This window comes from Terrimonas alba (assembly GCF_042434975.1).
GTDB classification, from domain to species: domain Bacteria; phylum Bacteroidota; class Bacteroidia; order Chitinophagales; family Chitinophagaceae; genus Terrimonas_B; species Terrimonas_B alba.
In genome coordinates this window covers 1-115343 of sequence record NZ_JBHMQM010000004.1, presented here as the reverse complement: position 1 = coordinate 115343, position 115343 = coordinate 1, and the positions used below count along the sequence as shown (strand labels likewise).

At 41.1% G+C, this 115343-nt stretch carries 101 protein-coding genes and 1 pseudogene (1 of these 102 running past the window's edge); 71 read left to right on the top strand and 31 right to left on the bottom strand.

All coding sequences use genetic code 11. The features are described from left to right. On the bottom strand, positions 1–285 hold the 5' portion of the coding sequence (locus tag ACFEL9_RS12430; protein WP_385890340.1) for a viral A-type inclusion protein. Its footprint begins 189 nt before the window's first position; 285 of the gene's 474 nt are visible here — the first part of the coding sequence; its start codon is at positions 283–285; the stop codon falls past the left edge of the window. Positions 286–480: 195 nt separating this feature from the next. On the opposite strand from ACFEL9_RS12430, the gene paaZ reads away from it, so the two are divergent. The 19 genes from paaZ to ACFEL9_RS12335 all read left to right on the top strand — a co-directional run bounded on the left by paaZ (position 481) and on the right by ACFEL9_RS12335 (position 24118). Then, on the top strand, positions 481–2568 hold the full coding sequence (gene paaZ, locus ACFEL9_RS12425) for a phenylacetic acid degradation bifunctional protein PaaZ (protein WP_385890338.1): 2088 nt from the start codon (positions 481–483) through the stop codon (positions 2566–2568). Position 2569: 1 nt separating this feature from the next. Next, a complete protein-coding gene (locus ACFEL9_RS12420) occupies positions 2570–3346 on the top strand; it encodes an enoyl-CoA hydratase/isomerase family protein (protein ID WP_385890335.1) in 777 nt (258 codons plus the stop codon). 6 nt (positions 3347–3352) lie between these two features. Then, positions 3353–3994, top strand: a complete 642-nt coding sequence (locus ACFEL9_RS12415) for a DNA-3-methyladenine glycosylase family protein (protein WP_385890332.1) — start codon at positions 3353–3355, stop codon at positions 3992–3994. 13 nt (positions 3995–4007) lie between these two features. Next, a complete protein-coding gene (locus tag ACFEL9_RS12410) occupies positions 4008–4823 on the top strand; it encodes a glycosyltransferase (protein ID WP_385890331.1) in 816 nt (271 codons plus the stop codon). Positions 4824–4997: 174 nt separating this feature from the next. Further along, positions 4998–6122 carry a glycosyltransferase gene (locus tag ACFEL9_RS12405; protein ID WP_385890328.1) on the top strand — a complete coding sequence of 375 codons (1125 nt, stop codon included), beginning with the start codon at positions 4998–5000 and terminating at the stop codon, positions 6120–6122. Positions 6123–6134: 12 nt separating this feature from the next. Further along, positions 6135–6515 (top strand): hypothetical protein, encoded by a 381-nt coding sequence (locus ACFEL9_RS12400; protein ID WP_385890326.1) that lies wholly within the window; start codon positions 6135–6137, stop codon positions 6513–6515. A gap of 33 nt (positions 6516–6548) precedes the next feature. After that, positions 6549–10712, top strand: a complete 4164-nt coding sequence (locus ACFEL9_RS12395) for a glycosyltransferase (protein ID WP_385890324.1) — start codon at positions 6549–6551, stop codon at positions 10710–10712. A gap of 48 nt (positions 10713–10760) precedes the next feature. Then, entirely contained in the window at positions 10761–11525 is a 765-nt protein-coding gene (locus ACFEL9_RS12390) for a transketolase (protein WP_385890322.1), read from the top strand. Next, positions 11518–12444 (top strand): transketolase family protein, encoded by a 927-nt coding sequence (locus tag ACFEL9_RS12385; protein WP_385890319.1) that lies wholly within the window; start codon positions 11518–11520, stop codon positions 12442–12444. Before ACFEL9_RS12390 ends, ACFEL9_RS12385 begins: the two co-directional genes overlap by 8 nt. Continuing rightward, the gene (locus ACFEL9_RS12380) at positions 12434–14371 is read left to right on the top strand and encodes an NAD-dependent epimerase/dehydratase family protein (RefSeq protein ID WP_385890317.1); all 1938 of its coding nucleotides are present in this window, start codon (positions 12434–12436) and stop codon (positions 14369–14371) included. Before ACFEL9_RS12385 ends, ACFEL9_RS12380 begins: the two co-directional genes overlap by 11 nt. Before the next feature lie 2 nt (positions 14372–14373). Beyond that, positions 14374–15114 (top strand): class I SAM-dependent methyltransferase, encoded by a 741-nt coding sequence (locus ACFEL9_RS12375; RefSeq protein WP_385890315.1) that lies wholly within the window; start codon positions 14374–14376, stop codon positions 15112–15114. Positions 15115–15121: 7 nt separating this feature from the next. Continuing rightward, positions 15122–15826, top strand: coding sequence for a class I SAM-dependent methyltransferase (locus tag ACFEL9_RS12370; protein ID WP_385890313.1), 705 nt, complete (start codon positions 15122–15124; stop codon positions 15824–15826). Between the two features lie 54 nt (positions 15827–15880). Continuing rightward, positions 15881–17914, top strand: coding sequence for a hypothetical protein (locus ACFEL9_RS12365; RefSeq protein ID WP_385890311.1), 2034 nt, complete (start codon positions 15881–15883; stop codon positions 17912–17914). Positions 17915–17948: 34 nt separating this feature from the next. After that, positions 17949–18788 (top strand): methyltransferase domain-containing protein, encoded by an 840-nt coding sequence (locus tag ACFEL9_RS12360; protein WP_385890309.1) that lies wholly within the window; start codon positions 17949–17951, stop codon positions 18786–18788. Next, positions 18785–19540: a rhamnan synthesis F family protein gene (locus ACFEL9_RS12355; protein ID WP_385890307.1), complete on the top strand. Its 756-nt coding sequence runs from the start codon at positions 18785–18787 to the stop codon at positions 19538–19540. The genes ACFEL9_RS12360 and ACFEL9_RS12355 overlap by 4 nt, the downstream gene beginning before the upstream one ends. Continuing rightward, positions 19537–20394 carry a hypothetical protein gene (locus tag ACFEL9_RS12350; RefSeq protein WP_385890304.1) on the top strand — a complete coding sequence of 286 codons (858 nt, stop codon included), beginning with the start codon at positions 19537–19539 and terminating at the stop codon, positions 20392–20394. The genes ACFEL9_RS12355 and ACFEL9_RS12350 overlap by 4 nt, the downstream gene beginning before the upstream one ends. Beyond that, positions 20391–22571, top strand: coding sequence for a glycosyltransferase (locus ACFEL9_RS12345; protein WP_385890302.1), 2181 nt, complete (start codon positions 20391–20393; stop codon positions 22569–22571). The genes ACFEL9_RS12350 and ACFEL9_RS12345 overlap by 4 nt, the downstream gene beginning before the upstream one ends. Positions 22572–22577: 6 nt before the next feature. Beyond that, complete coding sequence (locus tag ACFEL9_RS12340; protein WP_385890300.1) at positions 22578–23375, top strand: ABC transporter permease; 798 nt, start codon at positions 22578–22580, stop codon at positions 23373–23375. Positions 23376–23380: 5 nt separating this feature from the next. Continuing rightward, positions 23381–24118, top strand: a complete 738-nt coding sequence (locus ACFEL9_RS12335) for an ABC transporter ATP-binding protein (protein ID WP_385890297.1) — start codon at positions 23381–23383, stop codon at positions 24116–24118. On the opposite strand, the gene ACFEL9_RS12330 is transcribed toward ACFEL9_RS12335, so the two are convergent. Then, positions 24115–25293, bottom strand: coding sequence for an O-antigen ligase family protein (locus ACFEL9_RS12330; protein WP_385890294.1), 1179 nt, complete (start codon positions 25291–25293; stop codon positions 24115–24117). The two genes, ACFEL9_RS12335 and ACFEL9_RS12330, sit on opposite strands and share 4 nt — an antisense overlap. Positions 25294–25466: 173 nt before the next feature. On the opposite strand from ACFEL9_RS12330, the gene ACFEL9_RS12325 reads away from it, so the two are divergent. Continuing rightward, positions 25467–26309 (top strand): glycosyltransferase family 2 protein, encoded by an 843-nt coding sequence (locus tag ACFEL9_RS12325; protein WP_385890291.1) that lies wholly within the window; start codon positions 25467–25469, stop codon positions 26307–26309. Here ACFEL9_RS12325 and fabG read toward each other — a convergent pair. The 4 genes from fabG to lptB form a co-directional block, all read right to left on the bottom strand. Continuing rightward, positions 26247–27002, bottom strand: a complete 756-nt coding sequence (fabG, locus tag ACFEL9_RS12320; RefSeq protein WP_385890289.1) for a 3-oxoacyl-[acyl-carrier-protein] reductase — start codon at positions 27000–27002, stop codon at positions 26247–26249. The genes ACFEL9_RS12325 and fabG overlap by 63 nt on opposite strands. 49 nt (positions 27003–27051) lie before the next feature. After that, positions 27052–28566, bottom strand: a complete 1515-nt coding sequence (locus tag ACFEL9_RS12315) for a GH3 auxin-responsive promoter family protein (RefSeq protein WP_385890286.1) — start codon at positions 28564–28566, stop codon at positions 27052–27054. Positions 28567–28901: 335 nt separating this feature from the next. Next, positions 28902–29144 carry an addiction module protein gene (locus ACFEL9_RS12310; protein ID WP_385890284.1) on the bottom strand — a complete coding sequence of 81 codons (243 nt, stop codon included), beginning with the start codon at positions 29142–29144 and terminating at the stop codon, positions 28902–28904. Positions 29145–29202: 58 nt separating this feature from the next. Next, a complete protein-coding gene (gene lptB / locus ACFEL9_RS12305) occupies positions 29203–29979 on the bottom strand; it encodes an LPS export ABC transporter ATP-binding protein (RefSeq protein ID WP_385890281.1) in 777 nt (258 codons plus the stop codon). A gap of 185 nt (positions 29980–30164) precedes the next feature. On the opposite strand from lptB, the gene metF reads away from it, so the two are divergent. Beyond that, positions 30165–31118, top strand: a complete 954-nt coding sequence (metF, locus tag ACFEL9_RS12300; protein WP_385890278.1) for a methylenetetrahydrofolate reductase [NAD(P)H] — start codon at positions 30165–30167, stop codon at positions 31116–31118. 83 nt (positions 31119–31201) lie between these two features. On the opposite strand, the gene ACFEL9_RS12295 is transcribed toward metF, so the two are convergent. Both ACFEL9_RS12295 and ACFEL9_RS12290 read right to left on the bottom strand, forming a co-directional pair. Further along, positions 31202–33145, bottom strand: a complete 1944-nt coding sequence (locus tag ACFEL9_RS12295; protein ID WP_385890275.1) for a peptidylprolyl isomerase — start codon at positions 33143–33145, stop codon at positions 31202–31204. Between the two features lie 63 nt (positions 33146–33208). Next, complete coding sequence (locus ACFEL9_RS12290; protein ID WP_385890272.1) at positions 33209–34645, bottom strand: DUF5106 domain-containing protein; 1437 nt, start codon at positions 34643–34645, stop codon at positions 33209–33211. A gap of 211 nt (positions 34646–34856) precedes the next feature. Between ACFEL9_RS12290 and rlmD the strand changes: the two genes are divergently transcribed. The 5 genes from rlmD (at position 34857) to cysS (ending at position 40941) form a co-directional block, all read left to right on the top strand. After that, positions 34857–36323, top strand: a complete 1467-nt coding sequence (rlmD, locus tag ACFEL9_RS12285; protein ID WP_385890269.1) for a 23S rRNA (uracil(1939)-C(5))-methyltransferase RlmD — start codon at positions 34857–34859, stop codon at positions 36321–36323. A 46-nt stretch (positions 36324–36369) separates the two neighbouring features. Then, positions 36370–37107, top strand: coding sequence for a rhomboid family intramembrane serine protease (locus ACFEL9_RS12280; RefSeq protein ID WP_385890266.1), 738 nt, complete (start codon positions 36370–36372; stop codon positions 37105–37107). 89 nt (positions 37108–37196) lie between these two features. Further along, complete coding sequence (locus ACFEL9_RS12275; protein ID WP_385890263.1) at positions 37197–38123, top strand: rhomboid family intramembrane serine protease; 927 nt, start codon at positions 37197–37199, stop codon at positions 38121–38123. A gap of 103 nt (positions 38124–38226) precedes the next feature. After that, positions 38227–39354, top strand: a complete 1128-nt coding sequence (locus ACFEL9_RS12270) for an endonuclease/exonuclease/phosphatase family protein (RefSeq protein WP_385890260.1) — start codon at positions 38227–38229, stop codon at positions 39352–39354. An 84-nt stretch (positions 39355–39438) separates the two neighbouring features. Beyond that, the gene (gene cysS / locus ACFEL9_RS12265) at positions 39439–40941 is read left to right on the top strand and encodes a cysteine--tRNA ligase (protein ID WP_385890257.1); all 1503 of its coding nucleotides are present in this window, start codon (positions 39439–39441) and stop codon (positions 40939–40941) included. A gap of 50 nt (positions 40942–40991) precedes the next feature. Here the strand turns inward: cysS and mnmC2 are convergent, their stop codons facing one another. Continuing rightward, on the bottom strand, positions 40992–41675 hold the full coding sequence (gene mnmC2, locus ACFEL9_RS12260) for a tRNA (5-methylaminomethyl-2-thiouridine)(34)-methyltransferase MnmC2 (protein ID WP_385890254.1): 684 nt from the start codon (positions 41673–41675) through the stop codon (positions 40992–40994). A gap of 62 nt (positions 41676–41737) precedes the next feature. On the opposite strand from mnmC2, the gene ACFEL9_RS12255 reads away from it, so the two are divergent. Further along, the gene (locus tag ACFEL9_RS12255; protein ID WP_385890251.1) at positions 41738–42379 is read left to right on the top strand and encodes a DNA-3-methyladenine glycosylase family protein; all 642 of its coding nucleotides are present in this window, start codon (positions 41738–41740) and stop codon (positions 42377–42379) included. Between the two features lie 162 nt (positions 42380–42541). Beyond that, complete coding sequence (locus ACFEL9_RS12250; protein ID WP_385890249.1) at positions 42542–44083, top strand: hypothetical protein; 1542 nt, start codon at positions 42542–42544, stop codon at positions 44081–44083. Here ACFEL9_RS12250 and ACFEL9_RS12245 read toward each other — a convergent pair. After that, the gene (locus tag ACFEL9_RS12245; RefSeq protein ID WP_385890246.1) at positions 44060–44578 is read right to left on the bottom strand and encodes a thermonuclease family protein; all 519 of its coding nucleotides are present in this window, start codon (positions 44576–44578) and stop codon (positions 44060–44062) included. The two genes, ACFEL9_RS12250 and ACFEL9_RS12245, sit on opposite strands and share 24 nt — an antisense overlap. A gap of 337 nt (positions 44579–44915) precedes the next feature. Between ACFEL9_RS12245 and ACFEL9_RS12240 the strand changes: the two genes are divergently transcribed. The 5 genes from ACFEL9_RS12240 to ACFEL9_RS12220 all read left to right on the top strand — a co-directional run bounded on the left by ACFEL9_RS12240 (position 44916) and on the right by ACFEL9_RS12220 (position 49099). Then, the gene (locus ACFEL9_RS12240) at positions 44916–45779 is read left to right on the top strand and encodes a UbiA family prenyltransferase (RefSeq protein WP_385890243.1); all 864 of its coding nucleotides are present in this window, start codon (positions 44916–44918) and stop codon (positions 45777–45779) included. Next, on the top strand, positions 45772–46851 hold the full coding sequence (locus tag ACFEL9_RS12235; RefSeq protein WP_385890240.1) for a type III polyketide synthase: 1080 nt from the start codon (positions 45772–45774) through the stop codon (positions 46849–46851). The genes ACFEL9_RS12240 and ACFEL9_RS12235 overlap by 8 nt, the downstream gene beginning before the upstream one ends. Continuing rightward, complete coding sequence (locus tag ACFEL9_RS12230; RefSeq protein WP_385890238.1) at positions 46848–47555, top strand: methyltransferase domain-containing protein; 708 nt, start codon at positions 46848–46850, stop codon at positions 47553–47555. The genes ACFEL9_RS12235 and ACFEL9_RS12230 overlap by 4 nt, the downstream gene beginning before the upstream one ends. Next, the gene (locus ACFEL9_RS12225; protein ID WP_385890235.1) at positions 47548–48732 is read left to right on the top strand and encodes an NAD(P)/FAD-dependent oxidoreductase; all 1185 of its coding nucleotides are present in this window, start codon (positions 47548–47550) and stop codon (positions 48730–48732) included. Before ACFEL9_RS12230 ends, ACFEL9_RS12225 begins: the two co-directional genes overlap by 8 nt. Positions 48733–48826: 94 nt before the next feature. After that, positions 48827–49099 (top strand): hypothetical protein, encoded by a 273-nt coding sequence (locus ACFEL9_RS12220; RefSeq protein WP_385890232.1) that lies wholly within the window; start codon positions 48827–48829, stop codon positions 49097–49099. Positions 49100–49189: 90 nt separating this feature from the next. Here ACFEL9_RS12220 and ACFEL9_RS12215 read toward each other — a convergent pair whose 3' ends face one another. Further along, the gene (locus ACFEL9_RS12215; RefSeq protein ID WP_385890229.1) at positions 49190–50089 is read right to left on the bottom strand and encodes an aldo/keto reductase; all 900 of its coding nucleotides are present in this window, start codon (positions 50087–50089) and stop codon (positions 49190–49192) included. Between the two features lie 51 nt (positions 50090–50140). On the opposite strand from ACFEL9_RS12215, the gene ACFEL9_RS12210 reads away from it, so the two are divergent. The 4 genes from ACFEL9_RS12210 (at position 50141) to ACFEL9_RS12195 (ending at position 54073) form a co-directional block, all read left to right on the top strand. Then, the gene (locus ACFEL9_RS12210) at positions 50141–50914 is read left to right on the top strand and encodes an ATP-binding protein (RefSeq protein WP_385890226.1); all 774 of its coding nucleotides are present in this window, start codon (positions 50141–50143) and stop codon (positions 50912–50914) included. A gap of 35 nt (positions 50915–50949) precedes the next feature. After that, positions 50950–51807, top strand: coding sequence for a phytanoyl-CoA dioxygenase family protein (locus ACFEL9_RS12205; protein WP_385890223.1), 858 nt, complete (start codon positions 50950–50952; stop codon positions 51805–51807). A 67-nt stretch (positions 51808–51874) separates the two neighbouring features. Continuing rightward, complete coding sequence (locus tag ACFEL9_RS12200; RefSeq protein WP_385890220.1) at positions 51875–53068, top strand: Gfo/Idh/MocA family protein; 1194 nt, start codon at positions 51875–51877, stop codon at positions 53066–53068. Positions 53069–53110: 42 nt separating this feature from the next. Further along, positions 53111–54073 (top strand): DMT family transporter, encoded by a 963-nt coding sequence (locus tag ACFEL9_RS12195; RefSeq protein ID WP_385890217.1) that lies wholly within the window; start codon positions 53111–53113, stop codon positions 54071–54073. Positions 54074–54082: 9 nt separating this feature from the next. Here the strand turns inward: ACFEL9_RS12195 and ACFEL9_RS12190 are convergent, their stop codons facing one another. After that, on the bottom strand, positions 54083–54475 hold the full coding sequence (locus ACFEL9_RS12190; RefSeq protein ID WP_385890215.1) for a response regulator: 393 nt from the start codon (positions 54473–54475) through the stop codon (positions 54083–54085). Positions 54476–54825: 350 nt separating this feature from the next. Between ACFEL9_RS12190 and ACFEL9_RS12185 the strand changes: the two genes are divergently transcribed. The 4 genes from ACFEL9_RS12185 (at position 54826) to ACFEL9_RS12170 (ending at position 57692) form a co-directional block, all read left to right on the top strand. Beyond that, positions 54826–55314 carry an asparaginase domain-containing protein gene (locus tag ACFEL9_RS12185; protein WP_385890212.1) on the top strand — a complete coding sequence of 163 codons (489 nt, stop codon included), beginning with the start codon at positions 54826–54828 and terminating at the stop codon, positions 55312–55314. Positions 55315–55462: 148 nt separating this feature from the next. Further along, positions 55463–56650, top strand: a complete 1188-nt coding sequence (locus ACFEL9_RS12180) for a S8 family peptidase (RefSeq protein ID WP_385890210.1) — start codon at positions 55463–55465, stop codon at positions 56648–56650. Between the two features lie 61 nt (positions 56651–56711). Continuing rightward, a complete protein-coding gene (locus ACFEL9_RS12175) occupies positions 56712–57128 on the top strand; it encodes a hypothetical protein (protein WP_385890207.1) in 417 nt (138 codons plus the stop codon). A 21-nt stretch (positions 57129–57149) separates the two neighbouring features. Next, positions 57150–57692, top strand: a complete 543-nt coding sequence (locus ACFEL9_RS12170) for a DUF1415 domain-containing protein (protein ID WP_385890204.1) — start codon at positions 57150–57152, stop codon at positions 57690–57692. A gap of 11 nt (positions 57693–57703) precedes the next feature. Here ACFEL9_RS12170 and ACFEL9_RS12165 read toward each other — a convergent pair whose 3' ends face one another. The 4 genes from ACFEL9_RS12165 to ACFEL9_RS12150 all read right to left on the bottom strand — a co-directional run bounded on the left by ACFEL9_RS12165 (position 57704) and on the right by ACFEL9_RS12150 (position 64323). After that, entirely contained in the window at positions 57704–59899 is a 2196-nt protein-coding gene (locus ACFEL9_RS12165) for a sensor histidine kinase (RefSeq protein WP_385890201.1), read from the bottom strand. A 211-nt stretch (positions 59900–60110) separates the two neighbouring features. After that, a complete protein-coding gene (locus ACFEL9_RS12160) occupies positions 60111–60491 on the bottom strand; it encodes a response regulator (protein ID WP_385890198.1) in 381 nt (126 codons plus the stop codon). Between the two features lie 118 nt (positions 60492–60609). Beyond that, positions 60610–61239, bottom strand: coding sequence for a response regulator (locus ACFEL9_RS12155; protein WP_276503881.1), 630 nt, complete (start codon positions 61237–61239; stop codon positions 60610–60612). 15 nt (positions 61240–61254) lie between these two features. Beyond that, positions 61255–64323: a PAS domain S-box protein gene (locus ACFEL9_RS12150; protein ID WP_385890194.1), complete on the bottom strand. Its 3069-nt coding sequence runs from the start codon at positions 64321–64323 to the stop codon at positions 61255–61257. Between the two features lie 543 nt (positions 64324–64866). Here ACFEL9_RS12150 and ACFEL9_RS12145 point away from each other — a divergent pair. From ACFEL9_RS12145 to ACFEL9_RS12120, 6 genes are all read left to right on the top strand, one after another. Beyond that, positions 64867–66291: an MATE family efflux transporter gene (locus tag ACFEL9_RS12145; protein ID WP_385890191.1), complete on the top strand. Its 1425-nt coding sequence runs from the start codon at positions 64867–64869 to the stop codon at positions 66289–66291. Between the two features lie 184 nt (positions 66292–66475). Continuing rightward, positions 66476–67213, top strand: a complete 738-nt coding sequence (locus ACFEL9_RS12140; protein WP_385890188.1) for a murein L,D-transpeptidase catalytic domain family protein — start codon at positions 66476–66478, stop codon at positions 67211–67213. Between the two features lie 149 nt (positions 67214–67362). Next, positions 67363–68394 carry a radical SAM/SPASM domain-containing protein gene (locus ACFEL9_RS12135; RefSeq protein ID WP_385890185.1) on the top strand — a complete coding sequence of 344 codons (1032 nt, stop codon included), beginning with the start codon at positions 67363–67365 and terminating at the stop codon, positions 68392–68394. Positions 68395–68433: 39 nt separating this feature from the next. Beyond that, complete coding sequence (locus ACFEL9_RS12130) at positions 68434–68910, top strand: DinB family protein (RefSeq protein WP_385890182.1); 477 nt, start codon at positions 68434–68436, stop codon at positions 68908–68910. A 338-nt stretch (positions 68911–69248) separates the two neighbouring features. Beyond that, positions 69249–69704: a MarR family winged helix-turn-helix transcriptional regulator gene (locus tag ACFEL9_RS12125; protein ID WP_385890179.1), complete on the top strand. Its 456-nt coding sequence runs from the start codon at positions 69249–69251 to the stop codon at positions 69702–69704. Between the two features lie 85 nt (positions 69705–69789). Continuing rightward, complete coding sequence (locus ACFEL9_RS12120; protein WP_385890176.1) at positions 69790–71007, top strand: glycoside hydrolase family 10-like protein; 1218 nt, start codon at positions 69790–69792, stop codon at positions 71005–71007. A gap of 150 nt (positions 71008–71157) precedes the next feature. Here the strand turns inward: ACFEL9_RS12120 and ACFEL9_RS12115 are convergent, their stop codons facing one another. Next, positions 71158–71562: a hypothetical protein gene (locus ACFEL9_RS12115; protein WP_385890173.1), complete on the bottom strand. Its 405-nt coding sequence runs from the start codon at positions 71560–71562 to the stop codon at positions 71158–71160. 98 nt (positions 71563–71660) lie between these two features. On the opposite strand from ACFEL9_RS12115, the gene rpoN reads away from it, so the two are divergent. From rpoN to ACFEL9_RS12100, 3 genes are all read left to right on the top strand, one after another. Continuing rightward, positions 71661–73148, top strand: a complete 1488-nt coding sequence (gene rpoN, locus ACFEL9_RS12110) for an RNA polymerase factor sigma-54 (protein ID WP_385890170.1) — start codon at positions 71661–71663, stop codon at positions 73146–73148. A 222-nt stretch (positions 73149–73370) separates the two neighbouring features. After that, the gene (locus ACFEL9_RS12105; RefSeq protein ID WP_385890167.1) at positions 73371–73907 is read left to right on the top strand and encodes a hypothetical protein; all 537 of its coding nucleotides are present in this window, start codon (positions 73371–73373) and stop codon (positions 73905–73907) included. A 152-nt stretch (positions 73908–74059) separates the two neighbouring features. After that, on the top strand, positions 74060–75094 hold the full coding sequence (locus ACFEL9_RS12100; RefSeq protein WP_385890165.1) for a patatin-like phospholipase family protein: 1035 nt from the start codon (positions 74060–74062) through the stop codon (positions 75092–75094). Between the two features lie 411 nt (positions 75095–75505). Here the strand turns inward: ACFEL9_RS12100 and ACFEL9_RS12095 are convergent, their stop codons facing one another. Further along, positions 75506–76099: a transposase gene (locus ACFEL9_RS12095; RefSeq protein WP_385890162.1), complete on the bottom strand. Its 594-nt coding sequence runs from the start codon at positions 76097–76099 to the stop codon at positions 75506–75508. Between the two features lie 89 nt (positions 76100–76188). Between ACFEL9_RS12095 and ACFEL9_RS12090 the strand changes: the two genes are divergently transcribed. After that, entirely contained in the window at positions 76189–76344 is a 156-nt protein-coding gene (locus ACFEL9_RS12090) for a hypothetical protein (protein WP_385890160.1), read from the top strand. 275 nt (positions 76345–76619) lie between these two features. Here the strand turns inward: ACFEL9_RS12090 and ACFEL9_RS12085 are convergent, their stop codons facing one another. The 3 genes from ACFEL9_RS12085 to ACFEL9_RS12075 form a co-directional block, all read right to left on the bottom strand. Then, positions 76620–76844, bottom strand: coding sequence for a hypothetical protein (locus ACFEL9_RS12085; protein WP_385890157.1), 225 nt, complete (start codon positions 76842–76844; stop codon positions 76620–76622). A gap of 7 nt (positions 76845–76851) precedes the next feature. After that, complete coding sequence (locus ACFEL9_RS12080) at positions 76852–77016, bottom strand: hypothetical protein (protein ID WP_385890154.1); 165 nt, start codon at positions 77014–77016, stop codon at positions 76852–76854. Between the two features lie 134 nt (positions 77017–77150). Then, positions 77151–77657, bottom strand: coding sequence for a hypothetical protein (locus tag ACFEL9_RS12075; RefSeq protein WP_385890151.1), 507 nt, complete (start codon positions 77655–77657; stop codon positions 77151–77153). Between the two features lie 184 nt (positions 77658–77841). Between ACFEL9_RS12075 and ACFEL9_RS12070 the strand changes: the two genes are divergently transcribed. Beyond that, complete coding sequence (locus tag ACFEL9_RS12070; RefSeq protein WP_385890148.1) at positions 77842–79767, top strand: adenylate/guanylate cyclase domain-containing protein; 1926 nt, start codon at positions 77842–77844, stop codon at positions 79765–79767. A 20-nt stretch (positions 79768–79787) separates the two neighbouring features. On the opposite strand, the gene ACFEL9_RS12065 is transcribed toward ACFEL9_RS12070, so the two are convergent. Then, complete coding sequence (locus tag ACFEL9_RS12065) at positions 79788–80282, bottom strand: glucosaminidase domain-containing protein (RefSeq protein WP_385890146.1); 495 nt, start codon at positions 80280–80282, stop codon at positions 79788–79790. Between the two features lie 139 nt (positions 80283–80421). Between ACFEL9_RS12065 and ACFEL9_RS12060 the strand changes: the two genes are divergently transcribed. From ACFEL9_RS12060 to ACFEL9_RS12025, 8 genes are all read left to right on the top strand, one after another. Continuing rightward, positions 80422–81126: a hypothetical protein gene (locus ACFEL9_RS12060; RefSeq protein WP_385890144.1), complete on the top strand. Its 705-nt coding sequence runs from the start codon at positions 80422–80424 to the stop codon at positions 81124–81126. A 142-nt stretch (positions 81127–81268) separates the two neighbouring features. Beyond that, a complete protein-coding gene (recA, locus tag ACFEL9_RS12055) occupies positions 81269–82276 on the top strand; it encodes a recombinase RecA (RefSeq protein WP_385890142.1) in 1008 nt (335 codons plus the stop codon). A gap of 192 nt (positions 82277–82468) precedes the next feature. Further along, entirely contained in the window at positions 82469–82924 is a 456-nt protein-coding gene (locus ACFEL9_RS12050; RefSeq protein WP_385890139.1) for an OB-fold protein, read from the top strand. A gap of 35 nt (positions 82925–82959) precedes the next feature. Beyond that, positions 82960–83505, top strand: a complete 546-nt coding sequence (locus ACFEL9_RS12045; RefSeq protein ID WP_385890136.1) for a YceI family protein — start codon at positions 82960–82962, stop codon at positions 83503–83505. Positions 83506–83665: 160 nt separating this feature from the next. Next, positions 83666–84118 carry a methylglyoxal synthase gene (locus ACFEL9_RS12040; protein ID WP_385890133.1) on the top strand — a complete coding sequence of 151 codons (453 nt, stop codon included), beginning with the start codon at positions 83666–83668 and terminating at the stop codon, positions 84116–84118. Between the two features lie 279 nt (positions 84119–84397). Next, positions 84398–91972 (top strand): GAF domain-containing protein, encoded by a 7575-nt coding sequence (locus ACFEL9_RS12035; protein ID WP_385890131.1) that lies wholly within the window; start codon positions 84398–84400, stop codon positions 91970–91972. 80 nt (positions 91973–92052) lie between these two features. Continuing rightward, positions 92053–92430: a response regulator transcription factor gene (locus ACFEL9_RS12030; protein WP_385890129.1), complete on the top strand. Its 378-nt coding sequence runs from the start codon at positions 92053–92055 to the stop codon at positions 92428–92430. A 54-nt stretch (positions 92431–92484) separates the two neighbouring features. Beyond that, positions 92485–94164: an adenylate/guanylate cyclase domain-containing protein gene (locus ACFEL9_RS12025; protein ID WP_385890127.1), complete on the top strand. Its 1680-nt coding sequence runs from the start codon at positions 92485–92487 to the stop codon at positions 94162–94164. A gap of 25 nt (positions 94165–94189) precedes the next feature. Here ACFEL9_RS12025 and ACFEL9_RS12020 read toward each other — a convergent pair whose 3' ends face one another. After that, on the bottom strand, positions 94190–96274 hold the full coding sequence (locus ACFEL9_RS12020) for an alpha-ketoacid dehydrogenase subunit alpha/beta (RefSeq protein WP_385890124.1): 2085 nt from the start codon (positions 96272–96274) through the stop codon (positions 94190–94192). A gap of 154 nt (positions 96275–96428) precedes the next feature. On the opposite strand from ACFEL9_RS12020, the gene ACFEL9_RS12015 reads away from it, so the two are divergent. Further along, positions 96429–97466 carry a DUF4421 domain-containing protein gene (locus ACFEL9_RS12015; protein ID WP_385890121.1) on the top strand — a complete coding sequence of 346 codons (1038 nt, stop codon included), beginning with the start codon at positions 96429–96431 and terminating at the stop codon, positions 97464–97466. A gap of 91 nt (positions 97467–97557) precedes the next feature. On the opposite strand, the gene ACFEL9_RS12010 is transcribed toward ACFEL9_RS12015, so the two are convergent. The 3 genes from ACFEL9_RS12010 to ACFEL9_RS12000 form a co-directional block, all read right to left on the bottom strand. Continuing rightward, a complete protein-coding gene (locus tag ACFEL9_RS12010) occupies positions 97558–98832 on the bottom strand; it encodes a M16 family metallopeptidase (protein ID WP_385890119.1) in 1275 nt (424 codons plus the stop codon). Positions 98833–98849: 17 nt separating this feature from the next. Next, positions 98850–100088, bottom strand: a complete 1239-nt coding sequence (locus ACFEL9_RS12005) for a M16 family metallopeptidase (RefSeq protein ID WP_385890117.1) — start codon at positions 100086–100088, stop codon at positions 98850–98852. Between the two features lie 132 nt (positions 100089–100220). After that, complete coding sequence (locus ACFEL9_RS12000; protein ID WP_385890114.1) at positions 100221–101414, bottom strand: aspartyl protease family protein; 1194 nt, start codon at positions 101412–101414, stop codon at positions 100221–100223. A gap of 216 nt (positions 101415–101630) precedes the next feature. Between ACFEL9_RS12000 and mqnC the strand changes: the two genes are divergently transcribed. The 5 genes and pseudogenes from mqnC to ACFEL9_RS11975 all read left to right on the top strand — a co-directional run. Beyond that, complete coding sequence (gene mqnC, locus ACFEL9_RS11995) at positions 101631–102782, top strand: cyclic dehypoxanthinyl futalosine synthase (protein ID WP_385890112.1); 1152 nt, start codon at positions 101631–101633, stop codon at positions 102780–102782. Positions 102783–102848: 66 nt separating this feature from the next. Continuing rightward, positions 102849–103163, top strand: a complete 315-nt coding sequence (locus tag ACFEL9_RS11990; RefSeq protein ID WP_385890109.1) for a DUF3817 domain-containing protein — start codon at positions 102849–102851, stop codon at positions 103161–103163. A gap of 238 nt (positions 103164–103401) precedes the next feature. Further along, positions 103402–103839 carry a VOC family protein gene (locus ACFEL9_RS11985; RefSeq protein WP_385890107.1) on the top strand — a complete coding sequence of 146 codons (438 nt, stop codon included), beginning with the start codon at positions 103402–103404 and terminating at the stop codon, positions 103837–103839. 123 nt (positions 103840–103962) lie between these two features. Beyond that, positions 103963–104385 carry a MarR family winged helix-turn-helix transcriptional regulator gene (locus ACFEL9_RS11980; protein ID WP_385890104.1) on the top strand — a complete coding sequence of 141 codons (423 nt, stop codon included), beginning with the start codon at positions 103963–103965 and terminating at the stop codon, positions 104383–104385. Between the two features lie 142 nt (positions 104386–104527). Then, positions 104528–104734, top strand: a pseudogene (locus ACFEL9_RS11975) (GNAT family N-acetyltransferase); the annotation flags it as partial. Between the two features lie 14 nt (positions 104735–104748). Here the strand turns inward: ACFEL9_RS11975 and ACFEL9_RS11970 are convergent. The 3 genes from ACFEL9_RS11970 to nagA all read right to left on the bottom strand — a co-directional run bounded on the left by ACFEL9_RS11970 (position 104749) and on the right by nagA (position 109117). Next, complete coding sequence (locus tag ACFEL9_RS11970) at positions 104749–106290, bottom strand: PorV/PorQ family protein (protein WP_385890102.1); 1542 nt, start codon at positions 106288–106290, stop codon at positions 104749–104751. An 11-nt stretch (positions 106291–106301) separates the two neighbouring features. Beyond that, complete coding sequence (locus ACFEL9_RS11965) at positions 106302–107585, bottom strand: TIR domain-containing protein (protein ID WP_385890099.1); 1284 nt, start codon at positions 107583–107585, stop codon at positions 106302–106304. 431 nt (positions 107586–108016) lie between these two features. Beyond that, entirely contained in the window at positions 108017–109117 is a 1101-nt protein-coding gene (gene nagA, locus ACFEL9_RS11960) for an N-acetylglucosamine-6-phosphate deacetylase (RefSeq protein ID WP_385890096.1), read from the bottom strand. Positions 109118–109228: 111 nt separating this feature from the next. Here nagA and ACFEL9_RS11955 point away from each other — a divergent pair, with 111 nt between their 5' ends. Continuing rightward, on the top strand, positions 109229–109528 hold the full coding sequence (locus tag ACFEL9_RS11955; RefSeq protein WP_385890094.1) for a DUF4157 domain-containing protein: 300 nt from the start codon (positions 109229–109231) through the stop codon (positions 109526–109528). Between the two features lie 213 nt (positions 109529–109741). Here the strand turns inward: ACFEL9_RS11955 and ACFEL9_RS11950 are convergent, their stop codons facing one another. Both ACFEL9_RS11950 and ACFEL9_RS11945 read right to left on the bottom strand, forming a co-directional pair. Next, positions 109742–110467: a response regulator transcription factor gene (locus ACFEL9_RS11950; protein ID WP_385890091.1), complete on the bottom strand. Its 726-nt coding sequence runs from the start codon at positions 110465–110467 to the stop codon at positions 109742–109744. A gap of 9 nt (positions 110468–110476) precedes the next feature. Continuing rightward, positions 110477–112096 carry a sensor histidine kinase gene (locus ACFEL9_RS11945; protein ID WP_385890088.1) on the bottom strand — a complete coding sequence of 540 codons (1620 nt, stop codon included), beginning with the start codon at positions 112094–112096 and terminating at the stop codon, positions 110477–110479. A gap of 138 nt (positions 112097–112234) precedes the next feature. On the opposite strand from ACFEL9_RS11945, the gene ACFEL9_RS11940 reads away from it, so the two are divergent. The 4 genes from ACFEL9_RS11940 (at position 112235) to ACFEL9_RS11925 (ending at position 115090) form a co-directional block, all read left to right on the top strand. Continuing rightward, positions 112235–113023, top strand: coding sequence for a GLPGLI family protein (locus ACFEL9_RS11940; protein WP_385890085.1), 789 nt, complete (start codon positions 112235–112237; stop codon positions 113021–113023). A gap of 714 nt (positions 113024–113737) precedes the next feature. Then, on the top strand, positions 113738–114088 hold the full coding sequence (locus ACFEL9_RS11935; protein WP_385890082.1) for a hypothetical protein: 351 nt from the start codon (positions 113738–113740) through the stop codon (positions 114086–114088). A gap of 2 nt (positions 114089–114090) precedes the next feature. Further along, positions 114091–114384, top strand: coding sequence for a hypothetical protein (locus tag ACFEL9_RS11930; protein WP_385890079.1), 294 nt, complete (start codon positions 114091–114093; stop codon positions 114382–114384). 583 nt (positions 114385–114967) lie between these two features. Beyond that, entirely contained in the window at positions 114968–115090 is a 123-nt protein-coding gene (locus ACFEL9_RS11925; protein ID WP_385890076.1) for a hypothetical protein, read from the top strand. Positions 115091–115343 lie beyond the last annotated feature (253 nt).

Genomic DNA, 115343 nt, shown 5'->3' with positions numbered 1-115343 from the left:
TTGAAGGCTATCAAGTTTTAGTTTCAATGGAGCGGCAGCTTGCTTTGCTTTTGCAGGAAGCTTTTCTATTGAATCTATCATTCGCCTGGTTGCCTGCTCAGCTCTTGTCAATTTACCCATTTTTGCCATGCCTATATCATGTCCATCCATTACTTCTTTCCATAGAATTTGGGCTTCCGTTCTCGGCTGAGCTTCTGCCGGGCCGCTTTTTTTATTTTCTGAATCATTGCAGGAAATAAAAAAAGCGGCAACTATAAATAATATTACAAAAAACAGATGTTTCATGTGTTAATTTTTATTGCTTTTTAGCCCAAATTATCGTCCCGGTTGATGATCCGCCGCGGCGGATCATGGCTCATTTCATATGCCATTTTGTTTACGAGCAAATGCAAAGATAACCAGTACTGTTTACACGAAATAGATAACAGTCAAAGTCTGTTTTCAGCTAATTTCGTTTTTGAATATTGAATGATTGCCGCTATGAATAAATTACAAAACTACGTTACCGGCCGATGGATCACCGGTGAAGGTGATGGCCAAACATTATATAATGCCGTCACGGGTGAAGCAATTGCTTCTGCTTCTACAAAAGGGTTGGATTTTAAATCAATCGTTGAATACGCCAGAAATACAGGAAACCCGGCTTTACGGAACTTAACCTTCCATGAGCGGGGAAACAAGTTGAAAGCACTGGCATTACATTTAAGGGAACATTTAGAACAGTTTTATTCCATCAGTTACCAAACCGGCGCTACAAGAGCCGATAGCTGGGTAGATATTGAGGGAGGAATTGGTAACCTGTTTGCCAACGCATCACTGCGGAGAAAATTTCCTGATGAACCCTTTTGTATCGATGGCGAATCACACAATTTAAGCAAGCACAATAGTTTTATGGGCACGCATATCCTCGTACCCAAGGAAGGTGTCGCAGTTCACATCAATGCTTTTAATTTCCCGGTATGGGGAATGCTTGAAAAAATTGCGGTGAATTTATTGGCAGGAGTGCCCGCCATTGTAAAACCGGCGACTGTTACATCCTACCTGACCGAAGCAGTAGTGAAAGAAATTATTGCTTCAAAAATATTACCAGAAGGAGCTTTGCAGCTCGTTTGTGGTAGTGCAGGCGATTTACTGGATCATGTCAGCTCACAGGATGTGGTTACGTTTACCGGTTCTGCCTCCACGGGTTTATTGCTAAAATCCAATGAGCGGATATTGAAAGAGTCTGTTCCATTTAATATGGAAGCAGATTCACTTAACTGCATAGTCCTGGGTGAAGATGTAACACCCGGCGAACCTGAGTGGGATATTTTTGTCAAAGAGGTAAGAAAAGAAATGACGACAAAAGCCGGGCAGAAATGCACAGCGATACGAAGAATATTCGCTCCCGAAAATAAAATGGAAGATGTGTGGAGGGCCATTGCCACTTCCCTTTCGCAAACGACAATTGGCAATCCTCTTAATGAAAAAGTAAGAATGGGCTCCCTTGCGGGACAAGGTCAAAGACAAGAAGTAAAAACGCAGGTTGAAAAATTACTGGCATCATCCCAACTAATTTATGGCTCGCTGGATAGTGTGGAAGTATTGGATGCGGATGCAAAAAATGGAGCCTTTGTGTCTCCGCTTTTATTATTAAATGAAACACCTTTTAGCAGTAATGAGCCCCATGAAGTAGAGGCTTTTGGTCCTGTAAGCACTATTATGCCGTATAGAAATATGGATGAAGCGATCGAGCTCAGCAAAAAAGGCAAGGGGTCTTTATGCTCCACTATTGTTACGGCGGATAACAAACTGGCCCGGCAGTATGTTTTAGGTGCGGCAACACATCATGGGCGCATGTTGATATTAAATGCAAGTTGCGCAAAAGAAAGCACCGGGCATGGCTCACCATTGCCTCTCCTGGTACATGGCGGCCCGGGCAGGGCCGGTGGCGGCGAAGAAATGGGTGGCATTCGCGGAGTAAAACATTATATGCAAAGAGTAGCACTGCAAGGTTCGCCTACCACTATTACTGCCATTACAAATGTTTATCAGCAACATGCTGAAGGGAAGGATCCCGGAAAACATCCCTTCCGGAAATATTTTGAAGAACTGGAAATCGGTGACCAGTTAATTACTGACAAAAGATTGATAACCTCTGAAGACATTGACCGCTTTGCAGATCTTAGTGGCGACCATTTTTATGCACATATCAAAACCACTAATTTTACAAACACAATGTTTGAACAACAGGTGGCACATGGATACTTTATTATGAGTGCCGCTGCGGGCTTGTTTGTTGATAGCTATGAAAAAAATCCGGTGTTGTTGAACTATGGTATTGATGAATTACGGTTTACCAAGCCCGTTTATCCCGGGGCAGAAATATATATTAAATTCACCTGTAAGGAAAAGCTGCCGCAGGATTTAAAACCCGCCCGAACGGCTGATACCGTTCAGTCGGGCGGGGATGAAAATGATATTCCGAAAGGAATTGTAAAATGGCTGGTTGAAATACTGGATGAAACAGAAGAACCGATGGTAGGAATTGCCACGATATTAACAATGGTTAAAAGAAAAGAAAACTAATATGCTTACTGAAGTAAAAGAAGGCTATGTAAAATCTGAGTTCCACAATGGAATTACCACAATCGAATTTTTTCATCCCCAAAGCAACTCCCTGCCCGGTCGTATACTGGAAGAGCTGGCTCACGTAATCCACGGCGCCGGTAATGATGAGACAACCAAAGTAATAATTCTCCGGTCAGCTGGTGATAAAGCGTTTTGTGCCGGTGCTTCGTTTGACGAATTAAAATCTATTAAGGATAAAGAGCAGGGACTTCATTTTTTTAGTGGCTTTGCTCATGTAATCAACGCAATGAGAACCTGTCCAAAATTTATTATTGGCAGAATTCATGGCAAATGTGTTGGCGGCGGTGTTGGACTGGCGGCGGCTGTTGATTATGCAATAGCGGTGGAATCTTCGGTAGAAATAAGATTAAGCGAGTTGGCAATCGGTATTGGTCCTTTTGTAGTGGGCCCGGCAGTGGAGAGAAAGATTGGTTTATCCGCTTTTTCACAACTCGCTATAGATGCCACGATGTGGCGCAATGCTGACTGGGCAAGAAGAAAGGGTTTATTTGCGGAATTGCATCCAACTGTCGAAGGGATGGATGAATCTATCCAGCGATTATCGCATACGCTTATGCAAACAAGCCCGGAAGCTATGGCCGAGTTGAAAAAAACATTATGGAAAGGCACAGAACATTGGGATAAATTATTAATTGAAAGAGCTGCTATCAGCGGTAAGTTAATATTAAGCGAGTTTTCCAAAAAGGCCATTGAGAGGTTTAAGGCAGTTAAATAAATTATTGTGTCTAACATATCATCAAGCTTTAGTGATAAAAACTTTCATTTACTCTGTGATAAACTTGGCCGTAAGGATAAAGACTTAAAAGTCATTTTAAAAAAATACGGTTATCCACCGCTTTGGTCAAGACCCAGCAGTTTTTCGACACTTATTCATATTATCCTGGAGCAGCAGGTTTCATTAGCTTCTGCTCTTGCTGCTTTTAACAAACTAAAGGAAAAAATCGGTCTTATCACTCCCGAAAAGGTCCTGTCACTTTCTGATGAAGAAATGAGAGCTTGTTATTTCAGCCGGCAAAAAACCATTTATGCAAGACACCTTGCAGAAGCGATTGTTTCCAGCCAGTTAAATCTTGAAGAACTTTCGATTTTGCCCGATCACCTGATTCGTGAAAAGTTGAAACAAATAAAAGGCATCGGCGACTGGACGGTTGATGTTTATTTATTATTCGCCTTAAAAAGAACGGATGTATTCCCGGTTGGGGATCTTGCGATGGTCAATGCCTTCAGGGATATAAAACAATTATCAAAAGAAATAAGCAGAGAGGCCATCATTGAAATGGCGAGGCCATGGCAGCCTTATCGTTCCATCGGAACTATGCTATTATGGCATCATTATATTCAAAAAAGAGGTATCAGGATCTAAGCTGAATATTGATATGCACCCATCACGAAGCGAGATAGATTTTTGTTTGCTGATTCCCTGTTATAATAATTTTACCGGATTGATTAGCTCATTAAAAAGCGTTGTTTATCCTGCTGATAAATTTTTAATTGTAGTAGTAGACGATGGAAGCCAACAGCCCGTAATTGAAGAAAGGATCGTAGAAGAAATAGGAAATGCAAAACCTATTGTCGTTATACGAAATGAAAAAAATCTTGGTATAACGGCAACATTAAATAACGGCCTGCGATGGATAGAAAAAAATACTAATTCAAAATATATTGCACGGCTTGATTGCGGAGATGTATGTATGGAAGAAAGGTTTGTGATCCAGGTTCAATATATGGATGAGCATCCGGAAGTTGGTTTATTAGGTAGTTGGTGTAAAATTGTTGATGAAAAGTTATCCTTGGACTACTCATACAAATCACCTGTTGATCATATCTCAATACAAAAGGGAATGTATTTGCGAAATGTTTTTATGCATGCAACAGTGATGTTCCGGACTTCTTTGCTAAAAAAAACAGGTTATTACCCCACCAATTTTGAACTTGCCGAAGATTATGCATTTTTTTGGTTACTGATTAATGAGCAACCGGCCCATATATTGGGGCAATTTCTGGTTAACTGTGAGCTGAATTTAAGAGGAATCTCTTTCTCGAATAAGAGTAAACAAGTAAAAGCGAGATGGAAAGTGGTCAATTATTATGGCATGGATAAGTTAATGAAAATTAAAGGTTTTCTGTGGTTATTACTCTTGTATATTCTCCCTAAACGTTTAGTTTTGCAATTCAAGAAGTTGAAAGGTTGATACTTATGCAACGTTTCTTTGTCTTCGTGTGTCAGTAGTTGCGGGCACACTAACGATTACTTCCCAACTTTTTAAGGACCTGATTTGGAATTATTAGCGCATTATTTAATATAAAATAATGTACTGGTCTGGATTTTGCGTCCTGATTTCAGTATCCACGAAAAAACTGAGCCTATGACAATTGTCCACATAGTTGAACCTTTTGCGTCTGGCGTAGCCGTTTTTGTAAGATCACTTACCGAAGCCATGCCCGATGACCTGCATATTATTGTGCATGGAGAGAGAAAAAGTGAGATGTCCGCAAGTGAGGTGAAGAAAAATTTTCCCAGGGAAAATGTACGTTTTATCAAATGGCGTTCAGCAGGAAGGTCCATTCATCTTTTTAAAGATGTAATGGCCGTGACCGAGTTGTATAAAATTTTAAAACGCCTGAGGCAAAAGAAAATGGTTGATGCGGTGCACTTACATTCTTCCAAAAGTGGTTTATTGGGACGGATAGCTTGCAGGTTAACGGGCATCTCTAATATTTTTTATACTCCCAATGGCGCATCTTTTCTTTCAGCTTCTAATGGGTTTTCCAGGTTTTTTTATCAACTGCTTGAAAAAGTTAGTCATAAGCTTTTAGGTGGTAATATGATTTGCTGTTCGGCCTCTGAATTGGAGCAGTATCAAAAAATTGGCATTATTGGTGATTATATTAATAACGGCATTAATATAAAGAGGAATAAAAGACCGGTTCATATTCGTAAAACCGACAAATTCCGGATTGTGACAAGCGGCAGAATTGAGCGTCAGAAAAACCCTGCTTTGTTTAATGCAATAGCTTCTTATTTTGAAGACCTGCGACAAATCGAATTTATTTGGGTGGGTGATGGTCAGGACAAAGATCAATTCACTGCTAAAAATATTAAAGTCACAGGTTGGTTAAATGCAAACGAAGTAAAAGAGTATGTTTCATCGTCGGATGTATATCTGTCTACTTCAAGGTATGAAGGTTTGTCTTTTGCCGTGTTGGAAGCGATGGTGTTAAAAAAAGCCGTATTACTGAGCAATTGCACCGGAAATATTGATATTGTTAAGAATGGCTTGAATGGGGATCTCTTTGCCAATACAGGTGAAGCTGTTTTTAAAATACTGCAATATTACAACAACAGGGAAATGCTGGATGTCATGGGCAGCTTTTCCGGTGAAATATGCAAGGTGGAATTTGACGTAAAGGAAAATTTTAAATCTTACCGCAGGTTCTATACAGGCTCATTGCCTGAAACGGTTGGAAAAGCCATGTGGAGTTTTGGATAAAAACTTAAGTCTATGAAACATGTAAATGTCATGAATGGTCATATTACTCAACCGGTTGTTTCTTCTGTTGATATGGATGAGGTTCAGCAGTCAATTGAATCAATTGAAAATAAATTGGATGTTGAAATTATCGCCAAACAGAAAACCATCGAACACTTGCAGAACGACATCCGACGGCTTCACTTGTTGATTGAAGAGAAAGATAAAACAGTTCTGGAGCTGAATGAAAAGCTGGCCGATTGTTCAAGAAGCAACGAAGGCAACCGCCAGCTAATTAATAAATTGTTGGGAGATGTCGACCGGATGCGGCAGGACATTGATTGGTATCAAAGGACATATGAAAAGCGAAGCTTTTGGGGAATGATAAAAGAAAAAATTTTTTTCAAGAAATAATTGGCCGGTTCAAACTATCCTCATTCCTGAGAAATGACTTTTTCTGAAAGATATGGCCTGGAAAATGACGTGTGGATACCAGGCGAAAAATATAATTTTCAATACTCTGACGGAGATGATAACGAAAATTATATTTTAAATGCGATACAACAATCCACCGATCTATCAACGGGCTCTGAGGAGTTATTTGCACACATTAAGGATTGGCCTTCACTTTACCATCTTTCGCCGAAAAGAGCCGACCTTCTAAGGCACTTAACTCCACAATTGACTCATTGTAAGATCCTGGAAATTGGTAGCGGATGTGGCGCCCTCACACGTTTTCTGGCCGAAATAAGTGGAGAAGTGTTAGCCCTGGAAGGCAGTTTGCGCCGGGCAACAATCACCCGTGAACGTTGTCGTGATCTGCGTAATGTCGCAGTTCTTTGCGACAACTTCGATACATTTATTACTGACGATCGGTTTGATTGTATCACACTGATTGGAGTGTTGGAATATAGTCACCTTTTTATAAAGGGTGAAAATCCGCCACTAACTATGCTTAAGCGGGTGAAACAACTGTTAAAGCCAGACGGGTTTATTATTATAGCCATCGAAAATAAATTAGGGCTCAAATACTTCGCCGGCGCCGCCGAAGACCATTTAGGTGTTCCATTTGCAGGAATAGAAAACAGGTACACTAACCATACCGCGATCACTTTTGGAAAAGAAGAAATAAAACGTTTACTCCGACAAGCGGACTTGATGGATATGGACTTTTACTATCCTTTTCCTGATTATAAATTACCTGTTACTGTCATAACCGATAAAGGCTTACATAATTCTGGCTTTGATATTGCCGGCTTATTGCTCGAAAAGCATGAGTATTTTCAGGGCCATCAGCACAATACCTATTTCAACAGTTCTCTGGCCGAACGTGAAATTCATAATAATCAACTGGCAGCCGACCTGGCTAATTCATTTCTAATTGTAGCAAAGAACACAAGCAGTGCGTTTTCAGCTGATCAAACATTACTGGCTGCAAGCTATAGTACCGCCAGAAAAAAAGCCTATTGCAAATCTGTAGAATTTCGTTCACCTGATGGCATCTCCATTCTAATCGATAAGAAACGGATTTATGAAGCTTCTTCAGAAAATGAAGAATTGAAGCTGGTTTTAACGACGGAACCTTATCGTAATGGACTATTACTTCAAGAACATCTGTTACGCATTATAACTGTAAAAAACTGGACCTTACAAGAGTTGATGAATTGGGCTAGGAAATATTATGCAGTACTGGAGAAAACTTCTGTAAAGATCAGAGATCGTTTTTACCTCGATGGAAAATACCTGGATCTAACTCCTTTCAATATAATTATTGAGGATGGCGGCGAGCCATTCATTTTCGACCAGGAGTGGGACTGCGGTAAACAGCTTCCCATTGAATATGTTTTTTTTCGGGGCATTTATTACAGCCTTGGACAGATTATCTTTTTTAGCAAACCTGCAGAAGAAGTGCCGAGGTGTCTGTTGGAATTAAGTATATCGCTCTTCAGGAATTTTACTGATGCTGACCCGGTATTAATTGATGAATTTAGGATAACCGAAACAAAATACTTTTCTGCGGTATGGCAGCAGGAATATAAACCGTTCATGCCCGAGCCGATGCGTATCCGCCCCTTTGAACTGCAACATGAACAACTAGCCGGCAAAGAACTTACGATTGCCAGGTTGGATCAGGAAAACCAAAACTTAATGCAAACAGTAAAAGAATTTAAAGAACAACTTGAAAGCTTGCTATGGGTGCAGGTGGAAAAGCAATTAAAAGACCAACTGGAAAAACAATTTACCGAACAGTTGGAAAAACAAGTCAATGACCATTTGGAACAACGGAGGAAGGAGGAGATAGAGCTGGCGGCAAAGAATCACCAACTGAATGAAGACCTTTCTAGGCTATCCGGGGAACTGAAAGAAAAAGAACAGGTATTACAGGATCTGCAATTCAATCATTCGTTGACTAAGCAGCAATTGGGTGAGATTAACAATACACTGGTTACCATCTATCATTCGGACGGATGGAAATGGTTGAACAGGTATTATAATTTGAAGGGAAAACTACTGAATGAAAATTCCATTCGATATAAGGTATTAAAAAAAGCGGTAAACTTATTACGTGGAAAGCGGAATAACGAATTGAATCTGCCGTCAGACACAGCCGATAACAAAGGATCTTCAGCGTTTCCTATAAATGGATCGCCCGATGATGACCAGGCAATAATAACCGGCATACTCCCGGTTTTTGACAATCCCGAAGTCTCCATTATTATTCCTGTATATAATGCCTGGCAAATGAATGCCCGGTGTATAGAGGCAATTATAAAAAACACCTCTGGTATTGCTTACGAAGTGATTATTGCCGATGACTGTTCTAGTGACAGAACAAAAAATATTGCTGAGTATTTCGAAAACATTGTCCATATCCGAAATGAAAAAAATCTCGGCTTTTTATTAAACTGCAATAATGCCGCGACACATGCCAAAGGAAAATATCTTCATTTTCTAAATAATGATACCCAGGTAAAACCTGGGTGGCTTTCGTCGCTTGCTACGTTGATGAACAAAGACGAAACGATTGGACTAGCAGGCTCTAAACTAATTTATCCCGATGGGCGGCTACAGGAGGCTGGTGGTATTATTTGGAATGATGCATCAGGCTGGAATTTTGGAAATGGGCAAAGCCCGGATCTTCCTGAATTCAATTATGTCAAAGAAGTAGATTATATCTCCGGTGCAAGTATAATGATCCGGAAATCGCTTTGGGACGATCTTGGCGGTTTCGATGCAAACTACTCTCCTGCTTACTGCGAAGATTCAAATATCGCATTTCAAATAAGAGAAAAAGGATTTAAAGTAGTGTACCAACCACTGTCTGAAGTAGTGCACTATGAAGGCTATTCGCACGGCAGCGAAACGCAAAAAAGTGAGATAAGCTCGGTGAAAGCATACCAGCGTATTAACAATAAAAAGTTCTTTGAAAAATGGCGATCTGTTTTACAGAAAGACCAATTTCCAAATGGTGAGAATGTTTTTTTGGCGAGAGACAGGAGTCGATACAAAAAGACATTATTAATGATCGATCACTATGTTCCTCAATTTGACAAGGACGCTGGCTCACGGACAACTTTTCAGTACCTCGAGCTGTTTGTAAAAATGGGATTTAATGTCAAATTTCTCGGGGAAAACTTTTATAAGCATGAACCTTATACAACCGTGCTGCAACAAATGGGTATCGAGGTATTGTACGGTCAATGGTATGCTAATAACTGGCAGCAATGGTTTAAAGACAATCAACAGCATATCGACTATGTATATCTCAACAGGCCCCATGTTTCCATCAACTTTATCGATTTTATCCGGCAAAACTCAAAGGCGCGGATAATTTATTACGGCCATGACCTGCATTTTTTACGAAAACAGAGACGGTACGAATTAGAAAAGGACGAAAATCTTCTGGAGAAAGCCGCTAAATGGAAGGAAATTGAGCTTTACCTGTTTGATAAGAGTGATATTATTCTTACCCCAAGTATCGAAGAACAAAAAATTATTCAATCGTTGGGCAACAATTTTAATGTTCAGCTGATGCGGCCTTATATCTACAAAACGGTTAGTGCGCCGGCGACAGATTTCGAGTATCGTAAAGACTTGTTTTTTGTGGGCGGTTTTGGTCATTTACCCAATGTGGATGGCATTCTGTGGTTTGTTAATGAAATCTGGCCCATCGTACGACCGCAATTACCAGGTGTAAAGTTTATTATTGCAGGCTCCAATCCACCACAGGAAATAAAGGACCTGATAGCTGACAGTACATTGGTAATAAAGGGATATGTGGGTGACGACGAACTGGAACGGCTGTATGCCCGCAGTAAAATGGCGGTGATCCCATTGCGCTACGGCGCCGGTGTGAAAGGAAAAACGGTAGAAGCAATGCGCTATGGCATCCCCTTGGTCACTACCAGCTTTGGAGTAGAGGGATTACCGGGTGATTATTCTTTTTTGAAAGTGGCCAACACGAGTGCAGAGTTGGCGAAGGTGATTGTTGATACCTACAATAACGAGCAGGGACTGGAGGAAATGAGTAGGAAAAGTGTTGAGTATATCGAAAATAATTTCACAGAGGAAATAGCAACCAATATTATCCACGACGTATTAGCATCCTGATGGGGTGACGGTGCGGAAAACACAAGGTGTTGCTCTAAATAATTAATCATGTTGGATCAAAAAAAAAATTCGGTAAAACACAGGCTGCTAAAAATGTATAAAGATGCTAACGCCGGACACGTTGGCTGCTCGCTTTCCTGCCTGGAAATATTGGTATTTGTCAAGTTCGTTTTAATGAAAGAAAAAGATGAAATGATCTTATCCAAAGGTCATGCAGCAGCTTTATTGTATAGTGTGTTGTGCGAGTCGGGAGATATTTCCGAAAAAGAGATTGAAACTTTCTATAAAAATGGAACTTATCTATCCGCCCATCCCCCGGTAAATAAAATTAAGGGTATTCCGTTTGCCACGGGTAGCCTCGGTCATGGTTTATCACTGGCTGCCGGTCTTGGATTGGCAGGCAAACTCAAGCAATCCGACAAAAAGATATTTTGTATTACATCTGATGGGGAGCTCAATGAAGGAAGCACCTGGGAAGCAGCAATGTTTATTGCCCACCACAATTTAAAAAATGTAATATGGCTGATCGATAGGAATTACCTGCAGGGCTTTGGCCGGACGGAGGATACGTTAAGACTGGATCCTCTCGATAAGAAATTGGAGAGTTTTGGTTTTGAAGTAGCTGTTGCTGATGGACATGATTTTGATTCCCTAAAGGCGACTTTTGCACTTTTCAATCACCGTAAGCCCCTGGCCGTCATTTGTAATACTGTAAAAGGTAAAGATTTGGAATTGCAAAACACGGTCGACTGTCATTATTTGCCGCTAACTGATGCTGATTTTGAGAAACTATTAAATCTACACAATGCGTAAAGAATTTGCAGAAGCGGTCATTGAGTTTGTCGGTAAAAACGATAAGATGGTTTTTCTGACAGGTGACCTTGGCTATATGGCACTGGAAAACGTAAGAGATAAGTTAGGGCAGAAATTTATCAATGCAGGTGTAGCAGAACAAAACATGGTTACAATGGCTGCTGCCCTGGCTTATGAAGGATTTACCCCGCTTATTTATAGCATTTCTCCTTTCATTACTCTGCGACCTTATGAGCAATTACGCAATGATGTTTGCCTGCATAATTTGCCGGTAAAAATAATTGCTAATGGTGGTGGCTATGGGTACGGCATCATGGGTAGCACCCATCATAATATTGAAGATATCGGAAGCATGCGCATTTTGCCCAACATGAAAGTATATGTGCCGTTCACTAAAAACGATGTTGGTGAGGCCTTAAGGGAAATGTTGCAGGATCCTTCACCTAATTATTTGAGATTAAATTTGGCATCCAACCAGGGAGGCGTTCCTTCATTCTCGCCATGGAGAAAAATAAAGTCTGTAGATCGTTTTCCAAGTGCAGTGGTGATAGGTACAGGAACTGTGACGGACAATTTGTTTAAACTGCCAGCCCATTTATTAGATGAACTTGAAATATGGTTGGTGAGCAGGTTTCCGGTTTATGACCTGCCGAAAGAATTATTACACCAGGCCCGCGAGGCTGCAACGATCATTACAATAGAAGAACACCAGGGGCAGTGTGGTTTGCATGAAACTCTGGCAAGCCTTTTTTTAAAAAACCTTAAAACACCTGTGGCCTATCACACTTTGTTTGCATCGGGATATCCCAGTGGTAAATATGGCTCCCAGCAATGGCACCTGGAAGAAAATAACCTGGCAGGAAAAAATTTAGAAGCAAAAATTGAAGAATTTATAAGCATTGTCCCACATGTTAACTAGTCAAATAAAAAAAGAGATTCTTAAGTTGGAAGGACCCATCGCCGTGTTTGGCGCCGGTGGGTTTATCGGTAGTAACCTGTTTCGTCAAATTTTGCAATACCGGGATGATGTATATGCTATTACTTCAAAGGATCCTTTTGTTCCCTGGAGAATTGATGATTTAAGAGAAGACCGCATTCTGCATGCAGACATTACACAGTTAAATGATGTAAAAAAGCTATTCAACCTGCATTCATTTAAAACAATTTTTCATTTAGCAGCTTATGGAGCTTATTCCAAACAGAGCGATGTCAAACTGATTTACCAGACCAATATCATGGGGTTACTTCATTTGTTGCAGGTAAGCTCCGCGTATAACATCCGCGCCTTTGTACATGCGGGTAGTTCTTCAGAGTATGGCATCAATTGTAAAGGACCATTGGAAAATGCAGAGTTACACCCCAATAGTCATTATGCAGTCACCAAGGCCTCTGCCGCCCAGATGATAAAATACTATGGAACCTTATTGCAATTCCCTATTGTGAACCTGCGATATTATTCGATATATGGTGAATACGAGGAACCCGACAGGTTAATTCCCCAGATTATTGAAAAAGGAATGGATAAGCAATATCCACCTTTGGTGCAGCCGGATATCTCAAGAGATTTTGTATACATCGACGATGCATTGTATGCAACACTGCTCGCTGGTAATGCCGACTTTTCCGCAATTGGCGGACAGTCCATCAATATTGCCTCTAATAAAAAGACAACAATCCGGGATATAGCCAATACTGCCAAAGAAATCTTCGCTATACCTGGCGAACCGGCATGGGGTGATTTTGCGAACAGGAAGTGGGATTTGAAAGATTGGTACGGCAATGCTTCACTTGCCCATAAACTGTTGAACTGGAAAGCCGTTACTCCTTTGAAAGAGGGACTAATTAAAACGTATAATTGGCAAAAAGAATATTCAAAGCCATTGTATGAAAAGAAACTTTTCCAGGACCAGGTAAAACATAAGATTACTGCTGTAATTGCTTGTTACAAAGATGCCATGGCCATGCCTATTATGTATGAAAGACTGGTAAAAACTTTTCATAAGATCAACGTTGACTATGAGATCATTTTTGTGAATGACTGCAGCCCCGATAATACATCGGAAGTATTGCAGGCGTTGGTACAGCAGGATAAGCATGTGACAGGCATAGAGCATTCCCGAAATTTTGGCTCCCAAAGCGCTTTCATGAGCGGGATGGAAATTTCAACGGGTGATGTCGTGGTGTTACTTGACGGTGATTTACAAGATCCACCCGAACTCATTGAAGATTTTTATAACAAATGGAAAGAAGGATATGATGTAGTATATGGGCAACGGGTAAAGCGTGACGGTAATAAAACACTGGTGCATTTATACAAAGTATTCTATAGGCTGTTCAGAAACTTATCATATGTCCCCATTCCACTAGATGCAGGCGATTTCTCGATGATGGATCGCAAGGTCGTGACTGAATTGACTAAACTTCCGGAAACCGATCAATTTTTGCGGGGGCTGAGAGCCTGGGTTGGTTTCAAACAAACTGGTGTGCCTTATACAAGGCCGGAAAGAATGTTTGGCGTAACGACTAACAACTGGCGGAAAAATATAGGCTGGGCGAGGAAAGCTATTTTTTCTTTTAGCTATGTACCCCTTGAGTTATTGACATACCTGGGTTGGACATTGACACTGGTTTCATTTTTAGCGGCGCTTTTACAAATCGTCCTGTACTTAGCCGGCGCACAAATACCGCATGGGATTACCACCATTATCGTGTTAATATTATTTTTTGGCGGCATGAATATGTTGGCGATTTCCATTTTAGGCGAATACCAGGCAAAGATTTTGGAAGAGGTTAAAAAACGGCCGAAGTTTATAAGAAGAAAAGTGATAAAATCTTTGAATGACTGATAATGAAGGAGCAATTTCAACCCATTTCAAACACGCCTCCTGCAGGCCTTATAGGAAAAATGAAATTCTATGGAAGAATGTTATTGGACCTGCAAATATTAACAATATACAAGGATGTAAAAAAGCATTTACCGGCTTATAAAGGAAATATCCTGGATATTGGTTGTGGTCAGTCTCCATATAAATTTTTATTGAACGGGAAGGATACAAAATATTTTGGAATTGATATAATAGAGGCAAGTGAGTTTGGTTATCATAATCCGGATATTACCGCATTCGACGGCAAAAACATACCTTTTGAAAATGAAAAGTTTGATGCCGTGATTTGCACAGAAGTGTTAGAACATGTACAGGATTTTCAATATCTCATTGATGAAATATATCGAACTGGGAAAAAGGGAGCAGATATAATCGTTACTATACCATGGTCTGCAAGGTATCATTATATACCTTATGACTATTTCAGGTATACCCCTAGCAGTTTGAAAACAATGTTTAAACAGTTCTCTACAATAAAGATCAAAAACAGGGGAACCGATTTGTCGGTAATTGGCTCGAAAATAATCGTCCTGTTTTTTCGGGGGTTTTTTCCCCGGCCGCTATGGAAATATATTTTCCTGCCAATTTATTTACTATTCCTGCCTGTTCTCATTATATCTGTAATAGTAGCACATTTGGCAATAATTTTTAACCTCGGATCCATAGATGATCCGTTGGGTTACACTATCGTTTTGAAAAAATAAATGTAATATGGCAGCGATAAAAGATGATAGAGGGTTTAACCAGATTTTTGAACAAAGTAAAGTTAACCTTATAAGGCTTAAAAGAAGAGCTGAGTGGATGATCAGTGAAATGGACCCGGCCCCCGGCAAAAAGGTTTTGGAAATCGGATGTGGTACAGGTTATGTGGCTTATGTTATCGCCCAAAAGACGGACATGCAAGTTCTTGGCTCTGATTTATGTGAGCCGTTTATTGCCGAAGCTCAAAAGAAATACATACTTCCAAATCTTTCTTTTGAAACGCTTGATTTTTATAAAGCGGCAACGAGTATTCATGATAAATTCGATTATATAATCGGTAATGGCATTTTGCATCATCTTTATTATACCCTGGATGAGGTATTTGTCAAGTTGAAAAACCTGCTAAATCCCGGCGGAAAAATAATTTTTATGGAACCCAATATCTATAATCCTTATGTAGCTGCAATCTTTAAAAATAAAATATTGCGGAAATGGGCAAAACTGGAACCGGATGAAATGGCATTTTCTAAAAGCTTTATCTCTAAGAAGGTTCAACATGCAGGTTTCAAAAATATTCGGGTCAGGTACAAGGATTTCCTTTTACCCGGAATTCCAAAAGTATTCGTAATGCCTTCTATTGTATTGGGAAATATGTTGGAAAAAACACCATTGCGTATAGCTAGTCAATCAATCTTATTGAGTGCCGCTAACTAAAATCTTAATTATCATTCACTAATCAATAAGAGCAGTTAAAATCAGGAAATAGAAATGAATAATAGATTCGGGACTACAACATTGCAACAGACAATCATTTCCACCCTATTATTCGTTGCAACTCCTTTTATTATTTACTTCTTTTTCCTGGAGTGGAAAACCAATACACCCTACGGAGATGATCTCTTTATGTTTAGAACCCACGCCGAGATTGACACCATCACGGGAAAGCTAAACCTGCCATTGCTATTTGGCAAATACCGACCGATGCACGGTCTAAGCGTGCATTTACTGATCGAAAGCTTTGGAAAAAACCTTAACGGCTACTATCTCTTCAATGTTTTTATCCAGGCGGTAAACACGATTCTGTTTGCTATAACAGTAAATATCTTCCTCAGAAAGTTCTACATCTCTTTTTTTTTCAGCCTGGTAGCCGGACTTTCGATGTTTTCCTTTTTTAATATCACACAGCTTTTAAATGGAGGAGCATTGGAGGGATTGGCGATGAGCTTTTTCCTGGCTGCCCTGTTTTTTTCTGTCAAAGCCATTCATCGCTCTCAAACAAACTCACGGATCCAAAGAAATTTAATCGCGGCTTACGTATTTTCAAACCTAAGCATGTATACACATGAACGGTACGTTATATTGTTCCCCTTCATTATTCTTCTTATCCTTATACATCCAGCTTTGCGGGCATTAAGGACAAAACAGAAAGTATTTCTAATAGGAGCAGGAGTTTTTTCCATCCTATTAAACGTGATGATCAAAAAATATGTCTACGCCATGCCTTTCCTGATGGGAACTGCCAGCAAGACTATTGAGTTTTCATTCTCATCAGCGATGTCTTTTTTGGGCGACGCGGTCTTATCAATTTTCTTCATCAATTCGGGTCCCGAATATTTAATCGGGATTAGGTTTCCGGCATTACCGTTGCTGAATAAAGTAATAGTTATACTTCTATTAACAGGCTTTATGACCCTATTGGGGTATTATATAGCTGCACTCTTTAGAAAAAATCAGAGAGATAAAAAAGCCAGGACAGCTGACTTTTATACCTTTTTGTCATTGGCAGTTCTTTTTGGACTGGCTTTACTTCCTGCGATCATCACAATAAGGTTGGAGCAGAGATGGTTGCAGGCGTCCTTTTGCATTTTTATGCTCATGTGTGTTCTTGCAGCAGATAGGCTAATCGTTAAAAAAGTATATTTTAAATATGTTTACTTATTTCTTATCAGCATCTTTGTTGTTACCACACATTATTCGTATTTAAAGAAAGGAGCGGATAATATCTACCTGGTTTATTCGGAAAAAACAGCCGGTGCCTTTAAGAATGCAGCGACTGCAAACATTATTCGGCCTTCCACCGAAAAGCTGTATATCTGGGAAAAGAAAAATGATGAAAATGCCAATAACGCGATGCGTTGGAGCCTTGGCGATGGATATCTTCTCAGTTTTTATCAGGAAAAGCCCAAACAGGTAATTTTTGTCGATTCGTTATATGAAAAAAGCCACTGGCTGCCTGACACAACACTACGTAACTTCAATGCAAAAATAGACCAAATCGTATACTTGATCTATGGTGAGACCTGGCATGTTGTAGACATCACCAGAGATTACTTAAATGATACATTAAAGTATTTTACCACTGTTGGCCTTAATGAGGCAGCGATACGAAAGAGGATTGATTATAATCAGTCTTATGTTAAGATTACGAACGCAGATACAGCCAAATTTCTAATTGACGGACTTTACCAAAATGAAAACGGGGCAAGTTGGACCAACGGGAATGTTAGTTTTGGTTTCAGGGGTGATTTCGTAATTGATGATTCAGTAACATTGCTATTAGAAACTTACCTGCCGCCACCCTGTAAAAACATCATTCCGAGGTTGTCGGTTCTTGATTTCGGTAATAACGAATATCCAGCGGCATTAATCCGGAGAGAGGCAGACAAATTTACCTATAGGCTGGATGTGAAAAGGGCATCACTTGTTCAAAAAATCAGAATCGTTTCAGACGTCATTCAAGCAACTCCTCCAGATCAGCGAATCTTGTCCTTTCCATTTATCAGTTTGGAAATAAGAAATTAGGATGAATATTTTTAACAGCTCTAAAACTCATAAAATGAAAATTTTTCGATTGCGAAGCTTTGATGAATATAAGGTCCACGTTGAAAAGAATAGAGCTAACTATGAAAAAATGAAGCAGTATGAATCTGCTATTTCATCCCGTGATCAAAAGGAGTTTACGGTTAAAGGATTCTCCTACCCGGCCAATCAGTATGTTGATTTTAAAGTTGACTATTTGTATTCCGATGGCAAGCATATAAACTGGCGGGAAAGACTGATATGCCCGGTTACTGGATTAAATAATCGCCTTAGAAGTTGCGTTCAGATGCTGGATTTTGAATTAGGTCCATACCCCGAAAGCCAAATCTATATCTCTGAGCAGGTAACCCCGCTTTTTTCATTCCTTAAATCAAGATATTCTAATCTTATTGGATCAGAATATCTAGGTGAAAATTTGAAACCGGGTGAGATAAGAAATGGCGTACGGCACGAAGACATGACACGCCTGTCTTTTGCAAATAACTCGGTCGACTTTTATTTGTCTTTTGAGTGCTTTGAGCATATCCCTTTTTATAAAAAGGCAATCACCGAGGTATACCGAGTGATTGACGATAACGGAATTTTCCTGAGCAGTTTTCCATTTGACAGAAACAGCCAGTCAAATTTTATAAAGGCGACAATAGATGAAATGGGAAATATCGTATACTTAACAGAGCCGGAGTATCATGGGGATCCGGTAAGCGAAAAAGGAATTCTTTGCTACACAATATTTGGATGGGAAGTGCTTGACGAATTTAAACAAGCAGGCTTCCGGGATGTGTATGCCTTATTTTTATGGTCTGATGTGTTTGGATATCTTGGTGGGGAGCAAGTTTTTTTTGTAGCAAAAAAATGACAGCCATTGTATCCATATTATTTCATAACTACTACGGCCAGCATCATCGCTGGGCTGAATTCTTTTGCCAGAAGTTGAAAGTGCCGTTTGACTTGTATTACAACTTTGTTGGAGACAGTATTTATAATATTGATACCAGCCTTTCGGATTTAAATGACATTCGTCAAAACATAAACAGCCCTTTCTTAAATGAGATCAATTTTCGCCGGGCTTCCAATAAGGGTAAAGATATCGGCGGTAAGTTAATCCTGTTGGATGCCTGCTTGCGCAACAGCACAAACAGTGAGTTTATAATCTTTTTGCACGACAAGAAAAGTCCCTATAAAGTACACAACAGGGAATGGGAACAGCGTCTTTATCGCATAATAGAGCCTGATTTTGTTGAAAAAACGTTAGCCATATTTGAAGAAAATCCTAAAACCGGAATTGTCGCTTCACAGGGTACTTTACAAAATGAATATGATTATAATAAAAATTCATTTATAAGTAATAACAGGAAGGAGTTAAACCAATTAAAGGAAGTTTACAATATTACAATTACTGATCATCGTTACGTGGCGGGTACAATGTTTTGGGTACGTACGCTTCCTTTACTTACTTTTTTCCGAAAGCATGTGCCACTTGATATAAGAAAAAGACTGGAGGAAGGAAATGTGCTGGATGAAGAGTATGGAACCTATACCCATTCCTGGGAAAGGATGTTGAGTTGGATTATTAGTAACCAAGGCTATGATCTAAAAGAATTACCATGATCAATAACGTAATTTTTATAATGGATTTTGGTGTACAAGATGTCAACTCTTTACATTTGTTACCTGGCGATAATTGCTGCTATTCGCTAGTGATCAATCCATCTGTCAACAATGAGCTCAATGACGCTTACCAGTTAATACAAAATGCAGAACATTTATTATTCTCACTGACAGTGAAAGTTCAGGAGTCGTTGAGTCCAGAAGAGATAACTTCTATCGCCGCGTTTTTATTTTTACCGACTTATTTTGGACTTAATGGGAAATGCATCGTTTCAATGCTCGGAAAATCCCGGGAAACATTGGAGGATGCAGCTATAAGATTATCAGACTACCTGTTGCAACAAGGAATAAAGAATGTTTCCGTACACAAACTATTACAAGGCGACGCCGCAGCGAATGAATTTCCTTTTTTCCAGCCTGGTGATCAGTGGTACCTTGATTATCTTGCCCTGCTTCAAAGCGGAAATAGTTTTGACAAACCGGTCTTTTTTTACGCAAGTTCGACGGCAGAATTGAAAACGGCTATTATAAATTTTCAAATGATAGAAGCATCGTTTAAACAAGAGTCTCCGCGGATTTTTGAGTTGATCCTCCGCAACCGGGAGCTTCAACATGAGACAGATGAGCTAAAAAGGAGGCTAATACGCCTGGAAGGGGAACTAAACAATCAAACACAGTATAACGAAATTTTGCGGTCCGATCACTCAACCAAAGACCTACAACTTTACTACAACAAAGAATATGAAATATTACCTCTTTGGTATAAACGTTTCGGACATATATTGAAAGCATTGACAGGCAAAAGAACATTCAGGTCATTATTCAGGGACGATGTAAAAAAATATAAAGATTGAAATACTGGTTATTAACAACGGAATATCCTCCTTTTTTTGGTGGTGGCATTGGTACTTATTGTGCCATCACTGCAAAAATGTTGTCTGAGAATGGGCATGATGTAACCGTGTTTGTTTGCGATGCATCTGTACGTGATGTTGTTGAGGAACAAAAAGAAAATCTTAAGATAGTTCGCTTCAATACTTCGAGGACGAAATCTTATGCTTTTTTAGGTCATGTTACCAACATCAGTTACGAATTTGCTCATATTGTAAAAGATTTTATCAGCAAAGAGGGCAAGCCTGATATCATTGAAGCGCAGGAGTATCTCGGCATCGCTTATTATTTGCTGCAATACAAATATCTGTTGTACGATTGGTGCAAGGATGTGCCAGTATTAATTACCATGCATTCGCCATCTGCATTGTACATGGAATATAATCATGTACCCATGTATCGCTATCCCAATTACTGGGTATGCGAAATGGAACGATTCTGTTTGCAGGCCGCTGATCAAATTGTTTCTCCCAGCAGGTATATGTTAAAGGAGTTGGAGCGAATATTTACGCTAACTAACAAGAATGTTGAAATTATTCCCAATCCTTTTGAAAGCAAGATGAATAATATGCTTCCTTCGACCGATCCCATAAAGAAACCTGACGAGATCGTTTTTTATGGAAAGTTAACGGCACAGAAAGGTGCTTTCAGGTTGATGACCTATTTTCAGCGGCTATGGGACAGTGGCTTTGAAAGGCCTTTGTATTTATTGGGCGGTCAGGATATTGTCTATCATCCGGAAGGGATATCTATGGGTGACCTTATCCGAAAGCGATATAAAAAATATATCAATCAGGGTTTACTGAAATTAGAAGACAGGATAAAGCCAACCGAAGTGAGTGCAAGACTTGCCAGAGCAGAAGTGGTGATCATCCCCAGTGATAATGACAACCTTCCCTATGTGGTGTTTGAAATGATGGCCCTTGGCCGGATACTATTGGTCTCAAAACAGGGTGGGCAATCAGAGGTGATTGAAAATGGTGTTGACGGTTTTGTATTTGATCATAATAGTCCGGAAACGTTTTTTGATCAACTGGATTTAGTACTTAGGCTGGACAACAATCAACGCAAAGAAATTTCCGCGAAAGCCATCAGGAAGGTGGAAGAAAGATATAGTAGTAAGGTGGTGTATCAACAAAAGAAACAACTGGTTGAAAAACTGCTATCAAAAACTTCGAATACAACACATTTTCCCTTTGTCAGAAATACCCTGGCTGTTGATATTCAAGTTGAAAGCAAAATTTCGTTTGTAACAGGTAAACTTTCAATAGTGGTACCCTATTACAACATGGGATCATATATTGAAGAAACCATCCAATCACTGCAAAATTGCGACTATAGCGATAAAGAAATCATTATCATCAATGACGGAAGCACAGAGTCTTCAAGTATCGAAAAGTTAAACTTGTTTCGCAAACATGCGGGAATAAAAGTTCATGATTTTCCCAATGGTGGGTTAGCAAAGGCAAGAAACCTTGGGGCAGAACTTGCCAGCGGCGAATTTCTAGCTTTTCTGGACGCTGACGATACGGTGCATTCAAAATATTATGCCAATGCTATTAAGGTATTTCAGCAATATGATAATGTTCACTTTGCCGGTTGCTGGGTACAATATTTTGGAAACTCGCAAAATATCTGGCCGGCATTTATGCCGGAGCCGCCGCTGATCCTAAATCACAATATGGTCAACTCCAGCAGCCTGGTATATAAACGAGCTTCCTTTCTCGCATTCGGAAAAAATGATCCTACGATGTTATTCCAGGGTTATGAAGATTACGACAGTGTAATTAGCATGTTGGCACATGGCTTGGGTGGTGTTGTATTACCGGAGCCCCTATTTAATTACAGGGTTAGATCCAATTCGATGTACCGGGCTATTTCGAAATCAAAAAAATTGAATTTGTATCAACACATCAGCAACAAGCATGAACAGTTTTACGCTATTTTTGCAGTCGATCTTTTCAACCTGCTAAATGCTAATGGGCCCGGCATCTTACTTGACAACCCATCCCTTGATCTTCACCTGGCTGATCGATTGCCAATAGGAGGAAAATTGTCTGCAAAAGCTATTGATTTAATAAAGCGAAATCGCCTGGCGAAAACGATTGCTTATAAAATTTATAAAACGATCAAAAAATAGTTGACTATGCTTATCAGGATTGTGACGGATTGGCTCAGGCGTTCAAACAAACTGGAACGGCTATGGCTGATGGCCAAAATAGAATTTAAACTTAGGTATTATGAAAATAAATTGGGATTGTTATGGGCATTGATAAAACCTGTGTCTGACATCGTCATTTACTATGTGGCATTTGAGATGATCATGAATCAGGGAATACCCAACTTCATTTCCTTTCTTTTTATCGGGCTTATTATCTGGAACTTTTTTGTCGAATCTACTACGGGCACCATACAAATATTGAACACCAAGAAATACTTGTATGAGTACACCAACATGAATAAGATCGAAATTTACCTCTCACATATCTTGAGTAATTGCATTGGCTTCTTTTTTAACTTTTTCATGTTTACCCTGTATTTCCATTTTTTTGAAAAAGGCATTCCCGGTTATGGCCTGAATGCAATTTATTTTATCCCAATTTTTCTGAACCTGATCATTATTTCATTGGCCATTTCATTAATACTATCGAATATTTATGTCGTAGCAAATGATGTCACCCAAATTTGGGCCGTTGTAATCAGCATCGGCTTCTGGCTTTCACCCATATTATTTAAACTTGAAGTTTTTCGCAACGCCTTACCCGGTGTTGACTACATTAACCCGTTGGCGGGGATAATTATCAATGCCAGAAATGTTTTGTTATATCATACTGAACCCGATTGGGGACTGTTCTTTTTTGGCTGGGTATATGGCATCATCTTATTAATGTTGGGATTGTTATTGTTGAACAAACTTGGCTCAAAGGCTGCGGAAAAATTATGATAACTATGGAAAATCATGAATATGCTATAGTGGCGAAGAATATCAGTAAAACATTTCATATTACAGAAGATAGCAACAACACGATCAAGCAGCGTTTGTTCAATCTTTTTAATTCGCCAAAGGCTAAAAAGGTACAGGCATTAAAACCTGTATCGCTGGAAATAATGAAAGGAGAATGCATTGGCCTTTTAGGAAGAAATGGCTGTGGAAAATCTACATTGGTCAAACTATTGTCCGGTGTTTATACTACGGATACCGGCGATCTTAAAATAAATGGCTCAACCATGCTGATGAATCTTGGCGTCGGTATGAGTCATGCATTAACTGCCAGGGAAAATATTTATGTTTCTGCATCTGTGCTTGGCCTGAGAATTAAGGAGGTTGATGCAATCTTTGACAAAATAGTTGAGTTTGCAGAGCTACAGGAATTCGTTGATACTAAAATAAAGTATTTCTCGTCCGGTATGGTGGCAAGATTGGGCTTTTCAATTGCTGTAAATGCAGGTGCAGACGTGATGTTTTTGGACGAAATATTTGCAGTGGGGGACATGAAATTCCAGGAAAAAGCAATAAAAGTATTCGAAAGTTCGTGGATACAGGGTAAGACTGTGGTGTTAGTCAGTCATAGTATGGATGTGATTAAAAAATATTGTACCCGGTCTATATTTATGAAAAAGGGAGAGTTAAGTTTTATTGGTGATACCGATAAAGCAATTGAGTTGTATATGGCAGATAATAATTAATGAAACCATGTGTTTACTCTCGGTGGTCTTTTACACGAAAGCAAAAAGGGTATAAAAAAACCAAACAACATGGCGCCAAGACTTCGGTCAAAATAGTTTTCGGTAATCATGGCCAGCGCAAAGGTTGCAAGTATGAGCAAAGCCAGGTTGTCCTTGCTGGAGAAAAATTGTAGGGCAGGAAAAATAACCCAGCCTGCAAGAAACACCAGCAAGCCTATGATTCCCAGACTATAAAGTATGTCGAGGTAGTTGTTGTGGACGTTCTTGTTGGTGGTAATAGCGAAATGGAATTGTTTTTGTTCATACACTTTAAACAATTCATCCTTTTTATCTCCCAAACCTACCCCCATGAGGGGATGCTCTTTGACTAGTTGCCAGCCACATTGCCAGGCAGCCAGTCGGAAATTAGCGCCATTCCACTGGCCGGAAGTAAGTTCACCGGCATAGTGGCTTTCTTTTGCCTGACTTTGGTAGTCAAATTGGGTAAACGCCAGTTCTTTAAACCGGTTAATTGTTTTTGGAAAAAATTTGAAAATCAAAAAGCCAGCGATGATCATGCCCATTGTCAACGTTGCTCCTTCCAGCCATTTTTTCTTTTGGAAAACATAATAAAAAGAAAAACCAATGGTGGTGGCATATAGAATGAGCATCATATTTCGGCTGGCCAAGAGGTAACTAATGATAAATAAAAAGAAAATACCGAATCCCAGCCAAAATTTATATCCGGCGAATAACCGGGAATAAAGAAGGTGATAGCCAAAAATGTAAATGGATATGTTAACTAATAGTGATGTGTAAATGGATTGCTGACCTATAAGGAATGATAATGCATCGTTATAGAGCCAGGCGGTGTCATTGTGTTGACTATAACGGAAAATGGCGTAACAAAGGCTAATGAAGCAGGAAATGGTTACAATGATGGCTGTACCGAGTAGTATTTTATCCCGTTGTTCTTTTGATAACTGTATTAAACCAATACTGAAAGGAAACAAGATTAGGGGTAGACGTAATTGCAAAAACCGGGAGGCAGCCTCATGATTACTGGACAAAAAAGAGCTGACAAAAAGTAAAAATGCAAAAGCCAGCATAAACCAAACGGATTTTCGTTCTTTAAAAAGACGGATTTTCTGCTGAATGGGGTTATTGACAAGTGTTATCAAAATTAATAGACCCATTATGATAACTTTTAATGCAGCAGCAAATGAAAAAAACAGAGAAGCAATAAATAATAGATAGCAGGGTATGATAAAATGCTCCCTTTTCATTAAGATAATTTTACCCGGCAAAGGTAGCCTGTGAAGACAGGCATGAAGAAAATTTTTTGAATGTGAAAAATGTAAATCGGCGTATGGAACTATTGTCAGTTGTTATTATAACATATAATGAAGAAAAGAACATTGGAAGATGTCTTGATTCAGTCAAAGAAGTGGCGGATGAAGTCGTGATCCTTGACTCGTTCTCAACTGACCGAACAGTGGAGATTGCTGAAGAAAAAGGAGCTCTTGTGTTTCAGCAAAAATTTGCAGGATATATTGCGCAGAAGAATGCAGCGCTGGAGTTTGCCGAAAATAATTATGTGTTATGCCTGGATGCCGATGAAGAACTCGATGACCAATTGAAGGCATCAATCATAAAAGCAAAAAAGGGGTTTGCATTCAGGGCTTACAAAATGAATCGCTGTGCCAATTACTGTGGCAAATTCATCCGGCATGGAAGCTGGTACCCCGAATCCAAAGTTCGCTTGTTTGATAAACGCTATCTCAAATGGGGCGGCCTGGATCCCCACGACAAAGTAATTGTACCTCCCACCGTTGCTGTTTGCCCGTTGAAGGGGGACTTGCTCCATTACATTTGTAGCACAGTGGAAGAACATGTGAGAAGAAGTAACAACTTTAGCACAATCGCTGCCCGGTCACTTTACTTCGTAGGTAAAAAAACCAATTGGTTAAAAATAGTGTTTAGCCCATTGTGGTCATTTGTACATTCCTATATCCTGAGAGCGGGATTTTTAAATGGCTACCGTGGCCTGATGATCGCAAGTCAACAGGCACGGTATCACTTCCTGAAATATTTTAAATTGTATAAACTACAGCGGAGTAAAATAACAGTGACGATGCCATCGCGAAGTCTAAATATTCAAACCCCCACAAACACTGATCGTCTGTCCCGTGATGTAAGAGCCCATGTCTGATGCCAGGAACAAAGTGGTATTTGCAATGTCTTCAGCGCTGGCAAAACGGCCTAAGGGAATTCCTGCTTTGTATTTATCACCTGCATCACCTTCTTTAAGGTAGCTTGTCATATCTGTTTCCACAAAACCGGGTGCGATGGCATTGCAACGAATGTTGCGACTACCCAATTCTTTTGCGACACTTTTGGTAAACCCTATAATGCCGGCTTTTGATGCTGAATAACTGCTTTGACCCGCATTACCCATTTCCCCAATAATTGAACTCATATTTATAATGCTTCCGTTTCTCGCTTTCATCATTGGTTTGATGACCTGCTTGGTCATATAGAATACGCTGTTCAGGTTCACTTTTATTACTTCATCCCATTGATCAGGACTCATCCGGAGTAGTAAATTATCTTTTGATATACCGGCATTGTTTACACATATATCGACAGTTCCAAATTCTTTCAATACATCATTGACGAAGGCTTCGCATTGGGCAAAATCACCGGCATTGCTTTTATAACCTTTTGCCTTTACACCCAGTGCTTTTAACTTTTCTTCCAGTGCCAAAGCCTTTTCAGCACTGCTATCACTTACATACGTAAATGTAATATTGGCCCCATGCTCTGCGAATTTGATAGCGATGGCTTCGCCAATACCCCTTGCGGCCCCTGTAACTATGGCAACTTTTCCATTTAGTAGTTTCATTGGATTATTTTATTTGAACAAAAATAAGAGAATCGGGCTAGTTGAATAATCATTGCGAAGCAGCGAAAGATTTTATTTCTTCTATATACTTTCTTTCGTTACTCAGTCTTGGAACCTTATGTTGTCCACCCAGTTTCCCTTTGCTATGCAGCCATTGGTTAAAGGTTCCTTTTTTCAATGCATGAAGTACCGGCAACCGAAGCGCAATATCCTTATGCCGCTTAGCCTCATAATCGCTATTAATGCTTTTTAAGGCTGTATCGAGCTCTTGCGTAAATGAGTTGAGATCCACCGGTTCTTTTTCAAATTCTATCAGCCATTCGTGGGCGCCGTTTGAAGTGTCAGAAAAATAAATGGGAGCGGCTGTATAATCATTTACAATGGCACCTGTTTTTTCTGAAGCAATGGCAATGGCTTTATCTGTGTTATCAACAATCACTTCTTCCCCAAACGCATTGATATAATGTTTCAATCTTCCCGACACTTTCACCTTGAATGGTTTTAGGCAGGTAAATTGAATAGTGTCCCCAACAAGATATCGCCATAAACCTCCATTGGTACTGATGATAAGTGCATAGTTTTTGCCAATCTCAACATCCTGCAGGCTGATGGTTTGCGGGTATTTTTTACCATATTCACTCACCGGCATAAACTCCATGAAAATGCCGTGGTCGGTAAACAAGAGCATACCTTCATCACCAGGGTTTTCCTGGGCAGCAAAGAACCCTTCGCTGGCATTATACATTTCCAGGTAGTTGATTTTTTTGCCAATCAACTTTTGAAACTGCTCTTTATAAGGAGTAAATGAAACACCACCATGCATGTATAACTCCAGCGACGGCCATACCTCAGCCATCGTTTTTTTACCGGTGATTTCTAAAATGCGTTTAAATAAAACCAATGTCCAGGTTGGTACGCCTGATATGGAAGTAACATTCTCTTTAATAGTACTATTTGCCAGCTTCTCTATTTTATTCTCCCATTCGTCCATCAGGGCAATGCTGAGATCGGGTGTTCGTAACCAATGACCCCAAAATGGTGTGTTCTGGAGCAATACTGCACTTAGGTCCCCGTACTGCGCATCATTGTTCATGGGATTGATATTGTGACTACCTCCCAACACCAATCCTTTGCCTGTTAATAAAGCAGAATCGGGATTAAAATTATAATATAAGGTCAGCACATCTTTGGCCGCTTTAAAATGGCATTCTTCCAGGCTTTCTTCGCTAATAGGGATGAACTTGCTTTTATCGCTGGTAGTACCGCTGCTTTTCGCAAACCAATAAATGGGTGTATTCCATAGAATATTTTGTTCACCCCGCATGATGCGTTCAATATAAGGCTTCAGATCCTCATACTCATGAATGGGAACAGCTTGTTTGAAGGATCGGACATTAAACAATTCATGAAAGTTGTATTTCCGTCCAAACTCAGTGTATTGAGCAGAAGTCACCAGGTCCTGCAGCACTTCACGCTGTGCATCCAATGGATTATTTTTCCATGCTTCGATGCGCCAAAAACGCATACGGGCCAGCGATGATATGGCAGGACTTAAAATGCTCATTGCTGGTGGCAAGATAAAAAAGAAATTACATTAAACTAACGAAGGCGTTTTTTTACAAACCGAGATGACCTGGATGAATGCATAATCGCCAATACCCTGATCTCGGGCTCTTCAAACAAATAATAAATATTACAAGGAAAATGCGGAAGGCGACTCTTACGTATGCTTTTATCTTTATTATACCAACCAAATGCTTCGGGAAAAGATAGAATTTGTCATACGCCTGAGTGAGATCATCCAGAAATTTATACCCCAGGAAATCTGCTTGCTTTTCGTACCATTCAGCTATTTCCTCCATATCACGTCGTGCTGAAGTAGAAATCACAAGAAGCAGGCTATTTTTTTGCATTTCTGTTCTGCTTGAGCTTCTCTTCTATTTCTTTTTTTACTTCATCCCAGGGTCTGAACTTCACATTCCCTTTTTCATAATCTTCCAATCGCTCTCTTAATATCTGCTCTTCTTCAGACTCAAGAGCTTCATTAATGAGATCCTGGTCAATACTTTCCCACAGCTCGTCGATAATTTTGAGCTTTTCCTCGTTAGGAAGTTTCTTTATGTCATCAATATTTACAGGCATATTGTAAGTTACAAAAAATCAGGGTGAAGCTTTATTGTCTTCTTTTGTAACCCCTGATTTATTGCTTGAAAGCAGCTTTTATCGCTTCTTCGTGCAGGTAGTCTTTTCTTTTCAGTTCAAAATTTCTTCCGAGATATAATTTTCTTACCTGCTCGTCAGCAGCTAACTCTTCTGCTGTTCCATGCTTAAAGATTTTTCCGTCGATAAGCAGGTAAGCTCTATCACAAATGGATAAAGTTTCCGTCACGTTATGATCGGTGATGAGAATTCCGATGTTTTTATACTTTAATTTAGCGACAATAGCTTGTATATCTTCTACGGCTATAGGGTCAATACCTGCAAAAGGCTCATCCAGGAGGATAAACTTTGGATCAACGGCCAAAGCCCGGGCTATCTCGGTTCTTCTTCTCTCTCCACCACTCAACACATCACCATTGCTCTTACGAACATGATGAAGCCTGAATTCGTCTAACAGCGATTCCATTTTTTCCTTTTGCTCCTGCTTGCTAAGCTTTGTCATCTCTAAAACTGCGGCAATATTATCCTCAACACTCAATTTGCGAAATACAGATGCTTCCTGCGGTAGATAGCCAATGCCCATCTGTGCTCTTTTATACATTGGCAAAGAAGTAATATCCAGATCGTTTAGAAAAACAGTGCCTTCATCTGGACGCACAAGGCCAACCACCTGGTAAAAAGAGGTCGTTTTACCAGCGCCATTGGGGCCCAGCAAACCGACAATTTCTCCCTGGTTTACCTGGAATGAAACATGGTTAACAACTGTTCGGCTGCCATATTTTTTGACAAGATTTTGAGCATATATACTAGTGGACATAAGATTGCAAAAATAAGACATGCCATCGAGCCGCTCAAGAAGTTACAAAGGTTTAACAGGTTTAGAGGTTTAGCCCTATAAACTTGTTGAACTTATTAAACCTTTTAAACCTTTTCTATATTAGCTTTGCACCCCAATGAAACAAGGCCGGACTGTCCCGGCTTTTTAATAATGTAGAGAACCTGATGAAAGTTATTGACCACATTAAAGGAGCTAAGGACACACTGATCTCATTTGAGGTATTGCCCCCATTAAAAGGGAAAGGTATTGAGGCGTTGTATAAACATCTTGACCCCTTAATGGAATTCAGACCCTCCTTTATTAATGTTACTTATCACCGCAGTGAGCATGTGTTTAAAAAAAGGGCGGATGGAAGCTTTGAAAAAGTGATCATCCGTAAGCGGCCGGGTACTGAAAGCATTTGTGCTGCTATCATGAACAAATACAATGTAGATACGGTTCCGCATCTTATTTGCGGCGGTTTTAGCATCAATGATACCGAAGACGCCCTCATCAACCTTCGATACCTGGGCATTGACAATGTGTTGGTGCTTCGGGGTGATGCGGCAAAAAACGAAGCCACCTTTGAACCCGAACCCGATGGCCACCGCTATGCCAGCGATCTGCTTAAACAAGTAGTTCAATTGAATGCCGGAATCTACCTCGAAGAAGATCTTAAAGGAACTCACAAAACAGATTTTTGTATCGGCGTAGCAGGTTATCCTGAAAAGCATTTTGAGGCGCCGAATATGCAAACTGATCTCAATTACCTCAAAGCAAAAGTGGATGGCGGAGCAGACTATATTATTACACAAATGTTTTTTGACAATACAAAATATTATGAGTTTGTAAAGGCTTGCCGTGATATTGGTATCACCGTGCCTATTATCCCGGGATTAAAACCCATTTACAGCAAAAAACAATTGACTGTTTTACCGAAGACTTTCCACATTGATCTTCCAGCTGATCTTGCGAATGAAATAGTAAAATGCAAAACAGATGAAGAGGTTGAAAAAATTGGTGAAGAATGGTTATTGGAGCAATCGAAAGACCTGAAGAAAAATGGCGTTCCTGTTTTACATTATTATACACTTGGCCGGCCATTCATGGTGGCGAACGTAGTCAAAAAGCTTCTATAGTCTTACTCTTTAAAAAAGAAAGGTTACTGTTCGGCAACCTTTCTTTTTTTATTATACTAAAATCAGGCTTAAAACGTGGTATATCAATGAATCTTTCCTGAGACTAGATCATTGACAACTTTGTCATCCAGCTTCACCGGGTATTTTTGTCTCAATTGCCTGATCCACTGTTCTTCGAGCCAATTTTGATAGTCGTTCATCACTAATCCTTTTGCTTCGTTGAAACTCCTTGGTGCCGGCTGGTTATACACTTTATTAATTAAAGCAAATGAAGAAGTTTTATCACCTTCATTTGTAGATAGCGGTGTAATCATCCCTGGCTTAGGCGTTGTTTTATTTAATCCGGGAATTTGTGCCCATTCATACCGGGCCGAGTCAGCTACAATTTTTTCTTTGTGGGGTTCCAATAATTCCTTCCAGTTGGCCGGATTTTTCTTTAACTGGTCTCCAAATACTTTAGCGCTGGCTTCATCTGAACAAAAAAAGATGATCGCATCAGCACTCTGTTTCCAATTATAAGCATCCTTATTTTTCTCATACATTGCCTGCAATGCGGCGGCATCATTTTGCGCCTTGTTCCAGACTTCCTGTTGCATGATTTCAAAAAAGAGATTACCATCGGTAAACTCTTCCATTTGATTACGGAAATCCGAATTAAAGTCTTCGAGATGTGCCCGGTAGTATTGATAGAGAGAGTTTTTAATAAACTCATCCATCAAATCCGGGTATGACTTTATCTTCCCGGATGTATTGTACCGGTTCATTTTTGCAAAATTGATCCATTCATCAACAGTATAAACGGTGCTTCCAATTTTGAAAAGAGCCGACTCTTTATTCATGGTTCGTCCCATTACAGCCGGCTTGCTATCCAACAAACTATCTGACAATGACCACAGCACTGCTTCTTTATACGGCAACTGCTGTAAGCCGACTTTATTTTTCACCTGTGCATAAATAAAATCCTTCGCGGTTTTCCACCTGTCTGTTGCTTTTACTTTTTTCGACAGATCATCCATATTGTCTTTATCCCTGGCATTGGTGATCACAGGTTTGGCTGAAATCTTTTTTACAATATGATAGCCATGTGTGGTAACAAAAGGCTTACTTACCGCTCCATTTTTTAATGACCATACCTGCTTTTCAAATACCGGATCGTATTGGCCAACCGATATATCAGGAATATTTCCTTCCGTTGCCGCACTTACATAATCGTTGCTATACGTGGAAGCCAGTTTGCCAAAATCTTCACCCGCTAAAATTTTTTTGTAAAGAGAATCTGCCAGCAATGCTGTCTTTTTTTTGTCGGCCTCTGAAATGCCCGGAGGGAAGGCCAATAATATCTGCTGCACTTTTACTTTACCCAAAGCTTTTCTTTCCCCGAGATTTTTAAAAATATGGTAACCGGCTTTAGACCGGTACGGCTTCGAATACTTTCCAGCAGGTGTCGAATAAATAATGTTTTCAAATTCGTAAGGCAGTGTAAAAACAGTGATGTAGTTCAAATCACCTTTGTTTGCTTTGGCAGCAGGATCGTCAGAAAGCTGTTGGGCGACGGTCATAAAATCTTCGCCTTTTGCCAGTCGGCCCGTTATTTCGCTCACCTTCTTTTGCGCAGTAACAGTATCAATTGCGCCATTTGCATTTTTCAACGAAATAAAAATATGAGCTGCATGCACATCCTTCAGGCTACGCTGAAAGGCTTCCTTTGTCATCCTGTCGATAACAGCCGGATCATTCATGTAGTTTTCAATAACCTGGTTGCGAAGGTTTTCCACCTCAACTTTTATTTGTGGAAGCGTATCATATCTTCTGTCATACGCTTCACGGATCTTAAGACGGGAGTTTATATAAAGATCCAGGTACTCCTTCATCGCCTTTGGTGACGATGGCTGTTGGTTATTGCGGTTATAAGCTCTCAAAAAATCTTTTGCGTCAGCCTTATGGCTACCGTAAGTAAATAGTGTTTGGGAAGAAGCGGGAGATACAATTGCGAAAATGAATAAAGCAGTCAGCCAGTTTTTTGTCATAGTATGAATTTTCAAATGCCTTAGAATAACGAATTCGAATATCAATTATTGGAAATAATATATTTATTGCGATTGCATTTTTATGTTTATGATCTCATCGGCCTGTTGCCAGGTAAGTTTTTTAGCTATGATCCTTTTATCCTTATCCAGCAGGAAAACCGCAGGCACCACCTGTGCGTCGTATAACTGTGTATAACCGGGTATACCGGCGTCTACCCTTGTTTTTTCTTCCGCTTTGGAATAATACACGTTCGTCCAATCCTTTAACTGGTATTTATGGATAAAGTCCATCCAATCCTTTTTTGAGCCATCCGTTTCTTTCGCCACTGCATAAATTTTTACCCCGTTGTGCTTCCATTTTGCCTGGTATATCGAATCCATCACGGGCAATACCTCCTTGCAATGCCCGCAGGTGGGATCCCAAAAGCAAACGATGGTAAAACGGGAAGTATCATTATACAATGATTTGTTGACCCCAGCCGTATCCGGTAGGGAGATATTTTCAGCGGGGTTGCCCATGATATTCGCCATCAGGCTGTAGGCTCTTTCTGTAATGATCTTTTTGCCTTGCGGAGTGAGCCAGTCATAGTTTTTTTGCGAAAAATATTTTTCAAACAGGTGAACGAACACCTTATCCTCCCACATGTATTTCATGTTAAGATAGCGGTTCACAAATTTTACCAGCAGATATCTTGTCATTTCAGGGCTGGCGGAAGCATAACCTAACATCCAATCTATTTCATTAATGACTGAGTCGGGGTGCTGGTAAACCAGCGTATTATAATACTTATCCAATCGTTCATCAAACAAGGAGGCTGGAGTACGGGTCATCCTGTCATCCCAAAAACCCAATCCATCCCAATAATGATCTTTAAAATAGCGGTAGGCAAATGTCGAATCATACTTTCCGCCGGGATGTTTTTCGGCAGGCGGAATTTTTGGTTCTTCCATTAAGTGCATCAATAAGCTGAGAATATTATCCGGATTCTTCGCAATAAACTGTGATCGGTAGGCCGATATTTCTTCTAAAGTTTTTTTGATATTTTCAGTGATACCAGCCGAGTCTTTGGCCGTTTTAGCTGATTTTAAAGCATTATTCCTGGATTCGATAGCCGCTCCTTTTTTGGCCATGTATTGCTGATACTCATTGAAGAGGTCATTATCAGGCGAGTTTACAAATTTCTTTGCCCTCGAATCGCTTGTGTCCGCAACCAGTGAAAAATGTTGCTTTTTGTCGATCAGTATCTCGAGATACCTGTCCTTATTTGGATATACAACCAGGTATATACCGCCACCCAGCTCTTTTGAACCTTTAAAAACGCCCTCGCCTTTTTCATTCAGCTTTACCGAATCGACGACAGGATATTGTTTACCTGAATAATGGCCGAGATAGATATATTGATTTTTGACAGGCTTAAGCGTCACTTTTATCTCATAACCGTTTTGTGCAAATACAAGAGAAGATAGCAGCAAAAGCGGGATCATTGACAATTTTTTCATCCGTTTGACTTTCACTTTCATTTCATTTGGTCGTTCAAGAGCCAGAATAATCGGTAAAGTTATCTAAAAAACCTCCGGAATTGCAATGCCGGAATCCATTAACAAATTGTTTCATAGAGGGTTTAACCCTTGAAACAGTTGCTTTCTTTAAAAATTACAGAAATATCTGGTTTTGGGTTACCGTTAAAAGCCGGGGTCTTAGTTTTGCGCCGTGAGCAGAAAAAAGAAAAATATCGTACTGGAAAAAATAAGAGTAGAAGATTATGCCGCAGAAGGCAAGTCGCTGGCAAAAGTTGACGGTAAAGTGATTTTTATTGAAGGCGTTGTCCCGGGCGATGTCGTTGATGTTCAATTGGGCCGTAACAAAAAAGATTGGGCTGAAGGGCGGCCGCTCCGGTTTCATTCATTATCGCCCGACAGGGTCGAACCATTTTGCTCACATTTTGGTGTTTGCGGTGGCTGTCAATGGCAAATGTTGCCATACGAAAAACAATTGCAATACAAGCAACGGCAGGTAAAAGACAATCTTCAGCGAATCGGCAAAGTTCAATTACCTGAAATAATGCCCATACTCGGCGCCAGGAAAACCAGGTATTATCGAAATAAAATAGAATACACATTTGGAATAAAAGAATTTTTGCCTTTTGCTGATTTTAAAAAATTAAAAGAAGAAAAGGAAGCTGCGATAAGTGGGGAAAGTGCGTTGATGGCCTCCCCTAAGGAGGGAGGTCGGGAGGGGGCCGTTGCGGGATTTCACGCCAAAGGCATGTTTGACAAATTAGTAGATATTCAAACATGCTACCTGCAGGAAGAACCAACCAATGCGATACGATTGGCCATCAAAAAATTTGCCCTGGACCATAATTACAGTTTTTATGATATCCGCAATCATGCAGGACTTTTAAGAACCATGCAGGTGCGTTTATGCACTACGGGGGAGTTAATGGTAAATATTGTATTTGGCGAAAAACAAGACCGGAAAATCAAAACATTGCTCGACCATATTTTGAATTTATTTCCGGGAATCACCACCCTGCTCTACACCATCAACACGAAAAAAAATGATAGCCTTCACGACCTGGAGCCCGTCATCTACTCCGGAAAAGGATATGTAATCGAGAAGCTCGAAGATTTTTCGTTTAAGATCGGTCCAAAGTCCTTTTTTCAAACCAATAGCCGGCAGGGCGAGGCATTATACCGCATAACCCGGGACTTTGCCGAACTGACAGGCAATGAAACCGTGTATGACCTCTATTGTGGCACGGGAAGCATTGGCATTTTTGTAAGCCGGAACGCCAAAAAAATTATTGGTGTCGAAATGATTGCAGCTGCAATAGAAGATGCTAAAGAAAACGCCGCACTGAACAATCTGAGCGATACGGCGTTCTTTGCAGGAGACGTAATCGACGTGTGCAATGATGAGTTTTTTGCCGCCCATGGACGGCCTGACGTAATTATTACCGATCCACCGCGGGCCGGCATGCATGAAAAACTGGTGAGAAAGATATTGGATATGGCGGCGCCTACCCTGGTTTATGTGAGCTGCAATCCCGCCACACAGGCAAGAGATCTCAACTTACTCAATGAAAAATACGAGGTAAAAAAGATTCAGCCGGTTGACATGTTTCCGCACACCTTGCATATTGAAAATGTTGTTCAGTTAAAATTAAGACAGTAGAAGATTAGTTGTCCGGCCTTTAAGCAGTAAAAAGTATTTTTGTTTTATGAGTCAATTTCGTTTTACACGACCTAGTAATTTCCCCCCAATTGTCAAAAACCTTATCATCATTAATATTTTGGTTTGGATTGCCCAACTGATGTTTCATAAAGATTTTGATCTCACCAATAAAATTGCGTTATACCCTATTGATACGCCCTACTTCAAGCCATACCAGATAGCTACACATATGTTTGCCCATGCAACTTACGATGGCTTTGGCAACATTATGTTCTTCCATATCCTTTTCAATATGTTTACGCTGTGGATGTTTGGAAAGATCCTGGAGAATGTGTGGGGCTCAAAACGATTTTTATTCTTTTACCTGTCCTGTGGTGTTGGCGCTGCTTTATGTCATTTATTGGTTCAACATCTGCGGTTCGATCCTGCTTTGGTTCAACAGCTTGAAACGGCTTATGTGAACCAGGATCAACAAACTTACAATGCTCTCATGCCTAAAGTAAGTGGATTTTTTGCGTCGGCCGTCGGTGCTTCAGGCGCCGTAATGGGAGTGATGGTGGGCTTTGCCTATTTGTTTCCCAATACGGAATTATATCTCATGCTAATCCCAATCCCGGTAAAGGCCAAATGGGCCATTTTAGGTTTGGTACTAGTAGACCTTTTTGGCGGTATTAGTCCCCTGCAGGGTGATAACATTGCTCATTTCGCCCATTTAGGCGGAGCTATTACCGGCTTTATAATAGTATACATCTGGAACAAAACCAACCGCAAAACGTTGTATTGATAAGGGGATTAAAACAGGCGACCGAAGATAATTTCTGCATGTCATTATCTTCCTGTTTTGAACATCCTGGTTTATTTTTGCATTGACACATGGCGTACTACGAACAACAGCACCGAAAACGATTATCACTTGCGCAGGCAAATAATGCATTGATACTCTTAATTGCGATCAACATGATCATCTTTGTTGTTCTTGCCTTTTTATATGCTGTCTTTCACCTTCGCTATGAAAATGCGGCCGAAGCCCGTCATTTTTATGAAACAAAAATTTTAAGCCAGTTCGCATTGCCTGCTGACTTCAGCAAAATAGCCGCCAAACCCTGGACCATTCTTACCCACATGTTTACCCACGACAGTGTGTGGCACCTGCTCGGGAACATGCTATGGCTTTGGGTATTTGGTTATATTTTTCTTGATCTTACCGGGAACCGAAAGATCATTCCACTTTATATCTATGGCGCTTTGGGTGGCGCTTTGGCATTTATTTTAGCGTATAATTTTTTACCGGGTCTCAAGCAATCACTCCCGGTGGTTCAGGCCCTGGGTGCATCTGCAGGTGTTATGGCCATTGCGGCAGGCGTAACCACCATTTCGCCGGGGTACCGAATCTTTCCTATGCTTTTCGGCGGCATTCCTATTTGGGTGCTAATGGTTATTTATCTCATCATTGATCTCGCCGGTATCCCGCTTAGTAACCCGGGCGGACATATCGCTCACCTGGCGGGAGCTTTGACAGGGTTTTTATTCATTGTTTTCTTCCGTCGTGGCTATGACTGGAGCGAATGGATGAATAATTTCTTTGATTGGTTTGGTAATCTTTTCAATCCCGATAAACCCAAAAAAGGAAAAAACATCAAGCAGGAGTTGTTTTATAAGTCAGACAAGCAGCCTTATAAAAAAACACCCAATATCACTGAGCAAAGGGTCAATGAGATTTTAGATAAGATCAACCTCAAAGGATATAATACCCTAACCGAAGAAGAAAAAGACATTTTAAGGCGGGCCAGCCAGGAATAGAACAGGTTCAAAACTTTAAGAAGTTTAATGGAAGGCTGGCTGCGTATAAGTTTCAAACTTTGAACCGCTTTATCATCCCTCCCTTTTTTTGTAATTTGCAATAATGGCCAATAAGTTGCGGACTTACTCGAAACGGTTCCTGATTTTGCTTAATTGCGGGATCGTTTTCCTGTTTTTACTGGCCTGTTTAAATCCTTATATCAATCCTCAAAACTGGTGGTTCGTTTCTCTTTTAGGAATAGGATTTCCCTTTTTGTTATTGGCTGTAGTTGGCTTTTTGATTTGGTGGCTTTTTGTAAAAAAAAGATATGCCCTTATTTCGGGAATAGCTTTGGTATTGGGATTTAAAAATATAACTGCATTTTTTTCTTTTCATTTTCCAAGAAGCTTCAAGACGGAGAAAAAATTGCAAACCATCCGCATAGCTACCTGGAATGTGGCCCGGTTTATTGAAATGAAAAAAAATAATAACAAGGGTAGCCAAACCCGGTTAAAAATGCTGGAGCAAATAAAGCAACAAAATGCCGATATCATTTGCCTGCAGGAATTTTTTCATTCTTATGACGAAGGTTGGTATCATAATATTGACTTTATGCGTGACAGTCTTCACTATCCTTATTTCTGTTATTCTTATGAATTGGATGGTGGTAAAAAGTTCACCGGCAATGCCATTTTTTCCCGCTTCCCGATTATTGATAGTGGCTTGATACGCTATCCCCGGCCGTCGATGCCTGAGAATTTGGTGTATGCTGATATTCGTTTAAAAAATCGGATTATCCGGGTTTATACCACCCACCTGCAATCTGTTCAGCTTAGAAAAAGCGATTATGAGACCATTGAAAATATCAAAGAGGGAGAAGAGGGAATTAGCGCTAAGTCAAAGACCATTTTTTCGAAGCTAAAAAACGGGGTTATAAACCGGAAAATACAAACTGATATCATTAACCAGGTATTAGGCGACAGCCCATATCCTGCCATCTTTTGTGGCGATTTGAATGATGTCCCGAACTCTTATACCTATTTTAAAATAAAGGGTGACATGCAGGACGCTTTCTTACGAAAGGGTTTTGGAATCGGTCGCACTTTTTCCTCCATTTCGCCTACGCTAAGGATTGATTATATCTTTGCCGACCGGCGTTTTCGGGTTGCACAATTCAAACGCATTGTAAGAAACTATTCAGACCATTATATGCTGGTTTCGGATATGGAGCTTAAAACGATCGGCCGCTAGCAACTCCGGCTCAATATGAGAGGATAATTACCATTACTTTTGCATCAATTTTTTGTAAGAAACAGGCGTTGAAAGTCAAAATTTATGAGTGAACTGAAAGTCTATAATTCGTTGTCGAGAACTAAAGAAGTTTTTACTCCCATCACACCGGGGCATGTGGGATTGTATGTGTGCGGGCCAACAGTAAGTGGCGAAAGTCACCTGGGCCATGCCCGACCCTACATCACCTTTGATGTGATCAATCGTTACCTTGGATATTTAGGTTATAAAGTTCGCTACGTCAGGAATATTACAGATGCCGGTCACTTTGAAGAAGAGGGAAGAGAAGCAGAAGATAAAATTTCAAAAAAGGCCGTGCTGGAAAAGCTGGAACCGATGGAACTGGTACAGAAATACACCAACCTGTTTCATTGGGCGATGCAACAATTTAATACACTGCCTCCTTCGATTGAGCCCACAGCCACCGGACACATCGTTGAGCAAATTGGCATGATCGAAACGATCATCAAAGCCGGTTATGGTTATGTAGTGAATGGGTCCGTTTATTTTGATGTAAAAAAATATGCTGCTTCGCATGACTACGGTAAGTTAAGCGGCCGTGTTATTGACGACCTCTTAGAAACCACCCGTGACCTGGAAGGCCAGGAAGAAAAAAGAGACAAAGCTGATTTTGCCCTATGGAAAAATGCCGCCCCTGAGCATATTATGCGTTGGCAAAGTCCCTGGGGTGTAGGCTTTCCCGGCTGGCATATCGAATGCTCCGCAATGGCAACAAAATACCTGGGATCACAGTTTGACATTCATGGTGGCGGTATGGACCTTTTATTCCCGCATCATGAAAGTGAAATTGCGCAAAGTACTATTTGCAATCACCAGGCGCCCGTTCGCTATTGGATACATAACAATATGATCACCATCAACGGTAAGAAGATGGGCAAGAGTTATAATAACCAGATCATGCTGACACAGATGTTTAGTGGTAGCCACCCAATACTGGAAAAAGCCTATCACCCAATGGTGATCCGATTTTTTATCCTGCAAACGCATTACCGAAGTACGCTGGATTTTAGTAACGAGGCATTGCAGGCCGCCGAAAAAGGGTTAAAGAGGCTCTGGGAAGCGTATGAGAACTTAGGAAAATTGAGAGATGCCGGATACGAATTACAAGATACAGGCAGTGATCCCGAACTCGATGCCCGTGTGGTCAAACTTATAGCTGAGTTTGACGATTTTATGAACGACGACTTCAGCACGGCCCGTGTTTTGGCTAACATATTTGAATTGGTGCCGGTGATCAACTCCATGAAGGATAAAATCATTCCGATAAACACGTTATCAAAAAAGACATTTGAATTACTACAGCAACAGTTCAAAATTTATATCGAAGATATTCTTGGTTTAAAAAGCATCACCGAAGCAGATAATAAAAAACTGCAGGGGCTGATGCAATTACTCATCGATATTCGCAAAGAAGCAAAAGGAAAAAAGGATTTCGTTACATCAGATAAAATAAGAAACCAACTGGCCCAATTAGGTATTTCATTGAAAGATGAGAAAGGCGGGGAAATGAGCTGGAGTATCGATTAGAGGAATGGGTTTGGCAAGTGGGGAGTGGGGGTGATCCCAGTTGCCACTTACTATCCCTCACTCGCCTTTCTGCATCTCACCATTTCTCTTTTTCCGGGAGGTCCGGGAATTTTTTCAACGATGAAGCCTGCAGCCTGCATAGCTCTTCTTACGTCGCCCTTGCTGCAATAAGTGATCAGCACTCCACCCGGATGCATCATCCTCACTAATTTTTCAAACACTTCTTTTGTCCAAAGCTCCGGCTGAGCTGAGGGAGCAAAAGCATCGAAATAGATTAAATGCTGAGATGTTGAACTATTGAAGTTTAATAAAGAATTTTTGACTTTGTGCAGGGTGAAAAATGAAGTAATGCTAATATCCCGTTCCCATTCACACTGATGAATCTGTTCAAATACGGGTTTAAGATCGGACCGCTGCAATTGCTCACAATAGTTTAATGCATTGGTCTCTTCGTGTTGCAAAGGAAACAGTTCAACAGCTGTATAGTGAACGTTTATATTCAGCTTTTCTGTTTCAATAAATGTCAGCAACGCATTGAGCCCGGTGCCAAAGCCCATTTCGAAGATGTAAATGTCAAGTTTGTTCAAATTGGATAACGTATACCTGAACCCGGCATCAATGAACACATGCAAGGATTCCTGTATAGCGCCATGCAGGGAATGATAAGTGACATTCATTTCCGGAACAGAAACGGTATGAGAACCGTCTTTTGTGATAACTGGTTGCCTCAACATGCGACAAAATTCTATTTTTATTCCCCAAAAAAATCGATTCTCTCAATCAATAAAAGCAAGTCATGCACTACGTCGCACATCTTTCCAGGGATAAGAAATTGAAAAAGCTGCTTGAAGGTGGAAAAACCCATGAGCTGAAGAAAAGAAAAAATATCTGCACTTACCTGTGCGCCTCTATCATGAGCCAGCAATTATCTACCAAAGTAGCGACGGTCATTCACAATCGTTTTCTGGCTTTATATGCTGGCAAAGAACCTACTCCGCAACAAATACTTGATACTCCTTTCGAAACCTTGCGGGCTATTGGCTTATCCAACGCCAAAGTGAGTTATGTAAAAAACGTGGCACAGTTTGAAATTGATTTTGGCATGGATCATAAGAAACTGCACAAAATGGACAACGAGGAAGTAATTGTTTACCTCACCCAAATAAAAGGTGTTGGACGATGGACCGTTGAAATGCTGTTGATGTTTGCTCTTGGCCGCGAAGATGTGTTTGCCATCGATGACCTCGGCATTCAAAATGCGATGATCAAGCTATATAAACTTGACCGGGAGGATAAAAAGAAATTCAAAGAGGATTTGCTCCGCATCTCAAAAAAATGGTCTCCCTACCGGACTTTTGCCTGCAAACATCTATGGGAGTGGAAGGATAATACACCGGTACCCGTCAAACCCAAACAAAAGCCGGCAGTAAAAGCCTGATTGCTAGTATTTCTGTCTTTTGTCCATTCAGGATGTTGGCAAAACAAAGCATATTTAATTTTTTCTTTTTCAAAAATATCCGCCGAAAAGCAGTGTGGACAATAATTTGACAAAAACGGAGTTAATACATAAGCTACAATCCTAATATGAAAAACCAAAGCGATGAAAATTCCTTCCACCCTGCGGGCCTTTATCAGCGCCGCCCAAGGTCGTAATCTGTTCTTACGCCACTTTATTATCACCACAATTTTTGGTCTCCTGTTTTTGACCAAACTGATGGCACAATCTAACCCAGCCTACACTCGTAGCTATTTAAACAACATTGTTGAAATTGGCTTAAGCGACTACGGCATCATCACAGGGGAAGATTCATCCAATATTTATTTTATCGCTGTACGTCGTGTCATTACTGAAAAACAAGACTATGCCGAAAGGATCGCACCGGTTATAAAGAAAGTAAAATTCTATAATGGCACTTACAGAACAAAAGCCGTCAAATTGAGTGAAATACGCATCGGTGCATTTGCGTTGGTGCTTTATGAATCTGCGAGACCGGCAACAAGTCAATGGCAAAGGAATTATTATCATTCACTGACCTATAAAAAAGGCAAACTCTCCACTTTCCGGGATAAATGGTTGAGCGATAAAATTTGGTCGGTACACGATACAAAGATTGCAGTAATCAAACAGGGAAAAACAGGCGTAATGACCTTGAAGGTTCCCCGCGACGCCGGCGTTGCCAAAGGCATGCCGCTGATCAATAGCGATGGATTTATGGCGGGTATGTTAACAGAATCTACCCTGGGCAAAACAGTAATCCGTGCAATCAGTATGCAGGATATTGCCAATGCCCTCTATATTCTCGGAAAAAATGATTGCCGTTATTTTAGTATGGTCGAATGGGGTAAAGAAGATAATCGCTGTGTACTGGAAGAAAAAGCAAGAATAGCTGCAGCTGAAAAAGCTCTATTGGATGCAGAAGCAAAATTTAAACAGCCTGCCGAAACAGTTGCCGACTCTACTGTAACAGATACGATAAAAAAAGAAAAGAAAAATCACTTCATCGATTATGGCATCAATGTTAGTTTGCTGGCTGATCCATTGATGGATAACAATCCGGCTAAGGACAATTATTTTAGCACCCGTGCTTTCCACGCAGGACTATCATTTCACTTTAACATCGATAAAAAGGGGGCTAACAGGCTTACCTTAAAACCGCGTTTTGGAAGCTTTTATGAAAAAACAAATCAAAATTTTTGGGTTTCCCCCGGTGGTGAAGTAAGCATTTTTATCACCTCGTATAAATATGCGGAAATGCCCATTGTATTTGAAAGACGGATCATCAATGCGTCCAACTTTTCAATTTCGCTCGGCGCAGGCTATTCACCAGGATTAGTATTTGATCACAAATACGATTTGTGGGAAAAGGCCACGACGTCTATTTACAAGCAATCAGTTTCAGGAGGAGGTTCAAATATTATCCATCGTGTCGTTGGCGAACTTTATTTTTACGAATCCAAATCACTGCGGGTGGCCGCCGTCTATCGTAAAGATTTGTCTGGCTATCCGCATCAAACATACCAGTTGCTGGTCAATGGAACTAATTATACCCCTTTTGCCGATCGAAAAAAATCCTGGTATATCGGGCTTGAATTAGGAATACGGCTAAGAGGATCGTGGTCACAACCGGGAATCGCTGATTAGTTTTTGACTAACCCGTTGGCGTTGTTTTCTAAACTCCCAGGGAGCAATGTGACCCGGCTTTCGCCAAAGTCCCAATCTAGCCATTCGTGCCTGGCGTTCCGCCTTTGCAAAACTGCTATCGGATGAATATTTTGAAAAATGCCAGGCAAACCCATTTTTAATCATCGCCAGGTTAATATTTTGACCGTTGCAATAAACCATTGCAATTGTTCGCCTGTTACGATCATGCCCGGTTATTTTTAATTGAACGTTCTTTTTAAAAATATAAGCAGCCAAAGCATTTTTAGCAGATTGATAAAAATCCTGTTTCTTTTCGGGGCAGTCGATTCCATACATTCTTACCCTCAGTGTTGTCTTACTTGCCGTTAGCAGATCAAATGTATCGCCATCCACAATTTTTACAACAGTCCCTACCTGTTCAGCAGTTTCTTTATTATTATTATTTGTCCCCGGGGAAGCCAGGAAAAATAAGCAGCTCAATAAAAACAGTTTCATAGGAAATGACTCTTTCGATTTTATCGTAAAGTTATCTTTTGTAGAATATTCAGGAGATTAGTTAACAATTTCTTAGGCTGAATATCTTTACTTCTCGCTTCAAACAACAAATTATGCTTCGCTATATCTTACCCTGCTGTTTTCTTCTTGTTTCCTACTCTTTAATCGCACAACCAAAAACAAATAAACAGTTTTCATTATCCTACGGTCTACCGGCTGATGTGATATTGCCAATCTGACCGCAATAGATGCTCAATAAGGAAAAAAATTCACCCGTTCTATCCGTCCTTTTTTGTTCGGGAACTAATACTAACTTAGAAATAAACAAACGAGGCCTATGCTTTCAGCTTCCACAATAAAATTGCTGCGGCTTCCTTTTTCCATTTTTTTATCGCCTATTTATTTTTTTGCTTTGTCACAGGTACCAACTGTTGATTGGGCCCGGGCTATCTTAATTTTTGTTATTCTTCATTTCCTGGTTTACCCGGCAAGCAACGGCTATAACAGCTATATGGACAAAGATACCGGTAGCATCGGCGGTCTGGAAAAACCACCTCCACCATCAAAACAACTATATTTCACCACAATCGTTTTAGACCTCGCGGCTATCTTGCTGGGCTTTTTAATAACTCCTTTGTTCGGCTTGCTGATGCCACTTTATATCGGCGCTTCGAAGGCGTATAGTTACCGGGGCATCCGGTTAAAAAAATACCCGGTCATTGGCTACCTGACAGTCATTATTTTCCAGGGTGCGTTCACTTTTTGGCTGGTATACTACGGCAGCCAGCAGATACCGGAATTTCTTGTTCCCTGGCAAGGCATGCTTATTTGCGCCTTATTGATTGGTGGTTTTTATCCCCTCACCCAGATCTATCAGCATCAGCAGGATTTTGAAGACGGCGTTGTCACCATCAGTTATAAGCTGGGATATGTGGGCACTTTTATCTTCTGCGCTTTACTTTATTTATTTGCCTGGCTATTCATGGCACAATTCTTTATCACCACCAACCAGGGAAACGGATTATTGCTGGTAAGCATCTTTTTCGTTCCTGTCATCGTTTATTTTATCAAATGGTTTTTAGCGGTCCAAAAAGATACCCGTGCGGCCAATTTTAAAAATACGATGAGGATGAACTGGCTGGCTGCTATATGCACCAATTTGGCTTTTATCATTTTATTAATTGCAAATCAGTTTGAGTAAGATTGTTTCGATAGCGACATCAGTACCCGAATACCGGCACGGGCAAAAAGATATTCTTGATTTCATGCAAAGAGTCTATGCTCTAAATGAAGAGGATAAGCGTAAACTGAAATTCCTTTACCGGCAAGGCGGTATTGATACCCGCTATTCCGTCATACCCGATTATAGTTTACCCGCATCGCACTGGCAATTTTATCCTCCTTCAGAAAATTTGGAGCCCTTTCCCGGCCTCGAAAAAAGACTTACCTGGTACCAGCAATATGCAGCTCCGCTTTCTTTAAAGGCGATTGAAAAATGTTTACGAAACAAAAATGCTGCTATCACCCATCTTATTACCGTTAGCTGCACGGGAATGAGTGCGCCCGGGCTTGACCTTGAATTATTGGAATTATTGCAGTTGCCTTCCACTACTTTTCACACCTCGGTAAATTTTATGGGTTGCTATGCGGCAATTCAGGCCCTGCGAATGGCTGATGCCTTTTGCCGGAATGATAAAAATGCCAACGTGCTAATTGTATGCACCGAACTTTGCACCCTGCATTTTCAAAAAGAACATACCATTGACAATATAACCAGCAGTATGCTGTTTGCCGACGGTGCAGCAGCAATTGTAGTCACGGGAAATAAAAAACAGCCGGGGCCCCTGATTGAGCACTTTTACTCAACAGTCGACATAAGCGGCAAAGATGATATGGCCTGGAGATTATCTTCAAAAGGATTTTTAATGACGCTTAGCGGGTATGTACCGGCGTTGATCGAAAAAGATTTTAACGAACTGGTGACGAGTGCCCTCAAACCTGCCGGGTTAACAAAAGAAGATATCACTCACTGGTGCATTCATCCGGGTGGCAAAAAAATTTTGGAAGCCGTGCATGACAGCCTGGGCCTGCAGGATGGGCAATTGGATAAGTCTTATGAAGTTTTACGGCAGTATGGCAATATGTCGTCGCCGACGCTTTTATTTGTATTGGAGAAGATCATGAATGAAACGAGCTATTCCAATACCGATAAGATCTTTGGTGCAGCCTTTGGACCGGGCATTAGCATGGAAACATTTATTTTATCTGCATGATTAATTTACAACAGCGCAGCTACCAGAAAGAGCTAATGGATGAAAACGACATTCCGTTTGCAGCTATCACACAAACGTTAAAAGAATTAAATATCATCAACACCCGGTTGGGCGGTCATGCCATCACCATTAGCGGCGTTGAACAATTAAAAAAAGATAAGGAGCCAATAATTATATGCGAGATCGGGTGCGGTGGCGGCGACAATCTATTTGCCATCGATAAATATTGCAGGAAAAATAATATTGCCTCATCATTTATCGGCATTGATATGAATCCCGACTGCATTGACTTTGCAAAAAAGCAATACCCTCAATTAAACTGCAGATGGATATGTAGCGACTATGCAACCGTAAGTTTCGGCAATATCAGGCCGTCTATTATTTTTTCGTCCCTTTTTTGTCATCACTTTACAGACGAGCAATTGGTTTTTATGTTACGGTGGCTTCGACAAAATTCGCTCGACGGCTTTTTCATCAACGACCTTCACCGGCATTGGCTCGCTTATTACCTGATTAAATACATCACAAAATTTTTCAGTAAATCCTATCTTATAAAAAATGACGCCTGCTTGTCTGTTGCGCGGAGCTTTACCGCAAACGACTGGGCCAGGTTATTTGAAGCGGCCAAACTTGGCAAGCCTGCTATTAAATGGCGATGGGCTTTTCGTTACTTAGTCAGTTACAAAAACGAGCCAAATGGATAGCGCCAAAAACACTTTACCTGCAGAAGCTCCGGCTCACACTTCTGTCCAAAACGAATACGACGCCGTCATAGTTGGCGGTGGTTTAGCGGGTTTGGCACTATCTATCCAACTGGCAAAAAGGGGCTATAAGGTCATTATTCTTGAAAAAGAACAATATCCTTTCCACAAAGTGTGTGGCGAATATATCAGCCTTGAGTCATGGGATTTTCTTATTGAGTTGGGGCTTCCTTTGAACCGCATGAATGTATCACTCATTTCCAGGCTGCAGATCTCTTTAACAAATGGAAAAACACTGGATCAGCAACTACCGCTTGGCGGCTTTGGCATCAGTCGTTTTGTGCTTGACTATGCACTGGCAGAAATTGCAAGAAGCAAAGGCGTTATAGTTGAAGAAGATTCGAAAGTAACCGGCATTCATTTTAACTCTTCTTCCTTTACTGTTGAAGCACAAGGAAAAGCTTATACGGCTCCTGTTGTTTGTGGCAGCTTTGGTAAAAGAAGCAACCTGGACATTCGTTGGAAGCGGCCTTTTATTTCAAAGAAAAAAGGAAAACTCAATAATTATATTGGAGTGAAGTATCATGTACAGGTGGACTTTTCACCAGATACGATTGCATTGCACTACTTTCCCAACGGATATTGTGGTATAGTGAAGATAGAAGAAAACAAATATTGTCTTTGTTACTTAACCACTGCTGCCAACCTCGCCAGGTGCAATGGGTCCATTAAAGTAATGGAGCAAACAATCCTGTCGCAGAATCCATATTTAAAAAAAATTCTTACTGAACACTACAAACTGTTTGAACAGCCGGTTACCATATCACAAATAAGTTTTGACCGGAAAACGCAGGTAGAAGAACATGTACTATTGGCCGGCGATGCTGCCGGTATGATCACACCACTATGTGGCAATGGAATGAGCATGGCCCTCCACGCCAGCAAACTGGCCGGACAACAGATCGACCTTTTCCTGAAAGGGTTTATTTCCCGTGAAGAAATGGAGAAACAATACAGTCGGCTATGGCAAACTAACTTTTCAAGACGATTGAAAACAGGACGTATTATTCAAAGAATGTTTGACAACAAATGGCTTATTCACCTTCTCATATACCTGGGAAAAAAAATTCCTAAGCTCGCATTATACCTCGTGCGCCAAACTCATGGAAAATCTTTTTAAAAGAGTAAAAGTTATCGGCAAATTTTTCCAAATGTCATGGCATAGTTTTTAGATCATATAGTGCATAATTATCTTTCATCTAAAAACATGACACATGAAACAATCAGCGATCTTGTTTAATTTAAAACGCTTGCTGGGTATAATAATGCTTTGCCTGTTTCAAACAGCCATATTGGCGCAGGATAGCACCAGCTCGAGCACTTCAAAAACAACCACGACAACTACCACTACTACAACGTGGTACACACAACCATGGGTATGGGTTCTGGGCGGGGCGATATTTATTTTAATTCTTTTTGCCCTGATGCGTGGCAATACATCCAGTACAACAGAAAAAACTACTGTTGTGAGAGACAGGGAAGTTTAAGTTATACAGGGGGTTCACTCTTGTTGCACTGTGGTATTTTTTCCACTTAATTATATTCAGCTCCGGCTTAAAGTTTGGAGCTTTATTTTTTTAGCGATGTTGTTCATAATATTTCGCAGGTAGCACTTCCTGCAACATTGCTATAGCTTCTTCGGTAAGTTTTTCTTTATTGGTTGTTGCAGCAATCTCTTTCAATTGTTCGATCTTACTTATCCCTACTACTGCGGCCGTTATAACTGGATGTTGTAATACATATAATAAAGCAGTTTGCGCAGCAGTATGATTCGTCACAGCAATTCCCTGCACTAGTTGAGCCGCCGCAGTAATCGCCTCAGGGGTATGACCTAAATATTCTTTCGCAGGCTTATTGATCAGCAAGCCCTGTGCAAGTGAACCTCTCGCCAATACGCCAATATTATTTTCCTGTAATAAGCCGAAAATAGTTTCCTCAGGTCTTCTGTCGGCCAGGCTATATTGCATCATCACACTTACAATCGAAGAACGCTTAACATATTCACGGATTACGTTCGGCCTGATGGAGGAGATGCCATAATACCGGATCTTCCCTTGTTTCCTTAAAAGTTCAAATGCCTCAATCGTTTCATCAATGGGATCATCGATAGTGCCGCCATGCAATTGGTACAGATCAATTTGATCTGTCTGTAGCCTTCGCAGACTTGAATCTACGGCCTTTACAATGTAATCTTTGCGGGGATTCCATTCCCAACCGCTTCCATCTTTTTTCCATTGATTGCCGACTTTGGTTGCAATAATCACTTTGTCTCTTTTTCCCTTCAATGCCTTACCCAACAATTCTTCATTTTTCCCCTTGTCATATAAATCAGCAGTATCAAAATAATTAATACCCAGTTCTATTGCCCGGTCAATTATCGCTTTGGCATCCTGCTCTTTTGAGGATGACAACGACATACAGCCGAGGCCAATCGTTGAAATCCGAAGTTCAGACTTGCCCAATTGTTTATATTCCATAGCTAAATTTTATTTTACAGGGGGATAAGAGAAACTGTAACTTGCAAAAATATGGAACTTCCCCTCCATCATATGACCACCCAAAAACACTGGGCGGATATTGTTTTAAACTCTTCTACGTTACAACAAATAGACCAACTCAGAAGTTGGCTGGCGCAGCATGCAGGTTTGGTAAATCAAAAAAATAAGCTGAAAGATGGCTACCGCGTTTTATTCTACGGTCCGGCCGGCACTGGCAAAAGCACGGCCGCATCCATTTTAGCAAAAGAGATTTCAACTGATATCTACCGCGTTGATCTCGCTGCAACGGTTTCAAAATACATTGGGGAAACAGAAAAAAATCTTGCCCGGCTTTTTGATACTGCAGAACAAAAAGGCTGGATATTATTTTTTGATGAGGCGGATGCATTGTTTGGTAAACGGAGCGACGTTAAGGATTCACATGACAGGTATGCAAATCTGGACGTTAACTATTTGTTGCAACGCATCGAAAGCTATAATGGCCTGGTCATTATGGCAAGCAATATGAAATCAACTATTGATGAAGCCTTTACCCGCCGTTTTCAATCGATCATCCATTTTCCGCCGCCAACCAAAGAAGAGCGGAAAAGAATTTGGGAAATGGCCCTCGGAGATAACAGTTTGTTCAACAATGAAACGAAGCTGAATTCACTTGCGGAAAATCATGAACTAACGCCGGCTGTAATTATCAATATTACGGATTCAATTAAAACCAAACTGGCATCCAAAAGAGAATTAAACAAAGAGCAATTGGATGAAGCTTTGCAAGCTGAGCTTGCTAAACTTAAATCAAACAACAAGTAGTTTAAAAAAATTTTTCACTTTTAAATCCCCTGATTATGGCACGATTAATTTCCGACCAGGAAGTCCGGGCCTTTCACAAAGACGGTTATGTCATTGTTCCTGGCTTTTTCAGTAAAGAGGAAATCGACAAGCTTTACAGCATTGCTATTGAAGACACCGTTATTCATCAACATGCGGTTGACCTCAACGATCAGTCCGGTAAAAAAACAAAATTAACATTGTGGTTTAAACCGGGTGACGATGTGTACAGCCTTTTATTGCGCAGCAACAGGATGGTGAACTCTGTTGCCAAATTGCTTGACAGCGATTCCCCGGTCTGTCATTTTCATACCAAACTGATGCAAAAGCAACCCAAGGTAGGTGGCGCCTGGGAATGGCACCAGGATTATGGCTATTGGTATAAAAACCAGTTTCTTTTTCCGGATCAACTTGTAAGTGTGATGATCGCTTTAACTGAAGCCAATAAGGCCAATGGTTGCTTGCAGGTAATTAAAGGTTCGCATAAACTCGGTCGTGTCAACCATGGCTTTGCCGGTGAGCAGGTTGGCGCCGATATGACGATGGTAAACCATGCCTTAAAAACAATGGAGCATGTATATGTGGAGATTCAACCGGGCGATGCCTTGTTCTTTCACAGCAATCTTTTACACCGGTCCGAAGCCAACACATCGGATAAACCACGCTGGTCGATCATCTCTTGTTACAACTCTTTATCCAATCCGGCTTACAATGATGATTCCACATCATGGAAGGAGCCGGTCAATATTGTTGCTGACAGCGCATTGATGGAAGCTGCTGCAAAGGGCGCCTCAGAAGCAGGTGATTTTTTGCAAAAAGAAAAAGACCCCGCATTGAAAGAAACAGGCTGGGAAAAAGAAGTGAATACAAAGTGAGCGATGAGAAGTGAAAAGTGAGAGGTGAAAAAACATTAAACCAAAAAACAATAAACTATAAACATCTATGCAACGAATTGCTATGCTTGGGTCGGGTTTTATCGGCCGGTTTTATGCTGAATCATTACAGGGTCAACGAAGCAAGGATAAGATTGTCAGCATTTATTCACGCAGGGAAGAAAGTGCTAAAAAATTCGCCGCGGACTACCACTGCGAACATTGGACCACATTCATGGAAGAAGCGATTGCACATCCCAATGTAGATGTGGTTTGTATTTCCCTCCCCAATAATTTGCACGAGGCTGCAGTACTGTTATGCTGCAAACACAAAAAAGCTGTGATCGCAACCAAACCTCTTGGCAGAAATGCAATGGAGGCGAAGCGAATGCTGGAGGCTGTTGAAGCCGCCGGTATATTCAATGGCTATTTGGAAGACCTTGTTTATACACCTAAATTTTTAAAGGCTTTTGAAAGTGTAAAGGCAGGTGCAATTGGTCGCATACTTTGGGCAAAATCAAGGGAGACACATCCGGGGCCACACAGCGATTGGTTTTGGGACATAGAGCAGGCAGGCGGCGGTTGCATACTGGACCTGGGTTGTCATTGCATTGAAATTACGAGAAGCTTTATTGGCAAAGACATCAAACCCGTTGAAGTAATGTGCTGGGCCGATACGCAGGTAAAACCTATCGATGCCGAAGATCATGCCATCGGACTGGTGAAATATGAAAACGGCGCCATCGGCCAGTTTGAAGTAAGCTGGACCTTTCGCGGTGGTCTCGATCTGCGGGATGAAGTGATGGGCACGGAAGGAACCATCTGGATGAACAATTTTCTACGGACCGGTTTTGAAATGTTTTCTACCGGAAAAGGAGCTGATTATGTTGCTGAAAAAGCTGAGAGTGACAGAGGCTGGCTGTTCCCCGTTGGCGACGAACTGAACGAATTAGGCTATAATCATATGTTTACTGATATGTTCAACTCATTGGAAAAAGGCAAAGCACCAAAAGAAACCTTTTATGATGGCTATGTGGTGAATGCAGTGCTGGATGCTGCATACAAATCAGCAAAAACAAAACTGTGGGAACCCGTGCAACTGGATATCTGGAGAGGTAAAGTGGGTGTGAGCAAAGACAGTCATTTAACCGACTACGATGCCGATCACTATTTGATCAAAGAAGAAGTGACACACTATGGCGCCAAAAAATTAATCCTGAAAAATAAGCAGACGAATAAGATTATTGAGAAGGTGCTCGAATGATGTAATGAAATGATGTTTTGCAAATCCCGCCAACAGCGGGATTTGTTTTTTGAAAGCTTTATTCAATCTTCCAAACTATCTTCGTCGCCATTCTCCATGCATACTACTCCTGCAAAAAACATTTATATCGGCATCGGCCTTGCCCTGCTGGCAGTCATCATTTGGTCCGGCAATTTTATTGCAGCCCGGGGTGTGATCAAACAAATTCCACCTGTCAGTCTTGCCTTTTATCGCTGGCTGATGGCTGCTATTATTATTACCCCTTTTGTTATTAAACCACTGAAGACGGAATGGAAAATAGTAAAACGCTCAGGGGGGCATTTATTTTGGGCAGCATTAACAGGCATTGCCCTTTTCAATACCTTCGTTTATATCGGAGCACATCATACTACTGCTATCAACCTGGCATTGATTGGTACCACTTCATCGCCCATCATCGCTATTATATTGGCAAGGCTATTTTTAAACGAAAAGATCGGTCAATTAAAAATTGCGGGTATGTTGCTTTGCCTGGCCGGTGTCCTGTTTCTCTTGTCAAAAGGAAATATTCATAACCTGGTCAACTTCCGGTTTACAGCCGGGGATGGCTGGATCTTGTTGGCAGCTTTTTGTTTTGCGGTGTACAATACCCTGGTAAAAAGAAAACCGGTGGGTTTGTCGCCGGTTAATTACCTGGCTATTCTGTTTTGTATGGGAACACTCTTGTTATTTCCATTTTATCTGTGGGAAATTTCAAACACGCCGAAGGTTGAATGGAATATCAATCTTTTGCTTGTCATCATCTACCTTGGCCTAGGTACCTCCGTTATTAGTTTTCTATGCTGGAACCAGGCTATCGGAAAATTAGGCGCCGGCCGAACGGCTTTGTTTGGAAACCTGATACCAGTATTTAGCAGTATCGAAGCCGCGTTGATTTTAAATGAAGAATTTACAACAATTCATATTACAAGCATGCTCCTGGTATTTACAGGAATCGTCATTGCAAACCTGAAACTGGCAAAGTGATACGCGGATTTAGTCCTTTTGAACGGACACCTTTCGAAAATTAAGTTTGTCCAACACCAGGTCGATAGCTCTTTTGGTAAAAGGCTTCCGCAAGAAATAATTGACTCCCTCATCAATAGCTTTTTCCCGTATCCAGGGTGAAGAGTCCGCAGTCATCATAATGATCTTGATCTCATTGTCAGTCTCTTTGATCTTATGAATAAAATTCACACCAAGCCCCCCGGGAAAATTATTATCGAGAAAGATAACCGTCGGTTTTAGGTAGGAAAGATAGTTTTCTGCTTCTTCCAATGTGTTAACGATCAGTGTATGTATTTTTCTCGCTTCCAAGATAGCGGCGAGTAACAGGCCAAGATCTGCTTCATCATCAATGATCATCGCTGTTTGCACTGGTAGCCCCATTCCTCTGTGGTTTTAAAAAATTGAAAGCAAAAATTTCGCCCAATTTTTATAACGTGAACAAAAAGTCAAATGAGTATTCATTTACTCACATCGTTCTAAAATTCTACACTGCATTCATTGCGCTTTTTACACGGAATTTTACGATGCATAAGTTTAAACTCTTATTATCCTTTATGCATTGACTACTGCTTTGATTCTTTCAAATCGAACAGGTTTAACGGGGGATGTTTAAGGCGTTTGTCGGATGAAGAACTTTTTGAAATACCATCAAAACTGGTTTTACAGACAGTCGATAAAAATTTCAATCATTTGATTCATTAATTTCATTCATCAAAACGAACAGCTTGCATATGTCAATCAGAATTTTTATCACGGGTGGAACATTTGACAAAGAATATAATGAACTCAATGGCGAACTATATTTTAAAGACACCCACCTGCACGATCTGCTGGAATTGGGCCGTAATAAAGTGCCTGTTGTAATTACCACATTGATGCTGATCGACAGTTTAGAAATGACAGAAAAAGACAGGGAAGGAATTGTGGAGCAATGCAGGCTATGTCCTGAAGACAAAATCATCATTACACACGGCACTGATACCATGGCTGAAACAGCCCGTGTATTGGCAAAAAATATTACTGGTAAAACAATTGTATTAACCGGCGCCATGATCCCCATTAAATTCGGTAGCTCCGATGGGTTATTTAACCTGGGCGGTGCCATGGCATTTGTACAGACATTACCGGCCGGAGTTTATGTAGCCATGAACGGTCGCTATTTCAACTGGAATAATGTTCGAAAAAATAAACTCACCGGCCGTTTTGAGGAATTATCATAAATTTTTGTTGACATTTTTGGGCTGCAACAAACAGGATTACAATCAACTGACATTCGGCAACACAATCTTTATAAAAAGCTGTTAAAGCGGTTTATAAGCCGCTAATAAGGCATGGAAAATGCGTTAAGGATAAGCTTAATATTTCGCCATGCTCCTAAACAAACTTCTTCCTGCATGCCTTTTAACGTTGGTGCTATTTTACAGTTGCAAAAAATCAGCCAATGACTCCATTACAAAGAACCCCGGCGACGATAGTGATGACTGTGTTCAGACTAGTTCCATCATTTCTAACGATACATTAGCGGGCCAGTATATCGTCGTTTACAATACTTCTGCAGAAGAAAACAGGACGATTAGCCGGCAAGGAGCTAATGAATTGAATAGAAAGGTGCTGGAAAGGCATCATATCGCAAGGCAGGCGCTAAGGAGAAGTTTCGAGGGATGGAATGCTGGTTTTGTAGCCCGTTTATCAGCTGAAGAAGCAAAGCGCTTGGCACAGGATGAAACAGTGGCCGCCATAGAACCCGACAGGATCATTTCGCTCGGTACTTGCTTTACCGTTGCTGCTCCCCGGTTGATCACCTGGAATATTAACCGTGTTGGCTATGGAAATGGTATTGGTAAACGAGCCTGGATCATCGATACCGGGATAGATTTTGACCATCCTGATCTTACGGTTGATGCCACACTTAGCAAATCATTTATCAGCGGTCAAAGTTCAGCGGAAGATGAAAATGGTCATGGCACTCATATTGCCGGCATCATCGGCGCTAATAATAATGAGTTTGGAGTGTTGGGTGTTGCCTCAGGCGCCACATTGATCTCACTCAGGGTGTTGGATAAGGATGGCAAAGGTTTATTATCAAACATTATCAATGCACTATCCTATGTAATTAGTAATGCGTCGGCAGGTGATGTGGTGAACCTGAGTGTGGGTGATGAAGAGGGGATTTCAACCACCCTTGATCAGCAGGTGAAGAATACAGCAGCTAAAGGCATTTATATATCGATTGCTGCAGGTAATGAAAAATCACTGGCTAACAAATATTCTCCCGCCAGGGCCAATGCAGCGAATGTTTACACGGTATCAGCAGTCGACAGCCTTGATAATTTTGCAAAGTTTTCTAACTATGGAAATGATGTAGTGGATTTTGCAGCACCAGGAGTCCGCATATTATCTACATTTACCAACGGACGCTATGCTTACCTGAGTGGCACCTCCATGGCGGCGCCGCATGTGGCAGGCCTATTATTGTTAAGAGGAAATGCTATCAGCAGCGCCGGCAGTGCAAAGAATGATCCGGATGGCCAGGCTGACCTGATAGCACATTACTAATTTTTCTTTACCAAAGAAGATGATAGAGCCAGCTTTTAAGATTAAGGTCTACAATTGCTTTTTGCAAACAGTGCTCGATAAGGTTTCGATGCTGCAACAGGAACTATTGGATTTAAAAGAAAGCAGCAGTAACGAAACCAGGAGTACCGCTGGTGATAAACATGAAACGGCTTTGGCTATGCTGCAGCTCGACCAGGAGAAAACAAGCCGCCAATTACAAGATGCTTTGGTACAGAAAGCATTGTTTGAACAAATAGATCCTTCTCTTTCAACCCAGGCGGTTACCAATGGAAGCCTTGTGAAAACGAATAAAGGTTATTTGTTTCTGAGTGTTGCCATTGGAAAAATAACAATAGATGGAAAAACTGTGATTGCCCTTTCACCAGGATCACCGCTGGGTAAAGCCTTAATGGGTTTCCGGAGAGGCGATACTGCTTCTATCAACGGCCACTTTTATCAAATCGAAGACATCTGCTAATTTGATTTTTATCTTCGTTGAATGGAAAATGACAGTAAGGTTATTGAGCAAACAAAAAAATGGATCGTTGACGTAGTAATTGCCTGTAATTTTTGTCCATTTGCCGCCAGGGAAATAAAAAGAAACAGCATTCATTACGAGGTAGTGACTGAAACTAATCTGAAAAAATGTTTACAGCTATTTATAAATGAATGCCAGCGATTGGATAGCCGAACTGAAACTGAGACCAGTCTTTTAATTTTTTCCAAAGGATTTTTTTCATTTGACGAGTACCTGGTCTTGTTGCGTGAAGCCGAAAAACTGCTAAAACGAAAAGGATACGAAGGTGTATACCAGCTGGCCAGCTTTCACCCCCATTACCGTTTTGCGGCGGCATCGGCCGGTGATGCTGCTAATTACACCAACAGGTCTCCTTACCCGATGCTTCATTTATTGAAAGAAGAAAGTATAGAAAAAGCCTTGCAGCATTACCCAAACCCGGAGCAAATTCCCGAAAGAAATATTCAGTTTGCGAGGGAAAAAGGACCAGCATATATGAAAATGCTTAGAGATTCCTGCCTGTAAGATTTGTTTTACTACAACGGTATGGTAACAGCCAGCGTACAACCCTTGCCGACAGCAGATGTAACATCAACAGTTCCATTATAAAACTGGGTTCGTTCATGAATATTAGTCAATCCGATTCCTTGTCGTGTCTGGTGCGGATCAAATCCTTTTCCATTATCGGTAATAGTAAGAACAACGGCATCGTTTATTGTTTGCAACGAGACCTGGGTAGTAGTTGCATTACTATGCCTGATGATATTCTTAAGCTGTTCCTGCAAAATGCGGAACAGTGTTATTTTTTTGCTTCCTGACAACAGGGTATCGTCAACATTATGCGTAAAACTGATTTTCAATGCCCCGGTCAATTGAAGATCACTGATCATCGTGTTAATGGTATCGGTAAGCTTTCCTTCTTTCAACTGCGGAGTGACCAGCTCCTTGGACAGTTTACGAATCTCCTCAATTGCCAGGTGCAGGTATTCAATACTTTTTTGTTTTAATTGTTTTTGTTCGGCATTGGAGGGAATGACGCCGTCAAAAAATAATTTCACCGTTGACAATATCTGGTTGACATTATCATGCAGTTCATGACCAATACGTGTCCTTTCCTTCTCCTGCATCTTGATAATGGTCTCCGATATTTCCTTTTGCTTTTGCATTTGCACATTAGCCAGTTCATTCTCCAGCTCTTTCAGGGAAGAAACATCCTGTAGAGAGCCAATCATTTTTACCGGCAAACCATTTTCGTATACTACAAAACCTTTATCCTCCACATGCTTGTAGCTGCCATCGGCGCACTTGAACCTATATTCATCATGCCAGGATTGCTGGCAGTTTTCAGTTGCTTCCTTTATTTTATCGGCCAGGCGGTTACGATCTTCCGGATGTATCCGGCGAAGCCACCATGAAAGGCCCCTGGAGTTATCAAGTTGATAGCCAATCATTTCCATCAACGCCTCGTTGCGGAATATTTGACCTGTTTGCATATCCCATTCCCAAATGGCATCCGAAGTAGCACGACTAAAGTTTAATAGTCGTTCATGTGCTTCTTTCAAATCCTTTTCCAGTTTGCTTTTATCAGGCAAATTAATAGCGTGACCACCCACTAACTTGCTTTTACCGGTAACAGAGCAAATGGGAAAAATATTGATATGAGAAATGGACTGCGTGCCGTCGGCCCATTTAATTTTTTCTGTAGCCTGTACCGGTTTACACGTTTTAAATACTTCCAGGTGTTTTTCGTACAGGGCACGGTAAACAGAGGGAGGCACTACTTCCGCAATTTTTACATTGATGCAATTTTTTTCTTCAACATCAAAATATTTATAGAAAGCATCGCTGGCAAATTTTATATTGGTTTCCTCGTCAATCACCCACGAAAGTGTAGGTGTTTGTTGAAAGAAAGCGCTGATCATAGCCTGCCCATCCTTTAACTGGTTGAGCAAGTGGCGATTCGGTGTTATGTCAATCAAGTGAGATACTGCATAAAACTGATTGGGATCTTCTTCATCCGGCAAAGGTTGAGAGTGGAACAAAAGACACTTGTTCTCACCACTGTGAAGGCGGATAATGAGACTTTGTGTTTGAACCTGGCCCGTGTGAATGGCTTTGATGAACGGAGCTTCTGTAAAAGTTACTTTTTTCCCATTTTCATTTGTTATTTGCCATTCATTGTCCCAAAACCAGGAAATATTCTTTAGCCGGTATAAATTTTCGAGATTTGTGTTGAAAATGGCTGCGGCCTTTTGATTAGCGGCGATCAATTCGCCATTACTATCATGAAAAATGACACCACTGAGACCTTCAACAATTTGCTGGGAATTGTTTTGTATTAAATCTTTGAACCGTTTTAATCTTTCATCGTCTACGATTTTATACCCGGCACAGAAATATTTTTTTTCATTTCCCCTGTTTTGAAGCCTTGTCAATTTCCATTTCATTGGTTGGTAATGGCCGTTCTTCACATATAGTTCAATAGCCACCGGGTCATTATCTTCCGGGATTGAAATCAGTGTTTTTTTTAGGTCGCCGACATTGGCGGGGTGTACCAGGTCAAAAAAATTAATGGCGGATTGGCGGGGGTCGTTCAGTTCAAGCCTTCTGACCATTCTGGCATTGGCACAGGAAATTTCCCCTTCTTCATTGATTAACGTCAGGAATAAATCGGTCTGAGATGGGTGGTTGCCGATAAGACGTTTCAAAGTGGTCCAGCATGCTTTTTTCATTAGGGATATTTTATTCAACCTGGTTTTCATGAATACATTTCAAACGCATTGCCTGGATAAGGCACTTCAACTACGAATTGTGGCAAATGTAATGAAGTAAAAAGCTAAAACTAAGTAATCGTATTATTATTGTTAGTTTATCAAATCATTGTTGTTTGTAGATAAACAACTACAAAAAAACGCTTAATTAACCCTTAGCAAATGCTGCTGTTCAGTCGTTTTTTTTTTCCGGCCCGAGTATAACACGGATTGATTTGATAAGGTCGCCTGGTAAACCATCCTTGCTAATAAAATCTTCGGCCCCTGCTTTGATTAACCTGGTTGCATATTGATCAGCCGGATAAGTACTAAGGATCAGTACCGGCAATTTTTTCTTCACTGCTTTTATTTTCTTAAGCGCAACAAGGCCACCGCCACCTGGCATAGCAAGGTCGGAGATTACAAGGTCCCATTCCTCATGCAAGACTTTTTCAAGAAGAGACAGAGTGTTTGATACTTCTTCTACATACACACCCGGAAATTCTTCTTCTACTATTTTTTTTAAAGCCTGCATGACGACAGGGTGATCGTCAGCTATAATTATCCTCAACATAACGTGGCAGGTGTTGGATTAGCAGAAATTCAACCTCTGCAAAATAGATTTTTGGGTCGATGCCGCTTGTAGCCTTGATTTTTTAAATAATGTAGAGTTTATACTACAAGCAAAATGTTTAAATAAGTTTTTTCTCGAGGGCATACCGTGTAAGATCCGCATTGGATTTGATTCCCATTTTTTCCAGGATTCTTGACCTGTAAGTACTTACTGTGGTTGTGCTGAGTGATAGCTGGCTGGCAATCTCGGATACAGACTTGCCCGACGCTATTAATTTAAATACATCAAACTCCCTGTCCGATAGCAATTCATGCGGCTGTTTGTTATTTGTATTGTGAAAGGCTTCGGCCAGGCGCTCGGCAATTGTCGGTGTAATAAACTTTTTGCCCAGTTTGACGGTTTGTATGGCTTTGATCACATTATCGTGAATGCTTTCTTTTTCGAGGTAGCCGGAAGCTCCGGCTTTTAATACCCGCAAAGCATATTGCTCTTCGGGATACATGCTCATTATAAGCACTGGCAGGTTAGGTGATACCTGTTTTATTTGGCCCAGGGCATCCAGGCCGCTACGGCCCGGCATGTTCATATCACAAATGACAATATCCCAACCATTGCTGATAATCTCTTTTAAAAGATCTTCTGTATCTGACACTTCGCCAATTACAGCAGAGGGATATTCCTCCAACAATAATTGTTTTAATCCACGTCGGACTATAGCATGATCGTCTGCAATTAGAATTTTTAGCATAGTGAGGTTTTGTTTTTACAGGTCGGCGTTGGGCAATGGAACAGCAACCGTTACGGTAGTTCCTTCACCAATTATGCCGGAAATGTTATATTGACCACCCATCATTAGGGTTCTTTCTTTCATTCCCAGTAAGCCCAGTGTTTTCTTCACGGTACCCGATTCATCGAACCCTTTTCCATTGTCATGCACTGTCAATACTAACTCCTTATCCCTTTGCTGCAGGCTCACCTTTACTTTTTTCGCTCCGGAATGCCTGGCAACATTTGTTAACGACTCCTGAAAAATACGGAAAAGTCCTATTTTAAGTGCATCAGGCAGAGGTTGTTCTATTTCCGGCAATGAACTTTCTGTTTCAATACCCGACCGTCGTTCAAATTCTTCGAGGTGCCATTCCATTGCTGCAAGCAAGCCAAGATCATCCAATAGAGTGGGCCGGAGTTCTGAAGCTATCCGTCTTACTGATTTTACGGTAGAATCAATGAGTCCCAGTATTTCCGCTAATTTTTCTTTTGCAGCCGCATTCTCCGGCTCTATCCTTTTATTTAACCAGGATACATCCATTTTCAAAACGGTCAGCAATTGCCCCAATTCATCATGAATTTCACGGGAGATATGGAGCCGCTCTTCTTCTCTTACATTTTGAAGGTGTCCGGTGAGTTTCCTGATCGATTCATAAGACTCCTTTAGCTTTTGTTCGGCAATATGCTTTTCCGTGATATCATTCGCCAACACGAGTCTTGTTTGTTGCCCCTTATAATAAAAGTCATGAGTATAAATATCGACATAAATGATCGTGCCGTCTTTTTTTAAATGTCGCCAAACGCCTGCATGAAAAATACCCCTGAATGCAGTATTGGTACTTGCTTTAAAACGTTCGACATCTTCTTTGGGCCGAAAATCAGCCATGGACAGTTTTAAAAATTCTTCTCTGGTGTATCCGTATTTTAATAAAGCGACATTATTTACATCAACGACATTGTAATCCGGTAAACTTAGCATCCACATCGAAAGCGGGTTATTTTCAAACAGGAACTTATATTTTTGTTCAGAAGAAATCAATTCTTCTTCAGCTCTCTTTCGTTCGGCAATATCAACTCCATTACCCAACAGACAGGGCTTGCCTTCAAAATTTATCAATACTGCTTTAAAATAGTAGGGTATTCTTCGTCCATCTTTCGTTAAAAAACTTGTCTCTGCATCGTTGATGCCTTCCATGAAGACACTTTCTATTCTTTGCGCTATATACGCTTTCGATTCTTCACCAAAAAAATCAGTGGGATGCATGTTTTCTATTTCTTTCGACGTATATCCTGTCACTCTTTCAAACTCCCTGTTCCAGCGAATGAATCTTCCGTTTGCATCAAAGAAGTAAAATACACCGGGAAGGCTTCCGATCAGCTTTTCCGCCAGGTCCCTTGCCTTATTAACTTCCGTTTCTGCTTTTTTCTGCTCAGAAATATCCCGGATAAAAATCGACAAACCATTCGGTGAAGGATAAATATAGTTGGCTTGCCATAAATTTAAAGGCGCATAATAATCTGTATTGGCAACATAAGTTTGCTCCGTCATCGCTTTTATAAAAGCATGGTAAGTTTCAGAGCCAACTGTCAGCGGAAATTCTTCCCATATATTTTTTCCAATAAGCGAGACCGGATCACGGTGAATGAGTTCACCTGCTTTTTCATTGACATAGGTGTAATTAAAATTTTTATCCAATGCAATGAACCCGTCGGTGATCCGTTCAAAAATATCAGTGAGCTCATTGGTTTTTTCTTCTACCTGGCGGGATAGTTCTTCATTAAAAGTCTTTAACCGGTTTTCTATTTCTTTTTTCTCAGTAATATCTCTCACAAAGCCAATAAAAAACCGATTTCCTTCCAGCAATAGGGGAGAGATGCGTAAAGAAACATCGATGCTTTCCCGGTTTTTTTTAATTGCCCAAAGGTCAATTGTCTTTCCAATTATCCTGCTCTCGCCGGTGTGTAAAAAACGTTCTAACCCCCTTTTGTGCGCCTCCCTGAATTCTTCCGGTATTATTAACTCTGCCAGCAGTCTGCCTCTTGTTTCTTCTTCCTTCCAACCCAAAAGATGCTCAGCTTCAGGATTCCACTTGGTGACAATTCCTTTACTATCCATCACGATTACAGCATCAGGAGCGCTACGAAAAATGGCTTGTATATGCTGCTCACTATCCCGCAATGCATTTTCAGTTTGTTTGCGGAGCAGATCTCTTTTATTTAGCAGGTAGGCATTATACCAGATTATAGCCACAAAAATAAAAATGATGCTTAAAGAGTAAAGAGCAGTTCCGAATTCATTATTGTAGATACCCGTCCAATATCCCTGCAAATGCAATAAACCTAATACCGCAGGAATGATGATGGCCGCTGGTATCAATACTCTTGCCAGAACGCTTCCGACCAGGCTGCTGCTAAATTCTTTCATCACTCCCTTGTCCGCATCTGCAAAAAGAACCGATAGTGAAAAAAGAAAAAAACACAAAGCAGTGGACGGAGCCATGGAGATGTGAGCAAGAAAACTGGTTGAAGTATCTACATTATATAATTGGCTCAACAGCGAAAGCATTCCAATAAATGCCACGATGAGGACAAGGTAATGGGAGGTTCTTTGCTGTAAACCTGCCTCATATTTGAACAGGATTAGTGAAATACCAGCCAGTAAAAAACAAAAAGCAGTATTGGGAGCCATTTGGTTTACCAAGCCATCTCCCCTTTGCTCAGCTAGTTTATTGGCATATAACACCGTGTCAAGTTGCCAATCGAAATTGAAAAGAAAAGCACCAAACTCAGCAATTCCTATAATCACAACAATTATGGTTAATACAAAAGCTGTTATGTTGTGAGAAGATCGGAGAAATAAAAACACAGCTATGCTGATCATTAAAAATCCAATTGCGGTCAATGGGTTCATGGAGGTTGGAGGCAGTCCCATCTGTTTTAATCCGGTAATATCAAATTGCCACCCTATCAACACCAGCAAAGCAATGACCCCCACGGTGATGATCAGGTACCTTGACCAACTCCTAAATTTTTGCTGTAACGCTGTATCAATGGGTAACTGCATACCAATACTTACTTCTTCTAATGGAATCAGGATTTTGAAGCATCAAAGCCGGCTGGTCTACCGTGTTGAATGTTTTGCGCATGACCGGCTAATCCCTCAAATGCTACAATTCAAAGTACCAGGAACCTGGTTATTCGATAGATCACAAACACTTTTCATTCAATGAAGTACTAATCAGAATATTAAATTTAATGAAAAACAATCGTCAAATCATTTGTCATAAAAATAAATACACCTCTGTCGAAATACTAATTAGGAAAAACACTTATCCTGCATTAGTATAAATCAGTTAAACGGCTTTTCCGATGCTACATCCTTCAAAATTTCAATTTCATCCGTATATTTTTTTGTTTTTGGTCATCTGTTTATTTTTTGCCGGTGAGAGTAAAATCTTATTTTTGATCTTCAGTCAAGCATACGAATATGAAAATGTGCTAAGGTTCGCCCCCAGTTGTAAATCAGAACCTGCCTTTTTACGGACAACAAACTAAAAGCAACAACCCGTTGCTGTATTTCATTTCATTTTAATACAAAGAATTTATCATGTCGGAGTCAATGACCTCAACGAATAAAATTTCGTCGTTTTATGTATTGCTGAAGCAAGCTATACGGGGCGACGAGATGGACTACACCACTGGCAGCATTCGTAAAGCGGTATTCATGCTGGCCATACCTATGATGCTGGAAATGTCGATGGAATCGGTGTTTGCAGTAGTTGACCTTTATTTTGTAGGACACCTGGAAGATAGCAGCCATGCTATACAGGTGGTAGGGTTAACCGAATCAGTTTTGACAATTATCTATTCCCTGGCCATAGGAATGAGTATGGCCGCCACTGCCGTAGTAGCCCGGCGGGTGGGAGAAAAAAATACCGATGCGGCAGCACATGCAGGTGTGCAGGCAATTTTAGTAGCTATTGGCATTACCGTTGTTATCAGCATTCTTGGATTGGTATATGCAACCAGCATTCTCGAAATAATGGGCGCCTCGCCCGAAGCTGCGGCAAAAGGAACTCCTTTTATCCGCATTATGATGGGAGGCAGTGTAGTGATTATGCTGCTGTTTTTGATCAATGGTATCTTTCGTGGGGCTGGTAATGCAGCAATAGCTATGCGAAGTTTGTGGCTGGCCAACATTTGTAATATCATCCTGTGCCCGCTTTTCATCAATGGCCTTGGACCTATCCCGGCTTTCGGTTTAACAGGAGCAGCTATCGCCACTACAACCGGCAGGAGCATCGGTGTTTTCTATCAGCTGTTTCATCTATTGAAGGGAAATGGCCTGCTGAAAATAAAAACAGAACATTGGAAGATAGATTGGCCGGTGATCCAATCATTAACCAGGATCGCCGCACCCGGTATTCTCCAATTTGTTATTGCTTCGTGCAGCTGGATATTCCTGGCGAGATTGGTGGCGCTGACAGGCAATGACGAAGGATCGGCTGGCTATCAAACCGCTATACGCCTGATGTTATTCTTTTTACTACCAGCATGGGGACTGAGCAACGCTGCAGCCACTTTAGTGGGCCAAAATTTGGGGGCAAAAGAATGGCAACGGGCGGAACTATCGGTGAAGAAAACAATCCTCTACAATACCATTTTTATGTTTATTGTTACAATTTTCTTTTTCATCTGTGGCGACTGGCTCGTTTCTTTTTTTACCAATGACCCCGAAGTACAGCAAATCGCCGGTGTAGCCTTACGAATCATTACTTCCGGTTATATATTTTATGGTATTGGAATGGTAATGATGAATACATTTAATGGTGCAGGTGATACCTGGACACCCACGATAGTCAATCTTTGTGGATTCTGGCTTTTTCAAATCCCACTTGCTTATTTACTGGCTAAACATTTTGAAATGGGAGCCACCGGTGTTTTTATTGCAATACCCATAGCCGAAACCGCTATAACTATTGCTTCTTATATTTTATTCCGAAAGGGTAATTGGAAGAAAGTAAAAGTGTAGTGGACATATTGATAAATACTTGTTACCCGTCAATGGTAACAAGTATTTTTTCTTTGAGCGGAATCAAATCACCGCGTAATAATGCTCAATCTGTCATGAAACAGTACTTTATTGCTTTTAATTCTTAAAAGCCGATACTAATTTTGACCTCAATAGCGTTTGGTATTTTGAAATCCGTACCCTCTTGAAAACCCCTGTAACAATATCGATTTGTTGCCTGTTATTTGCATTGTTCAGTCTCTCCTGGCTGAGCTTACCCAAAAATAATAGTCTTGAAATTGTGCCGGTAACTTCTGGCCTGCCTGTGGATTTAAAGCCACTGGCAGATGAGATGGCATCTTTATACTTCTTACTCAACTTACATGAAATGGGCTTGTCGCAGCCGGTATTTGAGTATGCATACAAGGGTTACAACCATTTGGTAAAGAAAAAAATCATCAGTAAACAGAATTATCTCACTATTTGTGATTTTAGCCAATCTTCTAATAACAAAAGACTTTATGTGGTGGATTTGGCAAAAAAGGAAGTATTGTTAAATACATATGTCGCACACGGACGAAATTCAGGGGGAGAATATGCTACCCGCTTTTCAAACAAGCTAAGGTCATTGCAAAGCAGTCTCGGATTCTATATTACACAAAACACTTATTACGGGGAGCACGGTCTCTCACTGCGTATGAGGGGGCTTGAGACCGGTTATAATGATAAAGCCGTCCGCAGGCGGATCGTTATTCATGGAGCCGATTACATTGGTGATGACTGGCTAAGACAAAACCCGTACATGGGACGCAGCTATGGGTGTCCCGCTATTCCAAGAAAAGAAAGCAACTACCTGATCAATACGATCAAAAACGGAAGCTGTCTCTTTATATACCATCCTTCCAAACGATATATGAAAGAATCGAAAATATTAAACGGCTGATTGGACACAGAACAAGGATGGATGATAACAAAAGGCCCGGCTTACCCTATGGTCGGGCCTCTTTGTTTACACCTTGAAAAAAAGGTTAACTAAATAGCAGGATAATTTCTTTTAATCGTCTACGGCATCCGGGCTTACCTTTACAAATCATGTCCCGTATCAATCGCCACGATACTATTAATCTTTTATCTAAACTAAGTTTTCGCCGTGCCTGGAATGGGACAAAGGTGTTGAGTAGCTTCTACCTGAGTAAATGGACCAGGAAACCTATACAATGGGGATACCCCGTTTCCATTTCTTTTGAGCCCACTACTTCCTGCAATCTTCGTTGTCCCGAATGTCCCAGCGGGCTACGAGCCTTTACAAGGCCGACAGGCATGTTACAAAAAGATTTTTTTAGTGAAACAATTGATCAGCTTTACAAAGATCTCTTATACCTGGTTTTTTATTTCCAGGGTGAGCCCTACCTGAATCCTTCTTTCCTGGATATGGTAAAATATGCTTCATCAAAAAAAATATATACCGCTACTTCTACAAATGCGCATTATTTAACTGATGCCAATGCCAAACGAACTATTGAAAGCGGCCTTGATCGCCTGATTATTTCAATAGATGGCACTACGCAGGACACATACCAGCAATACCGGGTGGGTGGTAAATTAGAGAAAGTACTGGAAGGCGCCCGTAATATTGTAAAATGGAAAAAAGAATTAAAAAGCAAAACCCCTTTTGTTGTTTTTCAATTCCTGGTAGTAAGGCATAATGAGCACCAGATCGAAGAGGTAAAAAAATTGGCAAAGGAAATTGGCGTAGACGATGTGTGGTTTAAAACAGCACAGGTTTATGATTATGAAAACGACCCCAACAAACTGATCCCAACCATTGATAAATACAGCCGCTACAGGAAAACGGCGGCAGGAACTGAGTTTAAAGGAAATCTTTCCAATCAATGCTGGCGCCTTTGGCATGACCCTGTGATAACCTGGGATGGACTGGTGGCACCTTGCTGCTTTGATAAAGATGCGCAGCACAAACTTGGGAATCTGAAAGAAAAATCATTCAAAGAGATCTGGAAAAACGGCGAATACACTAAATTCAGATCACAGATATTGAAGGGCAGAAAGAATATCGATATATGTGCCAATTGTTCAGAAGGCACAAAGGTCTGGAGCAATGATTAGTACGGTTTGACAACAAGCAGCCATTAAACCAATCTTAATATGCAAATTCCATCCTCTGTTTCCACCCGCCTGCAATACCAGCACAAATCACTATTAGATATCCTGGACGGCCTATCCGATGAACAAATAAGAAGACAAGTGCAACCGGGCAAATGGTCCATCTTTGAAAATATTGTACACCTGCAAACCTACCAGCACACATTTACCAGCCGGGTACGAAAAATTCTTGAAGAAGATAATCCAAACTTTTCAGCATATACGGCAGAAGCCGATCCGCTGTTTCTTGATAATTGTACTAAAACGAGCAGGGAAATAATACAGGATTTACTTTCGACCCGCAAAGAGATGGCAGCAGGCATACTTTCCTTCAAGGAAACTGATTTTGTCAAAACGGGTAGTCATCCTGCGTATGGCAAGATGAGCTTGTTAATGTGGCTAAATTTTTTCCTGTTGCATGAAGCGCATCACCTTTTTACCATCTTTAAACTGGGTGGGATGCTGAAAAAGGAAATCTAGAATCTTACCAGCGTTTCATTTGATTATAGAGGCCGGTATAAAAGGATATAAAACCCTCATAAAAACTCCTGATGGACTCAACAATTAATTTCATGCTGTAAGATTGGAACTGTGGGATAATTTGCTTGTGATACAAAGAAAGTTCATTTCCTTTCATGAAAAATTTCTATGCTTCCGGATTTTATACACAGGTGTGAAAAAAAGGCCAAATAAACGATGCAGAAGATTAATTTGATGTTGAAACATTAACTTTGTGATAATCGAACCGGTGAAAACGAAAATGCTGCTGACAGCGAACGTTTTAAAATATTCTATTTTTATTAAACAATCCTTTTGCAATGGGTATCGATCATGACATTCACCAATCGAAGTTCCGCAATGAATACCAGCGGGCAGGAGTGAACCTGTTATTCACTTATGGTTGGGTAATGGAAAGGACGAAAGAGCTTTTTGCCTCCGAGGACATTACCCCGCAGCAGTTTAATATCCTTCGCATCTTGCGTGGCAGCCATCCGCAGCCGTTATCTACTTTGCAGATCAGAGAGCGAATGCTGGATAAAATGAGTGATACCAGCCGCATTGTTGACCGCTTAATTGCAAAAGGCCTCCTGAAAAAAGGCACCTGCAAAACTGACCGCCGCCTGGTAGATGTAATGATCACCGACAAAGGAAAAAAACTGCTGGAACGTTTGGATGAACGCCAGGATGAATTGGATAATATCGTAGGCAACCTGAGCGAAGAAGAAGCTGCTACACTTAGTAAACTATTAGACAAAATAAGGGGCTCGGAATAATCGTTTAAGCAATAAATAGTTTTTTATAATTTGATTAACCCTTCTTGAGTTAATTTCATCCCTTAATTCAATATTCGCTGAAAATATGAGGTTATTGTTTTGTACCCTTGCCTGTTTCTTCGCTTTTTCTGTTTTTGCACAACCACAATATGAATTTCGTGGTGTATGGATCGCCACTGTTGATAATATCGATTGGCCCTCAAAAAGTGTGCATACCGTCTATAGCCAAAAGGCGGAATTTATACGCCAGTTAGATCAGCATAAAAAAAACGGGATGAATGCTGTTATCGTGCAGGTTCGCCCATCGGCTGACGCTTTTTATCCATCGACGCTGGAGCCCTGGAGCCAATGGCTTACCGGTGTTCAGGGCCGTTCACCTTCGCCCTACTACGATCCGTTGCAGTTTATGATTGAGGAAGCGCATAAGAGAGGGATGGAATTTCATGCCTGGTTAAATCCTTATCGTGCCAACTTCAACATCAGGTCGGCATCTATCGCTCCCAATCATATTACCCGCATCCATCCGGAATGGTTCATAACTTATGGTGATAAAAAATATTTTGACCCGGGAAATAAAGAGGCGCAGCAGCATGTGATAGCAGTAGTGAGGGATATTGTAAAAAGATATGCCATTGACGCCATTCATATGGACGATTATTTTTATCCCTATCGTATTCCCGGCAAAGAATTTCCCGATCAAACTTCTTATTGGAGATCGGGAACTAAGCTGTCGAAAGATGATTGGCGCCGGAGCAATGTCGATTCTATTATTAAAAAACTGAACGCTGTTATAAAAGAAGAAAAACCCTACTGCAAATTTGGGATCAGCCCTTTTGGTGTTTGGAGAAATAGTGATAAAGACCCGGAGGGAAGCAATACCAAAGCAGGCCAAACTAATTACGATGATCTGTATGCCGATATATTGCTGTGGCTGGAAAATGGATGGATTGATTATGTAGCGCCGCAGTTGTATTGGGAAATTGGGCATAAGCTGGCCGACTATAAAGAATTGATCGACTGGTGGAGCCGCCACAGTTATGGCCGTCATGTGTATATCGGCCATGGTATTTACCGGGCTTATGAAAAAAACGCCGCCTGGAAAAATCCCAATGAATTGCCTAACCAGATCAAATTGCTGAGACAATATCCCGAAGTACAGGGCAGCATTTATTTTAGCAGTAAAAGTTTTGAGCACAATCCCAATGGCTGGAATGACAGCTTGCAGAATAATTATTATAAAAGCGGAGCTTTAATACCTGAGATGGACTGGCTGCCTTCGAAAAGCACAAGTGCCAGGAGATAGACTTACAGGTATTTTGCATCTTTAGCAGTTCACAGCAAACAAATCAGCAGGGAATGCGAGATTTTTAAAATCATTGCTGCTGCATTTACAGGGCTGCCGAATAATCAAATTGCGTTCATCATCACGACCGAAAATCCTCCTCTCATAAAATTATTGCGGTCGTAGTGCATTCGGTTTTTGTTCCAGATAATTAGTGTATTCCAATGAACCTAATCTTACCCGTAAAGGAACAGATGTTGCTTTTTCAAACTGCCATTCTTTTCGGCAAAAGAAACTGAGTTCTTCTTTATTAAAAGCATTTTGCGAAAAGATAGGTTTTGCCAATGCAATTGTTTGGGGTAATTTGTAAGTACTGCCGTTAGGAAGTGAGTTGGATGGAAGAAAATAATTTTTAGAAAATTTTAGAATATAGGTTAAATCACCGGCAGCCCGCTCTCTGAAAAGCTTTACAGCGGCGTTTTTACAAAAGTTTTCCACATTTTCAGATTGACCAAAAATGTTGCTGGAACACAGTAAAATCAACACAACAAGAAAAGAAAAAATACGTTCGGGCATTCCTATTCATTTATCTTGTAAATTTACGGCCTGATTTTTGATGAATGGCGGAATTTTTTTAAACTGAACCGACCCTAAAAAAGATTCGATAAATAATTATGGCCCTTAGTCAGTCTCTACAACAAAAATTATTACAGAAGCTATCACCTCAGCAAATCCAGCTAATGAAGTTGTTGCAGGTACCGACAGCTAACCTGGAATTAAGAATTAAAGAGGAATTGGAAGAGAACCCTGCACTCGAGTTGGACGAAGAGAAACATGAGGATGAAAAAGAAGAAATGCAGGATGAATTTACCGACGGCGAGGATACGGAATATGATGATAAAAATGGGAGCGAAGAAGAATATGGCAATGTAGATGTAAGCGAATACGTACAGGATGGTGATGACGACGTAGCGGATTATAAATTACGTGACGACAATTACCCGGAAGAAGATCAAAAGCAGGTTCCCTTTAAAACAGAAACCAGTTTTTATGAAACATTGTTACTTCAATTGGGTTTATTGAAACTGGATGAAAAGGAACATAAAATAGCAGAACAAATAGTAGGAAGCATAGATGAAGATGGTTACCTGAGACGGGAAACCTCAGCCATCGTGGACGACCTGGCCTTCCGCCAGAACATTTCTGCAACGGAAGAGGAAGTAGAACAGATCATCCAGCGCATCCAAAATTTCGACCCCCCCGGTGTGGGGGCCCGTGATCTGCAGGAATGTTTGCTGCTGCAGTTGCAACGACAAAAAAATGAAGGCAAGGATGTTGACATTGCCATACTGGCCATCAAAAAATACTTCGACGAGTTTACCAAGAAACATTACGAAAAGATTCAACGTGGATTAAATATAGATGAGGACCAGTTGAAAAAGGTAATGCAGCAGATTGTCAAGCTCAATCCCAAACCCGGTGGCAATATAGGTGGAATGAGTAAGGCCGAAAGTTACGTAGTACCTGACTTTTTTATTTTCAATAATAACAATAAGCTTGAGCTAACGCTTAATTCCCGAAATGCGCCTGAGCTTCGCATCAGCGAAGGCTATCGTGACATGATGAAGGAATACGACCGCGGCGCTAAAAAAGATAAGCGGCAAAAGGAAGCGGTTATTTTTATCAAGCAAAAAATTGATGCTGCTAAATGGTTTATCGATGCGATCAAGCAAAGGCAGCATACTTTGCTCAGCACGATGACGGCTATTATGAATCACCAGCATGATTTCTTTGTTAGCGGTGATGAAACCAATCTGAGACCGATGATCCTGAAAGATATTGCTGAAAAAACAGGATTGGATATTTCTACCGTGAGCCGTGTTGCGAATAGCAAATTTGTTCAGACAGAGTTTGGCACCTATCGGTTAAAATTCTTTTTCAGTGAATCATTGAGCACCGACAGCGGTGAGGAAGTTTCGACAAGAGAGGTAAAGAAAATTCTCAGCAATCTTATCGAAGGTGAAAGCAAGAAACACCCATTAAGTGATGAACGCCTGACTGAATTATTACAGGAAAAAGGTTACAATATTGCCCGGCGTACGGTTGCCAAATACCGGGAACAGTTAAATATTCCTGTTGCAAGGCTGAGAAAAGAGTTGTAATAAAAAGCGATCGGTAATCTTCAAAAATATTTTCACGCAAAGACGCAAAGTAAATAAGACGCCAAGAAAGTTCTCGCTTTGCGACTTTGCTCCTTATGCAGCTTTGCGTGAAAGCCAAATCTTTTGAGAGTGCCTTCTTTTGGGTTAACATTGCCCTTATACCCACTATAGAGTATTGGCAGCGACAAAAATTGGTTTACATTTATCAGGTAAACCTTTTTTATGCAAAACCAAACTTACCGGTTATTGATCCCGGTGCTGCTGCTGTTTTGTATTTCCGCACATTCGCAAGATCCCGAAGACACTGAATTCAGAAAAGGCTGGGTTAATTATCTGAAGCTGGACAACGGCGTTATCAGCAATTTTCATGCGGCACCGGACCTCTATGTTGGCGGCATTCGCCTTAATCCCCAAATCACGGTTATACAGCATAAACTCCGGCTTGGCGCCAATGCAGGCCTTGTATATGGCAATAAAAAATGGTCGGGACTTTTCGGGCCTTCTGTCGCTTTTAAACTAAAATCATTTAATTTAAAAAACCTGGCAGGACTGGGCAACCTGCAATTAATAGCAGAACATAATTGGGGCACAGAAAAACAAAGACTGGTTGGCGGTGGCATAGGACTAGAGTTGTTACAAAAGCTAATGCTGCTATTCACTGCTCAACGGGATTATAAGCTGAACACCTGGTGGATACAATCACATATCGGACTTCGGATTAACAAGCCAAAAAACAAAGTGCCGGAATTCAACCAATAATTTCAAGGGCAGGTTTACTCTTCTTTATTTTCTACCATTAAAAACAATACAGATGAAATGAGACATAAAATTTTCGAGGCAAATTATATCAACCGCCGATGAAAATTTTATGTCGAATTCCATGTGACCAAAAAAAACAAAAAAATTAACACATGAAAAAAGCGTTGGTCATCAGCGGTGGCGGGTCCAAGGGAGCTTTTGCAGTGGGCGTTTATAAATACCTTGTTACAACTTTTGATTTAGATTTTGATGTGCTGGTAGGTACCAGTACGGGATCACTGATCGTGCCGCTGGCAGCATTGGGCAAAACCGAGATGCTGGAAAAATTATACACCACCCAAAAAACCGAAAACATCGTTATCAAAGACAATATCGGTAACCGGCTCGACAAGGATTCCATATTTGATGTAACACCCCTGTGGGAAACAATAAAAAGATTTTATACGAATGATTTTTATGATGAGCTGATGGATTCCGGCAAAGAAATTTACCTGAACACAACCTGTTTGCAAACGGAAGAGCTGGTTGTTTTCACCACTGCTGCCAATCCGGTTCCTTCCAAATATTATGAATTGAGAACGCTGGAAAATGCGGAGCATTTTCGCCGGGCCGTATTGGCATCGGCCTGTCAGCCCGTATTTATGACACCGGTAAAAGTCAACCGGGCGGTACCGGGGCATCCCGATCCTGATCACCAATTTGTAGACGGAGGTGTAAGAGAATATGCCGGCGTACAAATGGCGATCGACAATGAAGCCAAAGAAATCTTTACCATTTTACTCTCCACCGATAAGGCAGGCAATGCGCCGGAGTTTAAAACCCTGTTCCCGATACTGGAGCAAACCATTGGCATCTTCACTACCGATGTCGGCAAGAATGACCTGGTCATTCCGTTGCTGTACAACGAAGCCATTACCTATATTGATGCTGTCAAGAAAAAAATGAAGCGGGAAGGAGTGTCTGCCGATGATATCGCTAAATACTTTTTTATCCGTGGCCGGGAAAATCCTTTTGAAGATAAAATCCCTTTGAAGATACATATCATCCGGCCGTCAATGCCTTTGGGAGGTGGACCGGGTGGCCTGATATTCGATCCAACAGAAATGAAAAAAATGTTGGCGATTGGTGAAACACAAGCTGAGAATTATGTGGCTAGTTTATCACCCGGTGATGTGGACTGGGCTTAAAAAATTTAATGAAATTATTTGTTTGAGAAACCAGGAAGTTCAACTTAAATTTAAATAGATCTACAAAATTCCGTCATAATAGACATGTGTCGGTGCGTTCTATATTTTATGGACCAGCCATGGCAGCGGAAACAGATGATTTAATTTGTAACTGCAATACTTGGCTTTGACTTTACACCTGAATGGTCACAAATGAATTTTGCCTTTTTCAATACCTAATTTTAGCAGTAGCCCAAGTAGTAATATTATAGATGCTATCAGATAAATAGGCAATACAATTTTGCACCTTCTTATCTGTTCTTGTGTTACGCTAATCTTCTCAAGAGCATTGCTTTCTTGCCGAGTGTCCGCTACGTAGACCTTCTAAGCCGATGTCTCACAGCGCTGGCCGTGTTTGGCGTGGACTCGGCGTCAACTTGTAATGTTTTTTGTTAAATCAATATCATCCAATTCAAGAAAATTTATAACCGGATAAACACCTGGTTCATCGCATAGATAAAACCTTGCTGAGCTATGTACATATTCTGTTACATCAGATGCAAGATTCCATTTCCCTCTACAGGGATTATTATGAATATAATCTAATTTTTGTTTCATAAACTTATGCGTCCGGCATTCCTTCCAGTCAAATGAATCCTCCCATACTTCATGCTTTTTGTTCCTTTCCCTGTCCTTAGCTTCCACTGATAAGTTCAGCTGATGCAATAATTTAATTTCCCCTTGCTGTTTCAATCGATTTATAATTTCATAAGCGATAAACCTTTTGCCATTTCCAACAATCGTATTAATTGACTGACCTGTGTTCCGGAATGCTATCAATGCATGCAGATGATTAGGCATGATAACATAGCCATTAATAAAATGTCCCTTACTTTTTAAATGATCGAACCAATTGTACACTAAATCATAACCACGTGTCTGTTCAATTAAAGCTAACCATTGATGGCAGGTGATTGTGATAAAATAAATCCCATCTGGTTCGGTTATCTTGCGCTTAACTGGCATTCTTCAAATTACAAATTATTTTTCTTTGCTTCGTAGTAGTACGGCGAGTGCCACAAAGCCAACTCACAAGGCCATCTGACACATCGCCTGTGAATTCTATAATTTGGACACTCGGCAAGGAAGTAGACTACGGACAACCGGGAACACTCGGCATGGAAGGAATGAAAAAAATGTTGGCTATTGGTGAAACACAGGCTGAGAACTATGTAGCGAGTTTGTCGCCGGGTGATGTGGATTGGGCTTAAAAAATTTAATGAAATTATTTGCCTGGGAAACTACCGCCCTGGGTCGTGTCTCCACGACCCAGCTATTTAAAACACATCCTCAAATCCTTTAAAAAGGAAGAATTCCTTGATTGATCGTGGCTGTCCGGAAAAATCTTCGCTGATTCAATGAATGATTTTCGGTTATTCTCAAATAAATCTCCATCCACGATCAGGGCTACCTATTGTTACCAGATTCCGGCACGTGTCTCCACGTGCCGGGGCGTTCGACATTTGTTTAGGGAATACACCCTAGATTAGACTTTGATACGTTGGATTACTTGTTTACTTAGACCGGTAAGCTCTGCTATCTCTTCAGCTTTATACCCTTTTGCTTTCATTGTCTTTGCCATTTCATGAGCCTTCTTGTTTTCAGCCGTTTCGGTTACTTCTTTTTCCAACTGCTTTTTAAGTTCTTCCCTGATCTTATATTCAGGTACATATTTTTTGCTTTGTTCTACCGCCCTGGGTCGTGTCCCCACGACCCAGCTATTTTAAAACATCTCTCAAATCCTTTAAAAAAGAAAAATTCTTCTCATTTAATTCATCTTCCAATAACAGTTCTTGCCATTGATTGATCGTGGCTGTCTGGAAAAACACTTCGCTGATTTCAATGAATGATCTTCGATTATACTTAAATAAATTTCCATCCATTGGCCAAAGCTACCTATTGTACAAGATTCCGGCAGGTGCCTACCGGCCGGCAGGCACCTGCCGGGCTTTCTTTTTTTTAAACGGACATTAATCAAAATAGCAGACGGTACGCCTATTAACTCACAAGAACGGAGTTATTTATCTATAACAATATAAAAAGAATTACAGGCAGTACCTACACACCCAGCAACAACACCTTCGACAATGTAACTGTTTTTATAATCATATATTTCTGGAAAATGAGATACTTGAATGCCTCCCGTGCCCCTAAAACGCCTAAGTGATTTTGCTTCTTCTAAACTGACCTCCCTATTTCCGATATGTACTATATCTGATGAGTCATAGGAAGTACTTATTATCCTAAGCAAGGTATCCTTTCCAGCCATTCCAATAAAAACTGTGTCACTTGGTGGCAATGAGAACCACTGTAATTCAATTTTTTTAAAATTAACTCCTTCTTGGATTTCAGGAAAAGTAGCTTTTAGGCTATCGATATTCTCAAATATCCTATAACGAACAGGCATAGATGTTAGTGCATTTTGCTTATGAATACTTCTGCACTCCGTTGTCCTTAGTTTGTTTTCCTTGGCTGCTGAATAAAAGAAAAAAAGTTGAACGGTTGTCATGAGTCTGTGACTCATGACTGAAAGATTTTATAAAAATACCAAATCCAACTAAACACACCCTTTGTCGTCACCCTTTCAATAATCACAAAATAATTTTGACAGCCTTTTACGCATTCATTTAACCCCCAAAAATCTCCATTCACCGAAATTGCCGGGACGGTCTTCATTTGTTCAGTAATTTGCGGCTTCATTTTTAACTATGCGACAGCTCGCTGCTATATTATTCGCTGACATGACAGGCTATACAGCCCTGATGCAGGAGAACGAGCAACTGGCCCGCCTGAAACGCAGAAGACTCAAAGAAGTACTGGAGTCATCCATCGCTACATTCAACGGGAAAGTATTGCAATATTATGGTGATGGCTCCCTCAGTATTTTCAGCAGCGCCATCGACAGCGTCCGCAGCGCCATTCAAATACAACAACAATTGCAGGAGCAGGAACCCAAAGTAGACCTGCGCATTGGTATTCATACCGGCGATGTCATCATCGAAGAAGAAGCCATCTACGGCGACGGTGTCAACCTGGCTTCACGCATTGAATCGATGGGTGTGCCGGGTGGTATTTTTATTTCAGAAAAAGTACATGACGAAATAAAAAACCAGGATGGCATTAGCACCCGTGAACTGGGTTATTTTGAATTGAAAAACATAAAACAACCGGTTCGCATTTTTGCCATTGCCAACAGGGGAATTACTGTCCCCCGCCGCGATGAATTAAAAGGAAAAACAAAACAAACCGGCAACCGGCTGGCAGTGCTACCATTTGTCAATATGAGTGCCGATCCTGAAAACGAATATTTCAGCGATGGTATTACCGAAGAATTGTTGAACGCATTGACAAGAGTAGATGGCTTGCAGGTAACCTCGCGGACTTCCGCCTTTGCCTTCAAAGGAAAAAATGACGATATCCGCGACATTGCGATCCAGTTAAATGTAGACAAGGTGCTGGAAGGAAGTGTACGCAAAGCCGGCAACAGGGTTCGCATCACCGCACAGCTGATCAATGCCGCCGATGGCTATCATATCTGGAGTGAAAATTACGACCGCAACCTGACCGATATTTTCGAGGTGCAGGACGAGATCAGCGGCATCATTGCGAATAAACTGAGGGAAAATCTTTCTGCCAGAGAGCATCAATCGAAACACCTGGTAAAGGCTCCGACTAAAAACATCACCGCTTACACCCTTTATTTAAAAGGACTTCATTTCTGGAACAAACTCACACCCGCTGATTGCCGTAAAGCAATAGAATGTTTTGAACAGGCTATTGAGCTGGAACCCGCCTATGCTCATGCTTATGCCATGGCTGCTGCAGCCTATAGTTACCTGGGGTCTACCGGGCAAATGCTTCCTGAAAAAGCATTTGAAATAGTTCATCGTTATGCCGACAAGGCATTGGAGCTGGATAGTTCACTTGCTGAAAGCCATATTGCTAAAGCCAGCGCTTACCTGTTTTACGATTGGAAATGGCAGGACGCATTTGTTACGTTGCAAAAAGCAATTGAATTAAACCCCGGCGCCATCGAAGCGTATGAGTTGTTGGGAATGTATTATATCGTAATGGGACAAAAACAAAAAGCGGTTGCAGTATTGGAAACTGCGGAAGAAATGGACCCGCTTTCCCCGGTTATTAGTCAATCACTGGGAAGCATGTATGCTTTTGCCGAACGTTATGATGATGCCATTCGCCAGGCTGATAAGCTGTTGGAGATGAATCCCAAAATGCGCATTGCTCTCGAACTAAAAGCATGGTCCATCGGCATGCGGGGAGATTGGGCAGCGGCCAAGCCTTTGTTTGAAGAAGTACACCAGCTTACCAATCACCCGCTGAAAGGCTTAATGGGGTTAGGCTACGCATATGGCCGGTTGGGAATGATTGAGGAAGCAAAAGAAGTGATCCGTAAAATGGAGCAACGCCAGGTAGAAGAACCTAATTCAGTCATCGATGCCGACCTTGCCGGAGTTTGGTTCGGACTGGACGATTATGATAAGACATTCTATTACCTCAATCAGTGTGTTGATAAACGCATGGGGCCCATAAGTTATTTCCTGGAGTATCCCGCTTATAGTGGTATCAAAAAAGATCCCCGTTATGCTGATATCATGAAAAGACTGGGATTATAAAAACAACCGTTTACTTGTTGTTAGCCTTCGTCCAGTTTATGCAGCTTATGTTTTTGGATTGCAGCCGAAATATTCTTTTTCCATTCCTGCGGTACCGTGGAGTAGCCACTCTTGCTGATAGCATCCAGCCAAAGCTTGTAATCCATTTTACCTTTTAGCCTGGGATAAAATTTTCTCTTGCACAGCAATTTGCAAAAGGCAATATAAGAAGCCCTGCCGTCTGCATATTGCTTATAGCTTGACCGGATACCTTTTGTTTTCAATAAATTGTTTTTACCCTTTATCCCAAAATGATTGTTCAGCAACTTACAATTACGGCTTTTGCCGGCTCCTGACTCAATGATGGCGACGCCAAGGATTACGGAAGAAGGTATGCCATGAATGGCTGACAGGGAATCAGCGATAGGCCGGTATTGTTTAACATATTTCGATTGGCCAAAACTGGTTTGACAAACGAAGAGACAGACAAGCAATAGTAAGCCTGGTCGATTTTCAGGGAAGGATATGATTTTCATATATAACTTATACTGGTTTCAAATCAATAAAATCCGGCCAGCTCAATTCATATTATGGATTTTTATTCTTTCTTGTCGATAAATATAAGCTTAAGGTTTCTTTTTTTATAATCATTTACTTTGCAAAAATGCAGGGCTCATGAGTACAAGATTGATGGTGGACAAAGCCAGCCAATTACAGGAATACCGGGAAACCGGCTATCAACCGCAAAATCGTGCCATCCGGTTAATGGCAAAGATTATTTCTTATGTCTTTCACCCGCTTTTTGTACCGGTGTATATTGCCTGGTTTCTTGTAAATGCGCAACCCTATTTGTTTAGCATTTTCACACCAGCCGAAAAACTAATCACTCTTTTGCGGTTTTTCCTCATGTATAGTTTTTTCCCATTGGTGACGGTATTACTTGCCAAGGGGTTGGGCTTTTTGGATTCCATCTATCTCAAAACACAAAAAGAACGCATTATTCCCTATATCGCCTGCGGCATTTACTATTTCTGGATGTGCTACGTGCTGCGCAATCAACCACAGTTCTCTAAAGAGGTAGTTCAACTTTCGATGGCAATTTTCATCGCTTCTTCCATAGGACTACTGGTAAATATTTATATGAAAGTAAGTATGCATGCCATTTCCATGGGCATCCTTGTTGTTTTCATGGGCTTACTTTCATTTACACAAGCAGGGAATTATACTATTTATATGTCCGTGGCTCTTATCATCGCCGGCATTGTCTGCACAGCCCGCTTTATTGTTTCTGATCATACTCCCGGTGAAATTTATATGGGCCTGATCGTGGGTGGAATTTCGCAGTTGTTAGCTATTTGGGCCGACGGCATCCTGCCTTAATGTACTTTGTGTTTCGAAAAAATACAAAAAATATTAGTTTTTAATTACTAAATAGTTTAGTTTCGTTTTATTATAAAATAATTCGCAAGACAATACGTAAATCCTAAATTTGGAAATGGCAAAAACAGAAAAAACTACCGATATGTCAAACAACACTAGTGAAAAGTTGAAAGCTTTAAAGCTGACAATGGACAAAATAGAAAAAGACTATGGTAAGGGAAGTGTGATGATGATGAATGAAAAAGGAGAGGCCCAGCAGGAAGTAATTTCTACCGGCTCTATCGGGTTGGATGTGGCACTGGGTATCGGTGGTCTGCCGAGGGGAAGGGTAATTGAGATCTACGGCCCTGAGTCTTCCGGTAAAACAACGGTAGCTACGCATGTAATTGCCGAAGCGCAAAAAAAAGGCGGCATGTGTGCCATTATCGATGCAGAGCATGCATTTGATAGTTCTTATGCTCAAAAATTAGGTGTTGATGTCGATAATCTTTTAATATCACAGCCTGACTATGGTGAGCAGGCTTTGGAGATCGCCGATCGACTGATTCTTTCCGGTGCTTTGGATGTTGTAGTGATAGACTCAGTGGCTGCACTCGTACCAAAAAGTGAATTGGAAGGTGAAATGGGTGACAGCAAAATGGGACTCCATGCAAGGTTAATGAGCCAGGCATTGCGCAAACTCACTGCTACAATATCTAAAACCAATACCATCTGTATTTTCATCAACCAGCTTCGGGAAAAGATAGGTGTGATGTTTGGAAACCCTGAAACAACAACAGGGGGTAATGCCTTGAAATTTTACGCATCTGTTCGTTTGGACATCCGCCGCAGCACTCAAATCAAAGATGGTGATGAGGCAGTAGGCAACCGGGTAAAGGTGAAAGTCGTTAAGAATAAAGTGGCTCCGCCTTTCAGGGCTGCAGAGTTTGATATCATTTTTGGCGAGGGTATTTCAAAAACCGGCGAGATCATTGACATGGGTGTAGAATTGGGGGTTGTGCAAAAAAGTGGAAGCTGGTTTAGCTACAATAGCGATAAACTGGGCCAGGGACGTGATGCCGTAAAACAATTATTGATCGATAACCCTGAATTGGCCAAAGAAATAGAAGTAAAGATCAGGGAAAAAATAAAAGAAGTACAGGCCTCTTAAAATATTCGTTCCCAGTATTTAAACTGGAGGATGAGTTAGTAAGTAAAAGTCATTTTGGTCATTCCAGGATGACTTTTTACATTTTTTTAAAGATCTGGTGACCCTCTTCAATGTTTAAACATCATATATTTGTTGACTCGTTTTTCCGGAATGCAACTTGTTTGCCCATGAAAAGCAACTTAAGAGAAGAATATGCCGAAAACAAAAAAAAGCTGGCTGAAAAAATCATTGATCGTCTTTGTTGTTCTGGCTGCAATAGCTGCCGGCATCTACTGGTACATTGCAACGGAAAAATTTGCTGATACCAAAGACAGGAAGGCTGATTTCAGTGTTTCCGCCCTTGACTTCATCCGTGAGTTTGAAAAAAGTGATAGTGTCGCCAATAAAAAATACACTGACAAAATCATAACAGTTAGCGGCACGGTTTCTGAAATAGAGCCGGCGGATACCACTGTCAATATCAAATTTATTGATACTACCAGCGGGTCTTATGCCATCTTCGCTTTCCAGGAGCAACATATTGCGGAAGCAAAAACATTGAAAGTAGGAGATTCCGTATCTATAAAGGGTTCCTGCAGCGGCGGTGTATTCAGTGAAATTTTAGGTACAGAATTTATCACATTCAAGCGTTGTGCAATAGTTAAATAGTAATAATAAAACCACTCACTTTAAACAATCAGAAAATGAAAAAAATCTTCTTTATTCTTTCCCTTGTAGCGGCAACAGGAAGCCTGTTTGCGCAAAAGAAAACAACTACATCAGCGACGATTTCATTCGATGCAAGTACCGCCATTGATAACCTGCCAAAGGCAGATAATAAAACTGTCGTTGCAGCTATTGATACAAAAACCGGTGCGGTTCAGTTTGAAGCCAACGTGAAAAACTTTGCTTTCAAGAACCCCATGATGCAAGAGCATTTCAATGGTGAAAAATGGCTGAATTCCAGTCAGCACCCTACTTTCACATTCAAAGGAAATATTGTAGACCTTTCCGCTGTAAATTTTGCAAAAGATGGTTCCTACAAAACGGATGTTGAAGGTGTATTGACTGTTAAAGGCCAAAGTCAAAAAGTAAAAGTGCCAGGTACTGTTGTTGTAAATGGCAATAGCCTGACAACTACTGCTAATTTCTCCATTGCTTTGGCTGATTATGGAATCACCGGGGCTGCCATTGACGGCGGTAAAGTATCAAAAAATCCAAAAATTACCGTTACTGCCGATTTTAAATAATTAATCTTTTCTTTTTTTACTGAATCCGCTCAATGAGCGGATTTTTTATTTGTAAAACTCACTCTTGATCGCTACAAGGAATATTGCCTTTTGTCAAATGATTCTCATTACCAATCTGTAATTTCATGCCGATTTTGATCAACAACTAACAACAATAAAAATGAATACCCGGGTATTAGGCAGTCGTAAACGAATAGCATTGGTCGCACATGATAATATGAAAGATGAAATTATTGAATGGGCTATTTATAATAAGGCGGCACTGGCCAAACATCGCCTTTATGCTACCGGCACCACGGGTTCATTATTAGAAGCCGCACTCGATCAATCGATATCAAAATTTTTGAGTGGCCCTCTTGGTGGTGACCAGCAAATAGGAGCTGCCATTGCCGAAGGGAAAATTGATGCCCTCATATTTTTTTGGGATCCCATGGAAGCTCAGCCACATGACCCTGATATAAAAGCATTGTTGCGGGTAGCGGCCACCTGGAATATTCCAACTGCCTGTAACAGGGCTACCGCCGATTTCTTAATGACCTCTCCTCTTATGCACGAGGAGTATAAAACATTACTGGCTGATTTTTCAACCTATACAAACAGGAAATTAAAATAAAGAGGTTGGTTCATTCAGCAGGATTTTGATACGGTTGCCTGGAGAAGGACTTATCGCCGGTTAAACCAGTTGATCTTGCTGGCGTATACCAGGGCTCTTAATACCAACGCCTGGTTAATGTTTGTGCAGGACCAATAAAGCACTGTTATTGGATATAGTGTTTAAGAATTGTGCTATATTTAATAAGAGATCACCGAAAATCAATTCCGGCCCGCTCCGCACTTTTGAAGGCTTTATCCTCTATCTGATCGAAAAGCATGTTTTTAACTGCATTTGATCATGAGAAATAGCCGCCCATTTAGCAAAAACAAGGGAATAGCTGCAATTTGTTTTGCCAGCATTGTGATCTTTTTAAGCCCACTATCTCTCATAGCGCAGGCCATTTCGGAAAAAGGATTGCCTTTTATTACTAACTACAGCCCCAAAACATTCAAGGCTCTGCCGCAAACCTGGTGCATCATCGAAGACGGCCGTGGCATTATGTATTTCGGCGTACAGGCTACCATCCTGGAATATGATGGTGTGAGATGGCGAAAAATAATTTTCAATGGCCCCGCTCCGGCAGTTGTAAGGTCATTGGCGCGGGATAAAAACGGCACCATTTATTATGGAGCTGCGGGTGATTTTGGCTATCTCATGCGGGATAGCGTGGGACAGACGAGAGCAATTTCTCTCCGACAATATATTCCTGCAGCCTACAGGAACTTTTTTGACGTATGGACCATTCATATCAGTGGATCCGATATTTATTTTCAGTCACGGGAATATATTTTCCGGATCAACGAAAAGAGGGAGGTAAAGACATGGGTACCCAAAACAAAATTCATGTACGCTTTCTTTTACGACGACAATTATTTTGTGCACGAATCAAATGTAGGTCTGCTAAAACTGGTAAAAGATTCCTTGCAGCTGATACCAGGTAGTGAGTTTCTTGGGCGGGAAAGAGTACAGGTGATGCTTCCTTATAACGCCAGTACTCCCCAGGCGAGCCCCGGCATTGGAAAGCAATATATATTGGGAATGTTTTACGCAGGCATGTTCTTGTTTGATGACAGCGGCTTTCGGCCATTTAAAACCGAAGCAGATGAATTGGTGAGGGCCGGGACATTATACAAAGGCGCCATGTTGTCCAACGGCAATTATGTTCTGTCAACTACAGGAAAGGGACTCGTCATCATAGACGCTTCGGGCAAAATATTACAATTGATTAATCGTGATGTTGGTTTGCAGGATGAATCAGTTTATGGCGTTTATTCGGACAGCAAGGGTACATTGTGGCTGGCTTTAGACAATGGTATCTCCCGTGTAGAAACCGCTTCGCCGCTCACTCAATTCACCAATCAATCAGGTATTAATACAGCAACATTAAGCATTCAACGGTTTGAAGGCAAACTGTACCTCGGTACCACCAATGGATTACTACGGTTTAATGAGCTAACCGGCCGGTTTGACCCGGTAAGCCTGGTGCCCCCGAATCAAACCTTTAACCTGGTAAAAGATGGTAATACCCTTTTAGTTGCCAACGATGGTCTTTTTTCGATCCGCAATGGTAAACCCACCCTGATACGATCCTCGGTTGGTGGCGACCTGCAATTGTCCGGTTTGTTTATTTCAAAGAATCATCCTGATATGTTGTTGGGTGGCGCTACGTTTGGAGTAGCTGTTTTTTCCCGAAAAAATTCAGCACAACCCTGGCAATTCAAAGGTCATGTCCCTAAGCTGGATGATCAGTTTTGGACCTTTTCAGAAAATAAAGATGGTACGGTTTGGGCAGGCACACAAAGTGGCGCTGTTTACCTGCTGACACCGGCATTCGATAAAAATGGAGAACCGGATATCCATCAATTCCGTTTCGAAAGGTTTGGTGAAGCAAATGGATTAAAAAACTCACTGGGGGCTGTTTATCATATAAAGGGTGAAAGTTGGTTTGTCGGCGATTCTGCCTTGTACAAATTTGATGAGAAGCAAAAAAGATTTTATCCGGACACGGTCACTTTCGGTCGTTTTCCTAATGGCGGAGGCTCCAGTGAATTTGATATGATAGAAGATGCTGTCGGCAGAGTGTGGCTTCGGTTTGGTAAAGAAACTATTTTGGCTACACCACAACCCGATGGTAAATACCGGATCGATAAAACTCCTTTACTGCCCATTTCGGAAAGAACTATTGGAAAAATTTATCCTGAATCCAATGGCATTGTGTGGATATGCACGACAGATGGATTAGTCAGGTACGATGAAAATCTCCAAAAGAACTATGACCAGCCTTTTAAAACCCTGCTTCGCCAGATTACCGCCGGCAACAATCTATTGAATCCTGTAGTTGACAATAACAAAACGGAAAAAATGCAGGTTGCCTATAACAGCAACACATTGCGGTTTGAATATGCTACTCCTTTCTTTGAACAGGAAGACAAAACTCTTTTTCAAACATGGCTGGAAGGTTTTGAAGAAGGCTGGTCCACGTTTGATAACAATTATTATAAAGAATATACCAACCTTCCTGCCGGCAAATATCATTTTCATGTCAGGGCAAAAAACGTTTATCAAAAACTCAGTGAAGAGTCTGTTTTCTCATTTACCATCAAGGCGCCATGGTATGCCAGTTGGTGGGCTTACACCTTGTATGCCTGTGCCGCCATCTCATTAATTGGTCTTATAGTTTGGTTCCGCACTCGCCAGTTAAAAGAAAAACACAAAGAACTGGAAGAAACGGTGGCGCTGCGAACCGCAGAGTTGAGTCACCGGGTAAAAGAACTCGGCGTTATCAACAGCGTACAGGAAGGACTGGTGAAAGAAATGGGTATGCAGGACATCTATGAAATGGTAGGCGAAAAGATCCGGGCCATTTTCAATGCGCAGATAATTGATATTGTCACTTATGACAGCAAAACCAATTTGATGGAGGACCGGTATTCCTACGAAAAAGGCGATAGAACTCTGGTTGGAAAATGGGAACCCGCCGGTTTCAGAAAACATGTGATTGATACCGGTCAGCCCTTTGTAATTAATAAAGACCTTGACGCAATAAGCAGGAAGTTCAATAGTAAAGTGATTTATGGCGAGCAACCAAAATCCGCCGTTTTTGTGCCGCTTATAACAGGTAATGAGGTAAAAGGTATGATCAGTCTGCAAAACCTGGATAAAGAAATGGCTTTCCCTGATTCGGATGTAAGCCTGCTCACCACATTGGCCAATAGTATGAGTGTGGCGCTGGAAAGTGCCCGTCGTTTTGATGAGACTAATCGTTTACTTAAAGAAACTGAACAACGTAATGCTGAACTCGCTGTTATTAACAGTGTACAGGAAAGCCTGGTAGCCAAAATGGATATACAGGGCATCTATGAACTGGTCGGCGAAAAGATCCGGGAAATTTTTGATGCCCAGGTTATTGATATCGTCACCTATGACAAGAAGGCCGGCCTCATCGAAGACAGGTATGCCTATGAAAAAGGCGATAGAACAATGCTCGGGCCAAGGGCTCCTAATGGATTCAGGAAACACGTCATAGAAACCGGTCAAATACTTTTACATAACCGGGATGTAGAGCAAAAAATGAAAGAGTTTGGCAATGAAATTTTAATTGGCGACAAACCAAAATCGCAAATGTATGTGCCGATGGTTGCCGGCAATGAGATAAAAGGTGTCATCAGCCTGCAAAATCTTGACCATGAAGACGCTTTTTCCAATTCAGATGTAAGCCTTTTAACAACGCTGGCCAACAGCATGAGTGTAGCATTGGAAAGTGCCCGCCTGTTTGATGAAACCAATCGCTTATTAAAGGAAACAGAACAACGCAACGCGGAACTGGCAGTGATCAATAGTGTACAGGACGGCCTGGTAAGAGAAATGGATATGCAGGGCATTTATGACCTGGTGGGAGAAAAAATGCGTGAAATTTTTGATGCGCAGGTCATTGATATAGTAACCTACGATCGCAAAGCCAACTTAATTGAAGACAAATATTCCTATGAAAAAGGTGATAGAACATTATTGGGACCAAGAGAACCAAAAGGCTTCCGCAAACATGTGATACAAACCCGGCAGGTATTACTGCATAATGAACATGTAGAACAAAAGATAAAGGAATTTGACAATGAAATTTTAATCGGTGAAATACCAAAGTCACAGGTCTATGTTCCACTTGTTGCAGCTAACGAAGTCACCGGCGTTATTAGTTTACAAAACGTCGATCATGAACATGCTTTTACTGAGTCCGACGTAAGCCTGCTGACCACATTGGCCAATAGCATGAGTGTGGCCCTTGAAAGTGCCCGGCTTTTTGATGAAACAAACAGGCTGCTGAAAGAAACCGAACAACGCACTGCAGAGTTGGCCGTTATCAATAGCGTTCAGGATGGGTTGGCGAAGGAATTGGATATGGAGGGTATTTATAACCTTGTCGGTGACAGGGTGCAAAAACTTTTTGATGCACAGGTTACAATCATTGCCACGTTCGATTTTGAAAACAAGACTGAACTCTTTAATTACTTTTTTGAAAACAATGAAAAGGTCAAAGTTGAGCCCCGGCCGATCAATAAACTAAGACAACTGTTAATTGATAAGAAGCATACGATTTATATTCCCACAAAAGAAATAGCAATAACGGAATATGGATTAACACCCATAGCAGGTACAGCCATCACTAAATCGTTGATATTTGTGCCCCTTCTTTCCGGGAATATCATCAAAGGATATGTTAGTCTTCAAAATATAGATAAAGAAAATGCCTTTTCGGAATCCGATATCCGCCTGTTGGAAACATTATCCAATAGTATGAGTGTGGCTTTGGAAAATGCCCGGCTCTTTGATGAAACCAGTCGCCTGCTGAAAGAAACTGAACAGCGCAATGCCGAACTGGCTGTTATCAACAGTGTGCAGGAAAGCCTGGTAGCGCAGATGGATATGCAGGGAATTTATGTGTTGGTAGGTGAAAAAATGCGGGAGATATTCAATGCGCAGGTCATTGATATTGTTACTTATGATAAGAACAGTAATCTTATAGAAGACCGGTATGCATTTGAAAAGGGAGACCGTACTTTATTGGAACCAAGACCACCCAAAGGTTTCAGGAAACATGTCATAGAAACCGGCCAGTTATTGGTCATCAACAAAGACATTGAAAAACTGAGGCCGATCTACGACAATACAGTTATGGTTGGCCAGGCTGCCAAATCAATAGTACTTGTCCCGATGATAGCAGGCGGTGAAGTAACTGGTGTGATCAGTTTGCAAAACCTCGACCAGGAAAATGCATTTTCAGATTCCGATATAAGCCTTCTTTCAACACTGGTTAATAGCATGAGTGTGGCATTGAAGAGTGCCAGACTATTTGATGAAACAACCAGGCTGCTAAAAGAAACCGAATTACGAAAAGCTGAGCTGGCAACGATTAACAGTGTACAGGACGGACTGGTGAAGGAATTTAAATCGCAGGGCATTTATGAATTGGTGGGTGAAAAACTTTGCCAGTTATTCGATACACAAACGGTGTTGATCCGAACATTTGACAAGGACAGCACCACCGAAACCTGGCAATATGCTATTGAAAAAGGCAAACGTCATTATTCAGAACCCCGGCCCTTAATTTGGGCCAATAAGCAAATGATCCGAACCCATCAGCCAATTCTCATCAACGAAAATTATGTTGAGACAGCAAAGAAATATGGCGGTACAGGTGTAAGCATGGGACAAGCGCCAAAGTCAGCGGTATTTGTTCCAATGATTGTGGCTGATAAAATAAGAGGCTCTGTGAGCCTGCAAAATGTAGACAAAGAACATGCGTTCAACGAGGCTGACGTAAAACTGTTAAGTACCATCACCAGCAGTATGGGTGTTGCGCTGGAAAATGCAAGGTTGTTTGATGAAACAACGAGATTATTGGCAGAAGCAAAACAACGGGCATCCGAACTGGGAACTGTTAATAATATCAGCCAGGCTCTCACGTCGCAATTAAATACTGAGCAACTGATCAAACTGGTTGGCGATCAAATGAAGGACCTTTTCAGAGCGAATATTGTTTACCTCGCATTATTAAATTCAAAAACAAAAATCATTCATTTCCCTTACATGTACGGGGATACACTCACTCCTATGAAACTCGGTAAGGGTCTCACGTCAAAAATTATTTTGTCAGGCAAACCGCTGCTGATTAATAAAGAGGTCACTGCCAAAACGGAGGAATTGGGAATCACGCATATTGGCGTGCCAGCCGCCTCTTATCTCGGCGTTCCTATTCCTGTCGGTGAAGAAATCATCGGTGTACTAAGTGTACAAAGCACTGAAAGTGAGAACCGCTTCAATGAAAACGATGAACGTTTACTTTCTACTATCGCCGCCTCTGTAGGCGTTGCGTTGCGGAAAGCTCAGTTGTTTGAAGAATTAACGCTGGCCAAACAACAGGCAGAAGAGGCAAGTCAAACTGCTGATAAAGCCAACCAGGCGAAAAGTGCATTCCTTTCTACCGTCAGCCATGAGCTAAGAACGCCGCTAACTTCTGTTTTGGGCTTTGCCAAAATCATTAAAAAAAGATTGGAAGACAAAATATTTCCTGCTACGAATCAGTCTGATCCAAAAACAACCAAAACTATTAACCAGGTCTCTGAGAACCTTGATGTAGTAATTTCTGAAGGTGAGCGGTTAACTAACCTGATCAACGAAGTATTAGACCTTGCCAAGATAGAGGCGGGTAAGATGGAGTGGAACCTGGAGAGTGTATCCATGCAGGAAATAATGGAACGGGCCATTGCAGCGACCACATCGCTATTTGAACAAAAAAACCTGGAACTCGAAAAATTTATTGAGCCCAACCTTCCGCTGATCAGCGGTGACCGGGATAAACTGATCCAGGTAGTGGTAAACCTGATTTCAAATGCTGTAAAATTCACGCCATCAGGAAAAGTAATTTGCCGGGCCAATCAGCAAAATGATGAAATAGTAGTTGGAGTTGAAGATACCGGCATTGGTATAGCGCCGCAGGATCATGATGCAGTCTTCGAACAATTTAAACAAGTAGTAGGAGATACGCTGACAGATAAACCAAAGGGAACTGGTCTTGGACTTCCTATTTGCAAAGAAATAGTGGAACACCACGGTGGCCGGATTTGGCTTAAGAGTGAACCAGGAAAAGGAAGTACTTTCTTTTTTGCTCTACCTCTTCAGAAAGCAGCCCCTGCAACTCCTATTCATCTTAATGACCTGGTGAAACAACTGAAGGAACAAATGGCACAATCAAAATTCAGTTCGAATGGTCATCATGCCACCATCCTTGTGGTTGATGATGATGATTCTATTCGCTCCTTGCTCTACCAGGAACTGGGAGATGCAGGCTATATCATCGAAGAAGCAAAAAATGGAAAGGAAGCATTGGCCAGTATTCGTAATCACCGACCCGATCTTGTCATACTCGACATCATGATGCCGGAGATGAATGGTTTTGACGTTGCTGCTATTCTGAAAAACGATCCTCAAACCATGGATATTCCCATCATCGTGCTGTCAATAGTCCAGGATAAGGCAAGAGGATTTCGTATCGGAGTCGATCGTTACCTGACCAAGCCGATAGATACTGCACAACTATTTACAGAAGTGGGCAGCCTGCTTGAGCAAGGCAAGTCAAAGAAAAAAGTAATGGTTGTTGATGAAGATACAACAGCGGTGAGAACTCTGACCGAAGTATTGCAGGCGAAGGGTTACCAGGTAGTAGAGTCTGATGGGAAAGAATTAGTAGAAAAAGCGATCATCAATCAACCGGACATAATAATTCTTAATTCAGTGCTGAGTGCAAAGCAGGAGATCGTACAGTCGTTGCGATTTGAAAAAGGATTGGAGAATGTTTTGTTTTTAATTTACCAGTAAGGAGTTGAAATGGCTGTTACCGGTTACCAGTTACCGGCAACGGGAAACAGGGAACTGGTAACCTAACTAAAAATAAACCGATGGAGCAAAAAATTTTAATTGTAGATGATGAAGCGCATATCCGGATGCTGATTGAGCAAACACTGGAAGAATTGGAAGATGAGGGTGTTGAATTTCTGACCGCGGAAAATGGTGAAGCGGCATTGTCGATCATCCAGGAGGAAAAGCCGCAGCTTGTTTTTTTGGATGTAATGATGCCAAAAATGAATGGCATGGAAGTTTGCAAAAAAGTAAAAAAGGAATTGAAGCTGGATAACGTTTACATCGCCTTATTGACTGCCAAGGGGCAGGAACTTGACCGGCAAAAGGGCCAGGAAGTAGGGGCCGATGTTTATATGACCAAGCCATTTGACCCTGAAGTAATATTGAATAAAGCAAGAGAAGTATTACAATTGTAAACGTTTCGGTTTTAGTAATAAAATATTATCTGTCCTTATCTTCTTCACACCATTATGGCCAAAATCAGCCTTAAAAATATCATCGGTAAAAAAAACAGCAGTGCTGATTTGCTGAACTCTTTAATTGAAACAACAAATGCGGCTATCAGGATCGAAGATGAAAACGGAAATTTTATAGCCGGTAACGCCAATGCCGTTGATAAATTTCAGCAACCGATTCAACCAGAAGGAGAGCTGCTCGGTTGGGTGAAAGGTGACGAAAAAACGGAACTGGTCGCATCACTGCTGACACTACTTGCACAAAAAGACCTGGAGAAAAAAAAACTAGGCGCCGAAGTGTTGATGCTTTACCAGGAAGTAAACATGGTATTTAATTTTTCTGATAAGCTGGCCCAGGCTATCGGTCCAACGGCAATTGCGGCCATAACACTTGAAGAAGCGATGCATCTTGTGCGATCATCAAGCGGACTGGTGGTTTTATGGGATGAAAGTAGCAGGCAATTACAATTACCAGCTGCGTCAGGTGAAGAATTATTCAACAAAGAAAAAACTGTTGAGCAGGCGAACCTGATGTTAAAGATTGGATTGAGCGGGCAGTCTGATATAATGAGTGATCTCAGCATTCTCAAAGAAACAGGAATAATTAAACCCGTTGTACAATCATTAATGTATGCTGCATTAAAAGTCAAGCATCGGGTGATGGGGGCCATCATACTCGCCAGCGATAAGGCTGCACAATATGCAGCCGCCGACTTGAAATTTCTTACTACGCTTGCTTTGCAATCATCATCTGCCATTGAAAGCGCTTTGCTGTATGAAAAAAATATCCGGGAAGCAAGAGAAAAAGAAGAAGCGATGCGCCGGATTTATGAAGTGACCGGCAAATTTGTCCCTTATGAATTTATTGGTTCACTCGGCCACACCGTAATTACTGATGTAAAATTGGGCGACCAGGTTGAAAAAATAGTAACGGTTCTTTTTACCGACATTAGAGACTATACGGCGCTATCTGAAAAAATGACCCCGGAAGAAACCTTCAATTTTGTTTGTTCTTACAATGAATATTTAGGTCCCCTTATTCGTCGCCATAATGGATTTATCAATCAGTATTTGGGTGATGCGATTATGGCACTGTTTCCCGGCGGAGCTGATGATGCGTTAGCTGCCGCCATCGAGATCAAAAAAAATATTCGCCAGCTAAATGAAAAAATCAATTCTTCTACCCATCATCCAATACAAATTGGTATAGGCATGCACACCGGTCCGTTGATCATGGGCATTACAGGTGATAAGGATCGCCTGGATGCAACCACTATTTCAGATACTGTAAATACTGCTTCCCGCATCGAGAGCCTGACAAAATATTATAAAGCCGGCATTTTACTCAGCGACGCAACACTACAACAAATCAAATCCCCGGAGAATTTTCAGTTGCGGTGGCTCGGTAAAGTACAAGTAAAAGGAAAACTGGAACCCGTTGGAATTTATGAATGCTTCAGCGGTGGCGCTGACGTAGAAATAATAGCAAAAGAAAAAACACTTTCTTTCTTCAACGATGGGATGCAATATTACCTCAACAAATCATTTGCATCCGCCATCGATTGCTTCCAGGCCATATTGGAAAAATATCCGGAGGATAGAACAGCGGCTTTCTTCCTCGACAGTGCAATCAAACATTTACAAACAGGTGTGCCGGAGAACTGGGCCGGTGTAGTGGAGATGGTGAATAAATGAAGGATGTCTAACGATTTTTAAAAAACTAATAACTTAGAATTTTCTCAACAACTTCATCCAACCTGCTCTTCGCTAAAAAATTTTGCTCTAACTCAATGCTAAAAGGTATAGGAGTATCTAACGAAGCGCAACGCATCACCGGTGCATCCAAAAGATGAAAACAGTTTTCCGCTATCCAGGCAGCTATTTCGCCACCAATGCCACCTGTCAATGTATCTTCATGCAGGATTAATACACGTCCTGTTCTCGCCACAGATGCGTGGATAGCTGTATAGTCAAGCGGTAATAAACTACGCAAGTCAAGAATGTCTATCGAAATTTCAGGGTGTGCTGCTGCATAATCTTCGGCCCAATGTACGCCGCTGCCATAGGTAATAATGCTTAACTCATCACCATTTCTTACATGCCGGGCTTTACCAATTTCTATTTCATAATAGGCAGTTGGTACCGGCCCAGTTACACTTCGGTATAAAGCTTTGTGTTCAAAAAATAAAACCGGGTTTGGATCATTAATAGCAGCGATCAGCAATCCCTTTGCATCAATGGGTGTAGAAGGATACACCACTTTTAATCCCGGTGTATGTACAAACCAGGCTTCATTGCTTTGACTGTGAAAGGGGCCAGCTCCAACTCCGCCACCAGTCGGCATTCGTATTACCACATCTGCATTTTGTCCCCAGCGATAATGCAGCTTAGCCAGATTGTTGATGATTTGATTAAAGCCGACCGTTACAAAATCAGCAAATTGCATTTCCATCATAGCTTTATAACCTTCGAGACTCAGACCTAGCGCAGCGCCAACGATAGCGCTTTCACAAATAGGCGTATTCCTTACTCTCTCTTTTCCAAACTCAGCTACAAAACCTTCTGTAATCTTAAATGCACCACCATATTCAGCAATATCCTGGCCCATTAAAACCAGGTTAGGATGTTGCTTCATTGATTGATGCAGCCCTTCCTTAATAGCATCAATCAACCTGACCTCCTCACGACCTCCTCCCAAAGAGGAGGCCATCTGTCCACCTTCCCCGCTTTTTGTAAATTCATTATTAACTGCGGAGTTGTCGATAAGCCGGGGTTGTAATATGGGTTCTCGACCCTGGGGGGAGTTAGAGGGGGCGGCGTAAATATCTTTTAATTCTTCTTCTGTATCCACTAATATGGGAGGCGCATTAAAGCCAAGAGCTAATTCTGTTTCTATTTTCTCCTTCAGGTGGTTTTTTATATTTTCAATATCATCGGCAGAAAAAACATTTTCCTTCAAAAGATATTGTTCATAATTTTTTACCGGATCTTTTTTCTCCCACAGCTCAAAAAGATTTTGCGGAACATACTTGGTGCCACTTGCTTCTTCATGTCCCCGCATGCGGAATGTCATGGCTTCTATTAAATATGGTTTTTGATGTTTGATGCAGTATTCTCTCACACCTTTAATGGTATCATATACACCCAGCACGTTATTGCCATCTATCTGCACGCCTTCCATGCCATAACCCTTTGCCTTATCTACTAAACTGATGCAGCGGTATTGTTCAGTGGTCGGTGTGCTCAAACCATAACCATTATTCTCAATTAAAAAGATAACAGGCAAATCCCACACCGCTGCTACATTTAATGCCTCATGAAAATCGCCTTCACTGGTACCACCTTCGCCGGTAAAAGCCAGGGCGACTTTTAATGCTGAGCCTGTCGAAGCGTTGCGAAGTTTATAAGCCAGCGCCACGCCATCTGCAATCGCCAATTGAGGACCCAGATGTGAGATCATGCCACAGACATGATGCTCGCTGCTACCAAAATGAAAACTTCTTTCTCTTCCTTTACTATAGCCTTGTTGAGAACCCTGCCATTGCATGAATAATTTACTTAACGGCATATTACGGGTAGTAAATACTCCGAGGTTGCGATGCAACGGCATAATCCATTCATCCTCATTCAGCGCTAATGTAGCTCCCACCGCTATTGCTTCCTGGCCAATGCCACTAAACCATTTAGAAATTTTTCCCTGGCGCAAGAGGATCAGCATCTTTTCTTCTATCATCCGGGGATAAAGAATGCTGTGGTAGAAATGGATAAGCTGGTCGTTGGATAAGTTTTTTCTGTCAAAGGCCATACTGCGAATTTCAATGATTAAAGGATAATTACCAAAGCTCCCCGACCGTGGAGGCGTGGAAGATTTACTAAATAATGTTTCTTACCAGGGCAAAACGTAAATCCGGCATTATTTTTTGGTTATCTTACAATTCGTTTATTAACCCCTGGCAACTATGTTAAACCAACTGAAGAAACTGAGTGTAGGATTTTTATTACTGGTCGCTCAATACGCATTTGCCCAAACCGGTAGTGTCAATGCCGACGATGAATATTACACTACGTTTGAAGAACAGCTAACAACACGGCTTTATCTTGCTAAAAAATACACTTCACTTATTATGAAAGCGCCAAACGAAATACAATCGTTGCGCTATCGCCCAAACAGCTTAACTACCATGGGTATTAATGCAAGTTATAAATCCCTGTCATTAAGTTTTGGGTCAGGCTTTGGTTTTCTGAATCCTAATAAGGAAGAAAAAGGCAAGACCCGTTCATTCGACTTTCAAACACATATTTATACCCGTGATTGGGTAACGGATGTCTATGCACAATTTTATAAAGGCTATTATCTTTCACTCGGTGGCCCCGAGGGAACGGCAGATAAAAATTATTACAAACGGCCGGATATAAAAGTAAACCTGTTAGGCGCTTCAGCCTACCGTTTATTGAATGGTGAAAGATTTTCTTATCGTGCTGGTTTTTTACAAAATGAATGGCAAAAAAAATCGGCCGGCTCGGTATTGATCGGCGCCGAAATATATTATGGGACGATGAAAGGAGACAGTGCATTGGTGCCATCGCATTTAAATGCGTATTATCCGCAACAGGGAATACATCGGGTGAGACTGCTGGAATTGGGACCCGGCGCTGGTTACGCCTACACAGCCGTATGGCAGGAAAATCTTTTCCTTACCGGCAGCCTAACTATCAATGGCGATATCAGTATGGTAAAGGAAGTATCTGCGACGGGGTCTGCCAATCGCACCTCTATCAGTCCGAATGCAACACTGCGGGCCGTCGCAGGTTATAATAGTGAAGAATGGGCGGCTACCATATCATGGCTACACAACTCTACTGACGCAAAAGGCAAGTCATCTAATCATGAGTACAGCGTAAAGACAGGCGAGTTTAAAATTACACTGGCCAAACGTTTTACACCGGGCAGTAAATTGAAAAGAAGGTTAGATCCAATTGTTGAGAAAATGCCTTAAGCAGTTTGAAGTTCGATATTGGAGGTTAGCTCCTATGATGAAAATTTTTTAATTACCGATGTTAACCTCAAATCTCAAATAAATTAGAAATCTAGACCACTACCAATTCATAAAAATCTTCTGGCAGCAGATATTTATTCGCCAGTTCCTGCAACTCTTTAGCGCTGATATTTTTGATCGTATCAACAGAATGATAAAAATAATTTTCATCCAGGTTGTTCAGGATAATATTCTTCCATCGGGCAATGATATGAAAGGGTCCGTCGAGGTCGCCCAACACGGTTCCGATCAGGAAATTTTTAACCAGTAATAATTCATCGTCTTCTACCAGCTCTTCCCGCAATATTTTCATTTCCTTGTACACTTCTGTAATAGCAGCTTCACACACATCTTTGCCGGCTTCGGTACTGATCATCCATGCCGCATCGTGCAGGTGATTTTGAAAATAGCTGTGTATACCATAGGTATATCCTTTGTCTTCCCGGATATTATCCATCAGCCTTGAGCCAAAGAAGCCGCCAAACACAGTATTCAGCACCTGGGCCTTGGTGTGATCAGGGTGGTGACGATTTATAAACGGCCTTGCTATCCGAATAGAGCCCTGTACTCCCTTTGGATCATTGGAAATTCTGAATTTTTTTTCTGGCACCGGATGAATGGCAAATTGATTTTCTGTCACCGGTTGATTGGTCAGATCACCAAAATGCTCATTGAGCAATTCTTCTAAATTGTTGGGTAATCTACCAGCAACAAACATGACGAGTTTTCCCTGCTGGTAATATTTTTTATAAAAATCAATCAACTGCTCTCTTGTCAGCGCATCAAAATCTTCTTCTTTACTAAAGCGGCCATAGGGATGTTGTTCGCCATACAAATACACATCGATAAGACGCCCTGCTACAAAATCACTTTTCTTCAGGTTCACCTTTAAGCGTTGCTTCATGTTCTGTTTGGCTATGGCCAATTCTTCCCCGGGAAAAACAGAGTCGGTCAAGAGCTCTTTTACCACTGGCAATAGTTCCTGTATATGTTTTGTCAAACAATGCAACGTCACAGATGCTGTTTCGCTATGGCAGGTTCGATTCAGATAAGAACCATAATATTCAAAATGTTCATTGATCTGGAAAGCTGTTTTTTTTGATGTCCCATTTTTCAACATCAGGTTAGTAGTAGCGGCTACCAGGTTTTTATCTTCATACCAGTTGCCGGCATAATACACCCATTCTACCAGCATCACATCTTCTGCTCCTGCTTCAATGGTGTAGACATCTATATTATTCTTTAACGTAATTTTTTTATAAGGCTTTAAATGCAGGTTGAAATTTACCGCATCTACAATTTTCGGCGCAGCCGTCCTATCTATCATCGCTTGTCTTTTATAAATTAATTATTAGCCAGGTACCAGATCGTATTACTGTTTTCTTTTCTGAAAATATTGCGGCTCTCTTCCAATATGTCCTGCACGGTTACGTCGGCATATTTTTGAAGTTCTGTATTCATTAGTTCAGCATCACCCAGCAATTCGTAATAAGCAAGACTATTCGCCCGGTTCATAACGCTCATGTCTTCAAAAGCGATCATGCTTTCCGTTTTATTTTTTACCTTTTGCAATTCTGCCTGTGTTACGGGATTTTGTTTCAGCTCTTCCAAAACATCTTCCACAGCCTTTTCCGCATCTTCTATTTTTACGCCTTTCACCAGCTTTCCTTCAATGGCCAGCACGCCGGCATCCGTACTGCCGAAATGATGACACTCGATATTACTGAAGAGTTGTTTTTCTTTTACCAACGCCTGGTATAATCGTGATGAACCACCCCCACTTAAAATTTCTGACAGCAAATCGGCGATATAATATCTCTTGTCGAGCCTTGGGTATATATGCCAACATTTATAAAAAGCATCCAATGGCACATCTGCTTTTATAGTCTGCCTTCTTTCTTCATTCTGTACAGGTTCCGGCAAAATGTTTCTTTCATATTTTTCACCGGCAGGTATATCGCCAAACCATTTTTCTGCCAGCTCTTTCACTTTTTCTACCGTCACGTTGCCCGCTACAACCAGGATTGCATTCACAGGCCGGTAATGTTTAAAGAAAAATTTCTTTACATCATCGAGCTGCGCTGTTTCGATGTGTGAGAGTTCCTTACCGATGGTCATCCAGCGATAGGGGTGTGTTTTATAAGCCAGTTCCCGCATCTTGTGCCAGGCATCTCCGTAAGGCTTGTTGAGATAATGTTCCTTAAATTCTTCCACCACTACTTTACGCTGCACTTCGAGACTTTTTTCGCCAAAAGCAAGGGATAACATCCTGTCACTCTCTAACCAAAAACCCGTCTCAATATTCTCCGCGGGGATTTGTAAATAATAATTGGTAAGATCGTTCGTAGTATATGCATTGTTTTCCCCGCCGGCCATTTGCAGCGGCTCATCATAGTTTTCAATATTGACGGAACCTCCAAACATCAAATGCTCAAATAAGTGGGCAAATCCTGTGCGATTCGGATCCTCATCTCTTGCACCAACATCATACATGATATTCATCACGGCCATAGGGGTTGACTCATCACGATGAACGATGACACGCAATCCGTTGGCCAAGGTAAATTTTTCAAATTGAATCATAGCTTGATAACAGCGGGTAAAAAAGAAAGTTTAAACCTGTAAAATACAAGGTCTCAAAAGTATTAAACTCAGCGGATAAATAATTGAATAGTTTGTGGGCTAAATGGAGGCCAACCAGGACCGATGTTGTAATTAAAATATACTTTTCACCTTCATTTCGGTTTGAATCAATTCTTCGCCGCGGCGCAGGATGAGCTTGACTTTCGTATTTGGTGCAAGCAGCGCAGTTTTATATCTGCTAAAATTTTGAGACATGTCATTATTCACTGAAATAACGATATCGCCCTGTTTAATACCGGCCAGCTCAGCCGGAGAGCCTTTAGCCACGCTGCCCATTTCTATCCGACCATCAATATAATACAGTTCAATGCCGGAATAAGAGTAGTCAAAAGGATCACGGAAATGTGAATTCGGGATCAAATGAATATCTCTTTTGGGGTAATTGAAAATCACATTAAAGCGTCGCAGCAAATCATTGCCGATCAAACCAGCGAGGTATGGATAAGAAGTGACATTAAAAGCATCATCAAAAATATAGGTGGGCACATTCCGAAACCTGTAAGGCCCCAACTTAAATTCTTTCACGATCGTCAGGTTCATGCTTACTTTCCCACCTATCCCTTCCCCATCTTTGGGCCATAGTTTTCTTTTTTTTTGTAATAATGCGCTGTCGTTTACAAAATCTTCGGAAAGCATTAAACAAACACCGGCGCCAATATCATGCAGGAAGCGGGCCTGGAAAGTCCCCTCGTCTTTGATCCTTCCAAATTGTACGGGTAGCGTACTGATGATTGGCTTGAAAAGGAAACCACCGCGTGGATATTTAATGGTGCCTTTGCTACAGATACCTATTTTAAGACTATCATAATTAATTTTTATAATATAACGACTCAATAATGAATACCCGATAATGCCGTCGATCTGTTCACCATATACACTGGTAAGCACAGAATAATCATTGACATGAAAATTTAAACTGTCGACGGTAAGATTCGGAAATTTAAGTTTGCGATTATATAAAAAGCCCACCTTTTTTATGCCGGCTATTCCCCTGATGGTACGGTCAGATGCTTCAGGGGTTAGCTTAAAATAGGCCACTGTTGTTGAGTCGAGTGAGATGCCGCTACTCCCGCTATCCAAAATAAAATTAAGCGTATCGGGAAAATCATCCAGTTGAGCTTGTAATATCACCACACCTCCGGTCAGCTGCGTAAATGGAATGGTAGTTAGTGTCCTGGAAGTCGGCTCTATAAACTCCTCCTGGGCACCGGCAAATGATACGGACAGCAGCAGCACGATAAATAACTTTAGTTTTCTCCTTTTCATATGGCGATATCGGCAATTTCGACTGTAATCAATGTTTTGTAAAACAAGCAGAATGGGTAAAATGACGTAAAGCCGCTCATGTTCCAATAAATTTAGTTGTTTGGGCTGCTAAAACAAAACCGTTCATCTTATTTCTTGTTATAGCATTGTATTTTTGCAGGCCGGTTCACGTGAAAGATAAACACCGGTATATTTCCCAGGCAGCGTGTAAAAAAAATGAAAATGGAATTACCTGATCTGTTGACCCGTGCATCGAAGTTTGAGTTTCTATCTGTAGAGGAAGGTGTTTATCTCTATCATCATGCACCACTTACCGATCTGATGTTTGTAGCGGATGAGCTACGAAAAAAACAGGTGCCGCATGGTAAGGTGACCTGGCAGATCGACCGCAATGTAAATACGACCAATGTATGTATTGCCAACTGCAAGTTTTGTAATTTTTTTCGCATTCCCGGGCATGCTGAAGCCTATATCACAGAAATGCCTGTTTACCGAAAAAAGATTGAAGAAACACTAAGGTATGGCGGTGACCAGTTATTGTTGCAGGGAGGTCACCATCCTGAACTTGGACTCCAATTTTACGTTGATACGTTTCGCCAGATAAAAAATGAATTTCCTACCATCAAGTTGCATGCCCTCGGACCACCGGAAGTAGCACATATTACCAAGCTGGAAAAAAGTACGCATAAAGAAGTGCTGACGGCATTGAAGGAAGCTGGCATGGATTCATTACCGGGAGCCGGTGCTGAAATATTGATAGACCGGGTGCGCCGTCTTATCTCTAAAGGAAAATGTGGCGCACAGGAGTGGCTGGATATAATGCATGAAGCACATAAACTCAATATCACTACTTCTGCTACGATGATGTTTGGCCATGTGGAAACGATCGAAGAACGTTTTGAACACCTGGTTAAGATTAGAGAGGTGCAAGAGATGGCAAAGGAAGGCGGCAAAAGCCTGCCTGCCGGCAGGCAGGGTTTTCTTGCCTTCATTCCCTGGACCTTCCAGGATGTCGATACCCTGTTGGCAAAGATCCGGGGCGTACACAATCTCACAACCACTGATGAATATATCCGCATGATCGCTTTAAGCCGCATCATGCTGCCCAATATTAAAAATATACAGGCATCGTGGCTGACAGTGGGCAAGCAAACAGCGCAGGTATGCCTGCATAGTGGCGCCAACGATTTTGGTTCAATCATGATTGAAGAAAATGTGGTGAGTGCGGCGGGTGCCCCGCATCGTTTTACTTATAAAACCATACAGCAGGCTATTCGTGATGCCGGCTTTGAGCCACAATTGCGCAACCAGCAATACGAGTGGCGGGAAATTCCGGAAACGATTGAGGAGCAGGTGGTGAATTATTGACCCCAACCCCTAAAGGGGCTTAAGAGTCTTATAATTGACGTATCAATACTTATACAAAGAGTACTCATGAAAAAAACATATAGCTGGTTTAGAAAAATCGCTTTCGCAGAAGGTGTTTCTTTTTTAGTTCTTTTACTGATTGCGATGCCTTTGAAATACATGGCTAATATGCCGATGGCTGTTACCATTGTTGGTGGAGTACACGGCCTATTATTTATCGCATTCATGATTATGGCCTGGGAAGTAAAAAGAGAATATAAAAGAGACTGGGCGTGGTTGATTAAATCATTCGTCGCATCCATTCTACCTTTCGGCACTTTTGTGATGGATCACAAGCAATGGAAAAAGGAAGAAGCCATCGCCGAAGGAACCGTCGCCTGAGGGGTGATAGTTCGACTGGGAGATTTCAAGTTAATCCATAAAAGAGTTAAGCAATGCCGGGAATTGGTCTCCCGGCATTGTCGTTTTTAACCCTCTAAAATGTCGCCATTACCATCTTTGTCACAACGCGTTACCGGGTAAATTTGATCAGCGGAATGACCGATGAAACAAACGGTTTATTATTCCTCATTATAAACCTTAATTTGAACTAAATTCTTTAACTACTAAAAATGATTGTATGGCAAAAATGAATCCTTATCTCAATTTTGATGGCACTGCAGAAGCCGCATTTAATTTTTATAAGTCTGTATTTGGCACTGAGTTCCTTGGTGGGATACACCGCATGGGTGATGCACCGGGCTGCGGTGACCTGCCGGCTGAAGAAAAAAATCGCGTCATGCATGTGTCTTTACCGATCAACGACAGTGGCGACATCTTGATGGCTTCTGATATCATTCCCTCTATGGGTCATAAATTGAATGTTGGCAACAATGTATATGTATCACTTCACCCGGTCAGCAAAGAAGAAGCTGACAAACTTTTCAATGCTTTATCAGCCGGCGGCGAAGTAGAGATGCCAATGGCCGATATGTTTTGGGGTGATTATTTCGGCAGCTTTACCGACAAGTTTGGTATCAAATGGATGATCAACTATAGCAAAAACCAGGGAAACTAACTATCACTGAAAGGAAAAGCAAAAGTCTTGTGAAGGAGCCGCGACACCGGCTCTTTTTTATTTATGAAGCAGGTTACCGTCTGATTTAAAAAATATACATTACGGCATTAAATGACAGCAACAATGCAACCGCAGAAATTACCTATTGGGTATTGGATCAAACAAGCTGATAATCTTTTGACAGCGGGAATAGATGCCATTCACTCCAATGCCGGCATTACACGTACCGGCTGGCAGGTGTTAAACAGTATTCACGAAAATGGTTCACTTCAAAAGGCTGCTTTATTTAGTCTTTTAAGCCCGTTTGCAAATGAGGAAAGCCTTGAACAGATTTTATTGAAGCTTACCAATGACAACCTGATTGAAGTAAAGGACGATATCCTGTTTTTAACCTCCGGAGGAAAAAAATTGCACCAGGAGTGTTTTGAACAACAAAAAGCTTTTCGGCAAAAAGCCATTTCCGGCATTACCGAAATGGACTACCAGGTTACAGTTCTGACCCTGCAACGAATAGTAGAGAATCTTAAAGTACAACAGCCTGGCTAATTATGAAAGGTTTCAACACTTCGACATTTAAGATCCGAGGATGATAATGAGATCACCCATAGCTGATCGGCACCATTTGCTTCTGGAACATTGCTAAAAGAAATAAAAAGGCCGAAATAGGTTATGTGATGCATCCGACTTCCAGGGTAAGGGACTTATGCGGGAAGCAATCAGCAAAGTGATACTATATGGATTTGAACAAATGAAACTTCACATCATAGAAGCCATTCTTGATCCCGAAAATAGCCGGTCGGTAAAATTGCTTGAAAAAAACAATTTTGTTTATAACAGGCTGAAAGAAGAGGTAGCCATCTATGTATTGAAAAATCCTTTGTCGAAGAAGGGGTGAAAAAATTCTACTTCCTAAAAACTAAAAGCAAAGCCTCCATACAATCTTCCGTTCAATACTCCTGATTTGCCTTTTCTTTTTTCATTTATCAAAAAATCGTTGTCATCAATATAAGCAAGGCGGAAATGTTTAAGCCGGATGGCAAATGAATAACTCAATTGCTTCACTGCGATGCCGGCGGAAATCAGGGCATCATTAAAAGGAACATAGTTGACACCAAAAGCCGCATCATAAAAATCATCTTCGGTAAATAAAAGATCGGCTCCGAAGTTGAACCGCTGCCATTTATAGCAAAGCCCGAGACCAAAAGAACGTTGATTTTGAAAAAAAATATTTTCCTGGCCCGGTACAAATGCATCAGCATATAATTTTGTTCCTGCAAGGTTCATGGCGTTTAGGCCAACCTGGAGCTGTTTGGAGACCTTGTAACTTACCGAAACGTCTACATCAAAACGCTGTTTCTTAACCGAGTTAAAAGTAAAAGTATTTGAAGTTATACCGTCCTGATCTTGTTGGATGTTTATTGTGTTTGGAATATTAAAATCCTGCCAGATTGATTTTGCGGACAGACCTACACTAAGTTGATTGTTTATCTTGTAGGCCGGGCTTATATAAACGGCATACTCCTTCAATTTCATAGTAAGAGAATCTACGAATTTGGGAACCTCTGTAGGGTCAGTAGGATCACTTTTAAAATCGCCATCCCGAAACTCATCCTGCCGTGTATAAATTCCACCAACTCCCAGGTAAACTTTGTCAGTAATTTTAAAAAATCCATTCAGCTTTCCATTATTCTTCACATTGGTCAAAAAATTAATATTGAGCTGTTTTTTACTGTTGACCAATGCCGATGGATTCCAAAATACAGACTCTGATAAATCACGTGCGGGAGAAAAATTAAATCCTGTTGATGCTGTATGCGTTAATGGAGAGGCAAACAAAAATTGACCATAGCTTATCTGTCCTTCTCTTAACTCCACGGCCTGAAAGATACCTGTTGCGGGAGGTACAGGCACAAGGACAGTTGTAAGCGTAGTCAGCAAATTCAACAAGGCTGGTGTTCCCGCCACAGCCGTTGCATTTCCTAACTCACTCAACTTTACATCCGGCTGCTTCATTACCACATTCAAAACACTGTCTGCTTTAAATGAAGACAACTCCACTTCTTTGCAATTTTTTTCTACCATCCATTTTTTGATAGTCACGTAAGATTTACTGTCATCCCTGTTTTGCCGGTCCTGGTCCTCGGAAATAAACACTCTTTTTACCATGTCCTTACAATTACTGCAACGGGAAATAATATTTATGTTTACCTGTTTGTCCTGCAGCTTTTGCAGATCTGTTTTCGTATTAAACTCAAAATAGCCCGAAGGACTCGAGGCCGTAATGGCCGACCGGGAAGGCATAAAGGTGGGGACAACAACAATGTTTTCCGCACCCTTGGTAGAATTAGGAGTTTGATTGATGCACCTGATCCTTCCCTTTATAATCAGGTCCTGGCAGACAGCAGCATCATACAATAATAACAGCAAGACAGTGTAAATAAAATTTTTCATGATAAGATTATTTAATGGTTTATCGGATTCAATACAAAATCAACATCCCTGATCTCTGGCGAATTGATGCGGATGGCTCTCGTTTTATCTTCAAACCCTTCATGGGTAGTAGTGATCGTTATCTCATCGCCGAGAGTATATTCTTCCAGCCGGAGCGTATAAGTTCCATTGGAAATAGAATGCGCTACATATCTCGTTCCATCAACGTTAATCTCCACATCACTGATGGGTGTTTCATTGGCTCTTTTCACCTGCCCGGAAATAAATACCACCGCCGTAAGTGGTAAGGTCAGCTCAATAACACCGGATCGATTCATGACCGTATCAAACTGCCTGGTAGCATAGCCCGGACTGGATACTTCGATTTTTATCTTACTCTCCGACGCTCCGGCGGGAATGCCGGTAAATAATGCCTGTCCCATTTTATCGATTGATTGATTGCGGATATATTCTTTCAGGTAAACTTTTACATCGCCTTGCATGACAGGATTTTTATTTTTATCAAAAACCCTGATGGTTATTGTTTTCACAGCTTCACGATGAGGAAGATAAAAGCCACCAAAAACGGTGAGCACTACTCCTACAATAGGGCCGGCAAGTTTAAACTTTGTATTGAATTGTTCACCTCTCAATGTTGCATACGAGTTCATCACACCAAAAATGACCGCACTGGCAGCTATTCCAAAAATGATTAAAATGAGATAAAAAACCCGTTGATCTGCCTGGTCATTTACCTTGCCCTGTATAAAGTTTAAATAATAGTAAATGGCGAATAAGGAAACAATAAACCCGATAACGGCAATCGCAATATATCCCCTAGCGGCAGAGGGATTGATCAGCTTTTCGTTTAACTTCCATTCACTGGCTTTTGGTTTATCTCCGGAAACTCCCTTTTTTGTTTTATTCTTTTGAATGGTTTGTTCAATAGAGTTAAATAACAAGGGCAACTCATGATGGTCCAACTCGCCTTTCCAATCCATCAGCAATGCGGCTTCCGTTCGTTTGAATGCAAGCGGGAGGGGAACATTTTCTAGTAAAATCGGGACCAGCTTACCAGCTTGCAGGGCTTCGTTTGCTTCATTCTTTACCCATTCCGATGCCACGGATCGTTTGGTCCAGATGACAATAACACAAAACGCAGCCGTCAGTTCCTCTTCGATCACCGTATCAAATGGCCGGCCATGAGGTATGTCACGGTCCCACCAAACGCTCCAGCCATGCCGCTCCAGCAGCTCTGCAATTAGTTTTACATTGGTTTTATCCTCACTCGAATAGCTAATAAATATATCAGCCATAGCGATATTTTTTCAACGGCTATTGATCAACAACAAAACCGGTAGCTGAAAATTTGCGTTGCCATCCAAATCATCGTGTCATTTATACAACCGGGATGTTGTTATATATGCTACTATTGCTGGCGAGCCATGGTGGTGGGTAGGGAGGCATATTGAAATTACAACATTAATTTCAATACTTAATACCACTAACCGTCTATTAGCGGATTACCTATGAATGATCAACGGCATAAAATTCTGAACGGTCTTGCTTCAATAACCGGATCGGCCAGGTCAACAGAACTTCTTCACATATCAATCGTATTACAGTTTCAATACGATCCGCATCCTATTTAGTCGGCTTAATTAAGGGTTGGGTAAACTTCAGTCACAAAAAAGCCTCGTTTATAAAAGTATTCATCAGCATTCCTGGTCATTATTTACCAAAATCATCAATCTATTAATTGAACCACATCATTCTCCTCATTTAATAAAACCATTTTAGCCCGGTAGCCTTTTCCAATCTTTCCTAATTCTTTATCCAGTCCCATCACTTTCGCCGGGTAGAGACTACACATTTTGAGAGCTTCGCTCAGCTCTATGCCTGCATAAGTCACTAAATTTTGTATGGCCTTTCCCATCGTCAAAGCCGAACCACTTAGTATTCCACCCGCTTCATACTTATCACCAGCCAGGGAATGCTGGTACCCACCTTTGTCCGTCGTCGTTACGGCATCTGTTATTACAAATAGTCTTTCCCTCATCACTTCTTTAGCAATGCGGACGGCTGCATAATCAACATGGTGACCATCGGGTATAATGCTGGCCATTACTTTTTCATGATCCATGGCTGCGCCTACCAATCCCGGCGACCGGTGTTGCAAAGGGCTCATAGCATTGTATAAATGTGTGACGGTTGTAATACCGTTTTCAAAACTATGAATAGCCTGCTCATAACTGGCATTGCTATGTCCCGCTGAAATAACAATGTTGTACGAAAGGATCAAATCGATCACTTGCCGGCTACAGACTTCTGGCGCCAGGGTAATCATTTTTATCACCCCTTTTCCATATTCCAGCAAATCCTTCACCTGTTGTACAGCAGGTGAATGAATCAGTGACTCAATGTGTGCCCCTCTTTTTACCGGGTTGATCCAGGGCCCCTCGAGATGAATACCTAATACTCCCTCTCCACCCTGGTTCCAATAATCCCGGATTGCATCGATAGACTGGTGAAAGACCTCGTAGGTATTGGTAGCAACAGTTGGCAGGCAATAAACCGCTCCGCCCTTACGGCAATACTCATTTAGTTTAAAAAGGGAGTCAGCTTCCGGGTATACAGCCAGCAATTTTTCATAAGCGCCATAAATCTGCAAATCAATAAAAGCCGGAACAAGCGAGCCACTAAACTGTTCAATTTTTATAGAATCGGGCAATGATGAAACGGGCTCTACAGCGGTTATCCTGTCTCTTTCGATTAGTATCGCATGGTCACGAAGCCATAGCTCACCGTTAAAAATTTGTGTTGCCGAAACTGCTTTTGTTATGGCCATGCCTGCCCGATTTTTTGGATTACAAAAGTAGAATAGTCCGGTGCAAAAAAATCAGGCGGCAACCATTGTTGACTATAATGCATCTTCCTAAGTGCAAAACCTTTCATTCGAATGTTGATGACAGCTTACCGTATTAAAGAAAAATCATTTATCGCCAGGTTGGCTGCGTTAAAACTGGGCAGCAAAAAGGTCGCTATTGTGATCGGCAAGACTATTCACTTGCATAACACTTGCCGGGAGGAATTTTTGGAGAACAAAAATTGGCTGCTGCACGAGCTAAAACATATTGAGCAGTTTCAACGCTACGGGTTCATCCGTTTTATTTTTCTTTACACCTGGGAAAGTATTCGTAAAGGCTACATGAATAATAAATACGAGATAGAAGCGAGGGAAGCGGAGGCCCCATCCTGACCTTCCCCCCTTAGGGCAATATCATTAAGTTAAGGATAAGGTAATAAGGTTATTGATGCTGGGTGGCCATTTCTACTAAGGTTTTTTAGCGCATGAACTAACCTTAGTAGAAAATACTATTAATGAGCAACCACCTTATTACCTTATTTATTAGGAACAGAATAAAATAACTTGCTTATACTTCTCTGTCACTTCAGCTATCAGGGTCTGTGCTTAGCAAGCCTCTCCGCCGGCTGGCGGAGGAGGTTTGGAGGGGGCCACAAACCGATAGCCAATTCCCTTAATCGTGATAATCTCCAATGAAGGATCTTCTTTTAAATAGCTTCTGAGTTTGGTGATGTAAACATCCAAATTGCGTGAGTTGAAAAACGAATCATTTCCCCAAAGCAAATTCAGGATGTCTTTGCGGTCAATGATCTTGTCGCGGTTTTCGTATAACAATTTCAATAATTCATTTTCGCGGTATGACAATTTGCGGTCTTCTTTTCCATTGCTGAGTAGCTGGCGGTTAAGCTGAAAGTTATACCGGCCTATCATCACTGAGTCTCCCGTGATTTTTTGATTGGGTGTTGCTTTATGTCGCAGTGCATGTTGTATGCGGACAATCAACTCTTCCATGCTAAAAGGTTTACGGATATAATCATTGGCGCCCAGTGTAAAGCCTTTTACTACATCTTCGGTTTGGGTTTTTGCCGTTAAAAAAATGATCGGCACTTCTTCATTCAATTCCCTTATTTCATCGGCTATGGCAAAACCATCTTTATTGGGCAACATTATATCCAGCACACAGACATCCGGTACAGCTTTTTTAAATGCTGCTGTCGCTTTGGCGCCATCGCTTTCCATCACCACTTCAAAGCCACGGCTTTCCAGGCTTTCCTTTACTATTTTCCCAAGGAACAGCTCGTCTTCAACGTAGAAAATTTTTGTTGTCGCCATTTATATTTTTTATGCGTTACCTGTTTTCGGTAGTTGGATGGTGAACGTGCTGCCCAGGCCTTCATGGCTGCTCACACTAATTGAACCATGGTGACGCTGAATCACTTTTGCCACATAGCTTAATCCCAAACCATGCCCTTTTGCATTGTGTGTATCACCTGTCGGCACCCTGAAAAATTTTTCAAATATTTTCTCCCGGTATTCGGCCGGGATACCGATACCATTGTCTGTTACTTTTAACTCAATCGTATTTTCCTGTTCTTTGATATCGACCTGTATGGCAGTATTACCCTTACTATATTTTAGGGCGTTGTCCAGCAGGTTAAATACAACACTTAGTAAATGTGTGCGATCGCCTTTGATAAGCAGGTTGCCTTCGGTACTCACAACGATGCTGGCATTGTATTTCTCCAACTGCAATCTTAAGGATGCCACCACTTCATTTACCACTTCTTCCAGGTCAAACCATTCATACTTTAACTCCATCTCCTTGTTTTCGAACATGGAAAGTTTTAATACTTTGTCGACCAACAGGCCCAGCCGTTGCAATTCGTTTTGTGAAATGTCGAGGTATTCCTTGGTTTTATTAGGATCCTGCATGGCATTAAAATTCTTTAACGCTTCAATGGCCACGCCAACGGTTGCAATAGGGGTTTTTAATTCATGGGTAATGTTACTGATCAAATCATTTTTTAATTGGGCCAGCCTGTGTTGACGCAAAAGACTCCGGTATAATAGAATAAAAGAAGCAACGGTCAGACCTACCAGGAACACAGAGAAAAGAATGGGTAACGATATTTTTTTGAGCAAAAAAGAAAAAGCATTCCCCAGCTGAATTTTGTACCCTGCGAAACTATCACCAGGTGGAGCCTTTCTAAAAAAATCTTCTTCTAAAGGAAACGCCTCGGGTCGATACGAAATGGTGAATGGAACAGCCAGGTTTTGCTCCTGCAGTTTTTTGCCGAAAACTGAACTGATTTTTTCTACGGGTATCGAGTCATTAAACAGCGAGTCAATCCTGATCCTGAAATTATCCCCGTCACCTGTAGTAAAATAAATAGTGCTGGGTCCGGATCTGCTTTTACCAATGCTGTCCTTTGCTACTGTACCTGCTACGCTAATTTCACGCACCTCATCTTTTTTTGCCGGGTTTTGAGGCAGTGATGGCTGATCCGTTACGACGATCATTTTATCAATTGTCCGGGGTTGCAATGAATCAAATATGACTCCGGGTTGTCCAGGGCTATCCTTCTTCCGAAATGCTGCGTCTTTATTTAGTGAAATAAAAACACCCCTTTTCCCTTTCGATGAATCCCGTGACAGCTGCTTATTGAGAATATTCAAAACCCGTGCGGTGCGGGGCGGATTGCGTAAAGCGACCTCATCACCATCCAGTGATCGTTTCCTGAAACTCGTTTTGATTGAACTATCCTTCAGTACGTCTCTTAATTTATTTTGCAAAACAGAATCCTGCATATCCCGGACCATTTCACGGAAAAGTGACTGCACTCTTATCTCGACCGACTTTTTTTCACGATTATAATTATCCTTCAGCCAGTACACCTGGAAGCCGGTTATCACCAGGATAACCGCACCCATCAAGATTGCCAGCCAACGAAGTCTGTTCATACCATTTAATTGCCTTACAAATGTAATTGAATGCAGGCCGCATTTTAAGTCGCATTAACCTTTATTAACCTTTATGCAAGGCTGGTTAACCGATTGTGTTTTTCCCGTATAGTAGCTTCGGTTTAAAATCAACTACAAATGAACAAGATAGTTTTTTGTGTACTGGCTATGTTTTCCCTGGTTAAGCTACAGGCACAGCAAAAAGAAGGTAAAGTAATATACCAGCGAACCGTCCAAATGCAAATTAGAATTGCAGATAACGCCGGCCCCGAACGGGAAATGCCCAGGACCAGGACCGATAAGTTTGAAATGGATTTTGCCAATGGCCAGATGATCATCCGGCAAATGGACGATGAAATGCCCGAGGAAAACCCGGGAGGTGGAGGAATGATGATTCGCAGTTTTGGCGGCGCCGATGATGTGACATTCTGTGATCTTGAAAAATCAAAAAAAGTGGAGCTCCGTGAATTCTTTGATAAAAAGTTTTTGATCACCGATAGCATTCGCCGGGGTAATTGGAAACTAACCGACGAAACAAAAACCATCCTGACCCATCTCTGCCGCAAAGCCACTTCACAACGCATCGGCAAAAGAATGATGATGTCGATGGACAATGGAAAAATGGTACGAAAGGAAGTTGATGACACCTCCACCATTGTCGCCTGGTTTACTACCGATATCCCGGTTTCTGTTGGCCCCGAAGTGCAGGGACAATTGCCGGGTCTTATTCTAAGCCTCGAAACCAACAACGGAAGATCTGTCTACACCGCAGTGGAAATTTCTCCGAAAGCAGCTATTGCTGCCATCAAAGAACCAACCAAAGGAAAAAAAGTAACTCCGGATGAGTTTGCCAAAGAAAGAAATAAGATGATGGATGAAATGCAAAAAAACAACCCGGGCGGAAATATTAGAATGCGGATGAATTGATGATAGCAAACATTTAAAGAAAGGGTGTCGGGAAGCTGATACCCTTTTTTCATGCATCCAGGCAACAGGGGATTACTTCGGAGGAAATGACAATGGGTCATAACGATATTAAAACGACTCTGCACTATCTTCATACTAGTTTTAAGTACCTACTAAAAATTATAAGTCCGCTGGATAATTTACTATTGTGGTGAGTTGTATTTGCGCTACTTTTATGAATAGCGTTTTTTTAGCTAAGTAGCTTGAAAAGAAGTAATTGAAAAAATTGTGCATCGATATTAGTAGCGTATTTTAGCAGAAATACACACGTTCGACCGCAATGCCTTGCACAAGGAAAAATCCCTTCGTCCGCTTTGCGGACTCCCGGTCTTTTTCTCCTAAGCTATTGCGGTCGAACGATCGGGATTTACTTGTAAATTTATCGGGCGGTGAACTTTGTGCAAGCCACCTGCGGTGAACATGAGGATTTACAAAATGCCCCGATAAATTTCCACGTACCCACAGATTCTCGCAGCTGCTTCGCTGAAAGCCTCTGGCTTTCGCTCCCGCATCTGCTCCATCCGTGGGCACTTCGTAAATCCCGATCGTTGGCTGTAATGCCTATCAAGTTTGGTTTTTCATAGGAGCGACTGACAGGGGAATAGACATTAACGGTTGGACACATTCATTACGGTTGACACATAACGCAGGACATAAACTTTAAAATATTTGACAATGGCTTTCCCTGACAAAATACTTAAAGAAGAAAAACTAAATGAACTTTCGTTTTTAGACTGTGTAAAGTGGTTGAGGGATACTTCTGAACGTCTTTCGTATTATAAAGGTTCAAATAACGAATATTGGGAAGCAAGAGAAATAATTCAATACCTAATAAAAAGGTATTGTAAAGAGTATGGCTTCACTTCTGACAACTACAAGGAAAATGAAATTGGTGGACTATTATTTAGTACAAATTTTGAATTGGATGATTATAATAAATACGACAAGGCGCAAACTATTGCCGAATTTAAAGCAGACATGGAAGAAAATACCAGTAGGCTTATTTACCAAATAGAAAACAAATAACAATGACCAGAAAAGAAAGGGTAAAAGCTGTTTATGATTTTATAAACCAGCACGGCGATAACGAAAGGAACTTTGATAAGTTGTATTCTAAACTATTGGAAGAATTTAATTTGGAAACGGAGTTTAACCCAGATACGAGAACTAACCATTATTTAAATAACTTACGACAAACACGAGATAAGCAGGCGGATACCTATATGCACTATAAACAAAAAAGGCCAGTTAAAGGTGCGCCATCCGAATTTAAAGAATTTGTAAGCCACTTTAGGCAGGATACGACATGGGCTGCTGTTTAAATAAATAGCCAACCCTTCCATTTAAGATCAAAAAATCAAAATGTTCTTGCGTGTTGACAATATACCTTTCGGCGACACTAACCCTATTATCTTTCTGCCAGTAATATAGTGAGTACATATTAGCAGCTTCTATTAACAGCACAACCATATCAACTTTAGGGAATTTTATTTCATACTTGCCATACCCCTTTTTACCATCACAAAGAACAAACCCATATTTACAAACATCTATAACAGGCTTGTCGGACGACACCTCTGCATTGTGGGACGATATTTTCTTGTCATCGTGAGACAAAAGGCACTAACAGTCAACATTGAATTTGCCTTCAAGACTGGATGAGCTAATAATGCCCACCTTCATATATTCTGTGTGTAAAAATTCCTTGAATTGAAGATTTATGTATAATAAAAATCAGTAATTTAGGGTAAGAATCCGGCCTTTTTTGGAAAACCATATCAGTTGACGGCATTTAAACCAAAAGATCGGGTTTGATTGTCGTTTTTTTATTTGTAGCTCTTTTTGATTTAATTAGGGATGTTGTCCCCTAAAGTAGTTGGCTGTTAAAACAGTTGACATAAACCTATGGAAACCATAGACAACAAACCCACCAAGTTAAAGAAGCTGGTGGGTATTATTTTACAAATCTGCAAGATCATTGCTGGTCTTGCGTCGGCAATTAAGGCTATTCAGAGCCTCTTCTTTTAATTGCACCAAATAAAAACGTGGCTGGCGAGCCTTTTGTTTTTCCCTCCTGATTCGGACAGGAGGTTTTTTATGCCCTAAATGTAGCTAAAAATCGAATATACGAACAAGTAAATATACTACGTTATTTTACGTGCAAAAACTACTCCAAATTTAGGCACATACAGCCAACAGTGGGTCCTATGTATAGGCCTTCAGAGAAGGATCATATCGTCAACACTTATTTCTTTTGAAAGCAATCCCGAATGCTTTCGGG

What these genes read in the sequence shown, in the direction of transcription:
- paaZ (WP_385890338.1), top strand. Translation starts at nt 481, where the DNA reads ATGAATAAATTACAAAACTACGTTACCGGCCGATGGATCACCGGTGAA.
- ACFEL9_RS12420 (WP_385890335.1), top strand. Translation starts at nt 2,570, where the DNA reads ATGCTTACTGAAGTAAAAGAAGGCTATGTAAAATCTGAGTTCCACAAT.
- ACFEL9_RS12410 (WP_385890331.1), top strand. Translation starts at nt 4,008, where the DNA reads ATGCACCCATCACGAAGCGAGATAGATTTTTGTTTGCTGATTCCCTGT.
- ACFEL9_RS12405 (WP_385890328.1), top strand. Translation starts at nt 4,998, where the DNA reads ATGACAATTGTCCACATAGTTGAACCTTTTGCGTCTGGCGTAGCCGTT.
- ACFEL9_RS12400 (WP_385890326.1), top strand. Translation starts at nt 6,135, where the DNA reads ATGAAACATGTAAATGTCATGAATGGTCATATTACTCAACCGGTTGTT.
- ACFEL9_RS12395 (WP_385890324.1), top strand. Translation starts at nt 6,549, where the DNA reads ATGACTTTTTCTGAAAGATATGGCCTGGAAAATGACGTGTGGATACCA.
- ACFEL9_RS12390 (WP_385890322.1), top strand. Translation starts at nt 10,761, where the DNA reads ATGTTGGATCAAAAAAAAAATTCGGTAAAACACAGGCTGCTAAAAATG.
- ACFEL9_RS12385 (WP_385890319.1), top strand. Translation starts at nt 11,518, where the DNA reads ATGCGTAAAGAATTTGCAGAAGCGGTCATTGAGTTTGTCGGTAAAAAC.
- ACFEL9_RS12380 (WP_385890317.1), top strand. Translation starts at nt 12,434, where the DNA reads ATGTTAACTAGTCAAATAAAAAAAGAGATTCTTAAGTTGGAAGGACCC.
- ACFEL9_RS12375 (WP_385890315.1), top strand. Translation starts at nt 14,374, where the DNA reads ATGAAGGAGCAATTTCAACCCATTTCAAACACGCCTCCTGCAGGCCTT.
- ACFEL9_RS12370 (WP_385890313.1), top strand. Translation starts at nt 15,122, where the DNA reads ATGGCAGCGATAAAAGATGATAGAGGGTTTAACCAGATTTTTGAACAA.
- ACFEL9_RS12365 (WP_385890311.1), top strand. Translation starts at nt 15,881, where the DNA reads ATGAATAATAGATTCGGGACTACAACATTGCAACAGACAATCATTTCC.
- ACFEL9_RS12360 (WP_385890309.1), top strand. Translation starts at nt 17,949, where the DNA reads ATGAAAATTTTTCGATTGCGAAGCTTTGATGAATATAAGGTCCACGTT.
- ACFEL9_RS12355 (WP_385890307.1), top strand. Translation starts at nt 18,785, where the DNA reads ATGACAGCCATTGTATCCATATTATTTCATAACTACTACGGCCAGCAT.
- ACFEL9_RS12350 (WP_385890304.1), top strand. Translation starts at nt 19,537, where the DNA reads ATGATCAATAACGTAATTTTTATAATGGATTTTGGTGTACAAGATGTC.
- ACFEL9_RS12340 (WP_385890300.1), top strand. Translation starts at nt 22,578, where the DNA reads ATGCTTATCAGGATTGTGACGGATTGGCTCAGGCGTTCAAACAAACTG.
- ACFEL9_RS12335 (WP_385890297.1), top strand. Translation starts at nt 23,381, where the DNA reads ATGGAAAATCATGAATATGCTATAGTGGCGAAGAATATCAGTAAAACA.
- ACFEL9_RS12330 (WP_385890294.1), bottom strand. Translation starts at nt 25,293, where the DNA reads ATGGGTCTATTAATTTTGATAACACTTGTCAATAACCCCATTCAGCAG.
- ACFEL9_RS12325 (WP_385890291.1), top strand. Translation starts at nt 25,467, where the DNA reads ATGGAACTATTGTCAGTTGTTATTATAACATATAATGAAGAAAAGAAC.
- fabG (WP_385890289.1), bottom strand. Translation starts at nt 27,002, where the DNA reads ATGAAACTACTAAATGGAAAAGTTGCCATAGTTACAGGGGCCGCAAGG.
- ACFEL9_RS12315 (WP_385890286.1), bottom strand. Translation starts at nt 28,566, where the DNA reads ATGAGCATTTTAAGTCCTGCCATATCATCGCTGGCCCGTATGCGTTTT.
- ACFEL9_RS12310 (WP_385890284.1), bottom strand. Translation starts at nt 29,144, where the DNA reads ATGCCTGTAAATATTGATGACATAAAGAAACTTCCTAACGAGGAAAAG.
- lptB (WP_385890281.1), bottom strand. Translation starts at nt 29,979, where the DNA reads ATGTCCACTAGTATATATGCTCAAAATCTTGTCAAAAAATATGGCAGC.
- metF (WP_385890278.1), top strand. Translation starts at nt 30,165, where the DNA reads ATGAAAGTTATTGACCACATTAAAGGAGCTAAGGACACACTGATCTCA.
- ACFEL9_RS12295 (WP_385890275.1), bottom strand. Translation starts at nt 33,145, where the DNA reads ATGACAAAAAACTGGCTGACTGCTTTATTCATTTTCGCAATTGTATCT.
- ACFEL9_RS12290 (WP_385890272.1), bottom strand. Translation starts at nt 34,645, where the DNA reads ATGAAAAAATTGTCAATGATCCCGCTTTTGCTGCTATCTTCTCTTGTA.
- ACFEL9_RS12280 (WP_385890266.1), top strand. Translation starts at nt 36,370, where the DNA reads ATGAGTCAATTTCGTTTTACACGACCTAGTAATTTCCCCCCAATTGTC.
- ACFEL9_RS12275 (WP_385890263.1), top strand. Translation starts at nt 37,197, where the DNA reads ATGGCGTACTACGAACAACAGCACCGAAAACGATTATCACTTGCGCAG.
- ACFEL9_RS12270 (WP_385890260.1), top strand. Translation starts at nt 38,227, where the DNA reads ATGGCCAATAAGTTGCGGACTTACTCGAAACGGTTCCTGATTTTGCTT.
- cysS (WP_385890257.1), top strand. Translation starts at nt 39,439, where the DNA reads ATGAGTGAACTGAAAGTCTATAATTCGTTGTCGAGAACTAAAGAAGTT.
- mnmC2 (WP_385890254.1), bottom strand. Translation starts at nt 41,675, where the DNA reads ATGTTGAGGCAACCAGTTATCACAAAAGACGGTTCTCATACCGTTTCT.
- ACFEL9_RS12255 (WP_385890251.1), top strand. Translation starts at nt 41,738, where the DNA reads ATGCACTACGTCGCACATCTTTCCAGGGATAAGAAATTGAAAAAGCTG.
- ACFEL9_RS12250 (WP_385890249.1), top strand. Translation starts at nt 42,542, where the DNA reads ATGAAAATTCCTTCCACCCTGCGGGCCTTTATCAGCGCCGCCCAAGGT.
- ACFEL9_RS12245 (WP_385890246.1), bottom strand. Translation starts at nt 44,578, where the DNA reads ATGAAACTGTTTTTATTGAGCTGCTTATTTTTCCTGGCTTCCCCGGGG.
- ACFEL9_RS12240 (WP_385890243.1), top strand. Translation starts at nt 44,916, where the DNA reads ATGCTTTCAGCTTCCACAATAAAATTGCTGCGGCTTCCTTTTTCCATT.
- ACFEL9_RS12230 (WP_385890238.1), top strand. Translation starts at nt 46,848, where the DNA reads ATGATTAATTTACAACAGCGCAGCTACCAGAAAGAGCTAATGGATGAA.
- ACFEL9_RS12225 (WP_385890235.1), top strand. Translation starts at nt 47,548, where the DNA reads ATGGATAGCGCCAAAAACACTTTACCTGCAGAAGCTCCGGCTCACACT.
- ACFEL9_RS12220 (WP_385890232.1), top strand. Translation starts at nt 48,827, where the DNA reads ATGAAACAATCAGCGATCTTGTTTAATTTAAAACGCTTGCTGGGTATA.
- ACFEL9_RS12215 (WP_385890229.1), bottom strand. Translation starts at nt 50,089, where the DNA reads ATGGAATATAAACAATTGGGCAAGTCTGAACTTCGGATTTCAACGATT.
- ACFEL9_RS12210 (WP_385890226.1), top strand. Translation starts at nt 50,141, where the DNA reads ATGGAACTTCCCCTCCATCATATGACCACCCAAAAACACTGGGCGGAT.
- ACFEL9_RS12205 (WP_385890223.1), top strand. Translation starts at nt 50,950, where the DNA reads ATGGCACGATTAATTTCCGACCAGGAAGTCCGGGCCTTTCACAAAGAC.
- ACFEL9_RS12200 (WP_385890220.1), top strand. Translation starts at nt 51,875, where the DNA reads ATGCAACGAATTGCTATGCTTGGGTCGGGTTTTATCGGCCGGTTTTAT.
- ACFEL9_RS12190 (WP_385890215.1), bottom strand. Translation starts at nt 54,475, where the DNA reads ATGGGGCTACCAGTGCAAACAGCGATGATCATTGATGATGAAGCAGAT.
- ACFEL9_RS12185 (WP_385890212.1), top strand. Translation starts at nt 54,826, where the DNA reads ATGTCAATCAGAATTTTTATCACGGGTGGAACATTTGACAAAGAATAT.
- ACFEL9_RS12180 (WP_385890210.1), top strand. Translation starts at nt 55,463, where the DNA reads ATGCTCCTAAACAAACTTCTTCCTGCATGCCTTTTAACGTTGGTGCTA.
- ACFEL9_RS12170 (WP_385890204.1), top strand. Translation starts at nt 57,150, where the DNA reads ATGGAAAATGACAGTAAGGTTATTGAGCAAACAAAAAAATGGATCGTT.
- ACFEL9_RS12165 (WP_385890201.1), bottom strand. Translation starts at nt 59,899, where the DNA reads ATGAAAAAAGCATGCTGGACCACTTTGAAACGTCTTATCGGCAACCAC.
- ACFEL9_RS12160 (WP_385890198.1), bottom strand. Translation starts at nt 60,491, where the DNA reads ATGTTGAGGATAATTATAGCTGACGATCACCCTGTCGTCATGCAGGCT.
- ACFEL9_RS12155 (WP_276503881.1), bottom strand. Translation starts at nt 61,239, where the DNA reads ATGCTAAAAATTCTAATTGCAGACGATCATGCTATAGTCCGACGTGGA.
- ACFEL9_RS12150 (WP_385890194.1), bottom strand. Translation starts at nt 64,323, where the DNA reads ATGCAGTTACCCATTGATACAGCGTTACAGCAAAAATTTAGGAGTTGG.
- ACFEL9_RS12145 (WP_385890191.1), top strand. Translation starts at nt 64,867, where the DNA reads ATGTCGGAGTCAATGACCTCAACGAATAAAATTTCGTCGTTTTATGTA.
- ACFEL9_RS12135 (WP_385890185.1), top strand. Translation starts at nt 67,363, where the DNA reads ATGTCCCGTATCAATCGCCACGATACTATTAATCTTTTATCTAAACTA.
- ACFEL9_RS12130 (WP_385890182.1), top strand. Translation starts at nt 68,434, where the DNA reads ATGCAAATTCCATCCTCTGTTTCCACCCGCCTGCAATACCAGCACAAA.
- ACFEL9_RS12125 (WP_385890179.1), top strand. Translation starts at nt 69,249, where the DNA reads ATGGGTATCGATCATGACATTCACCAATCGAAGTTCCGCAATGAATAC.
- ACFEL9_RS12120 (WP_385890176.1), top strand. Translation starts at nt 69,790, where the DNA reads ATGAGGTTATTGTTTTGTACCCTTGCCTGTTTCTTCGCTTTTTCTGTT.
- ACFEL9_RS12115 (WP_385890173.1), bottom strand. Translation starts at nt 71,562, where the DNA reads ATGCCCGAACGTATTTTTTCTTTTCTTGTTGTGTTGATTTTACTGTGT.
- rpoN (WP_385890170.1), top strand. Translation starts at nt 71,661, where the DNA reads ATGGCCCTTAGTCAGTCTCTACAACAAAAATTATTACAGAAGCTATCA.
- ACFEL9_RS12105 (WP_385890167.1), top strand. Translation starts at nt 73,371, where the DNA reads ATGCAAAACCAAACTTACCGGTTATTGATCCCGGTGCTGCTGCTGTTT.
- ACFEL9_RS12100 (WP_385890165.1), top strand. Translation starts at nt 74,060, where the DNA reads ATGAAAAAAGCGTTGGTCATCAGCGGTGGCGGGTCCAAGGGAGCTTTT.
- ACFEL9_RS12095 (WP_385890162.1), bottom strand. Translation starts at nt 76,099, where the DNA reads ATGCCAGTTAAGCGCAAGATAACCGAACCAGATGGGATTTATTTTATC.
- ACFEL9_RS12080 (WP_385890154.1), bottom strand. Translation starts at nt 77,016, where the DNA reads ATGGATGGAAATTTATTTAAGTATAATCGAAGATCATTCATTGAAATC.
- ACFEL9_RS12075 (WP_385890151.1), bottom strand. Translation starts at nt 77,657, where the DNA reads ATGAGTCACAGACTCATGACAACCGTTCAACTTTTTTTCTTTTATTCA.
- ACFEL9_RS12070 (WP_385890148.1), top strand. Translation starts at nt 77,842, where the DNA reads ATGCGACAGCTCGCTGCTATATTATTCGCTGACATGACAGGCTATACA.
- ACFEL9_RS12065 (WP_385890146.1), bottom strand. Translation starts at nt 80,282, where the DNA reads ATGAAAATCATATCCTTCCCTGAAAATCGACCAGGCTTACTATTGCTT.
- ACFEL9_RS12060 (WP_385890144.1), top strand. Translation starts at nt 80,422, where the DNA reads ATGAGTACAAGATTGATGGTGGACAAAGCCAGCCAATTACAGGAATAC.
- recA (WP_385890142.1), top strand. Translation starts at nt 81,269, where the DNA reads ATGTCAAACAACACTAGTGAAAAGTTGAAAGCTTTAAAGCTGACAATG.
- ACFEL9_RS12050 (WP_385890139.1), top strand. Translation starts at nt 82,469, where the DNA reads ATGCCGAAAACAAAAAAAAGCTGGCTGAAAAAATCATTGATCGTCTTT.
- ACFEL9_RS12045 (WP_385890136.1), top strand. Translation starts at nt 82,960, where the DNA reads ATGAAAAAAATCTTCTTTATTCTTTCCCTTGTAGCGGCAACAGGAAGC.
- ACFEL9_RS12040 (WP_385890133.1), top strand. Translation starts at nt 83,666, where the DNA reads ATGAATACCCGGGTATTAGGCAGTCGTAAACGAATAGCATTGGTCGCA.
- ACFEL9_RS12035 (WP_385890131.1), top strand. Translation starts at nt 84,398, where the DNA reads ATGAGAAATAGCCGCCCATTTAGCAAAAACAAGGGAATAGCTGCAATT.
- ACFEL9_RS12030 (WP_385890129.1), top strand. Translation starts at nt 92,053, where the DNA reads ATGGAGCAAAAAATTTTAATTGTAGATGATGAAGCGCATATCCGGATG.
- ACFEL9_RS12025 (WP_385890127.1), top strand. Translation starts at nt 92,485, where the DNA reads ATGGCCAAAATCAGCCTTAAAAATATCATCGGTAAAAAAAACAGCAGT.
- ACFEL9_RS12020 (WP_385890124.1), bottom strand. Translation starts at nt 96,274, where the DNA reads ATGGCCTTTGACAGAAAAAACTTATCCAACGACCAGCTTATCCATTTC.
- ACFEL9_RS12015 (WP_385890121.1), top strand. Translation starts at nt 96,429, where the DNA reads ATGTTAAACCAACTGAAGAAACTGAGTGTAGGATTTTTATTACTGGTC.
- ACFEL9_RS12010 (WP_385890119.1), bottom strand. Translation starts at nt 98,832, where the DNA reads ATGATAGATAGGACGGCTGCGCCGAAAATTGTAGATGCGGTAAATTTC.
- ACFEL9_RS12005 (WP_385890117.1), bottom strand. Translation starts at nt 100,088, where the DNA reads ATGATTCAATTTGAAAAATTTACCTTGGCCAACGGATTGCGTGTCATC.
- ACFEL9_RS12000 (WP_385890114.1), bottom strand. Translation starts at nt 101,414, where the DNA reads ATGAAAAGGAGAAAACTAAAGTTATTTATCGTGCTGCTGCTGTCCGTA.
- mqnC (WP_385890112.1), top strand. Translation starts at nt 101,631, where the DNA reads ATGAAAATGGAATTACCTGATCTGTTGACCCGTGCATCGAAGTTTGAG.
- ACFEL9_RS11990 (WP_385890109.1), top strand. Translation starts at nt 102,849, where the DNA reads ATGAAAAAAACATATAGCTGGTTTAGAAAAATCGCTTTCGCAGAAGGT.
- ACFEL9_RS11985 (WP_385890107.1), top strand. Translation starts at nt 103,402, where the DNA reads ATGGCAAAAATGAATCCTTATCTCAATTTTGATGGCACTGCAGAAGCC.
- ACFEL9_RS11980 (WP_385890104.1), top strand. Translation starts at nt 103,963, where the DNA reads ATGCAACCGCAGAAATTACCTATTGGGTATTGGATCAAACAAGCTGAT.
- ACFEL9_RS11970 (WP_385890102.1), bottom strand. Translation starts at nt 106,290, where the DNA reads ATGAAAAATTTTATTTACACTGTCTTGCTGTTATTATTGTATGATGCT.
- ACFEL9_RS11965 (WP_385890099.1), bottom strand. Translation starts at nt 107,585, where the DNA reads ATGGCTGATATATTTATTAGCTATTCGAGTGAGGATAAAACCAATGTA.
- nagA (WP_385890096.1), bottom strand. Translation starts at nt 109,117, where the DNA reads ATGGCCATAACAAAAGCAGTTTCGGCAACACAAATTTTTAACGGTGAG.
- ACFEL9_RS11955 (WP_385890094.1), top strand. Translation starts at nt 109,229, where the DNA reads ATGTTGATGACAGCTTACCGTATTAAAGAAAAATCATTTATCGCCAGG.
- ACFEL9_RS11950 (WP_385890091.1), bottom strand. Translation starts at nt 110,467, where the DNA reads ATGGCGACAACAAAAATTTTCTACGTTGAAGACGAGCTGTTCCTTGGG.
- ACFEL9_RS11945 (WP_385890088.1), bottom strand. Translation starts at nt 112,096, where the DNA reads ATGAACAGACTTCGTTGGCTGGCAATCTTGATGGGTGCGGTTATCCTG.
- ACFEL9_RS11940 (WP_385890085.1), top strand. Translation starts at nt 112,235, where the DNA reads ATGAACAAGATAGTTTTTTGTGTACTGGCTATGTTTTCCCTGGTTAAG.
- ACFEL9_RS11935 (WP_385890082.1), top strand. Translation starts at nt 113,738, where the DNA reads ATGGCTTTCCCTGACAAAATACTTAAAGAAGAAAAACTAAATGAACTT.
- ACFEL9_RS11930 (WP_385890079.1), top strand. Translation starts at nt 114,091, where the DNA reads ATGACCAGAAAAGAAAGGGTAAAAGCTGTTTATGATTTTATAAACCAG.
- ACFEL9_RS11925 (WP_385890076.1), top strand. Translation starts at nt 114,968, where the DNA reads ATGGAAACCATAGACAACAAACCCACCAAGTTAAAGAAGCTGGTGGGT.